The sequence below is a fragment of the Deferrivibrio sp. genome, assembly GCF_055117995.1.
In genome coordinates, this window is the sequence record NZ_JBSQOT010000005.1 from 1 (window position 1) to 84,399 (window position 84,399).

83 protein-coding genes and 4 tRNA genes are annotated in these 84,399 nt (G+C 34.7%); 28 read left to right on the forward strand and 59 right to left on the reverse strand.

Going from position 1 to position 84,399, the window contains the following annotated elements; all coding sequences use genetic code 11:
- The 13 genes from ACTCAF_RS02540 to ACTCAF_RS02600 form a co-directional block, all read right to left on the reverse strand.
- Window positions 1–300, reverse strand: a 300-nt coding sequence (locus ACTCAF_RS02540; RefSeq protein WP_463061738.1) for a GTP-binding protein, incomplete at its 3' end; no start/stop codon positions are given.
- A 24-nt stretch (window positions 301–324) separates the two neighbouring features.
- Window positions 325–398, reverse strand: a tRNA-Thr gene (locus tag ACTCAF_RS02545).
- A 70-nt stretch (window positions 399–468) separates the two neighbouring features.
- A tRNA-Gly gene (locus ACTCAF_RS02550) sits at window positions 469–542 on the reverse strand.
- Window positions 543–548: 6 nt separating this feature from the next.
- Window positions 549–631, reverse strand: a tRNA-Tyr gene (locus ACTCAF_RS02555).
- A gap of 11 nt (window positions 632–642) precedes the next feature.
- Window positions 643–715: transfer RNA gene (locus ACTCAF_RS02560), tRNA-Thr, on the reverse strand.
- A 168-nt stretch (window positions 716–883) separates the two neighbouring features.
- A complete protein-coding gene (locus ACTCAF_RS02565; protein ID WP_463061739.1) occupies window positions 884–1,045 on the reverse strand; it encodes a hypothetical protein in 162 nt (53 codons plus the stop codon).
- A 23-nt stretch (window positions 1,046–1,068) separates the two neighbouring features.
- Entirely contained in the window at window positions 1,069–1,206 is a 138-nt protein-coding gene (locus tag ACTCAF_RS02570) for a hypothetical protein (RefSeq protein ID WP_463061740.1), read from the reverse strand.
- A gap of 107 nt (window positions 1,207–1,313) precedes the next feature.
- A complete protein-coding gene (locus ACTCAF_RS02575) occupies window positions 1,314–3,812 on the reverse strand; it encodes an ABC transporter permease (RefSeq protein WP_463061741.1) in 2,499 nt (832 codons plus the stop codon).
- Complete coding sequence (locus tag ACTCAF_RS02580) at window positions 3,805–4,449, reverse strand: ABC transporter ATP-binding protein (protein ID WP_463061742.1); 645 nt, start codon at window positions 4,447–4,449, stop codon at window positions 3,805–3,807. The genes ACTCAF_RS02575 and ACTCAF_RS02580 overlap by 8 nt, the downstream gene beginning before the upstream one ends.
- Before the next feature lie 10 nt (window positions 4,450–4,459).
- A complete protein-coding gene (locus ACTCAF_RS02585; protein ID WP_463061743.1) occupies window positions 4,460–5,512 on the reverse strand; it encodes a lipocalin-like domain-containing protein in 1,053 nt (350 codons plus the stop codon).
- Entirely contained in the window at window positions 5,499–6,611 is a 1,113-nt protein-coding gene (locus ACTCAF_RS02590) for an SDR family oxidoreductase (protein WP_463061744.1), read from the reverse strand. Before ACTCAF_RS02590 ends, ACTCAF_RS02585 begins: the two co-directional genes overlap by 14 nt.
- The gene (locus ACTCAF_RS02595) at window positions 6,608–6,919 is read right to left on the reverse strand and encodes an NAD(P)H-binding protein (protein WP_463061745.1); all 312 of its coding nucleotides are present in this window, start codon (window positions 6,917–6,919) and stop codon (window positions 6,608–6,610) included. Before ACTCAF_RS02595 ends, ACTCAF_RS02590 begins: the two co-directional genes overlap by 4 nt.
- 47 nt (window positions 6,920–6,966) lie before the next feature.
- Window positions 6,967–9,579: a hybrid sensor histidine kinase/response regulator gene (locus tag ACTCAF_RS02600; RefSeq protein WP_463061746.1), complete on the reverse strand. Its 2,613-nt coding sequence runs from the start codon at window positions 9,577–9,579 to the stop codon at window positions 6,967–6,969.
- Between the two features lie 128 nt (window positions 9,580–9,707).
- Here ACTCAF_RS02600 and ACTCAF_RS02605 point away from each other — a divergent pair, with 128 nt between their 5' ends.
- From ACTCAF_RS02605 to ACTCAF_RS02675, 15 genes are all read left to right on the forward strand, one after another.
- Window positions 9,708–10,181 (forward strand): Na+/H+ antiporter subunit E, encoded by a 474-nt coding sequence (locus ACTCAF_RS02605; protein WP_463061747.1) that lies wholly within the window; start codon window positions 9,708–9,710, stop codon window positions 10,179–10,181.
- Window positions 10,178–10,435 carry a monovalent cation/H+ antiporter complex subunit F gene (locus ACTCAF_RS02610; protein WP_463061748.1) on the forward strand — a complete coding sequence of 86 codons (258 nt, stop codon included), beginning with the start codon at window positions 10,178–10,180 and terminating at the stop codon, window positions 10,433–10,435. The genes ACTCAF_RS02605 and ACTCAF_RS02610 overlap by 4 nt, the downstream gene beginning before the upstream one ends.
- Window positions 10,432–10,740, forward strand: a complete 309-nt coding sequence (gene mnhG / locus ACTCAF_RS02615) for a monovalent cation/H(+) antiporter subunit G (RefSeq protein ID WP_463061749.1) — start codon at window positions 10,432–10,434, stop codon at window positions 10,738–10,740. Before ACTCAF_RS02610 ends, mnhG begins: the two co-directional genes overlap by 4 nt.
- Window positions 10,724–11,254: a DUF4040 domain-containing protein gene (locus tag ACTCAF_RS02620; RefSeq protein WP_463061750.1), complete on the forward strand. Its 531-nt coding sequence runs from the start codon at window positions 10,724–10,726 to the stop codon at window positions 11,252–11,254. The genes mnhG and ACTCAF_RS02620 overlap by 17 nt, the downstream gene beginning before the upstream one ends.
- Window positions 11,251–11,673, forward strand: a complete 423-nt coding sequence (locus ACTCAF_RS02625; protein WP_463061751.1) for a Na(+)/H(+) antiporter subunit B — start codon at window positions 11,251–11,253, stop codon at window positions 11,671–11,673. Before ACTCAF_RS02620 ends, ACTCAF_RS02625 begins: the two co-directional genes overlap by 4 nt.
- Window positions 11,663–12,043 carry a cation:proton antiporter subunit C gene (locus ACTCAF_RS02630; protein ID WP_463061752.1) on the forward strand — a complete coding sequence of 127 codons (381 nt, stop codon included), beginning with the start codon at window positions 11,663–11,665 and terminating at the stop codon, window positions 12,041–12,043. Before ACTCAF_RS02625 ends, ACTCAF_RS02630 begins: the two co-directional genes overlap by 11 nt.
- Entirely contained in the window at window positions 12,040–13,524 is a 1,485-nt protein-coding gene (locus ACTCAF_RS02635) for a monovalent cation/H+ antiporter subunit D family protein (protein ID WP_463061753.1), read from the forward strand. The genes ACTCAF_RS02630 and ACTCAF_RS02635 overlap by 4 nt, the downstream gene beginning before the upstream one ends.
- A complete protein-coding gene (locus ACTCAF_RS02640) occupies window positions 13,521–15,005 on the forward strand; it encodes a monovalent cation/H+ antiporter subunit D family protein (protein ID WP_463061754.1) in 1,485 nt (494 codons plus the stop codon). The genes ACTCAF_RS02635 and ACTCAF_RS02640 overlap by 4 nt, the downstream gene beginning before the upstream one ends.
- A 1-nt stretch (window position 15,006) precedes the next feature.
- On the forward strand, window positions 15,007–15,258 hold the full coding sequence (locus tag ACTCAF_RS02645; protein WP_463061755.1) for a hypothetical protein: 252 nt from the start codon (window positions 15,007–15,009) through the stop codon (window positions 15,256–15,258).
- Window positions 15,248–17,029, forward strand: a complete 1,782-nt coding sequence (locus tag ACTCAF_RS02650) for a Na(+)/H(+) antiporter subunit D (RefSeq protein WP_463061756.1) — start codon at window positions 15,248–15,250, stop codon at window positions 17,027–17,029. The genes ACTCAF_RS02645 and ACTCAF_RS02650 overlap by 11 nt, the downstream gene beginning before the upstream one ends.
- Window positions 17,030–17,117: 88 nt before the next feature.
- On the forward strand, window positions 17,118–18,071 hold the full coding sequence (locus ACTCAF_RS02655) for an ABC transporter substrate-binding protein (protein ID WP_463061757.1): 954 nt from the start codon (window positions 17,118–17,120) through the stop codon (window positions 18,069–18,071).
- A complete protein-coding gene (locus tag ACTCAF_RS02660) occupies window positions 18,072–18,962 on the forward strand; it encodes an ABC transporter permease (RefSeq protein WP_463061758.1) in 891 nt (296 codons plus the stop codon). It abuts the gene before it with no gap.
- Entirely contained in the window at window positions 18,959–19,753 is a 795-nt protein-coding gene (locus ACTCAF_RS02665) for an ABC transporter ATP-binding protein (RefSeq protein ID WP_463061759.1), read from the forward strand. Before ACTCAF_RS02660 ends, ACTCAF_RS02665 begins: the two co-directional genes overlap by 4 nt.
- A gap of 148 nt (window positions 19,754–19,901) precedes the next feature.
- The gene (gene recJ / locus ACTCAF_RS02670; RefSeq protein ID WP_463061760.1) at window positions 19,902–21,668 is read left to right on the forward strand and encodes a single-stranded-DNA-specific exonuclease RecJ; all 1,767 of its coding nucleotides are present in this window, start codon (window positions 19,902–19,904) and stop codon (window positions 21,666–21,668) included.
- A complete protein-coding gene (locus ACTCAF_RS02675; RefSeq protein ID WP_463061761.1) occupies window positions 21,665–23,806 on the forward strand; it encodes a RelA/SpoT family protein in 2,142 nt (713 codons plus the stop codon). Before recJ ends, ACTCAF_RS02675 begins: the two co-directional genes overlap by 4 nt.
- A gap of 4 nt (window positions 23,807–23,810) precedes the next feature.
- Here ACTCAF_RS02675 and ACTCAF_RS02680 read toward each other — a convergent pair whose 3' ends face one another.
- The 12 genes from ACTCAF_RS02680 to ACTCAF_RS02735 form a co-directional block, all read right to left on the reverse strand.
- A complete protein-coding gene (locus ACTCAF_RS02680; protein ID WP_463061762.1) occupies window positions 23,811–25,694 on the reverse strand; it encodes a motility associated factor glycosyltransferase family protein in 1,884 nt (627 codons plus the stop codon).
- A 9-nt stretch (window positions 25,695–25,703) separates the two neighbouring features.
- Complete coding sequence (pseI, locus tag ACTCAF_RS02685; RefSeq protein WP_463061763.1) at window positions 25,704–26,720, reverse strand: pseudaminic acid synthase; 1,017 nt, start codon at window positions 26,718–26,720, stop codon at window positions 25,704–25,706.
- Window positions 26,717–27,316, reverse strand: coding sequence for a formyl transferase (locus ACTCAF_RS02690; protein WP_463061764.1), 600 nt, complete (start codon window positions 27,314–27,316; stop codon window positions 26,717–26,719). The genes pseI and ACTCAF_RS02690 overlap by 4 nt, the downstream gene beginning before the upstream one ends.
- Window positions 27,313–28,320, reverse strand: a complete 1,008-nt coding sequence (gene pseG / locus ACTCAF_RS02695; protein ID WP_463061765.1) for a UDP-2,4-diacetamido-2,4,6-trideoxy-beta-L-altropyranose hydrolase — start codon at window positions 28,318–28,320, stop codon at window positions 27,313–27,315. Before pseG ends, ACTCAF_RS02690 begins: the two co-directional genes overlap by 4 nt.
- A 13-nt stretch (window positions 28,321–28,333) precedes the next feature.
- Window positions 28,334–28,735, reverse strand: a complete 402-nt coding sequence (gene vapC, locus ACTCAF_RS02700; RefSeq protein WP_242819129.1) for a type II toxin-antitoxin system VapC family toxin — start codon at window positions 28,733–28,735, stop codon at window positions 28,334–28,336.
- Window positions 28,736–28,737: 2 nt separating this feature from the next.
- Window positions 28,738–28,938 carry a type II toxin-antitoxin system VapB family antitoxin gene (locus ACTCAF_RS02705; RefSeq protein WP_242819128.1) on the reverse strand — a complete coding sequence of 67 codons (201 nt, stop codon included), beginning with the start codon at window positions 28,936–28,938 and terminating at the stop codon, window positions 28,738–28,740.
- Window positions 28,939–29,042: 104 nt separating this feature from the next.
- Window positions 29,043–29,888, reverse strand: a complete 846-nt coding sequence (locus tag ACTCAF_RS02710; protein ID WP_463061766.1) for a cytidylyltransferase domain-containing protein — start codon at window positions 29,886–29,888, stop codon at window positions 29,043–29,045.
- A complete protein-coding gene (pseC, locus tag ACTCAF_RS02715; protein ID WP_463061767.1) occupies window positions 29,885–31,105 on the reverse strand; it encodes a UDP-4-amino-4,6-dideoxy-N-acetyl-beta-L-altrosamine transaminase in 1,221 nt (406 codons plus the stop codon). Before pseC ends, ACTCAF_RS02710 begins: the two co-directional genes overlap by 4 nt.
- Window positions 31,092–31,457 carry a four helix bundle protein gene (locus ACTCAF_RS02720; RefSeq protein ID WP_463061768.1) on the reverse strand — a complete coding sequence of 122 codons (366 nt, stop codon included), beginning with the start codon at window positions 31,455–31,457 and terminating at the stop codon, window positions 31,092–31,094. The genes pseC and ACTCAF_RS02720 overlap by 14 nt, the downstream gene beginning before the upstream one ends.
- Window positions 31,458–31,501: 44 nt before the next feature.
- Window positions 31,502–32,485: a UDP-N-acetylglucosamine 4,6-dehydratase (inverting) gene (gene pseB, locus ACTCAF_RS02725; RefSeq protein ID WP_463061769.1), complete on the reverse strand. Its 984-nt coding sequence runs from the start codon at window positions 32,483–32,485 to the stop codon at window positions 31,502–31,504.
- Between the two features lie 91 nt (window positions 32,486–32,576).
- Window positions 32,577–32,738, reverse strand: a complete 162-nt coding sequence (locus tag ACTCAF_RS02730) for a hypothetical protein (RefSeq protein ID WP_242819123.1) — start codon at window positions 32,736–32,738, stop codon at window positions 32,577–32,579.
- Window positions 32,739–32,784: 46 nt separating this feature from the next.
- Window positions 32,785–35,052: a flagellin N-terminal helical domain-containing protein gene (locus ACTCAF_RS02735; protein ID WP_463061770.1), complete on the reverse strand. Its 2,268-nt coding sequence runs from the start codon at window positions 35,050–35,052 to the stop codon at window positions 32,785–32,787.
- Window positions 35,053–35,221: 169 nt separating this feature from the next.
- On the opposite strand from ACTCAF_RS02735, the gene ACTCAF_RS02740 reads away from it, so the two are divergent.
- The 7 genes from ACTCAF_RS02740 (at window position 35,222) to arsB (ending at window position 42,213) form a co-directional block, all read left to right on the forward strand.
- Window positions 35,222–36,394, forward strand: coding sequence for a nicotinate phosphoribosyltransferase (locus ACTCAF_RS02740; protein ID WP_463061771.1), 1,173 nt, complete (start codon window positions 35,222–35,224; stop codon window positions 36,392–36,394).
- 54 nt (window positions 36,395–36,448) lie between these two features.
- Window positions 36,449–37,540 carry a hydrogenase small subunit gene (locus ACTCAF_RS02745; protein ID WP_463061772.1) on the forward strand — a complete coding sequence of 364 codons (1,092 nt, stop codon included), beginning with the start codon at window positions 36,449–36,451 and terminating at the stop codon, window positions 37,538–37,540.
- A gap of 12 nt (window positions 37,541–37,552) precedes the next feature.
- Complete coding sequence (locus tag ACTCAF_RS02750) at window positions 37,553–39,268, forward strand: nickel-dependent hydrogenase large subunit (RefSeq protein WP_463061773.1); 1,716 nt, start codon at window positions 37,553–37,555, stop codon at window positions 39,266–39,268.
- A gap of 10 nt (window positions 39,269–39,278) precedes the next feature.
- Window positions 39,279–39,953, forward strand: a complete 675-nt coding sequence (gene cybH / locus ACTCAF_RS02755) for a Ni/Fe-hydrogenase, b-type cytochrome subunit (protein WP_463061774.1) — start codon at window positions 39,279–39,281, stop codon at window positions 39,951–39,953.
- A 78-nt stretch (window positions 39,954–40,031) separates the two neighbouring features.
- Window positions 40,032–40,745, forward strand: coding sequence for a metalloregulator ArsR/SmtB family transcription factor (locus tag ACTCAF_RS02760; protein WP_463061775.1), 714 nt, complete (start codon window positions 40,032–40,034; stop codon window positions 40,743–40,745).
- Window positions 40,742–41,164 (forward strand): arsenate reductase ArsC, encoded by a 423-nt coding sequence (locus tag ACTCAF_RS02765; RefSeq protein ID WP_463061776.1) that lies wholly within the window; start codon window positions 40,742–40,744, stop codon window positions 41,162–41,164. Before ACTCAF_RS02760 ends, ACTCAF_RS02765 begins: the two co-directional genes overlap by 4 nt.
- 2 nt (window positions 41,165–41,166) lie before the next feature.
- Window positions 41,167–42,213, forward strand: coding sequence for an ACR3 family arsenite efflux transporter (gene arsB, locus ACTCAF_RS02770; RefSeq protein ID WP_463061777.1), 1,047 nt, complete (start codon window positions 41,167–41,169; stop codon window positions 42,211–42,213).
- A gap of 165 nt (window positions 42,214–42,378) precedes the next feature.
- On the opposite strand, the gene ACTCAF_RS02775 is transcribed toward arsB, so the two are convergent.
- From ACTCAF_RS02775 to ACTCAF_RS02815, 9 genes are all read right to left on the reverse strand, one after another.
- On the reverse strand, window positions 42,379–42,993 hold the full coding sequence (locus ACTCAF_RS02775) for a transposase family protein (protein WP_463061778.1): 615 nt from the start codon (window positions 42,991–42,993) through the stop codon (window positions 42,379–42,381).
- A gap of 509 nt (window positions 42,994–43,502) precedes the next feature.
- Window positions 43,503–43,832 (reverse strand): sulfurtransferase, encoded by a 330-nt coding sequence (locus ACTCAF_RS02780; RefSeq protein ID WP_463061779.1) that lies wholly within the window; start codon window positions 43,830–43,832, stop codon window positions 43,503–43,505.
- Window positions 43,833–44,075: 243 nt separating this feature from the next.
- Complete coding sequence (locus ACTCAF_RS02785; protein ID WP_463061780.1) at window positions 44,076–45,428, reverse strand: sigma-54-dependent transcriptional regulator; 1,353 nt, start codon at window positions 45,426–45,428, stop codon at window positions 44,076–44,078.
- Window position 45,429: 1 nt separating this feature from the next.
- Complete coding sequence (locus ACTCAF_RS02790; protein WP_463061781.1) at window positions 45,430–46,800, reverse strand: ATP-binding protein; 1,371 nt, start codon at window positions 46,798–46,800, stop codon at window positions 45,430–45,432.
- On the reverse strand, window positions 46,763–47,617 hold the full coding sequence (locus tag ACTCAF_RS02795; RefSeq protein WP_463061782.1) for a substrate-binding domain-containing protein: 855 nt from the start codon (window positions 47,615–47,617) through the stop codon (window positions 46,763–46,765). The genes ACTCAF_RS02790 and ACTCAF_RS02795 overlap by 38 nt, the downstream gene beginning before the upstream one ends.
- Window positions 47,604–47,801 (reverse strand): hypothetical protein, encoded by a 198-nt coding sequence (locus ACTCAF_RS02800; protein ID WP_242819115.1) that lies wholly within the window; start codon window positions 47,799–47,801, stop codon window positions 47,604–47,606. The genes ACTCAF_RS02795 and ACTCAF_RS02800 overlap by 14 nt, the downstream gene beginning before the upstream one ends.
- 53 nt (window positions 47,802–47,854) lie before the next feature.
- Complete coding sequence (locus ACTCAF_RS02805) at window positions 47,855–48,445, reverse strand: TorD/DmsD family molecular chaperone (protein WP_463061783.1); 591 nt, start codon at window positions 48,443–48,445, stop codon at window positions 47,855–47,857.
- Between the two features lie 67 nt (window positions 48,446–48,512).
- Window positions 48,513–49,265, reverse strand: a complete 753-nt coding sequence (locus tag ACTCAF_RS02810; protein ID WP_463061784.1) for a 4Fe-4S dicluster domain-containing protein — start codon at window positions 49,263–49,265, stop codon at window positions 48,513–48,515.
- 11 nt (window positions 49,266–49,276) lie between these two features.
- The gene (locus ACTCAF_RS02815) at window positions 49,277–51,817 is read right to left on the reverse strand and encodes a molybdopterin-dependent oxidoreductase (protein ID WP_463061785.1); all 2,541 of its coding nucleotides are present in this window, start codon (window positions 51,815–51,817) and stop codon (window positions 49,277–49,279) included.
- 271 nt (window positions 51,818–52,088) lie between these two features.
- Here ACTCAF_RS02815 and ACTCAF_RS02820 point away from each other — a divergent pair, with 271 nt between their 5' ends.
- Window positions 52,089–53,501, forward strand: a complete 1,413-nt coding sequence (locus ACTCAF_RS02820; RefSeq protein ID WP_463061786.1) for a nitronate monooxygenase — start codon at window positions 52,089–52,091, stop codon at window positions 53,499–53,501.
- A gap of 123 nt (window positions 53,502–53,624) precedes the next feature.
- On the opposite strand, the gene ACTCAF_RS02825 is transcribed toward ACTCAF_RS02820, so the two are convergent.
- The 13 genes from ACTCAF_RS02825 to acnA all read right to left on the reverse strand — a co-directional run bounded on the left by ACTCAF_RS02825 (window position 53,625) and on the right by acnA (window position 66,351).
- Window positions 53,625–53,870: a thioredoxin family protein gene (locus tag ACTCAF_RS02825; protein WP_463061787.1), complete on the reverse strand. Its 246-nt coding sequence runs from the start codon at window positions 53,868–53,870 to the stop codon at window positions 53,625–53,627.
- A gap of 74 nt (window positions 53,871–53,944) precedes the next feature.
- The gene (locus ACTCAF_RS02830; RefSeq protein ID WP_463061788.1) at window positions 53,945–54,925 is read right to left on the reverse strand and encodes a cation diffusion facilitator family transporter; all 981 of its coding nucleotides are present in this window, start codon (window positions 54,923–54,925) and stop codon (window positions 53,945–53,947) included.
- Window positions 54,926–54,929: 4 nt separating this feature from the next.
- Window positions 54,930–56,099, reverse strand: a complete 1,170-nt coding sequence (locus tag ACTCAF_RS02835; protein WP_463061789.1) for a permease — start codon at window positions 56,097–56,099, stop codon at window positions 54,930–54,932.
- Window positions 56,100–56,192: 93 nt separating this feature from the next.
- A complete protein-coding gene (locus ACTCAF_RS02840) occupies window positions 56,193–57,227 on the reverse strand; it encodes an AI-2E family transporter (RefSeq protein WP_463061790.1) in 1,035 nt (344 codons plus the stop codon).
- Window positions 57,228–57,294: 67 nt separating this feature from the next.
- Window positions 57,295–57,945, reverse strand: coding sequence for a peroxiredoxin-like family protein (locus tag ACTCAF_RS02845; protein ID WP_242819101.1), 651 nt, complete (start codon window positions 57,943–57,945; stop codon window positions 57,295–57,297).
- A gap of 114 nt (window positions 57,946–58,059) precedes the next feature.
- Complete coding sequence (locus ACTCAF_RS02850) at window positions 58,060–58,335, reverse strand: EscU/YscU/HrcU family type III secretion system export apparatus switch protein (RefSeq protein ID WP_242819100.1); 276 nt, start codon at window positions 58,333–58,335, stop codon at window positions 58,060–58,062.
- On the reverse strand, window positions 58,335–59,621 hold the full coding sequence (locus tag ACTCAF_RS02855; RefSeq protein ID WP_463061791.1) for an aspartate aminotransferase family protein: 1,287 nt from the start codon (window positions 59,619–59,621) through the stop codon (window positions 58,335–58,337). The genes ACTCAF_RS02850 and ACTCAF_RS02855 overlap by 1 nt, the downstream gene beginning before the upstream one ends.
- Window positions 59,614–60,411, reverse strand: coding sequence for a DUF72 domain-containing protein (locus ACTCAF_RS02860; protein ID WP_463061792.1), 798 nt, complete (start codon window positions 60,409–60,411; stop codon window positions 59,614–59,616). The genes ACTCAF_RS02855 and ACTCAF_RS02860 overlap by 8 nt, the downstream gene beginning before the upstream one ends.
- 80 nt (window positions 60,412–60,491) lie before the next feature.
- Window positions 60,492–61,385, reverse strand: a complete 894-nt coding sequence (locus tag ACTCAF_RS02865) for a DNA-methyltransferase (protein ID WP_463061793.1) — start codon at window positions 61,383–61,385, stop codon at window positions 60,492–60,494.
- Window positions 61,386–61,387: 2 nt separating this feature from the next.
- Window positions 61,388–61,918: a hypothetical protein gene (locus ACTCAF_RS02870; protein WP_463061794.1), complete on the reverse strand. Its 531-nt coding sequence runs from the start codon at window positions 61,916–61,918 to the stop codon at window positions 61,388–61,390.
- Window positions 61,918–62,814, reverse strand: a complete 897-nt coding sequence (locus tag ACTCAF_RS02875) for a type II restriction endonuclease (protein WP_463061795.1) — start codon at window positions 62,812–62,814, stop codon at window positions 61,918–61,920. The genes ACTCAF_RS02870 and ACTCAF_RS02875 overlap by 1 nt, the downstream gene beginning before the upstream one ends.
- Window positions 62,786–63,697: a DNA adenine methylase gene (locus ACTCAF_RS02880; RefSeq protein ID WP_463061796.1), complete on the reverse strand. Its 912-nt coding sequence runs from the start codon at window positions 63,695–63,697 to the stop codon at window positions 62,786–62,788. The genes ACTCAF_RS02875 and ACTCAF_RS02880 overlap by 29 nt, the downstream gene beginning before the upstream one ends.
- A gap of 17 nt (window positions 63,698–63,714) precedes the next feature.
- Entirely contained in the window at window positions 63,715–66,351 is a 2,637-nt protein-coding gene (gene acnA, locus ACTCAF_RS02885) for an aconitate hydratase AcnA (protein WP_463061797.1), read from the reverse strand.
- 87 nt (window positions 66,352–66,438) lie between these two features.
- Here acnA and ACTCAF_RS02890 point away from each other — a divergent pair, with 87 nt between their 5' ends.
- Both ACTCAF_RS02890 and ACTCAF_RS02895 read left to right on the forward strand, forming a co-directional pair.
- Entirely contained in the window at window positions 66,439–68,370 is a 1,932-nt protein-coding gene (locus tag ACTCAF_RS02890) for a M3 family metallopeptidase (RefSeq protein ID WP_463061798.1), read from the forward strand.
- Window positions 68,371–68,378: 8 nt separating this feature from the next.
- Entirely contained in the window at window positions 68,379–69,089 is a 711-nt protein-coding gene (locus tag ACTCAF_RS02895; RefSeq protein WP_463061799.1) for a TerC family protein, read from the forward strand.
- A 34-nt stretch (window positions 69,090–69,123) separates the two neighbouring features.
- On the opposite strand, the gene ACTCAF_RS02900 is transcribed toward ACTCAF_RS02895, so the two are convergent.
- Window positions 69,124–70,410 carry an ammonium transporter gene (locus ACTCAF_RS02900; protein WP_463061800.1) on the reverse strand — a complete coding sequence of 429 codons (1,287 nt, stop codon included), beginning with the start codon at window positions 70,408–70,410 and terminating at the stop codon, window positions 69,124–69,126.
- 227 nt (window positions 70,411–70,637) lie between these two features.
- Between ACTCAF_RS02900 and ACTCAF_RS02905 the strand changes: the two genes are divergently transcribed.
- A complete protein-coding gene (locus ACTCAF_RS02905; RefSeq protein WP_463061801.1) occupies window positions 70,638–72,632 on the forward strand; it encodes a carboxypeptidase-like regulatory domain-containing protein in 1,995 nt (664 codons plus the stop codon).
- 191 nt (window positions 72,633–72,823) lie between these two features.
- Here the strand turns inward: ACTCAF_RS02905 and ahcY are convergent, their stop codons facing one another.
- Genes ahcY through ACTCAF_RS02920 form a run of 3 tightly spaced genes read right to left on the reverse strand, consistent with a single transcriptional unit; the run spans window position 72,824 to window position 76,131 of the window.
- On the reverse strand, window positions 72,824–74,224 hold the full coding sequence (gene ahcY, locus ACTCAF_RS02910; protein WP_463061802.1) for an adenosylhomocysteinase: 1,401 nt from the start codon (window positions 74,222–74,224) through the stop codon (window positions 72,824–72,826).
- 15 nt (window positions 74,225–74,239) lie between these two features.
- Complete coding sequence (locus ACTCAF_RS02915; protein WP_463061803.1) at window positions 74,240–74,485, reverse strand: hypothetical protein; 246 nt, start codon at window positions 74,483–74,485, stop codon at window positions 74,240–74,242.
- Window positions 74,482–76,131, reverse strand: coding sequence for a molybdopterin dinucleotide binding domain-containing protein (locus ACTCAF_RS02920; protein WP_463061804.1), 1,650 nt, complete (start codon window positions 76,129–76,131; stop codon window positions 74,482–74,484). Before ACTCAF_RS02920 ends, ACTCAF_RS02915 begins: the two co-directional genes overlap by 4 nt.
- Before the next feature lie 34 nt (window positions 76,132–76,165).
- Between ACTCAF_RS02920 and ACTCAF_RS02925 the strand changes: the two genes are divergently transcribed.
- The gene (locus ACTCAF_RS02925; RefSeq protein ID WP_463061805.1) at window positions 76,166–77,080 is read left to right on the forward strand and encodes an AEC family transporter; all 915 of its coding nucleotides are present in this window, start codon (window positions 76,166–76,168) and stop codon (window positions 77,078–77,080) included.
- Window positions 77,081–77,090: 10 nt separating this feature from the next.
- Here ACTCAF_RS02925 and ACTCAF_RS02930 read toward each other — a convergent pair whose 3' ends face one another.
- From ACTCAF_RS02930 to groES, 3 genes are read right to left on the reverse strand one after another with little or no spacing between them, the layout of a single operon-like run.
- Window positions 77,091–77,612: a hypothetical protein gene (locus tag ACTCAF_RS02930; protein WP_463061806.1), complete on the reverse strand. Its 522-nt coding sequence runs from the start codon at window positions 77,610–77,612 to the stop codon at window positions 77,091–77,093.
- Between the two features lie 54 nt (window positions 77,613–77,666).
- The gene (gene groL, locus ACTCAF_RS02935) at window positions 77,667–79,298 is read right to left on the reverse strand and encodes a chaperonin GroEL (protein WP_463061807.1); all 1,632 of its coding nucleotides are present in this window, start codon (window positions 79,296–79,298) and stop codon (window positions 77,667–77,669) included.
- Between the two features lie 25 nt (window positions 79,299–79,323).
- The gene (gene groES / locus ACTCAF_RS02940) at window positions 79,324–79,614 is read right to left on the reverse strand and encodes a co-chaperone GroES (protein WP_463061808.1); all 291 of its coding nucleotides are present in this window, start codon (window positions 79,612–79,614) and stop codon (window positions 79,324–79,326) included.
- Between the two features lie 165 nt (window positions 79,615–79,779).
- On the opposite strand from groES, the gene ACTCAF_RS02945 reads away from it, so the two are divergent.
- On the forward strand, window positions 79,780–80,928 hold the full coding sequence (locus ACTCAF_RS02945; protein ID WP_463061809.1) for a YbfB/YjiJ family MFS transporter: 1,149 nt from the start codon (window positions 79,780–79,782) through the stop codon (window positions 80,926–80,928).
- Window positions 80,929–80,984: 56 nt separating this feature from the next.
- Here ACTCAF_RS02945 and ACTCAF_RS02950 read toward each other — a convergent pair whose 3' ends face one another.
- The 5 genes from ACTCAF_RS02950 to ACTCAF_RS02970 form a co-directional block, all read right to left on the reverse strand.
- Window positions 80,985–81,416, reverse strand: a complete 432-nt coding sequence (locus tag ACTCAF_RS02950) for a gamma-glutamylcyclotransferase family protein (RefSeq protein ID WP_463061810.1) — start codon at window positions 81,414–81,416, stop codon at window positions 80,985–80,987.
- Complete coding sequence (locus ACTCAF_RS02955) at window positions 81,409–82,689, reverse strand: hypothetical protein (protein WP_463061811.1); 1,281 nt, start codon at window positions 82,687–82,689, stop codon at window positions 81,409–81,411. Before ACTCAF_RS02955 ends, ACTCAF_RS02950 begins: the two co-directional genes overlap by 8 nt.
- A 56-nt stretch (window positions 82,690–82,745) precedes the next feature.
- Window positions 82,746–83,348 carry a LysE family translocator gene (locus tag ACTCAF_RS02960; protein ID WP_463061812.1) on the reverse strand — a complete coding sequence of 201 codons (603 nt, stop codon included), beginning with the start codon at window positions 83,346–83,348 and terminating at the stop codon, window positions 82,746–82,748.
- Between the two features lie 170 nt (window positions 83,349–83,518).
- Window positions 83,519–83,689: a hypothetical protein gene (locus tag ACTCAF_RS02965; protein ID WP_463061813.1), complete on the reverse strand. Its 171-nt coding sequence runs from the start codon at window positions 83,687–83,689 to the stop codon at window positions 83,519–83,521.
- 12 nt (window positions 83,690–83,701) lie between these two features.
- Window positions 83,702–83,866: a type IV pilin protein gene (locus ACTCAF_RS02970; protein WP_463061814.1), complete on the reverse strand. Its 165-nt coding sequence runs from the start codon at window positions 83,864–83,866 to the stop codon at window positions 83,702–83,704.
- Window positions 83,867–84,399: the final 533 nt, after the last annotated feature.

Genomic DNA, 84,399 nt, shown 5'->3' on the forward strand with positions numbered 1-84,399 from the left:
ATCCATCTGGGCAGCACCTGTAATCATGTTCTTTACATAGTCAGCGTGACCTGGACAGTCAACATGCGCATAGTGACGCTTCTCACTCTCATACTCAACGTGTGCTGTAGCAATAGTAATACCCCTCTCACGCTCCTCAGGAGCTTTGTCAATATTACCATAATCCACAAACTCCGCCAAACCCTTGTGCGCTAATACACTGGTAATAGCCGCCGTTAACGTAGTCTTACCATGATCAACGTGACCAATCGTACCAACATTAACGTGAGGTTTCTTTCTCTCGAACTTCTGCTTAGCCATAGTTCTCCCTCCGATTTAGTTTTAAGCCCATGACCGGAATCGAACCGGTGACCTCGTCCTTACCAAGGACGCGCTCTAACCGACTGAGCCACATGGGCACCGTTTTATACAAAAAAGCAGACGAAGACTACGCACTTCTCCGTCCTTTTAACTACCTATAAAAAAATAAGCGGGTAACGGGACTTGAACCCGTGACCCTCAGCTTGGAAGGCTGATGCTCTAGCCAACTGAGCTACACCCGCATAATATGGGGAGAGGAGGATTCGAACCTCCGAAGGCAGTCGCCGGCAGATTTACAGTCTGCTCCCTTTGGCCGCTCGGGCATCTCCCCAAAAAAATTAAAGCTGGCGAAGGGAATTGAACCCCCAACCTGCTGATTACAAGTCAGCTGCTCTACCGATTGAGCTACGCCAGCTTAAAAACCTTTTTTCAAGGCGGATGTGGATATTAATAAAATATTTTTTCCATGTCAAGTTTTTTTTTCTTTTTTCAACAAAACAGAAAATTTGTTGTTTTAATTCAACTAACCATCTGATAAAACTTCTGAAATTGCATTCAGCAACTGTCTTAAATTGAAAGGTTTTTATAACAATTTTACTTCATCTATTATAATTCCTCTGTCTGAAACAAGCTCTTCATTGTATCCAGACATAAAAATCACTTTTATATCAGACAGATAATCTTTAATCTTTTCTACCAAAACATTGCTGCTCATCTTAGGCATTATAACGTCAGTAATTACCATATCTATCTTTTGCCCGTTTTCACTTACAATTTTAAGGGCATCATGTGGATTTTTGCAGCAAATACATTATAACCAGCATGTGTTAGACTTGCTTCAAAAGTTTCTATCAAAAATTCTTCATCCTCAACAAGAAGGATATTAGCCTTCTTTAATGGCTTCATATCAATGCATAAAAACACCGTCTTTGAGTAATTCAGCAAACTCAAAGAGTTTTATCAACCTTTCCATTTAAAGTTATAACACAAAAAATTATGTTTTGCATTGAAATTTACTCAAAAGCGGTAAATTTTTTCGGGTCAACCTTTTTGAATGTCCTCACAGGTAAAAATCCTGCAATAGATACAAAAATAATCAATATCAACAGCAAAATAAAAAGCTTGAAGTATCTTACGTCAAATTCTATTGTCCAGCCAAAAGATTTTGTATTTACTACTCTGATAATTATTATGCTCAAAATCCCCCCCAGAATACTGCCATAAATTGTCCCCAAAATTCCAATAACTGTTGCGGAAAAGGTATAAATCTTCACCAGTAGTTTATTGCTTGAACCAAGATATTTTAAGATGCTTATCTCCTTTCTTCTTTCAAGACTTACAGCATATAACATATTTCCAACTCCAAGAAGTGAAACAATGAGTGCTATCAACTGTATTGCGTATGTTATGGCAAAGCTTTTATCAAAAATTTTGATAACTTTTTGCCTTATGGTTAAATTGTTGTAAATATCAAGAGACTTGTTTTTATTGATTAAATCCTCAAGCTCAGCGATAACATTATCAGGATTTGCCCCCTTTTTCAGATAAATGCTTATCTGAGTAAATTTAAGCTCTCCCCAATATTTCTTTTGAAAGCTGTTGTCAAAAATGATAAAACCGTTTGTAGTGGAATAGCTTGTAAATACTTCTCTTACTTTAAATTTTTCTGTACCTTTCGGCGTATCAATATCGATATAATCCCCTTTATCTATCCCATATTTGACTTTCAAATATTCTGAAATAGCAACACTCTTTGTAACGTTAAAATTTTCTATCCCATCGTGGTGTTTTTTAACAACCCTTTCTTCGCCAAAGCCAAAAAGGATATTTTTCCCTTTGAAAGTACCAGGCATCGCCCTGAATGTGCTTACTGCCTCAACTTCATCTAAAGTCTTAATTTTTTGCAAAACATCTTCTTCAAGGGGCTCAAAACAAAAGTTTGATGAGCAAGATGAAGATTTGATAAAAATATCTGCCCTTAAATTATCATCTATCCAATCTGAAAGAGATGTCTTGAAAGAATCTATAAGGGTTACCATACTGATAATAAGTGCTGTGGAAATACTTACACTGATAAGCGCAATGGCAAATCTGTAAGAACTGCTGTAAATGTCAGCAAAAGATATTATACCGACTGTCTTGAAAAACCTTTTTATGGTTTTTTCAAGTAAAACAAGCAATTTTTCCAGATAAAAAAATGCTGCTGCACAAAATCCAAGCAATATCAAAAAGACACCAAGGTATGAAAGGTATAGCTGGTCAAAATATTTAGATTTATAGTCGATAAAACTTACCATAATACCTGAAAATATAAGTATCACTCCCAGAATAAAGCCTGCAAAAAAATATTTCCTGAACTTCAACTCGAAAGTCCCTTTTCTTATAGTCTCAGTAGGCCTGACCTTTGTAGCCTCAATTGAAGGGAAGATTGAAGAAAAGAGTGAAATAATAACCCCCAAGACAACCGAATAAATAGTATATTTGTTGAAAACAAAAATATTTTTTATGTAAACTGGCTTAAATATTGTGGAAATAGTATCTTCCATTACTGCAAAAGAGTAAATGCTCACAAATTGCCCCAAAAATACACCTGAAATCGAGCCAATAACACCCAACAAAAGAGATTGTGTTACAAAAATCATAAGAATTTGAGGTTTTGATGCGCCAAGCGCCCTAAGTGTTCCTATCTGCTCCCTCTTTTTCACAACCGTAATAAAAATTGTATTAAACAGCATAAAAAATCCAACCAGAAACGCTATAAAGCTTATAAAATAAAGATTCATCTTAAACGATTTGAGTATTTCGGTCTGATTTTGTACCAAAGAAGATTTTTTGAAAATCTGCAAATCGTTATCTAAAATATTTTTAACATTTTCTAAATCAGCTTCGTTTATATCAACATCAATTTTTGATATCTTACCGGATATTTTAAATTTTTCCTGGAAGTTTCCTATATCCTGATAAACTCCAGAAGGGATGCTTTCATCTTGCAAAATCCCTGCTACAGTAAATTTTAATTTCTCTTTTGATGTAAGGTAAAAAATATCACCTTTTTTAACATTTAACCTATTTGCAATATCTTCAGTTAAAACTGCCGCATCAATATTTTCAAAAAAAGATTGCAAATCGATACTTGCACCTTGAAACTCAAAATTTCCATTTTTTAAAATTTTAAGCGTGTCTATACCAATTACAGGGACAATCAAATCATTCTCTGCTACTGTGTCTATACGGATAACAGGATAAGCTCTAATATTTTTTTCATACAACTTTTCTAAAATATTTTCATTTATATAAGAGTCAAACTTACTTTTTATTTCATATTTAGCGATGGGGTTTAATTTCTTGATATCACTCGTCATACTTTCGATTGCGCTTTGAGTGGAAGACAGTATGGAAAGAAATAGTCCTACTCCAAGGGCCACGCCAAATATGGAAATAATACTGAAAAGTTTTTCTTCCCTAAGGTTCCTAAAAACAATAATTAAGATTAATCTCAATTTATCAAACACTTATCACGCCATCTTTTATTTTTATAATCCTATCTGTGAATTTTGCAATTTCATGATTGTGGGTAACCATCACAATTGTTGTCCCAAATTTTATATTTAGCTCTCTAAGTATGTTAAGAATATTTTCGCCAGACGTTGAATCAAGACTTCCTGTGGGCTCATCAGCAAGAACAATCTTTGGCTCTTTGAGCAATGCTCTTGCAATTGCAACCCTCTGCATCTGACCACCTGAGAGCTGATGGGCAAAACTGTCTATTTTTTCACCAATTCCCAGCATATCCAACACTTCAGGGATTTTATCTTCATTTTTTACACCACCTATCAAAAGTGGGATTAAGATATTTTCCTTTACTGTAAGATTGTTAAAAAGATTAAAAAATTGAAAAATATATCCGATATATTTCCTTCTAAATTCCGTAAGCTTTTCCTCATCAAAATCTGTAATGTCAACGTTATTTATCATAACCTTTCCACTATCAGGCTTTTCCATTGCCCCTATAATATTCAAAAGGGTAGATTTACCTGAGCCGGATGGCCCCATTATTGAGACGAATTCACCTGCTGAAATTTGCAAGCTCACACCCTTTAATACTTTTGTTTCCCCATAATTTTTGTACACATTTTCAAGCAAAATCATATTTCTCACCTTAATAACCTGTCAATTCCATATATGCCAGACCTGACATATCGCCATAAACCTTACAGTCACCTTCATAATAATGATTAAATGTGGAATTTTGGGCTAAAAATTCCTGGTCTTTTACAAGAGTTTCTACAATCAATTTTTTATTTTCAATCACCATTTCCCATTTTATAGGGTATTTTGATTTGGTCTTTTTTGAAACATAATATTTTAATGGTGTAAGCTTAATATCATCAAAATTTAATTCTCTTTTTTCTCCATTTTTTTCTACTATTGCCACGTACGAACTTTTATCGATTGCTTCATTTTTATTTCTGATTCTGTATATTAAAATTTCCCTTTTATCATCAAGCATAATAGAAAACCAATCCCACCCTTTTAATTTTGTCGTTTCATAATCTGAATTTATTTCACGGTCAAACCAGCTTTTGCCAGTCACAGAGTATTTTTTATCATCAATTAAAATTGTTCCCTTTGTATCAAGTCTGGTTATTGAAAAATACAGTGATGCACACTCGGGGCAGCCAAAAATCTTGTTGGAATAACCATCTTTCCCATTAAGTAGAGGTTTTTTATCCGGCTTTAAAACAAAATCAATTTTAAAATTTTTAGCATTCGCCTTTAGATAAATTTTGTTTAAGTCTCCACTTAATTCATCATCAAACACTTTGACATTCAGCATTTTATCTGATGCAAATGCCTCACCATAAGCACCCCTTGAAGTATCATCTTCAAAATAGTATTTTTTGCCATCTATATCCGTAATGGCAAAATGTGAAATATATATTCTATTTAGACCAAACTTACTCTTATATCTTTTTTTTGAAACATTTATCACAAAAAAGGTCAACTCATACCCAAAACTTTCTCCGCTGTCTGATTTAAGATGACCCGTAAAATACCACCATTGGCTTGAAAAATTATCTTTGAAATACATATCTTCAGGAAGGGTTACTTTGTCATTTTCAGTTAATTTGACAAAATCTCCTGAAATTGCAAATTTTGAGAAAATTAGCACAATAATAGGAAAAATAGCAAAAATTTTATAATATCTCATCTGCCTGCCGTAAAATATCCTTTTGCATTAGTTTAAAAATAATTTTATGAAATGGAAGCATTGCATACCAATAAATCCTGCCGCCTAAACCTTTAGGGTAAAAGTAAGCTGTAACTGAAAAGGTGTTGTCAAGAATAGAAAATTCAAGCCAGGCTTTACCCGGTAATTTCATCTGAGCCTGAAACAGGAGTCTTTTGTTTTCAACCAAATCAATTACTTTCCAGAAATCCACACTGTCACCCAATCTCAAATCACCACTTCTTTTACCTCTATTAAGGCCGTAACCCACCAACAGTTTATCAATTAAACCTTTGATGCTCCATAAAATATTCAAGACAAACCACCCATTTTCACCGCCAACATTTTTGCAAACCTTAAAGATATTTTCTGCTTTTGCCTCGTCAATTTCAGCAATATATCTGTCAACATAGACAGCCTTTGAAATCTCAGGGATAAACGGCACATCACATATTTTACCCTTGCTGCTGTCGCACCATCTGCTTATGACCTGATGATTTTCGATTTCTTCAATAGATTTTTTGACAGCTTCTTCAAATCCTGTAATTTTAATTTCCGGAAATAGCCTTTTGGCCACATCATTTTCGATTACACTTTCGTGTTTTAGTCCCATTACAAGCTCCCTTGCAATGTCAAAGTTGACAGGGGAAAAGAGTATTAACCAGTATGAAGAGAGTCTGGGGGTTAATAAAGGTACTGACAAAATATATCTTTTTAGTCCCATAGCTTTTGCAGTCTTTAAAAGCATATCTTTAAAGGTCATAGGCTTTATACCTATATCAACCTTCCCAGAGTAACTTTTGTCAAACAGGATTGCTGTTTTTAGATAATTTATCACATCAACAATATAAATAGGTGAAGTAAGCGTATTTACCCATTTTGGGGCAACCATTACAGGTAATTTTTCAACGAGACTTCTGATTATTTCAAAGCTCGCACTACCAGAGCCAATAATTACACCTGCTCTAAACCAGATACAATCCACCTTATCGCTACTGCTTAAAATTTCCCCGGTCAGGTATCTGCTTTTAAGATGAACACTCAAGTTATCTTTATTGCCAAGTCCACCGAGATAAATCACTTTTTTGACCTGACATTTTTCACAAACTTAAATAATTTTTTTGCACTGTTTTTTTCAGCATTTAAATAGTCTTCATCTTGGCCCATCATATGGATAAGATATACCGCCACATCCACACCTTTTAGTGCTTTTTCAAGGATTTCCTGGTTAAAAGTATCCCCTGCAAAGATATTGCAGCGTTCTTTAACTTTTTGTTCCAATTTGTTTGGATTTCTCACAAGTAGATTAATTTCAACTTCTTCATCAAAAATTGCCTCAAGAAGTCTCCTGCCTACAAAACCTGTTACACCTGTTAACAATATTTTCATAATCCATTATAACATAAATTAGACCTTGGATTACAAATCAACATAATTTAGTGAAAAATATTGTATATCTTCTCTGCCAACTCTTCTATCCGGAAAGGCTTCTGCACAAAATCAATTTTAAAATCCTCAACAGACGCTTTCATATCATCCAGCATAATTTCATTGTATCCCGACATAAAAATCACTTTTATATCAGGCTTTATCTCTTTTGCCAAAATAGAAAGCTCTTTTCCATTTAAATCCGGCATAACAATATCGGTTATTAAAAGATTAATATCTGAATTTTCTTTTAAAATGTCCAGCGCATTCAGAGGGTTATTTGCAGCATAAACTTTATAATTTAAAAGCTCAAGCAATGTTTTCTCAGCCGTTAAAAGACTTTCCTCATCCTCGACAAGTAAAATACACTGCCCCTCACCCTTTTTAAAAGAAACTCCATAACTTGGATATTTATCTCCAGAGATTTCTTCATATGGCGGAAAAAATATTTTAAATGTGGTGCCTACCCCTTCTGCACTTTCTACATAGATATTGCCATTGTTTTGTTTTACTATCCCGTAAACTGTTGCAAGACCAAGTCCCGTACCTTTGCCTACATCTTTGGTGGTAAAAAACGGCTCAAATATTTTTCCCAGGTGCTCTTTTTTTATACCACAACCGCTATCAGAAAACTCCAACAAGACATATCCGCCTTTTTTAAGCCCAGGATATTTACTATAATCTTCATTTTCAACGTAAACATTTCTTAATTTGATTTCAATTTGTCCCCTTCCGTTCATGGCATCTTTTGAATTGACAAGAAGATTGGTCACAATCTGGTTAAGTTGCGACATATCTATTTTGATATTTTTAACATCTTCAGCATAATCAAGTTTAAGCTCAACCCCTTCTCCAAGCAAAACCTTCATCATTTTAAGCTGATGATTAAAAAATTCCTTCAAATCAACAGCAACAATATTTACCGGCTGTTTTCTGGCAAAGCTGAGCAACTGTTTAGTTATTTCAGAGGTATGAAGTGCAGCATTTTTCATCTTTGAGATATAATCAAAAAGCCTTGAATTTTTATCAAGTTGCATCAGTGAAAACTCAATATAATTTAAAATAATTGTCATCATATTGTTGTATTCATGGGCAACACCACCTGCAAGTCTTCCGATAGATTCAAGCTTTTGAGCATGATTAAGCCTATCTTCAATAATCTTTTTTTCCGTAATATCCACAGCCGTGCCAAGGGCAGCAGGTTTACCATTCCAGGTGATTTTACCGGAGGTAAAATCTAACCACCTCTCTTTACCATCCTTTGTTAAGATTTTAAATTCATATCTGTTTTCAACCGGCTCCCCCCTTTGCCTGGCAAGCCCTCTTTGCTTTATTCGCTCCTGATAATCAGGATGAACAATACTCCAGAAATTTTTGCCTATTATCTCATCCTGACTATAACCTGTGATATTCTCAAATCCCTTATTTACATAGACAAATTCGCTACCTTCGTAGACAAAAATAGCTGCAGCTGCATTATTCGTCAAAGCCCTAAATCTTTCTTCACTCTCTATCAAAGCCTGCCTGTCTTTCAAATTTTCGGTAATATCTTTTATAATGCCAAAAACAATATTTTTCTCTTTATCAAAATAGGCAATTGAATGAATATCCTTAATCAAACCGCTGTCATTTGATCTAATTTTAAATGTTATATCATAAGGGATATTGTGGTATATAAGATTTTTAAGTGCATCATCAAGATCCTTTCGGTATTGAGATAAAGGTACTGATTTTACAATCTCATATTCAAACTTCTCACCGTATAACCCGTAAATTTTTTTTGCACCGGCGGAACCAATAATTGTATTCGTATTTAAATCAAGTTGCCAGTGGCCTGATTTTGTATAAAGCTCTGCTTTGTTCAACCTGTCTATTGCTTCATTCAGCTTTTGTTCAGCTTCAACTCTATATGTTATATCATAAGCTGTCCCAAGCACTGCCGGTTTACCATCAAAAACAATCTGCTTCCCACTAAAACTTGCCCAAAATACTCGTCCCTCTTTTGTAATGGCTTTTACATCATAACTTGACGGTACATTTTTACCTTTTTGCCTATCGATACCTCTTTGTTTTACAATCTCCCTGAAATCAGGGTGGATAACCTCCCAAAATTTAAGTTCATTATAAAATTCATATTCTGAGTATCCAAACACTTTAAGCATACTTCTGTTTACATACAAAAATCTCTCACCTGAGAATATAAATATTCCTGCAGATGTAAAGTCGGCAAGTGTCCTGAAAATACTCTCACCGTAGATGCTCTCAACTCTTCTGTCAGAAATATCTACAACTATTCCTTTTACCCCTTTAAATTCACCATTTTCAAATATCGATACTTTCTTATCAAGGACATACTTTATAACGCCGCTTTTTGTTAAGATTCTGTACTCCTGAGAAATTGTTGTATGATTCTCATTAAGTTTTCTTGCCTCTGCAAGAACTAAATTTCTGTCGTCTGGATGAATTAATTCTGTCCAGCCAATATTCTTACTATTAAACTCTTCAGGAGAGTAACCGCATATATTTTCACTTCCTGAAACAACTTCCACACTCCAATCAGGAAGCCCTTTGTATATCATCACATCTGCATCAAGAAAAAACTCAGAAAAGTTGCTATTCATAATTATTTTTAATTTATATCAAAACCTTTTTCAATTATTTTTTGAATAATTATCTAAACTTCTTGACAACATATCAGGGATATATTAAAAAGACAGTGTTTTGATATAACAAACCGGGAGATATATAATTGTTAAGCTTTATATTTAGTTTTCTGGTTCTATTTGGCTTCTGGATGATTTTCTCAGGGCACTTTCATTTATTAACAAACGTACTTGGAATAATATCATCATTAATTGTGGCTTTTTTTACAAATCGGCTTTTTTTCCCGGATAAAAAAGTAAACTTCAAACTTATAGCAAAAATCTTCCTTTATGTACCATTTTTAATGAAGGAAATTATACTTTCAAATATAGAAATTCTTAAAATTTTACTAAAAAAAGATGTAAAACAAGAAATTGATCCAATTATGCTGGAGTTTGAACCTGAAGTTAAATCAGATATTGGAATAACATTACTTGGGAACTCAATTACTCTAACACCTGGCACTGTGACTATTTTTGCACAAAAAGACAAATTTCTGGTTCATGCCATCAGTCCTGATTTCAAAGATGGAATATTCGCACTGCAAAACAAAGTAAAAAAAATTGAAGAGGCTTTATGATTTTTGAGATCGGTATTATCATTATCTTGGTTGCCTCTTTTTTCTCTTTATACAGAATAATTAAAGGTCCTACTTTTTTTGATAGGGTTTTGGCCGTTAACATGATAGGCACAAAAGTTGTTGTTTTACTTGTGCTTATAGATTTTCTATACAATAGGCCTGAGTTTGTTGATATTTCAATAGCTTATGCATTAACTAACTTTATAGGCACCATAGCTATACTCAGACTCAAAGAAAAGGGGAAACTGGATTGACATATATTACAGGTTTTTTGATAACTTTAGGTTCTTTGCTTATATTGGTTTCTTCAATAGGACTTATCAGGATGCCTGGATTTTATACAAGAATCCATGCTGCAGGAAAAACTGATACCCTTGGGCAAATTCTAATTGTTTTAGGTCTTATATTGTATGAAGGGTTTTCGCTTATTTCTTTAAAGCTTATTTTTTTAGTTGCGTTTATCTTCATAGCAAATCCAACTGCAACTCACGCCCTTGCAAGAGCTGCTTACATCAAAGGGGTTCAGTGGTGGAGAAAGAAAAGTGACGATAGTTATTGATATACTCTTTTTGACATTTTTAATCTTTGCTGCTCTACTATCTATTTACTTTAAAAATCTTCTTAATTCCACAATAGTATTGGGAGCATATTCCCTTTATGTTGCTGTTTTATGGACTACGTTGAATGCTATAGATGTGGCATTTACTGAAGCAGCTGTGGGAGCGGGTATAAGTACTGTTTTGTTTCTTGCTGTTTTTACCAAAATACAACCAGAAGATAGGTCTGTTATTAAAAGAAACAGGCAAATTTTAGCACTTGGAACTTTATTCTTTGTAGGATACTTACTTATTTTAGGTATTACGGATATGCCTAAATTCGGTGATCCAAACTGGGTTACCAACACTTATTTGATCCCTGACTACATTGAAAGAACAATGCATGAAACCGGTGCTGTAAACATTGTTACTGCAATACTTGGAAGTTACAGGGGATTTGATACAAATGGTGAAACTGCCGTAATCTTTATAGCGGGAATTTGTACATACCTTATTCTAAACAGAGGTGAAAATTGAATAAGGATATAATATTAAAAACTACAACGAGAATAATAGTACCTTTCATATTGGTATTTTCCCTTTATGTTTTAGCCCATGGTGAAATTAGTCCAGGAGGTGGTTTCCAGGGTGGAGTGATTTTTGCGGCTGGTTTTATACTCTATTCAATGGTTTTTGGTGTAGAAGAATTGTACAAAATCATAAGCAAAAAAGTAATAATTTTTCTAACTGCTCTTGGAGTATCCATTTACACAGGTGTTGGATTTATTACAATGCTAAATGGCGGAAAATTTCTTGAGTATGCAAAAATTCCTGGTTTTGATATGAAATCTGGAAATGCTATGGGGCTTTTATTCATTGAAACAGGTGTTTTTATAACTGTTTTTAGCGTAATGTTGCTACTTTACATAGAGGTTGCTAAAAAATATGATAATTGACTTTTTAATTTACAAATATAACTATCTTGCAACTATAATACTTATTCTAATAGGTCTTTATAGTGTCATTGTAAATGGGAATTTACTAAAAAAAGTAATCGGGCTTAATATTCTGTCAACTTCAGTAATTTTGTTTTACATCAGCATATCAAAGGTTTCAGGTGGCTCAGCTCCCATTTATGCTGAAAACGTTGTAAGATATGATAATCCTCTCCCTCATGTTTTGATGCTCACAGCAATTGTGGTAGGTGTGTCAATTACTGCAGTTGCATTATCGATTATAATTAAGATAGAAGAAACGTATGGTACCATTGAAGAAGATGAGATTGTAGAAATTGACCAAAATGACGATATGGTGGATAACAAATGAACCTTAAAATGAACCTGCCCGCTCTTGTGGTCGTTTTTCCTTTCTTTTCTGCCATGATGATGGTAGCAATAGGTATTTTTAATAGAAAAGTTGTTCCTTATATATTCCAGATTACTGCTACAATAACGGCATATTTTGCATTTTCACTCCTTATAGAAGTATATACAAATGGACCGATAAGATATTATTTTGGCAATTGGATTCCACCAGTAGGAATTGAGTATTATGTAGATTATTTAAATATTCTTTTCGTTACTATTATTGCTTCAATATTTTTTGTAATGAGCTTTTATTTCCCTTTGAGCGTAAGGAAGGAAATACCTGAATCAAAAAGTTATATTTTTTACTCTGTTACTACCTTGTTCGCTTCAGGTTTGCTTGGAATTACCATTACTGGTGATATGTTTAATATTTATGTCTTCACTGAGATATCATCTATAACAGCTTATGCACTAATAGCAATTGGCGGAAATAGAAGATCTTACAGGTCGAGCTTTAATTATCTTATACTTGGAACAATTGGTGCATCTTTTATTGTTCTTGGGATCGGATATTTATATATGGCAACAGGCACTTTGAATCTTCTCGATATGCAGGAAAGACTCCAGCACGTTTACAATTCTAAAATAACAATTTCTGCTGCTGCAATAATAATTGTAGGTCTTAGTCTGAAAATGGCTCTTTTTCCACTGCATTCTTGGCTTCCTGGTGCATACGCCCATTCACCGTCAACTATAAGTGCTTTTATGTCAGCAACAAGTACAAAGGTAATGGCTTACTTACTGATAAGATTTGTTTATACCATATTTACTCCAAATTTTGCTACCAAAATAATACCTATTACAGATATAGTTATGTATATTTCTCTAATTGCAATAATTGCAGGGTCTTTTTTGGCACTCGGGCAAAAAGATTTAAAGTATATGTTTGCATATTCATCAGTCGGACAAATTGGTTATATTGTTTTTGGTGCAATGCTTATAAATGCAAATGGTTTGATTGGTTCTATCTATCATTTTTTATCGCATGCCATTGTTAAAGGTGGTTTATTCTTGGTTGCTGGTATAATATTTTACAACTTTACTAATACAAAAATTGAAATCACCAATGGGCTATTTAAAAAAATGCCATTTACTTCTATTGGATTTCTAATATTTGCTCTATCAATGATTGGAATACCTGCTACATCTGGATTCATCAGCAAATGGTATCTAGTAATGGGTGCAATCGAAACTGGCAATTGGATTGGAGTTACCGTTATATTGTTAAGCTCACTTCTTACTGCTATTTATTTCTGGAGAGTTGTTGACAGAATTTTTTTCAAAGCACCTGATGATGATGTCAAATTCAATGAGCCTATTTCTATGATATTACCAACTTATATTTTGGCTGGATGTAGCATTTACTTCGGGCTCTTCCCTCACCAGTTGGTAAATTATGCACAAAAAGCTGTTTTGTTATTAATGGAGACTATTAAATGACAGAAACTGTATACTCCCTTCTACCTATTTATGCAGTGTTAATTCCACTAATTTTACCAATACCTATTTATTTATTCAGAAACTACCCTAATGGAAGAGAGTTTTTTAGCATTGCTGGATCACTAGCCACTTTTATCACTGTTTTCTTAATATACACAAAAGTTAAGACAGGAATATCTTTAGAATATACACTTTTTGAGTTTTTACCGGGGTTAAGTCTGAAATTCAAAGTTGATGCATTTGGAACATACTTTGCACTGATGGCATCATTTTTATGGTTTTTGACAACATTTTATTCTATTGGATATATGAGGGGGAACAAAGAAAAAAATCAAACGCGCTTTTTCTTATTCTTTTCTTTGTCAATGTTTGCAGCCATTAGCGCTGCATTTTCCGGCAACTTGCTTACAATTTATGTATTTTATGAAATAATTACATTTTCAACTTACCCCCTTGTTGCACACAAACAGACCAAAGAAGCAATCCAGGGTGCAAGAAGATATCTTTCTTATTTGCTCTTAACCTCAGTTTTGCTTTTTCTTCCGGCACTTGTATATACATATTATGCCGCAGGAACACTTGACTTTACACTTGGCGGGATATTTGCATCAAAGGAGAATGTAAATAAATCTGTTTTAGGTTTAATGTTGCTATTTTTTGTGTTTGGCTCTGCAAAAGCTGCTGTTATGCCATTTCACCTCTGGCTTCCATCAGCAATGGTTGCACCTACACCTGTTAGCGCCCTTTTGCATGCAGTTGCAGTTGTTAAAACTGGTGTATTTGTAATCATAAGAGTATTTGTGTATATATACGGTTTAGATTTTCTCAAGACAATATCCACTTCTAACCTTGTAACAATATTTGCCGCATTTACGATAATTGTAGCCTCAATGGTTGCTCTCAGACAAGACAATATTAAAGCAAGATTAGCCTATTCTACTATAAGTCAGTTGTCTTATATAGTTCTTTCAGTTTCACTTTTAAGTATTACCGGAGCAATTGGTGCAATTTTTCATATTGTTGCACATGGTTTTGCCAAAATTACACTCTTTTTCTGGGCTGGTGCTGTGTACGTAGCTAATCATAAAACCAAAGTTAGTGAATTAAATGGAATCGCAAAACATATGCCTTACAGCATGGCTGCGTTTACTGTTGGAGCTTTATCAATGATTGGTTTTCCTCCCATGGCCGGACTAATCAGTAAATGGTTTATCGCAACAGGCGCAGTTGAAGGGAGCAAACCCTGGGTAATTGCTGTACTTGTGATAAGTGCACTTTTAAACGCAGGGTACTTTGTGCCAATATTTATAAATGCTTATCTTAAAAAGCCTGAGCCGGAACACAACCATTCTCATCTTCATGAAGCACCAAAACTTATGTTGGTTCCGATGCTTATAACTGCAACACTAACTATTTTTATATTTTTCTACCCAGAGTTTTTTTTAAAGCTTGCAAAACTTGCTTTGGGAATTGGAGGATGAGTTGAATAAGAAGGAGTTTGACTTTTTTGACAAGAAAGAAAATATAAAAAAGCTTAAAATATGGTTTTATATACTGTTAATTATATTAGTCTTGTTAGATTTGGTTATTCACAAACACCCCCATTATGCATGGGAAAATTTATTTGGCTCTTATGCCATTTATGGTTTTTTATCATGTGTTGTAATAGTTATTATATCAAAACTACTTGGAAAACTGCTTCTACAAAAACCAGAGGATTATTATGATAGGTAATTTTCCAGTTTTTTTTATTTTCTTTATAGGTGCACTAATATTACTATTAACAAAGGGTAAATTACATAAATTTATTTTTATAACAATACCCGCTCTTGCTTTTTTTGCCTTAATCAACACCCCTGTAAACACTGAAATAGTTGGTTCTTTTTTAGGTATCGATTTAAAATTTATTTTTATTGACAAGTTAAGTAAAGTCTGGGGATATATATTTGCAATTATGGCTTTTTCTTCAGCAATTTTTGCTTATCATAATGATGATTATAAAGAAAATATATATGCCACACTTTATATAGGGAGCTCTTACGGTGTTGTTTTTGCTGGTAACCTCCTAACTCTTTTTATTTTCTGGGAACTTATGGCCATATTTTCCACAATGATAATTTTTGCCAGAAAAACAGACGCTTCTACAAAATCAGGATTCAGATATTTGCTGGTGCATGCTTTAGGTGGTCAATTACTTTTTGCTGGGATGATTTTGTATTATTTTAAAACAGGAAATTTGGACTTTGGATATATCGGGTTACAAGACGTGGCTACTTTACTGATAATGCTTGGATTTGCTATAAATGCAGCAATACCTCCATTTTCAGCCTGGTTATCTGACTCATACCCGGAATCTACTGTAACAGGTACTGTTTTTCTAAGTGCATATACCAGTAAAACTGCCGTTTACGTTCTTGCAAGAAGTTTCCCCGGTGAAGAAATCCTTCTTTACGCAGGCGCCATTATGACTGTTTACGGAATCATTTATGCTATTTTAGAAAATGATATGCGTCGAGTCCTGTCATACAGTATTATAAACCAGGTTGGATTTATGATTGCAGGTGTTGGCCTTGGAACTCAAATGGCTATTAACGGTGCTGCTGCTCATGCTTTTGCACATATACTTTATAAAGCACTTTTAATGATGGGAGCCGGTGCTGTCTTATATAGGACAGGGATTAGTAAAACTTCAAGACTTGGTGGGCTCTATAAAACCATGCCTTACACGCTTTTATTTAGCTGTATTGGAGCAGCTGCAATATCCGCATTTCCGCTTACAAGTGGCTTTACCTCAAAGTCTCTTATTATAGCTGCATCCGCTGCTGAGCATAAAACTTTTGTTTACCATATACTTCTTTTAGCTTCTGCAGGTGTTTTTCTACATGCAGGTATAAAATTTCCATATTTTGTATTTTTCCAGAAAGATTCAGGATTAAGACCAAAAGAGGCTCCTAAAAACATGCTTATTGCAATGGGGTTTGTGAGCTTTTTATGTATCCTTCTTGGTGTATATCCGCAGGTATTATATAATATTTTACCTTATGAAGTGGACTTTAAACCCTATACCGCTTCTCACGTATTACTCCAGTTGCAAATACTAATGTTTTCTGCTGCTGCATTCTTCTTTATGTTGCCAATGCTTAAGAGGACAGAAACGATAACGCTTGATACTGACTGGTTTTACAGAAAAGGTGGAGCCTTATTTATAAGTTTTGTAGACAATGTAATCATTAAGATCGGCTCCAAAATAAAAGATTTACTTTTTACCAAAATACCTGATAAATTTTCATACATCTTTTCAAATCCCGACGGGTATATTAAGATCATTTATAATATTGTATATTACAAAGTTTTTGAAGATAATCCTGAAAAATTAAAAGAAAACAAACTTCTTCTCAAAGACATAGGCAGAGTAAAGACAGATACTCATATTGGAATATCAATGATATGGGTAACATTATTTATGGCATTTTACTTATTAATTTATTACTTTTATGCAGGATAGTATCTAAATTAAATATAATTTAACCTTTTTCTTGAATTTTCCAGAAAAATTTATTAAGAAGTCATAGTTTAAAATCAGGAGGATTGTCATGAAAAAATTTTTAAGTCTTGTTTTACTTATCCTGTTATTTTCAATAACCGGATACACAAAAACATTAAACATAGGTATTACCCAGATTGTGGAGCATCCTGCCCTTGATGCCTGCAGGCAGGGCTTTATTGACAAACTTAAAGAGTATGGATTTGAAGATGGCAAAAATGTAAAATACGACATTCAGATTGCACAGGGGAATGTTGCCACAGCCAATCAGATTGCCAAAAATTTTGTTGGGGACAACAAAGATATTATAGTAGCTATTGCAACTCCGAGTGCTCTTGCAGTTGCAAACGCCACAAAGAAAATCCCTGTTATAATATCTGCAATAACCGACCCCGTCGGGGCAAAGCTTGTTAAATCCCTTGAAAAACCAGGGACAAACGTAACAGGGACAACAGATATGAGTCCGGTAAAAGAGCAGCTTTCACTTTTCAAAGAATTAGGACTTGATGTGAAAAATGTAGGAATTATCTACAACGCAGGTGAAGCAAACAGCAGAAGTTTAGTAAATCTTGCAAAAAAAGTAGCAAAAGAATTAAATATGAATATTGTGGAAGCAACTGTTACAAACAGTAGCGGCGTACTTTTAGCAGCAAAATCCCTTGTAGGAAAAGTTGACGGCATATATATACCAACTGACAACACGATAGTTTCTGCTCTTGAGTCAGTCTTACAGGTAGCTTTTGACAATAAGCTTCCGGTGATTACCGGTGATACAGACTCTGTTGAAAGAGGATCTCTTGCTTCTCTTGGAATCAACTACTACAAACTTGGGAAACAAACAGGTGAAATAGCATACAAGGTGATAAACGGAGCAAATCCTGCAGAAACACCTGTTGAAACATTAAAAGACCTTGAACTTTTTGTTAATCTTAAATCTGCTGAAAAAATGAATATTAAAGTGCCAGAAGATTTCATAAAAAAGGCTGCCAAGGTAATCAAATAAATGAGTTTGTATGCTTTTTTAGGTGCGCTTGAACAGGGATTTGTTTTTGCAATCATGGCTCTGGGGGTGTATATCACCTTCAGAGTCCTGGATTTTCCTGATTTATCCGTAGATGGAACTTTCCCCCTTGGTGCAGCCGTTTCTGCAATACTCATCGTCAAAGGGGTAAATCCATTTATCACTGTTGCAATAGCAACTCTCGCAGGAATGATTGCAGGTGGAATAACAGCACTTTTGAACACAAAACTTAAAATTCTTAACCTGTTGGCAGGAATTTTAATGATGATTGCCCTTTACTCTATAAATATCAGAGTTATGGGGCAGCCTACCACAGCTCTGCTTGGATACGATACTATTTTCACACCATTTGAGGCGTTTGGAATAGAAAAATATATTCTCACCCCTATTCTTTTTGCGATTATCCTTATTATCATTGCTGTCATACTGGTTTGGTTTTTACATACAGATATTGGCCTTGCAATGCGAGCAACAGGAAACAACATGAAGATGGTAAAAGCACAGGGGGTTAGTACCAACAGGATGATTCTATTTGGTGTAGCATTTTCAAACGGGCTTGTGGCCCTCTCAGGTGCCCTTGTAGCCCAAAGTCAGGGCTCAGCTGATGTTAATATGGGGATAGGCACAATTGTGGCTGGCCTTGCATCCGTAATTTTAGGCGAGGCAATCATACAAGACAGAACAGTTTTTAGAGCTGTTTTAGGAGTAATAATAGGCTCTGTGCTTTACAGAATTGCTATTGCAGTGGCTCTCTCTTTTAAAATCGGAGCATTGCAAATGACCCCATCAGATTTAAATTTGATGACATCAGTTCTTGTAACAATAGCCCTTATATTTCCAGGAATAAGAAAAAAAATAGGCCTTAAAATATGATTAATTTAGAAAACATTGTAAAAATCTTCCATAAAAATACCATTAATGAAAATAAAGCCATAAAAGGTATAAACCTGAATATTGAAAAAGGGGATTTTATAACAGTAATAGGAAGTAATGGCGCAGGCAAGTCAACATTGCTCAATATAATTGCTGGTAATCTCATACCTGATGAAGGAAAAATATATATCGACAACAAAGATGTAACAAAAACACCTGACTATGAAAGAGCGGCTTTTATCGGTCAGGTATTCCAGGACCCACTATCTGGGACAGCAGGGAATTTGAGCATAGAAGAAAATCTTGCAATTGCCCAAAAAAGGGGTGAAAAAAGATGGTTTGCAAAGGGTGTTAAAAGCAGCGACAGAAAAAAATTTATCGAATCTCTAAAAGTATTGGGATTGGGACTTGAAAGCAGACTTAAGGACAAAGTCGGGCTTTTGTCAGGAGGGCAGAGGCAGGCACTGACCCTTTTGATGGCAACTCTTGTAAGGCCTCAGATATTGCTTCTCGATGAGCATACCGCAGCTCTTGACCCTAAAACTGCAGCCAAAATTATTGAACTTACAGAATATTTTGTCTCTCACTATAAGCTCACTGCACTTATGGTAACACATAACATGAAACAGGCTCTCAGCCTTGGAAACAGAACTATAATGATGCATGAAGGTCAAATAATACTTGATATCAAATCTCCGGAGCGTGATAAACTTACTGTCAAGGATCTTCTTGAAATGTTTTCAAAGGTGCGTGGCGAAGATATTGTTGATGACAAAATGCTTCTGAATTAAGCGTATTTTTAAATCAAGTTTTTTGAAAAATCAGCTAATATTCTTCACAGTAAATACTTAGTATAATCCGCATACAAAAATATATTTCTTGCTTTTACCCGAAATGAGTATTAAAATAAATTAAAATGAATAAAATAATGGTAGGTAAATGGGGATTGAAAAGGATGTTGGCTTAGTCAGAAGTATCAAATATCGCTGGATTTATGAACAAGTTGATAAAAGTAAAGTTTTTGAGCTGATAACAAAACTTTCAATACCAGCTCCAATAGCAGAAACACTTGTAAAAAGAGGTATTGTTACTTCTGGGGAAGCTGAAACTTATTTTGATGTGCCTTTAAAAGATCTTGTAAACCCTTTCTTTCTAAAAGATATGGACAAGGCTGTCCAGCGGATTGCAAAGGCGATATTTAACCGTGAAAAAATATGTATCTACGGTGATTATGATGTCGACGGGATTACATCGACCTCACTTTTATATCTTTTTTTAAAAGAGCTAAATGCAAATGTAACCTATTATGTCCCCAACCGTCTTGAGGAAGGTTACGGGCTGAACAAGGAAGCAATAGACGAAATATGCCAGAAAAAAATAAACCTTATGATTACAGTTGATTGCGGGATAACCGCCGTGGATGAGGTAGCGTATGCCGTGGATAAAGGGATTGATATAATTATTACCGACCATCATCAGCAGGGTGAAAGACTACCTCTCAAGGCATGTGCTATAGTAAACCCAATGAGAATGGATGATACATACCCATTCAAATATTTATCAGGCGTGGGTGTTGCATTCAAACTTGTAATGGCTCTCAGATACTTTTTACAAAATTCTCCGGAATATAAATTTAGCCTTCCCAATATAAAAAAATACCTTGATATAGTTACTCTTGGAACAATTGCCGATGTAGTCCCGCTTGTAGGGGAAAACAGAATCTTTGTAAAACATGGGCTAAAAATGCTAAGCGAAAAGAGCTCAAGAGTTGGGCTTGAAGAGTTAAAAAAGATAACCGGGCTTGTAAATGTTAGCCTGAATGCGTCGCACATAGGCTTTGTACTTGCACCGAGAATAAATGCTGTTGGAAGAATGGGGTGCAGTGATAGAGGTGTCAGACTACTTATCACTGAAGATAAAAATGAGGCAAGGTGGCTTGCTGAAGAACTCGATATGGAAAACAGATACAGACAGGGGATTGAAAAAACAATCCTTGCAGAATCTTATGCAAAGATAGAAAGGCACAGGCTTCATGAAAAATATAGAGGAATAGTTCTTTACTCCGAAGATTGGCACCCCGGAGTCATTGGAATTGTTGCCTCAAGAGTTGTCGAGAAATATTTCAGACCAACCATTGTGATAACAATGGAAAATGGACTTGGTAAGGGCTCTGCCAGGAGTATCCCGGCTTTTCACCTCTATGATGGTCTTAAGGATATCTCAGACCTTCTCGTTAGTTTTGGCGGTCATAAATATGCTGCAGGGCTTAAAGTTGAGGCTGAAAATATTAAAATGCTTCAAAAAGAATTTCACAAAATAATTTCCAGTCAGCTTAATGATGAAGATTTTATACCGGAAATAAATATTGATGCTATCGTTGAAGATTCCCAGATTAACGATGAACTTGTACAATGGCTTAACAAAATGAGGCCATTCGGAAGTGGTAACAGTGAACCTGTGTTTCTTATGAAAGGCTTAAGAAAATTTCAGCAGTTTTTTTATATTGGCAAGGATAAAAAACATATCAAAGGTTTTCTTGAGAAAAATGGACGTGTATTTCAGGTAATAGGTTACAATATGCCGGAATATGAAAAAATACTGAAAAATAATGAAATATTCGATATAGCTTTTGTCCCGGAATACAATACCTGGCTTGGTGAAAAAACCATTCAACTAAAATTAAAAGATATTAGAGAAGCACAATGACCACCAAAATTAAAAATATCCGTATAATGGATATTCAGGAAAAAGTTTTGCAGCATAGCGAAGATTCAAAAGGTGACCTTGAAAAGCTGCACAAAGCATACGTGTATGCCGCTCAAAAGCATCGGGGCCAGCTAAGACAAAGCGGTGAGCCCTATCTTTCACACCCCCTTTGCGTAAGCTATATTCTTGCAGATATGAATATGGATATAGATACAGTCATTGCAGGACTCCTGCACGATACACTTGAAGACACAGACGCTACTTATGAAGAATTGGAAGAATTGTTTGGCCGGGATGTTGCATTTCTTGTGGATGGTGTTTCAAAAATAGGCAAAATCCGTTTTAAATCTTCAGAGCAAAAAATGGCGGAAAATTTCAGAAAGATGCTCATATCAATGTCAAAGGATGTAAGAGTCATCGTAATAAAGCTTGCCGACCGTCTCCACAATATGCGCACAATAGATTTTCTAAGAGAAGAAAAACAAAAACGTATAGCTCAGGAAACAATGGAAATTTACGCCCCTCTTGCCCACAGGCTTGGTATAGCCTGGATAAAGTGGGAGCTTGAGGATATGGCGTTTCGTATTCTTGACCGTGAGAAATATTATGAAATTTACAACAAGGTAAAACTCAAAAGAAGTGAAAGAGAAGAATATCTAAACAATATTTTGCAAACGGTAAAAGAACAGCTTGAGAAAAATAATATACAGGCAGAAGTCTCTGGCAGGCCAAAGCATTTTTATTCAATTTACAAAAAAATGATTGATAAAAAAACAAGTTTTGATGAAATATATGATTTACTTGCCCTCAGAGTGATAGTTCAGTCAGTGCCGGAATGCTATTCTGTACTTGGTATGATTCACAGCTTATGGAAACCAATCCCGGGAAGATTTAAAGATTACATTGCAATGCCAAAGGCTAACCTTTACCAGTCGCTCCATACAACAGTGATAGGCCCAAAAGGGATGACAGTGGAGTTTCAAATCAGGACTGAAGAGATGCACAGAATTGCAGAAGAGGGGATTGCTGCTCACTGGAGATACAAAGAAGGTAAAAAATTTGATCCAAAGGAAGATAAAGCATTTGTATGGCTTAGACAATTGCTTGAACAAAAAGAGCTGAAAAACCCCGAAGAGCTTGTAGAAGCACTCAAAGAAGATGTGCTGCCTGCACAGCTTTACGTATTTACTCCAGCAGGCGACGTTGTAGAATTGCCAAGAGGCTCCACTCCAATAGACTTCGCCTATGCCATTCACTCTGAGATTGGGAATAAATGTGTAGGAGCAAAAATTGATGGACGGATAGTACCCCTTAAATATAAACTTAAAGGGGGGGAAAGAATTGAAGTGCTTACCTCCGCAAATCAGGAGCCAAGGAGAGATTGGCTAAATTTTGTAAAAACAAACAGAGCTAAGTCAAGAATACGGGCATACTTGAGGAAAAAAGAAGATGAAAGGGCCATTAACACTGCCAACAACTTACTGGAAAAAGAGTTTGCGGAAAGAAATCTTAATTTCAAGGAAATAATAAGCAAAAAAGAAAATCTGAGCAAAATCCTTGAAAGATTTAACTTAAAATCCCTTGACGATTTTCTGAAAGCTGTGGGTTTTGGAAGACTTTCACCGAAACAGGCAGCAAACATATTTGCAAGAGTAGATGAAAAAGATGATATTATTTCAAAGCCGACAAAGATAAAAGCAGAGCCTTTTAAAATTGATGGTATAGATGATATAATGGTAAGGGTTGCAAAATGTTGCAACCCATTGCCAGGGGATGTGGTAAAAGGCTATATAAGTGTGGGCAGGGGAATAATTGTACACAGAGAGGATTGCAAAAACCTGAAAAATATGGCCTTTAGTGAAGACAGACTGATAGACGTAATCTGGGACGAAACAAAAAAATTTAAATCAAAAGTAAGAGTAAATAGCATAACGGAGGACAGGCCAGGCATGCTCAACGATATTACCACTATTATCAAAGATATGGGGATAAATATCATAGAGCTTTCTGCAAAGCCGCTATCGGAAGGTAGAGCAAGACAGGACTTCACAATTGAAATAGCTTCCAAAGACCAGCTGGAAAAACTTGTCAGTAAATTAAAAAGCTCCCCTGGAATGATAACACTGAATGTAAACTAATTTTTCAATTATTTTCCTCAAGCTTAGCTTTCATATCAAGAAGTGACTTTTTCATAGCCTCTATCAGCTTTACCATTACTGCATACATATCGTGAAGAAGTCTGACTATGGTAAAATTTATTTCTCTGGCAGGCTTGTCAGCTGAATTTCTTACTCCGTTTATTTCTATAATTGTTGTAAGATAGTATGATTGAACAAAGTGCATAAATATCTCAAAAAATTTTTTCTCCCCAAAAACCGAAAGCGGCTGTTGAAGCTCATCAAACAGTCTTGCTGCTTTTTTTTCATCAAGCACTTTTTCCTTTTCATACTTTAGAATAATTTTGTTAATAAACTCTGCACATTTATTAAACCCTTTCATAAATTTATCTATTACAGCATCGGAATATTCTATCGCCTCATTCACCTTTTTAATTGATTGTTTTCTATACATTTCCTTCTCATCATCAGATGGATATTTTAGATATTTTTTTATATTATCAATCACATCAATATCTTCACTGATATACTTTTCTATGGCTTTTTTAAAGGTCATTATCTTGGTTCCTACAATCTTTGCTCCACCTTCGGTAGCATTTATTACTTCTCCATCAAAACCAGCTATATCTTTTTCATAATATTTCATAAATTTATACCAAACATCGGTAGTCTTGATTTTTGGGACATAATTACCTTCGACTTCCAAGATTTGACGTCTAGTATGATATTGTTCCTCTTTTTCACCAAATGTAGCACCGGAGGCGTGGGTCACTTCATTCTCTCCAAAAGCCAAATCTTGACCAATAAGGATAATAGGATTACACCCCAAAAATTCCAAAATCTTAAACGCCATATTCGCAGCAGAAGGACCAATATCTAAAGTCCCTTTTTCAATCTCAAGCCACTGAAAAGTAGCAAAATTTCGATAGACAATTATCCTTTCTCCGGGAAAATTAGCATATGTTTCAGGGCGGATTACAGGACATGCTGACAAATAAACATCCTTTACATCTTCTTGGGTAAGCCCTTCAAAGAGCTTTGAAGTAGCAATTACCCTTTCAAGGGAAGTAACTAAGTGCGGCTTGAGACCATTCTTTTTCATTACCCTCAAAGATGCGTCTGCAGCACAAATAACGGCCTTGTTTTCAAGCCCCTTTAGCAAGTGAATGTTCTTATTTAGAGATGGACCTGTTGCCACGACAATGCCTGGTTTCCCATCAAAAATGCCTTCTAAATCTTTAATCCCGGGCCAGCCAATTATCTCATTGATATTTAAAAATGTATTTACAATACCAATTAGCGAGTCCCAAGGGTCATTGCCAAAGTGCAATAAAACTTCTTTTACTGCATCTTTTAAATGAGACATAACTTTCTTATAATAATCTCCGCTTAGTCTTAAAGATAAGCTATTATCTATAATATTAATTGCTTTAACAAAAAGCTTTAAATTACCCATAAATAATATGGCATGCAAATTCACAAACACATCGTTAATTGGAATATCAATTAAAAGCTTTACACGTGAATCAGATATTACCGGTGTCAAGTCTATTGTGTAAAGTGCAACATAAAAAGGCTCAAATTCAGGCTCAAATACAATTAAAACAGACTCTTGCACCGCAAATTTTTGTAAAAAAGTCAATATTTCATACCCAAGCCCAAATCCAAAAAATATATTCAAAACCGGGAGTCTAATTTTGTTTCTCAAATCAGCTTGGACATAAGCCAGCGGGTCATTGTTGTCATAAGCAAGTAGCTTTTCAGGCAAATAAATTAAATTTGGAATTTTGTCGGGATGATTAGAAGATATGGTGTTATACTTACCATTACTTTTATATGATTCAACTTTTTTTGCCAAATCGGGTCTAAATTTTTTAAGTGCCTGAAGATTTTTTTCATAAATATTCACATCAACTCCTTATTCTGTAATAAATTCTAACTTTAGTGGCGTGCCCTTTGCAAGGTCATATTTTGCCTTTTTACCCAATACACTTTTTAAATATTTAGGATGTAAGCCGTAGCCAGGTCTTATAGAGCGAATGTTATCATTAGTCAAAAAATCACCTGCTTTAATGTCTTTAACTACAAATAGACTCCTTGCAAAAATCCTACTCTTCTCCACTTTTTCCGATATTTCATACGTAACTTTGCCAAGAGCTTTTTCTACTTCTCTGATAGACTTTACCATTTCTGCAAATTTCTTTGGCTCTAAAGAAAAAGCAGAATCTGGTCCACCAAGTTTTTTATCGAGTATGAAATGTTTTTCAATTACTTGTGCACCAAGTGAAACAGCTGCAATTGGTGCAGATATACCAAGTGTGTGGTCAGATAAACCTACCTTTACTCCAAACCTACTTTTCATATCAGGTATAGTCAATAAATTAGCCTCTTCAAGTGGCGCAGGATATGCTGATGTACATTTCAACAAGGTAATATCTTCACAACCATTCTTTCTACAAGTTTCCACGGCAAGATCGATATCTTCGATTGTAGCTATCCCAGTGGATATGATAATTGGCTTACCCTTAGAGGCAATATATTCAATTAAAGGTAAATCAGTAATTTCGAAGGAAGCAACTTTATAGATTGGAACATTTAATTCTTCTAAAAAATCTACAGATGTTTTATCAAAAGGTGTGGAAAAGAAGGTAAGACCAAGCTTCTCGGCTAACTCTTTCAATTCAAAATGCCATTCCCATGGAGTGTAAGCTTGTTTGTAAAGCTCATACAGTGTCAGACCATCCCAAAGCGTACCTTGTTTAATCTGAAAATATTCATTATCGCAATCTATCGTCATAGTATCAGGAGTGTAAGTCTGTAGCTTAACTGCATCAGCCCCTGACTCCTTCATTGCATAAATCGTTTCTTTTGCAATGCTCAAGTCATGATTATGATTGGCTGAAAGTTCGGCTATGATGAAGACATTGTTATTCATATTAACCCTTTCTCATTAATGATATGTTTTAAATCTGAAATTTTGGTATGCCAGAATTCATCTCCAAAGTATTTTAGCAAATCATCAAGCTCATTTTTCTTGTGCATAGTTGCTTTTCTATTATCCTGTTTTTTAGGAATAAATACACCTCTTTTTATTTTATCCCAATTTTCTTTAAATAAATTTTGAATTTCAGTATTCAATTTTTCATAAGATGTAAAAAAAGTTTCTTTATTCTCATCAAACTGTACCTCTTTTTGAAAAATGATGTCCCCTGTATCTAATCCCTCATCAATCAAATGAATTGTAACACCTTTAGGAGTATTCTCTATAAAGCTCCACACATTTGGGTGTGCACCACGATTATAAGGCAGTAGTGAAATATGAAGATTAATAATTTTATTTCTAAATAAATTCACAACTTCTTTAGAAATAATATACCTATAATTATAACTGATTATTAAATCAGGGTTAAAATTATCAAATAGTTTTGAACTTAATTTTTCATTATAAATTAATGTATCAGCATTATTTAGTTTTAGCCATTCACAGAGACTATTTGAGACTGCATTATTAGATAGAAATAAAATCTTCATTTGATAGAATAACTAACCTCACTAATTAGTTTATTTACGATATTTAATACGCCTACACAATGAATAAATTTTTTGGTACACTCTGAAGAAAAATATCTTAATGAATAATTATGATACTTGTTCAGCATGTTAATTAAGTTAGTGACAAAAGTATCATCTCCCCACCAACCTGCATTTTCTAAAAATCCCAAATCCTGCCATTTGGTAACATTTCCAATCTGATTTTCTGCTACTATAATGGCAATTGTCGGCACACCTACTCTTGCAAGCTCGTATAAAGTTTGCCCACCGGCTGAAATAGCAATATCACTTTCAAGCATTACTTCTTTCATCTTTTGAGCATCAGGAAAATATATTAAAGCTGTATTTTCATCTGAAGCTTTTTCTATCTCTTTTATATTCTTAAAACCTTTACCAATTATAACATTCTTTTTAATATTCGGATAGTTTTCAGCCAATAATTTTAAAACTTTTGGCGTCATATTACGAAAATCATCACCGCCAAATGTAATCATTATACTTTCTACATTCTCTTTTATCTTTTTTTCCGGCACTTCCCAAAACTCTTTTCTAAGTGGCAAATATTCTAAACCTAGCAAATAATTAATATCATCTCTTTTAGGATAAACTAAATATTTAGCATGAATATTACCATTTACTACAACTCCGCTTGGATATTCTATTCTATTATTATCATCATAATAAACTGGTAATTTTACTAATTTGCTAATTTTCTCATAAAGAGTTAAATCTGCCAAATAACTATCAATTATAGCAATATCTGCATCTTTAATCATATCAAAAAGTCTTTTTTGATTATCAATCCAATTAAAAATTTCGTATTCAGTTTCTTTCAGATACTCTTCAACAGATTCATCACCATTAATAATAAATTTTGGCTTTATATTTTTAATTTCAAATGCCTGATAAATTGCAATCATCCTCATAAGATGACCAAATCCTATATTTTTACCTGCTTCAGTCAGAATATAAACATTTAACAAGCTATTCTCCAAATCATTGATATATTTTCAAACCTGTTATAACTTTTGTTACATTATCAAAATCTCTATCATTATGTAAAAGGTATAAATCGTTTTCCAAAGCAGTTTCGACAATTAACATATCAATAGTACTTCTAACTGTTATCCCCTTTTTTCTACATTCAAAATAATATTTTGCTGCATTTTCGTATGATTTTAGACCTAATTTTAAATAATAAAATTTCAAAGATGACAAATAATCATTTAAAATATTAAATTCTTTTGATGTTGCAGCACCTTGCAATATTTCCTGATAAATCAAATTGTTTATACCAAATTCTATCCCTCTATCAATTATAAAATCAAGTTTATCAGTTTTATCGTTACAATTACCTTTTAAATAATCAATTAAAACCGAAGTATCTACTAAAATCAATTTTACATCCCTATTCTCATTGATTTATAATCATAATCTTCATTAAACTTTATTTTACCTTTTAGCTCTTTAATATTTTTTCTTTTTAGATTTTCTACAAATTCTTTTAAAGCAGTATTCACTAACTCTTTTTTAGTTTTAATATTAGTGAGTTTCATAGCTTCTTCCAATAACTTATCATCTATCACAATATTTGTCCTCATAATACACCTCCATATACACATTATAACGCCTTCAAAAATCTTTGCAATTATTTATTTAAAGTATTACAAATAGTTATAAAACTAATTCAGTTTTTTTATATTTATCATTCTTTTGCTACAATATTTTCCAAAAAATTTGCACTGTTATATAAATCTTGCAATTTTAAAACCTTTACAGCTTCAGATACTTCATCGCTCAAATTTGTAAAAATCTTCTTTTGCACAACTTTTTTATTTATCAGCTTCAGCCAAGGTTTTTGTCCAAAAAGTTTCACAATATCTAAGGCTTCAAAATACTCATTTTCATAATATAAATAATCAAATACTGCACATAAAAGTGCATAATCCTCTTCCACGTCAAGTGTAATTCTAATATCTGGTGCAGTTAAATATTGTGGAGCTTCAATAGATGATATGTTAAACTTATCTTTATTCGTGGTATGTATATAAGGGCATACATGCTCTCTTTCAAATATTTCTTTAGCTTCAAAATATGCCTTTTCAAGTGCATCAAAAGAGATTACTTCAACATCTAAACCATGAGGGAAAGCCCTTTTAATCGTGTTAGATGTATAATCTGCATTTTCATTTAAGTGTTTTTCAACTGCTAAATCAATAATATTCCAATCTATACAAGGGCAATCGGAAGTTACTCTGACTATTGCATCAAGATTATTTTCCTTAGCAGACAGATAATATCTGCTCAACACATCATCTTTACTCCCCTTAAACCATCTTACATTTTCTTTGTCAGCTATTTTTACAATTTCCTCATCTTCACTATCTGTAGTTGTTGCAATTATCACTTCATCTAATGATTGTGCTTTTAATACTCTTCTAATAACTTGCTGTAAAACAGTAATATCACTATCAAAAGGTAGCGATTTTAAAATCTTTTTTGGCAGCCTAGTAGATGATGTCCTTGCCTGAATTATTGCTCCTACTTTCATAAAGATTCAAACACCTCTTGCACTTTATTCACTACAAAATCAAGTTCCTCATTAGTCATCCCGGGGTAAATCGGCAAACTTATCTCACTTCTATAAAATTCTTCGGCCTTTGGACATAATCCATTTTCGTAACCAAGATCTTGATAAAACGGGTGAAAATATACAGGGATATAATGCACCTGGACACCAACACCACATTCTCTTAATTTATTAAATAGTTCACGTTTTTTTTGTTTCAAGCTGTCTTTAAGCTTTATAGGATATAAGTGATAACTGTTATACGCATACTCCTTTTCAACAGGCAATTCAAAATATGGATTGTTAACAAAAATTTCATTATACTTTTGCACAATACCTCTTCTCTTTTCAACAAAACTATCAAGTTTTTTCAGCTGACTTACCCCCAAAGCCGCCTGAATATCGGTCATTCGATAATTATACCCCAAAAGTTGCATTTCATAATACCACTCACCCACAAACGTTGAACTTTGAACGTTGAACTTTGAACTATCTTTTGTAATTCCATGATTTCTAAACATCAGCAGCTTTTCATAATATTCTTGCTTATTTGTCAAAACTGCTCCACCTTCGCCCGTTGTAATATGTTTTACCGGGTGAAAGCTAAACACAGTCATATCTGAGAATTGACAAGACCCCACATTGAACGTTGAACGTTGAACTTTATACCTTGCCCCTAATGCATGACAAGCATCTTCTATAACTTTTAAATTATACTTGTCAGCAAGCTCTTTTATTTTTTTCATATCACAAGGCTGTCCAGCGTAATGAATAGGAACAATTAGTTTTGTCTTATCCGTAATTTTGCTTTCTATTTTTTCACAATCAATATTCCCAGTATTTTCCTCAATATCTACAAATACAGGCCTTGCACCTAAATATAAACCGGCATTACTTGTCGCAGCAAAAGTCATCGGTGAAGTTATAAACTCATCATCTTTTGTTAGTCCTGCAGCAAAATAAGCTCCATGTAAAGCAGACGTTCCACTGTTAAACGTTACAGCATACTTTACACCACAATATTCTGCCAATTTTTCTTCAAATTCCTTTATCTTTGGACCCTGAGTGATAAAATCTGACTTTAACACTTCAACAACAGCCTGTATATCATCGTTGTCTATAGATTGTTTTCCGTAGGGGACTGCTCTGGGATTTGACGCTTTGATGTTTTGATGTTTTGATGTTTTATTTATTTTCATCGTGATACCTTATAAAATTTGTAATCATTCCTGCTAATCTTTGGCAAATACTTTCAATTTTATCAAATTCACCCAATTTCAGATAATTAAGTTCCTTAGCTATTTCTATTTGTGTTTGCAATTCGCTTAATGAACCTTTAGAAATATATAAAAACCTTATAAAATCTTTTTTAGTATTTCTTTCATAACCTTCTGCTATATTAGAAGGAATAGAAACAGCAGTCCTTCTTACTTGATCTCTTAAATTAAAATCTTTTTTAAACAACTCATTTTCAGTTATTCTGTATATATAAACAGCCAAATCTTTCGATATCTTCCAAATTTCTAAATCTCTAAAAGTAGTTAAACTCATAATCTTACACCCTCACAACTCCATCACCTCATAACTCCATAACTTCACAACTCTAAGCCACTTATTATCTCTAATAACTCATCTTTCGTTAACCACCAACTATTATTGTCACTCCTATAAGAAAATCCTTCAGGCAATTCTTTCCCACCGTTGCCAAAATCTTTTGGTGCTTGCCAATTCAAAAATTCAGGGATAATCCTATAATGGTCATCATACTCTCTGGTGTGTCTTGCATCGTCTTCAGGAATCATTACTTCATGCATTTTCTCTCCGGGTCTTATCCCTACTTCCTCTATATCTGCCTGAGGCGCAATGGCTCGAGCAAAATCTTCCATCCTCATACTCGGAATTTTCGGAACAAATATTTCACCACCCGTCATATATTTAAATGCCTTTAACACAAGCTCGACTGCTTGTGGCAAGGTAATCCAAAATCTTGTCATATCTTTATGAGTTATAGTTAATTTGCCTTCCTCTTTTTGCTTTAAAAAAAGTGGCAGCACCGAGCCACGACTTCCCAAAACATTTCCGTATCTCACCACCGCAAACCTTGTAACTCTGCCTCCGGCATATGAATTTCCAGCCACGAAAAGTTTATCAGAGCAAAGTTTTGTTGCACCATAAAGATTTAATGGATTTGCAGCTTTGTCTGTAGAAAGAGCAATCACTTTTTTTACACCGTTATCAATGCAGGCCTCAATTACATTTTGAGCACCCAATATATTTGTCTTTATTGTTTCAAATGGGTTGTATTCCCCAGCAGGCACCTGTTTTAAGGCAGCGGCATGTATTACATAGTCTATTCCATAAAATGCTCTGTAGAGTCTGTCCTTATCCCTCACATCACCAAGAAAAAACCTCAGTCTTTTATCATGCCCAAACTCACTTTTCATTTGATATTGTTTAAACTCATCTCTACTTAAAATTACTACCCTCTTAGGGTTAAAATTCTCAAGAACATACTTTACAAAACACTTCCCAAATGAGCCTGTGCCACCAGTTATCAAAACATTTGCACCATTAAACATGTTTCCTCCAGAAGAAACTTTTTCCCATTTGCCATTATATTGTAAATGAATATCAATTTTTGTGCCATAAAAAAAGGGGCGTGAAGCCCCTTTAAATTTTTATGCTCTCTGTTTTCTTGACAATTGTCACCTTCCCGGCTTCAAATTTTACTTCCAGCGACCCATAATATTGATTCTGAAACATATCTCTCAAAATTTCATACAATTTTGTTAGTTGCGATTTATCATTGTTTTTCATATTTACAGCAGCCATAATTTACCTCCATGTAAAGTTATTTCACAATCCTTGTGATTTTAAATTAACCCTGTAAAAGCTGTAATGCCATCTGTGGTACCTGATTTGCCTGTGCAAGCATTGCAGTACCTGCCTGACTTAAAATCTGGCTTCTTGTAAACTGTGACATTTCTTCAGCCATATCAAGGTCTCTAATTCTTGATTCGCTTGCAGTCATATTTTCATGGGCAACACTCAAGTTTGCAATTGTATGCTCAAGTCTGTTAATCTGAGCACCAATAGTAGCTCTAATTGTAACTACCTGAGTAAGGGCCCTGTCGATGTCAGGAATAGCCTTCTGAGCCAACTTTTGAGAAACAATCAAAGTATTCTCAAGCCCAAGACCTTTAACATCAAGCTGAGGAATAGATACTGCAAGTGTCTGCCCCTGATTTGGCCCTATCTGTAAATCGGTTGAATTATCAACTACATGGAGGAAATATTCATTTGAAGATGTATTTTCTTTAAATTTTATGGTTTCACTTGTTGAATCCCAGTAAGACTCAACTGTAGCCCTGGAATCAATGACAAGTTCCACACCTTGAATGACGCCATTTACCCTGTCATTGCCAGTTTCATCCACACCTATCAAATCTCCGGTATGAGCATCTTTAATCGTCACAAGTGTTGTATTACCAACTGATTCCTGAATTTCTGCCAGAGAAAGTGCATCAATAAGTCTCTGATCACCACTGAAAGCTATTTCACCAAGCTCACCGGTCAATGCAGTCTGGATTACAAAAGTACCTTTTACAGTCCTGTTGCCATTATCACTTGGCACAGAAACATAGTCTACAAGGTGCGAATTTACCTGCTCATCTGTTGAGCCAAGACCAAGCTCATTTACCAGTGCATCAGTCAATTTTGTCTCAAAATCGCTGATAGTATCATCCCCCTCAAGGTAGATTGTGGCACTTTTTCCATTACCCCAGATTGTAAGCTCCTGTTTATTTTCAAACAGGTTATTGCCATCAGCATCGATAAACCTTTCAATATCCTTTAATTTTGTAGTCGTTGTGGCAGCCTCACCACCACCGGCGATATGAAGTGTGCCAAAACCTGAGTTAATCGTACCATCAGTTTTTCCAAATACAATATCCAGACTTCCAATATTTAAATTACCAGTCTGTTCATCCAAGTCAGCAAGATATATAGTCTTGGTTATCTCTTCAGAAGTAGAAGCAAGTGAATTTGCAGCTGTAAAGTTAATTGTTATTTCCTGCTTTTGCCCTGAAGGCCCATCAGTTATTCCAACAGCACCTTGACCTTGGTTATTTGGTGTTATTCCCCTTGAAACAGAAAATAAAAATCTATCCCCAGTTTGAAATCTTCCTGTTGCAGATACAGTAAATCCAGCAGTTGTAGTTATACCACCGTCTGATATATCCGTATCAGTGCTTGAGCCTAGCAATTCACCTGTAATTGCACTGTAAAAATAAGTAATTGCCGCCGAACCGCTATCACCTGTGATCTCTACCAGAGCATATCCGTCAAAAGTAAGACCTGAAATTGTCGCATTTCCGATAGTCCCAGCAGAACCTGGCTGCAAGAAGGAGCCTATAGTAGCAACAGCAGAACTTGTTGTTACACCTGATCCATGTAGTATCAGTGTATAGTCATTATCTCCTGTTTCCCATAATGATGTAGGATTACTAACTTTGGATATATTTGTGTCATCAGTGGCATTTGCAGTACTGTCAGCATACTCCGCACCAATCTTACCTTCCTGAAGCGTCATAATGTCACTTTTAAATATCTGGCTCTGGCCTATTTTGTTTGCCTCAAAAGTTATCTCATAGTTTGCTTCAGCCACATTGCCTCTGATAAGCGCACTTATTTTGTTGCTGCTTGCCGACCAGAGTGCCGTGCCATCTCCATTTAACAACTTTTTGGTGTTAAACTCTGTTGCGGTAGAAATCCTGTTAATTTCCGCCTTGAGCTGCTCTACCTCTTTTTGAAGCTCCACCCTGTCATTTGAAGTATAAGTACCGTTTGCAGCTTGCACTGCCAATTCACGCATCCTTTGAAGCATTGAAGATACTTCACCAAGAGCACCTTCAGCCGTCTGGAGCATAGAAATACCGTCCTGAGCATTCATCATTGCCCTTTTCAGGCCGCTGATTTGTCCACGCAATTTTTCAGAAATTGCCATACCTGAAGCATCATCTGCTGCGTGATTAATTCTGAGCCCACTTGATAATCTTTCGAGGGATTTACCGAGTGCGGACTGTGTCCCGCCAAGATGCCTTTGAGAATTCAAAGACATGATGTTGTTGTAAATTGATAAACTCATTTTATCCTCCTTGATTTTTTCAATAGAGGTTTACCCTATTAAATTTTCCTGACGCTTCCCTGCGTCTGGGGAAATTATCGGCAACAAGTAAACTTTTCTTTAGAAAAAATTTGCATATTTATTTTTTTTCACTAAAAAAGTGGTATAATTAATATGATTGGAGAAAAAAATGGCCAAATTTGACATTGCATTACCCGAAGATATACTTGCCGGAAAAACTACAGACATATATTTTCTTCGAACTGAAGAAGTCTTAAGAAAAGCACATATCAACAAAAAAGTTACAATGGAAATTGCCCAAAAAGGGATGCCGGAAGAATACCCTTTTGGAATATTCACCGGGCTTTCCAACGTGTTGGAGCTGCTTGAAGGTAAACCGGTAGATATATACGCAATCGAAGAAGGGAGTGTATTTTTTGAAAATACCCCTGTCTTATCTATTGTAGGAAACTATCTTGATTTTGGAGTTTACGAAACGGCAATTTTGGGATTTATCTGCCACGCCTCAGGAATCACAACAAAGGCATCCAAATGTAAATTGGCAGCAAAAGGTAAGACAGTCCTCAGCTTTGGTGCAAGAAGGGCTCATCCTGCCATAAGTGGTATGATTGATAAATACGCTTACATCGGGGGATGTGATGGTTTTTCTGTCCTTTTTGCAGAAGAACTAATCGGCAAAAAGGCAAGCGGTACAATACCCCATGCGTTGATTTTACAAGTAGGGGATACAACAGAGACTATGAAACTGTTCAACATGTACATAGATAAATCAGTGCCAAGAATTGCCCTTATTGACACTTTTAACGATGAAAAATTTGAGACATTAAATGTTGCAAATGCTTTAAAGCAAGATATAAGTGGGGTAAGACTTGATACTCCCGGTTCAAGAAGAGGTGACTTGAAAAAAATTGCCCAAGAAATCAGATGGGAACTTGATATCAGAGGATTCAAACATGTAAAACTTTTTGCAAGCGGTGGTCTTGATGAAAAAAAGCTAACAGAGCTTTCAGACATAATTGACGGATTTGGAGTGGGCACGAGTATTTCAAATGCAAAGATAATGGATTTTTCAATGGATATTGTAGAAATAGATGGTAAGCCCTTTAGTAAAAAAGGAAAAATGTCAGGATTTAAATATGCTTACTCATGTTCCAAATGTTTGCGGCAGTCATTTAGTATTCATGAAAATGACAGCAAAATCTGTCCAGACTGTAATTTGAAAATGACTCTGATTACAAAAAAATTTATGGAAAATGGGAAGATAATTACAAATCTACCATCTGTTGAAGAAATAAAAAATAAAATCATTAATAAGTTTGACTTATTGAAGAAATTTTGTTGAATTATTGATGTTTTTTATATTATAATATGTTGTTCTAATTTATGGGAGGTTTATATGAGCAAATTTCAGAATATTCTTGACAGTTATGGCGTAAGCAGAAGAGATTTTCTAAAGTACTGCACAGCGCTTGGGGCTACATTGTCCCTATCCCCTGCTTTGGCTCCAAAAGTTGCTGAGGCAATCGAAAAAGATGACAGACCACCAGTAATCTGGCTTGAGTTTCAGGATTGTGCGGGAGACTCTGAATCTTTACTAAGATCAAACAGACCAACAGTTGCAGAATTAGTCCTTGACTATTTATCAATAGATTACCATGAGACAATTATGGCAGCAGCCGGACACCAGGCTGAGGAAGCACAGAGAGCAACAGTTGAAAAATACAAGGGCAAATATATATGCGTCGTTGAAGGCTCTATCCCGGTAAATGATGATGGGGTCTATTGTACAATCGGAGGCAAGTCTGCTGTTCAGATACTAAATGAAGTGGGAGGCAATGCTGCATTTGTAATTGCTGTGGGTACGTGTGCGACATATGGGGGACTTCCTGCTGCTTATCCAAATCCTACAGGGGCAAAACGGGTAAAAGAACTCCTTCCGAACAAAACGGTTATAAACCTTCCAGGTTGCCCAATGAATGTGGACAATCTGACAGGGACAATAGTGCACTACCTTCTTTTCGGCGCTCCACCGGTAATGGATAAATTTTTAAGGCCTAAATTTGCTTACGGCAAAAGAATACATGATAATTGTGAAAGAAGAGGCCATTTTGACGCCGGTCAGTTTGTTAACGCATGGGGTGATGAGGCGCACAGACAAGGTTGGTGTTTATACAAAATGGGATGTAAAGGACCTGAAACATTCCATAACTGCCCGACTGTCAGATGGAATGAAGGGACAAGCTGGCCTGTTCAATCAGGGCATGGATGTGTGGGCTGTAGTGAACCGGGCTTTTGGGATACTATGACACCAATATACAACAGGTTGCCTAATATCCCCGGATTTGGTGTTGAAGCCACAGCCACAAAGATTGGCGCTGCTGTAGTGGGAATATCGGCTGTGGTATTTGGTACGCACGGTATAGTAAGCCTTATCAGAAATAAGGGTATGGTCAAAAAAGTAGAGCACGAATTTGAAGATGAAGAGTAGGGAGGATAAAATATGGCTAACAAAAAAATCGTAGTCGACCCGATTACAAGGATAGAAGGTCATTTAAGGATAGAAGCAAAAGTAGAAGACGGTAAGATTGTGGATGCTTGGTCCAGCTCCACAATGTTTAGAGGAGTAGAAAAAATCCTTCAAGGGAGGGACCCAAGGGACGCCTGGTATTTTACACAAAGATTTTGTGGTGTATGTACTACCGTTCACTCTCTTGCATCCATCAGGGCAGTTGAAAATGCCCTTGGCATAAGAATCCCTTTCAACGCAGAAATGATTAGAAACATCATAATCGGTATTCAAAATGTACAAGACCACGTAATACATTTTTACCACCTGCATGCTCTTGACTGGGTAGATATAGTTTCAGCACTCAGTGCCGACCCTAAAAAAACAGCTCAACTTCAGCAGTCAATTTCAGACTGGAAATATTCCAGTGAAGACTATTTTAGAGGTGTGCAAAACAAAGTAGCAGCTTTTGCAAAAACCGGAAGACTCGGACCTTTTGGAAATGCTTATTGGGGGCACAGTGCATACAAACTTCCACCAGAAGCAAATCTTATGGCAGTAGCTCACTATCTTGAAGCATTGAATCTTCAAAAAGAAATTATCAAAATCCATGCTATTTTAGGTTCAAAAAATCCACACCCTCAAACCTTCCTGGTGGGCGGTATGTCTATACCTGTTGACCCTAATAGTCAAAATGCACTTAACGCTGATAAAATTGCAGAAATTAACAAATATATCGCAATGGCAAAAGAATTTGTAGAGCAGGTTTATATACCTGACCTTTTGGCTGTTGCTCCATTTTATCTCGAATGGGCAAAATACGGTGGTGGACATTTAAACTACCTTTCTTACGGCGAATATCCTGAAGACCAAACTGGCTACCCTAACGGGTTGTGGATGCCTGCAGGGGTAATTTTAAATGGTGATTTATCAAAGGTATATGAAGTAAACCAGGAGAAAATTACTGAGTATGTAACACATTCATGGTATGATTACACAGGAGGGGACAGTAAGGCCAAGCACCCTTATGATGGTGAGCAAATCTGGAAGTACACAGGTCCAAAACCACCTTATGAATATCTTGACACCGATAATAAATATTCTTGGGTAAAAGCGCCAAGGTATGATGACAAACCAATGGAAGTTGGCCCTCTTGCAAGGATGCTTATAGGCTATGCTAAAGGGCATAAAGAGATTAAAGAAACAGTTGATTTGGTTTTAAACAAACTTGGGGTAGGGCCTGAAGTGCTTTTCTCAACACTTGGAAGAACCGCTGCAAGAGGTATTGAAACACTTATTACCGTAAACAGATTGCCAAAGTGGGTAAATATGCTCGTTGGCAATATAAAATCGGGTGATCTTGCTATTCACAACAATGAAAAATGGAATCCAGATTCATGGCCAAAGTCAGCAAAAGGATATGGATGGCATGAAGCTCCAAGAGGAGCATTAGGACACTGGATAGTTATTGAAGATAAAAAGATTAAAAACTATCAAGCAGTTGTTCCTTCCACTTGGAATGCTAGCCCGAGAGACACAAACGGCATAAGAGGGCAATATGAAGAATCTCTTATCGGAACACCAATTGCTGATCCTGAAAAGCCGCTTGAAATATTAAGGACAATCCATTCCTTTGACCCATGTCTTGCCTGTGCCGTTCATGTTTATGATGAAAAAGGTGAGCTTAAGTCAAAAGTAAAAGTTTTATAAGGGGGCAGTTATGGCTGATAATAAATGTGCTGCCAGAAGGTATGTTTATGTCTGGGAAGGTCCTGTAAGAATTTCACACTGGTTAAACTTCTTTTGTATAATTTTTCTATCTATAACCGGTGTATATATACATTACCCTTTTGTTACCGCATGTAGCCTTTCCAACGCACCTTATATAATGGGTATAGTAAGGTATTCTCACTATCTGGTGGGGGTAATTTTTGCTTTTAGCGTGCTGCTTAGACTTTTCTGGCTTTTTATGGGAAATTACTATTCAAGCTGGAAATCTTTTTCAAATCCTTTTAAAAAAGAAGATAGAAAAATATTCTGGGGCTACTTTAAATACTACATTTTTCTTGAAAGAAACCCACCTCACGTCTTGGGGCATAACCCGGTTGCACTTGTAGCATATATCGTGCTTTTTAATCTTTTTATACTGCAAATTATAACCGGATTTGCTCTATGGAGTCAGGCAGACCCGAACAGCACAATGTATGCCATTACAGGCTGGATTTTCAATTTTGTCAGCAACCAGTGGGTAAGATTTTATCATTACATCTTTATGTTTTTGGTAGCTGGATTTGTAATTAATCACATTTACAGTGCTGTAATTTTCGACTTTAAATCTCAGTCAGGTGAAATAAGTTCGATTTTTTCTGGATGGAAACCTGAAAGAAGACGCTAATAACCAGGCCCCGATTTGGGGCCTTTTTTTTACAATTTCATATTGACATATCACGATATATGATTATAATCTACTTCCATGATAGATTTTTTAAAGACTATTTCAGACGAGCAGCGTTTAAGAATAATAAATCTTGTCGACCTTAAAAAACTTTGTGTGTGCGACCTTGAATCCACTTTAAAAATCAAACAGTCAACCCTGTCCTCTCACCTTTCAAAATTACGCAAAGTAAATGTCATAGATTTTGAGAAAGATGGAAAGTGGATATATTATTTTTTGAACGATAATCTCGACATTGACTTTAAAAAGATTATATCTATTATTCTCAATAACTTCAGAAAAACAGATATTGCCAAAAATGACATTAATAATTTGGAAAAATTGAATTCAGGATGCAAACAAAAGAAAAATATTATTGTAATCTGTACAAGCAATTCCTGCAGGAGCCAGATAACTGAAGCAATTATAAGAAATTACTCCGATTCTAAGGTTTTTAGTGCAGGCTTAAATCCTAAACCAACTGTAAATGAAAATATAAAAAAATTTCTTGCCAAAAAGTTTCCCGATTTGAAGTTTTTTCCGAAACATATTGATAATTTCAAAGATGATTATTTTGATTATGCAATTTTTGTGTGCAAAGATGCCTATAATTCATCAAAATACAGTGTAAACGCCAAAAATATTTTATTCTGGGACATAGAAGATATCGATAACGACAATGTAACTGAATCAGAAATCAATAATGTTTATAATAAACTCTTAAATAAAGTTAAAAAGGAGCTTTTAAAATGAAAAAGAAACTACTTTTTTTATGCACGGGGAACTCTTGCCGAAGCCAGATGGCAGAAGGATATGGCAGACTATTTCTTGGGGACAAATATGATGTTTACTCCGCCGGGATTGAGAAACACGGGCTTAATCCATATATGGTTAAGGTTATGCAGGAGGATAATGTAGATATCCGCACACACTATTCAAAGACATTATCGGATTTAGGTGAAATAGATTTTGACGTGGTGATTACTGTCTGCGGTCATGCCAATGAAACATGCCCGACATATTTAAAAAAGGCAGAAATTATTCACAAAGGTTTTGATGACCCTGCAAAATTTGAAGGTAGTGAAGAAGAAAAAATAGATGGTTTCAGACGTGTAAGGGATGAAATAAAAAATTATATAAAAAATGAGCTTAGAAATTTATTGGAGAAATAATTATGCAAAAGAAAATGAGTTTCTTTGACAGATATCTCACTCTCTGGGTAGCGATATGCATGATCGCAGGGATTATCGCAGGTAAAATAATACCTGAATTTATAACTGGTTTGAGGGACATTGAATTTGCAAAAGGCTCTCAGATAAATCTTCCTATTGCAGTTTTAATATGGCTTATGATTTACCCAATGATGCTGAAAGTTGACTTTTCTTCAGTGCTAAACGTAGGTAAAAATCCAAAGGGGTTGGTTATTACCGGTTTTGTAAACTGGCTTGTAAAACCTTTCAGTATGGCACTTCTTGGATACATATTTTTTAAAATACTTTTTGTCCCTTTTATCGGGCCAGAGCTTGCTGACCAATATACGGCAGGAGGGATTATTCTTGCTGCAGCTCCATGTACGGCTATGGTTTTTGTCTGGAGTTATCTTGTGGATGGTGATCCCGGATATACTTTGGTGCAAGTAGCTTTAAATGACCTTATTATGCTCGTGGCTTTTGCTCCTATAGTTAAATTTTTAGTAAGCGGCGCTGCAAATCTTATAGTACCTTTTTCCGTACTATTTTACTCGGTAATAGTTTTCATAGTAATCCCTCTTGCTGCAGGTATCATTACAAGGTCATTACTGTTAAGGCTTAAAGGTGAAGAATGGTTTAAAGGATTTTTACAAAAGCTTCATCCTGTTACAATAAGTGCTCTTCTACTTACATTGGTTTTAATATTTGCTTTTCAATCTGACAATATTACAGGCAGATGGTTTCACGTTATCTTAATTGCAATACCGATACTAATTCAGGTTTATTTTAATTCATCAGTGGTTTATTTTTTAATGAAATTATTCAAAGTAAAGCACAATATTGCTGCCCCAGGAGCACTAATTGGAGCAAGTAATTTCTTTGAGCTTGCAGTAGCCACAGCTATTACACTTTTCGGGCCAGAATCAGGTGCCGCTCTTGCAACAGTTGTGGGTGTTTTGGTGGAAGTACCTGTGATGCTTTCAGTAGTTAAAATTACAAATTCAACAAGACATTGGTTTAATTTCAGTTAAATAGTTATCCCTGAAAAATTCGTTTTTGAGCAAATATTGCGATTTTTTTGTACATTTTAGTTTAACTGTTTGTAAAATGCTACGTATGGAACCACTAAATTTTAAGTGCCGCATCCCAAAAGTTCGGTTCTTTGGATACTGTTCGTCATCATTTGTCACAAATTTTTAAGAAAAAAATAAAAGGTGTGCCAAAAGCGCCCTTAAACTATAGCCACAACCAGATAATACAGCGTTTATTTCATTGCCTTCGTGACCTTTAAGATAATTGCAACCCATACGACTGTTTCTTTTGATATGAGAAATCAAAGCTTCAACTGATGCCCGTTTCTTTAATAACCGTCTAAAATAATGACTAAATTTCTTTAAACTCCTCGGAACAACATTAATCTTGATGTCACCTTTATAATTATGACCTCTATAGCCTAAATCTACAAATGCCTCTTCTATTTTATTATCTCCTATAACCTTAGACGCTTCATCCAAACTTATTTGCAAGGTCTTGCTGTCATGAACATTCTTTTTAAAATTTGTTATTCCAATTGCAAAACTCTTAGTCAGACTACCAACTATACCCACTTTATTGCCAAATTCATACCGCTTATGGGTCTTACCCTTACCAATACACTCCACTTCAGGATGATAAAGGCTGTAAAGTTTATTCTTACTGTGTTTGTCACGGGATTGAAGATTACTAAAATAAGATGACAATCTTTTAAATTCAGTACTATCCTTTAAATTATCAGGTAGTTTACGTTCCAAATCTCTATAAAGCCTACCCATATTTGTCTTAATCCTGGACGTTAACCGCTTTGCTTGTGCATATTTACGACTGTGAACAAGACCATTATGGGTTCTTATTGCTCGTTTTGTTACTCGTAAATAACTTTGTTTTAAGCAAACTGAATGGGTCTTTGCATATTTTACCAAATATTTTATCATAGCAAAATAAAGCCTTATGTCCGTAGGGTACGATATATTCTTTTCCTGAACATAGGTTTACCGGGTCGACCTTTCTCACTGTACAGTTTGCCAAACTCTTCTTCTAATTTCTCCCAGTTGATTATTTGGCTCAATTTACATAGCGGATGAAATAGGTCTATTATGTTAACTAATATTGGCTTCAAATGCTCTTCTAAAGGTATATGAGTAGACTTTGGACGCATCAAAAACTCCCAGATAATTGTTGTGTTCTAAGGGATTACTGTAAAAAATATAGCAGAATACTGTACTAATTTCAATATATTATTAATAAGTTACGTTATTTTTCATGGGTAACTATTTATTTGTTGTTATTTTTTTAACTGTTGAACAGGTAAAGCAACAAGGCTTGCCCACTCAAGCCATGAACCATCGTAGATTTTTACATTGTCAATTCCTGCAACATATTTGATTGCAAAATACATATGGGCTGCTCTATCTCCACTGTGACAATATGTAACAATAGGCTTATCTCCATCTACTTTTTTTGCTTTTAGAGCTGCTTTTATATCGTTTGCACTTTTGAAAGTATGAAGAAATTGTAACCGCTTTAATGTATGTTTAATTCCACAATTCTTATTTAAATAACCGGATATGGCAGTAAGATTTAAGCTGCGTGTAGCAAAACAACCGGAAATCATCTCAAGAATATATTTTTGTTACGGCTTTATAAGATAATCGTGAAGGTTTCTTGCAATATTTAACATTTTTTCCTTCACATTTTTAGCAATTTCACCTATCATACACTGCCTCCATATTGTTGTTATTGTTGCTTTTTTTTGTCAAAATCATAATACAACATCTTGGAGGCATTAGCAATTATAAATACCTCTCAAATATAATCTCTTATATAAAAATGGGGTGACGGCAGAGTTTATGAACCTTTATCCCTTAATTTTTATGCCGTATTTTTTTATTTTGGCATTAAGTGTTACTCTTGATATTCCAAGAGCATCAGCCGTTTTTGACAAATGAAAATTATTTGATTTCAGAGCATTTAAAATCATCTCTTTTTCAAGGCTTTCCACCGCTTCATTAATATTATTGAAATCTGTTTCTCTGCCGTAACCAGGATCATTTTCTGTCAAGTTTAATTTGATATGCTCAGGCTCTATTGATTTGCCATCAGCAAGCATAACAGCCGTGTTGATAACATTCTTAAATTCTCTGACATTTCCCGGCCATGTATATGATGATAAAATATCTATGACCTTCTTGTTGAGACAGGTTATACTCTTTTTATACTCCTTTGCAAAAATATTGATAAAATATTTTGCAAGCTGCTCTATATCTTCCACCCTATCCCTTAATGCAGGCAGTTTTATAGTGACTCCACTTACCCTGAAATACAAATCTTGCCTGAATAAATTTTCATCCATAAGTTCGCTTATCTTTTTATTAGTTGCTGCCACAAGCCTTACATCAAGCTTTATCTTTTTTGTCCCCCCCAGATGCTCTATTTCACTGGTTTCAAGGACTCTTAGAAGCTTGGACTGTAGGCCTTTTGAAATTTCACCTATCTCATCAAGAAATATTGTCCCGCCTTGAGCAAGCTCAAACTTTCCCGGTTTTGATGCAGTTGCACCGCTGAATGCACCTTTTTCATAACCAAAAAGTTCACTCTCAAGCAAATCTCTTGGGATCGCAGCACAATTAATCGGCACAAATGCTCCCCTTCTTCCGCTATACTTATGAATCATATTTGCTATTAATTCCTTGCCAGTACCGCTTTCCCCGACAATCAAAACAGGTGTCTTGGTAGGGGATACATTTGCTACAATTTTCAATACTTCCCTTATATCTTTGGAAATTCCTATAAATCCTTTTGAAGTAACATCTTCAACTTTTACATACTCATTTCCGCATATCTCAAATCTTTTATTTTTCTTATACTTTTCAATATATTCTATCAAATCCTCAATATTTACAGGCTTTGTTAAAAAATCTTTTGCTCCAAGCCTGATGGATTCCAAAACGGTATCACTTGTCCCAAATGCAGTTATCATAATTACTGGAATATCAGGAAAATCTTTCTTGATTCTTTCCAATAAATGTAGACCATTTGAGTCACCAAGCCGTATGTCTAAGAATATAAGGGATATATCTGGTGTATTGTGCAATATTTCATATGCCAATCTTGGGGTATCTGCTGTCTCAACTAAATACCTGTCTGCCAAAGACCTTTTTATACTATACCCTAAAGCCTCATCATCATCTATCAATAAAATTTTATCCATACTACTCCTTTGTAAGCCTGATTATAAAGGTAGTCCCATATTCATCAGAAGAAACATTTATCTGCCCATTTAGGGCATTTATTATGGACTCAATATAAAAGAGTCCAAGCCCTGTCCCTGTCTTCTTTGTAGTATAAAACGGTAAAAATATTTTATCAATATTCTCTTCATCTATCCCAAATCCATTATCACGAAAACCGACTAAAACATAGCTGCCTTGGTCTTCAAAAACAATCTCTACCCTTGTAGCTGCAGCTTCAAAACTGTTATTTATAAGATTGATAAGTATTTCTATTACCTTTTCCCCATCAGTAAATATAGTGTCACTTTTTATGTTGTTAATAAATATTAACTCAAGTTTATCAGAGAAGTTAATATAAATATAGTCTTCCAAGACCTTTTGTATTTCGCTTACTTTTACATCACTCTTTTTAATACTTATTGGCTTTGCAATTTCTAAAAAATCATTAACAATTTTGACAATCTTATTAGTTTCACGAATAAGATATTCGGTATCTTTTGAATATCTTTCATCCAGCTCTTTTGCAAGAGTTTGGGCGAGTAATAGCACTGTCATAGCCGGATTTTTCAACTCATGGGCAAGCCCTGATGACATCATACCGATTGAAGCCATCTTAGCATTTGCCATAATCTTCTTTTCCTGCTCCATATTTTTATCAATTGCATCAGCAAGTCTTTTTGAAATATCGGTCAAATTTTTTGCAATATCTCTAACCTCTCTCGATGAATACCAGGGCAATTTAATATCTTCAGTCAGATTAGATAAATCCATCTTTTGGACATACTCATTTAACGCTTGCATAGGTGTTATAAGTAAATTTGTAAAAAATACTACAACAATAAGAAGAAAAATAAACGTAAATATTTCTGTAACACCAATCTTTAAACTATCTTTTATTGCCACTTCAACAATATAGTCAGGATTTATCTCATAAATAATATATCCCACGACACCTTGATTGTCGCCAATTGTTATAGGAAATTTTATAAAATTAGCTTTATCAGCTTTTTCAGGATATTGTTTAACAGCAAGAGCATCTGTAATATAATTCATATCTTTATCAAATAGATAAACATTTTTTAAGTAATCAGATGATTTTTGAATAGACTCCACAATTGTAAACATTGTGTAGATATCTTTATAAATAATTGCTTCACCAAGCTTTATATTTAATATGGATACGTTTTGCTTTATGGAATTATTTACCGTTTCGGTTAAAAACCTTTTGCTGTAACTATAAGATAGCGTTATTGTAACTAATAAAGTAAAAAAAGACGCAAAGATGGTAAGAAGAATTACCCTCGTTCTAAAGCTATTTGGTATTAATAATTTTATAATTTTCGACTTCACGGCTAATCTTTATCACATCTGAATAATCGTAACCAAGGCCATCTTCAAATCTGTCAATATTTAACTGCCTTAAAATCTTTCTTCCCTTTTCATCTTTGTCCATATTAATCAAAATACTTTTTATCCTATTTAATAATCTTACATTTATTTTTTTTGAAGCAATAATAGGAGGGATAGGAAAATCAGGGGATTTAAATATCACTTTTGTATTATTAATAACTTCAGGAGAGACTATTTTTTCATGTTCATAAATAAGACTATCCACCGGTGCAATATCCACCACACCTTTACTTACCAAATATATTGATTTATCGTGATTACCTGTAAAATAAATATTTGAAAAATACTTTTCTATATCAATATCGTTATTTTTAAAAAAGTATAAAGGATACAAAGTGCCACTAAATGAAAGCTTATCTGTAAAGGCAATCGTCTTACCTTTTAATGATTTTAAGTCTTTATATTCAAAATCTTTTTTAACAATAAAATAGGACTGATATTTTGACTTACCGTTTACCACAGGAATTGCCAAAAGCACGTATGAATCATCCTTCAAAAATGCGATTGCCCCAGAGCACACACTTGCGATGTCAACCTCCGCATTCTCAATCAACTCATTCATTTCTGAATAATTTTTTTTGCTTACAAACTCAACATTTTGCCCAAGTTTTTTTGAAATATACTCGTTAAGTCTCTCATACAAATAAACGGTATTTCCTGCAGAAATAACTGAGGAAACACCAAACTTTATGGTTTCAGCAAATGAAAATGTAACTATAAACAAACTAAATATTAGTATGTAGCTAAATTTCTTCATACCTGCTCAAAGTAAATTCTCTTTTTTCCTGCAAGGAGACATCAATAAGTGCCCTCTTCAAAATTTCTTTACCGAAGTCATCTTCTGCTTCCATACTAAACATACGGGATTTAATGTCAAAGTCTATATTTTTGACACCCTGCAACCCGGCAAGATGCTGCACTATGGCATCGGGACACCCCATTCATAAAAATCCACCCTTTATCCCCATACCATCTACTTCAAACAGCATTTTTTTCATTTTATTCTCTCAACAAAAAGCTTTAACATTTCTCCAACTGTTTTATAGAACTCAGTTTCAGCTTTTTCGATTATATCTTGAGCTAATTTATCTGCAAATGGCGTAAAGTAATTGTTTACAAATGTATCAAGCAGCTCTTTATTCTCCTGAACATCTGCCTCAGTTTGAATTTTTACAAGCATAAAATGGATGAACTCAAGCTCAATAGCAATATGGTCAGGAACTGTTTTCTGATCTTCAGATACCTCTACTCCAGCTTTTAGATATATTTTTTCAACCTCCCTGGTTGTAACCCCATTTATCAATCGTTCACTTTCCAAATATACAGAACCATAGGGATATGCCAACTTTTTGAATGGTCCAAAAAACAAAGCTGCATGATCGACTCTCAAATTTTCAAATGTTTCGTCATAAAACGAATTGCGTAACCTCTTAAAAAACTCGTTAAATTCAGGGCAATATGTTTTTACAATATTTTCATATTCATTAAAAAATTCTTCGTTGCCATCAGCAAAGACTTCTGAAGGCTCATAAAACAAAACAGACAATAAATGTGACGCTTCCGTCAGGCAATCAATATCTTTCATTATCTCTCCTTAATATCAAAATTTCTCCGGCAGCAAGCCGCCGGAGAAATAATATATAACTTTTTTATTAAATTTTAAAGTTGTTTATGTAATAAACATTAGGTTCAGTACCTGCTTCCTCTTTAAGCCTGTAAGCCTTATGTTTCTTAAGAAGCTTTGATACTTCACTATTGCTGTCCTGCAAATCTCCAAATACTCTTGCTCCAGATGGACATGATACCACACAATAAGGTAGCTCACCATTTTGAGTTCTATGATCGCAGAATATACATTTTTCAACAACACCAGGTTTTCTTACAGCTTCGTAGTCGGGGTGTTTGTAATCAGTTTTGTATGGTGGAGTTGCAGTTCTTTTGGCAATTTCTGCGCCACTGGCTGCACCAGCAACTACCTTCGTAGTATCAGCATAATTTGCAAAAACTTTTTCCCCTTCTACATTAAAACTAATTACACTATATTGAGCATCTTTTTCTTCATCAAGATCCCACACACTGTATGGACAAGCATCCTGGCAAGAGCGACAACCTATACAACGTTCATCATTATGCATTGTTACATTATTTTTTGTTTTGAACATTGCTTTTGGAGTCACAGGACAAGCCTCAACACAAGCTGCTTTTGAACAGTGATTACACAATACAGGATATGGGGTATATTTTACATTTGGAAAGTTCCCCTCCATTTTGATATAAAAGTCAGCCCAGTTATAGCTTTGACCATTTTTTCTTTCCTGTGTGTTATTTTCTGTCTTACAGGCAATTCCACATGCCCCACATCCAACACATTTTTTTAAGTCTATCACCATTGCATATTTAGGCATATTTTACCCCCTTATAGTTTCTCAATTTTTACGCCAACAAAACCACCATTTCTAGCGGTAGAGCCGGAGATACGATCATACTCAGCCGGCATGAGCTCATTGTTATTAAACCCTTTTGTAGGAGCAACACCGAATTTACCTGTGGCAACCTTTCCATATGCCCAGTGACCCTGCCCATACATTTTTGTAACTGTTCCTGGTCTGATTCCTGGGTAAAGGTTTGCCTTTGTCACAAAACTCCCTGTTACAGAAGTTACCCTTATAGTATCTCCATCTTTAATACCTAATTTCTTTGCATCTTCAGGATTGATTCTCAAAGCATCATCCCATGGGACATCAGCCATATCACACTTCCTGAACTCCTGATACCATGGGGTATTTTGAGAACGCCCTTCTCTATTAAGCCTTGATTTGTGATCAAAGAACATAAATGGGTACTCTTCTTTACTTCCGTACCTTAAAGGCCTTTCATAGTGAGGTACAAATGCAAGTTCCCCTCGAGCTTCATATTTGGTAACTTCCATTACTTTGTCTACATCTACATTATGTTTTTTTGCATGCTCTGTTAAAGCTTTCTCAAGAGTCTTGCTATAAAATTCAAATTTGTGCGTTTCAGTTTTGAATTTACCCCAATGACTCTTATATTTATAAGGCCCTGTATTCCATACGCCTTTTTCAGTAAACTCTTTCCAGCCGTTTATCTTGTCCCCATAAAGTTCCTTTTTTCCGTCCCACAATGGAGCTGTGTAATATTTTACTGCGTAAAGAGCAAATTCTTTCTCATTTGTTGGAGATTTTCCAGTCTCTGGATCTTTAAACTCATTGTTGTAGTAGTTTAAAAGATTTGGAAATCCTCTCTCAGCAAGCTTCTTAGCTATCAAGTATGGGATCTCAGTCTCATCTATCTTTACATCAAAAATTGGCTCTACTACTGGCTGAACAAGACAAACTTGGGCATTTGCATTACCAATTGTCTTTAAATATCCCCATTTTTCAAATGTTGTAATTGCACAAGGCAGCACTATATCAGCAAACATTGTCATTTCTGAAGCATGCGTAGTCAGATGTACAAAAAACAGTTCAGGATTGGAAAATGCCTTTTCCCATCTTTGCCCTTCTGTACCTGAAAAAGCAAAATTGTTCATATAGCCTATACACATTTTTATATCATATGGATCTTTTTTCAACATTGCAGTAGCAACATTGTTTGTAACAACCGCGCTACCTGGCTTCCCTTTATTTAATGCAGGAAACTCAAGATAACCTCTCTGGTCAATCTTTTTAAATTTTTTCTTTGCTATCTCATCCTGGTAAGGTTTAAGATCAGGCATATGATTGGCCACTTGTTTCATTTTTTGCAGCACACCACCTTCCACATCTACCGAACCAAGAAGGCCATTTAATGCATGAACTGCCATAGCAGAATATGTACCTCTAATCTGCATAGCAGCACCAGGTCCCATCCACACACATACCTTTGGGGCTTTTGCTGCCATTTCTCTTGCAGTCTTATAAATTTGTGCTGCAGGGATACCACATTCTTTTTCAGCCCACTCAGGTGTTTTATCTTTAAGCTCAATATTCCACCATTTTACAAGACCGTAAGTATGCTTTTCTTCAAAGGTAGATTCATCAACTGCCTGATTTTTTACAAATCTGTTTTTACCATCTTTGAAATCTCCAACAAACTCTTTGCTCCATAATCCTTCAGTCAACAACACATGAGCCAGTGCTGCGGCAAGAGCTCCGTCAGTTCCTGGAAGAATTGGCAGCCAGTTATGCGCCTTTGCTGCAGCAGGTCCCATTTTAGGATCAACAACTGTCACAATTCCTCTGTCAAGAACTTCATGAAAACGCTTAATCATTAATGCAACTTGTCTGTTTGAAACAAGAGGATCAAGCCCCCATAAAAGTAAATAGTCAGTATTTGCAGTGTCATAATCTCTGTAATCCCAATACCCTTGAGTAAAAAATGCACCTGATTTTTCTGCTTCTGCACAAAGAGCACTATGAGAAATATTATTAGGAGAGCCATAGATTTTGGTCATAGCATCATAAATTACATCTCTCATGTAGGTATATCTTCCTCTATTGAGCATGTATTTATGAGCTTCACCATTTTTTCTAAGCTCCATCATTTTATCCGCAATAGTATTTAAAGCTTCATCCCAGCTAATCGGAACAAACTTAGGGTCAATCCCTCTACCTTTCTGGGGATTAGTTCTTTTCATTGGTGTTACAACCCTGTCAGGGTCATATAGCTGCTGTAAACCAATATGTGCTCTTGGGCAGCATGTTCCCAGATTGCTTTTACTGTGAGGATTACCTCTGACCTTTACAGCCCTTCCATCCTGAACAAAGACTTGGATTGGATCCCAAGTAGTACAGCCCTGGCATGTTGTGGATACCCATTTACCCGGCTTTTCTCCAACATCACCCATCTTTTTAGCTTCAGCTGGTTTAAGTGCATTAGTTTTTGCACCACAGCCGACAGCTAAAACGGCACCCGCAGCTGCCGTTGCCTTAATAAAATCTCTTCTTTTGATATGCATACATATTCCTCCTTACAAAGAGTAGTCAGCACGTATTGAGCAATTAGTATGCCATTTTTTCTGTATTTTTTATTTCTTGTAAGTGCTGATATTAGCTTTAATAACATAAACAACTATCTCTTATCTTTGTAAACAAACTTTACAAAGCACATAAAATATCTTTACATTTTATGAGGATTTGCTGAATCTGATTAATAATTCACCTTTTCTTCTTGTGAGAATTTCATTGAAGCTATAATATTTAAATAATCATAAATTAGGGGTGGAAAAAATGAATCATCCAAAGATTATACAAGGTGGAATGGGGATTGGTGTTTCAAACTGGAAACTGGCAAGAGCAGTTTCCATTTCAGGCGGTTTAGGTGTTGTTTCATCTACAGCTCTTGATACATTGATGGTCAGAAGACTTTTTCATAAAGATGAAGATACAAAAAGAGCCCTTCTCAAATTTCCTTTAAAGAATATTTCAGAGAAAATATTGGACAATTATTATGGAGAAAAAAACAACAATAAAGGTTATCCGCAACTTCCTTTCTTTTCGGTTGATATTAGAGATGAACTTATTGCTCTAACAATTGCCGCAAACTTTGTAGAAGTGTACCTTGCCAAAGAAGGGCATAGCAATCCTGTCGGAATTAATCTGCTGGAAAAAGTTCAGATGCCTACCCTTTACTCCCTTTATGGTGCAATGCTGGCTGGAGTTGATTATGTAATAATGGGAGCCGGTATCCCAAGAGAAATTCCCGGGATTTTAGATAAGCTTTCAGCTGGTCATGATGCAGAGCTAAACCTTTATGTTTCCGGAGCTCAAAGCGGAGAATCATATAAAATGCATTTCAGCCCTAAAAAGTTTATGGGCAAGCAATTAAACCTAAAACGCCCTTACTTCTTTCCTATTGTATCTTCAAATACACTTGCCACAACACTCATGAAAAAATCGAATGGCAAAATTGACGGACTTATAATTGAAAATTATTCCGCCGGAGGGCATAATGCTCCCCCAAGAGTAAAAGGGGTGTTTCACGATAACGGCTCCCCGGTTTATGGCGACAAAGACATTGTAAATCTTGATAAAATCAAGGAATTAGACATACCTTTTTTCCTCGCGGGCAGTTTTGTTACTCCTGAAATTATTAGTAAAACGATAGATGAAGCTGGCGCATCTGGAATACAGGTAGGAACTATATTTGCACTTACCAGTGAATCAGGCTTTGAAGAAAGTATCAAACTGGAAATAGTAAATAAAATAAAAAACAATACGATTAATATTTTCACAGACCCTATGGCCTCACCAACTGGTTTCCCTTTTAAAGTTGCCAGCATCAAAGGGACGTTATCCGAACAGGATATCTACGACAATAGGCCGAGAGTCTGCAACTTAAGATATCTGGCAGAGCTTTACAAGGATGAAAATGGAAATATAGGTTACAGATGCCCTGCTGAACCAATAAATGAATATTTAAAGAAAGGTGGAAAAATTGAAGAAACTGTTGGAAGAAAATGTCTTTGCAACGCTCTCCTTGCAAATATCGGATATGGAAATACCTATAAAAATGGCTACAAGGAGCCATATCTTATCACATTAGGGGATAGCGTAAGTTTGATCTCTCACTTCTTACCAGATGAAGGATTGCCCTCAGCCAAAAATGTTACAATACAATTAAAAAGCTATATTGAAAATTAACCTTACAATAAGTCATTTAGGGGTCTACATTTTATTTAGACCCCTTTAATTGTTTAATACTCAAAACAGTCTGGACAAATCTTTTTACCGTCAGTAACTCTGACACTACCCAAAAAAAGGGGGTTAACCCATATACTGATTTAAAATCTCTTTTACCTGCTCAATGTTTGGCAAAGGTTTCCCTTCGTGCACAACAACATCATCTACCACAAGGCCTGGAGTAAACATAACATATTTAGTTATCTCAGACATCTCTTTAACATACTCAACAGAAGCATCTTCCAGACCTAATTGTTCAACGGCTGCTAATGTTGTGTTGTATAAAATTTCACAATTTCTGCAGCCTGTTCCTAAAACTTTTATTCTCATTCTACACCTCTCATTTTTATTTTTGTGGAATCATAAAAATATATCTAAAAAAATAAGTTAAATTTAAAAAAACATTAACCACAAAGTATACCCTTTTCTACACACTCATCAACTTCCAACTGCAAAGTAACATGATTTATACCATATTCTAACAATTTTTCCTCAACCTTTTTTCGTATTTTTCCCGCATCGCTAAGCATCATGTCCTCAAGCTCGGCATGCGCTTCAAAAAATATATCTTTTTCTCCCACAGACCAGATATGAATGTGATGCACATTTTTAAGTCCATCTATCTGCTCGACAATATTCTTAATCTCTTCAATTGATATATCCACGGGTGTACCTTCCAATAAAATATGTACAGATTTTTTCAATATTTTAAAACTTTCAATTAGTACATACACACCGATTATTATTGTCAGTACCGGGTCAATCCAGTAAATTTTAAAGAAAATTATACCAAGTGCGCCCAGTATAACCGCCACAGAAGATATAGCATCCGAAAGCATATGCAAATAAGCAGATTTAATATTCATATTTTCATGACTTCCAGCCTCAAGAAAATATATACTGAGTAAATTACCTACAAGACCGATTATGGCAATAGTAAGCATTGTAGAGCCCAAAATAGGTTCCGGATAATAAAATTTCTTAAAAGCTTCGAAAAAAAGGAATACAGATATACCCACAAGTACGGCTGAATTTAAAAGGGCAGCCAAAATTTCAGCCCTTTTAAGTCCAAATGTATGTTTTAAAGAATTTTCTTTCTGGCCCAATTTTAGAGCAATATAACTAATAATTACCGCAATTGCATCACTAAAATTATGTAATGCATCGGATATTAATGATAAACTTCCGGAAATTATCCCACCAATAATCTCTGCAAAAGTAATACCAAAATTTAGCAAAATAACCCAGAAAAGTTTTTTGCCGGAAACCTCACTAACATCAATATGGTTATGGTGATGATGGCCGTTACATTCGTGACCATGCTCATGGTTATGAATATGATGGTCGTAGCTATGCCCATTTATCTTTTTGATTTTATTACCCATAATATTATCCTATGAATTTACCAAAAACTATACCTGCTATTGTTGACATAATAATCACCAATATAACATAAACAATAGTTTTCTTAGTGCCTATAACGCTCCTTATAACCAACATATTTGGCAGGCTCAATGCTGGACCTGAAAGAAGAAGCGCAAGAGCCGGACCTTTACCCATTCCTGCCCCAATTAGCCCTTGCAAAATAGGAATTTCTGTCAGCGTGGAAAAGTACATAAAAGCACCTACTATGGAAGCAAAAAAGTTTGCAAAAAAGGAATTGCCCCCAACCAATGATTCGATATATTTTCCAGGGATAATACCTTCATGACCTGGTCTTCCAAGGAAAAATCCTGCCACAAGCACACCAACAAAAAGCAATGGAATAATCTGTTTTGCATATACCCATGTCTCTTCAAACCAGGCTAACCTTTTATCTTTATCCATAGAGACAAATGAAAAGATAGCAACAAGAATAAGAGAAAAGGCAGTAAGATACCATTTGCTATGGTAAATCGCTGCAAATAGTGTCTCTTCACTGGTAGGTTTTGCCCAGGTAGCAAAAAGAAGAACACCAATCATTGAAACAAAAAACAAAACTGTCTTAACAGGTGAACCTTTCTGCTTTGCAAAATTTGTTTTTGGGGCATTTGCCACCTGTCTTTCTGCTTCATCCTTTTTAAATATAAAAGCCATCAACAGTCCGATAACTACTGAAAAAAGTATTGCACCTATTGCCCTTGCCAGCCCCATCTGATATCCTAAAACTCGTGCCGTTAAAACAATAGCCAAAATATTTATCGCTGGCCCTGAATATACAAACGCCATTGCTGGCCCAAGACCTGCACCCCTTGAATAGATACCTGCAAAAAGTGGCAATATTGTGCAGGAACAAACAGCAAGAATAGTACCTGAAACAGAAGCTACACTGTATGAAATAATCTTCTTGGCACCTGCACCAAAATATTTAATCACCGACGCTTGAGAAACAGTAACACTCATAGCTCCGGCAATAAACAGCGCCGGAATAAGGCATGTAAGAGTATGCTCCCTGATGTATTCCTGAAGCATAAAAAATCCTTCCAATATTGCACCTGACACTTTTGGAGTATCAAAATCCACCAAAAACACGTAAACAAAGATACCAAGCAGAGTAAGAAATTTATTCCTTTCCTTCATACTAAACCACTTTCATTTTTCTGACAAAAATACTCAAGATTTGGAAAATGTCAAGTATATTTTTATATTTATAGAAATATAGATAGGCAAGTATTAATTTAGCAATTTTCTTTTCAAATAAACTTTAATGAAAGCAGCAACCGGCAATGAAAATATCATTCCACCTAGTCCTAACAAATACCCACCTACCATTAATGAAAAAATAACAGCAGTAGGGTGCAGCCCCAAAGATTTACCAACAAGTCTCGGTGTAACTATATTGCTTTCAATAAACTGAACCACGGTAAATCCTATCAATATATACAAAGGATGCAAAAAATCACCAAATTGCAAATATGACATTGTAATTGAGGAAACAAAACCAACCAGAAACCCCAAATATGGGATAAAACTAAGAACACCGGAAACAATCCCTATCAAGAGCCCTCCATCAACCCCTACAATCATCAATACAATTGAATAGCTTACTCCAAGAAAAACAGATACAAGCAATTGTCCTCTGAAATATCTGCTTATTATATCATTAAACTCATAAAATGAGTTTTCTACGTTAAGGTTTCGAAAATTTTTATTAAATATATCAAAGAACTTATCCTTTATAACGTCAAAATCTTTTAGAAAATAAAAAACCAGTATTGGTATAATCATAAAATTAAAAAAAGACTGAACAAACGTATAAACCGAGGACGTAAAATTCTTTGTAAAGGAGAATAAAAACTTTGACAGTACATCAAACTTTCCTAAAACAAAATCTTTAAGCATATTTATATCAAATTCAGGGCTTATATTTTTAGCGTAGGTTTCAATCTTTGTTGCAAAAATCTGAAAATATTTCGGAAAATTATTAATTATTGTCAGAAGCTCAGAATACAAAATAGGCAATACAAATATAACAACCATAGCAAGAATTAATGAAAATATTAAAAACACAGCTACAATTGCAAAAGTACGCCCCATCCTCTTTTTTTCCAAATAATCAATTAACGGGTCAAATAAATAAGCAAGCAGTATTGATATGGCAAAAGTGGTTACTATATCTTTTAATTTATTGACAACAACAAATAACAAGAAAAGGAACACCAGCAAAAAAATCTGTTTTAGACTGACTTCAATTTTAACTGTCCGCATAGCAAAATAATTTTAGCATATTTAAAGTAAATAAACATCAAAAAAATATCTTTCAAAGTCAAAATAATTACACTGTCTCCCTTTTTATAGCTTCAATTATTTCATCAGGCTCAGCCCTAACTGTATAGTCAGCCTTACCAAAACTGTAACTAATTCTCATATCGCTGTTTATTACAAAAGTTGCAGGCACTGGTATTTCAGCATTTTCATTTCCATTATATGCACTTAAATTATGCCCAAGTTTTAAGTATAGAGCAACCAATTCATCAGGAAGTTTGAACACAAGATTATACTTCTTTGCAACTTTATTCCCTACATCAGATAATACCTGAAACTTTAATCCATGTCTGTCAATGGTTTTGTCAGCAAAATCTGGTAACTCGGGGGATACGGCCACAAGGTCAGCATTTACAGAATTAAATTCATCAAGTCTGCTATTAAGATAATTAAGCTGCAGATTGCAATATGGACACCAGCCACCTCTATAGAAAGTCAAAATAACAAATCTGTTTTTTACAGCTTCTGACAATTTGAATTCTTTCCCCAAATGATTCTTCAGCGTGAAATCTATGGCTTTACTCCCAACTTTTGGCAATTTTTCCTCTATTTTGGATGCCACCAAATCATCAGTCGCTTTTTTCATTATTAATTTGATTTCATCTGGAATCTCTTTAAGCCTTTCTTGTTTAAAATTTGCCAACATGCTATTCAAATCCATATTTAACCTCAATCATTTGTATTTGTTATGTTGATAAAATATATGAGCAAATTTTAAAAAGTAAACATATAAATTTAGTAGGATAAAGATTAAAAAAAACACGTTAAACAAGAATCAAACTTTTCTTCTAAATTTTTCGTTGATTTTATAAACTTCGGACAATATCAAAGCTACTGCCTTGTAAAGCTCTTCCGGTATCTCAGTATAAATTTCTATTTTGGACAGTGCTTCTACAAGATTTGGGTCTTCTTTTATCTCAATTCCGTGCTCACGGGCACGCTTTAGTATCTCTTCAGCCACATACCCCTGACCTTTGGCAGTAACCACCGGAGCTTTATTTTTTTCAGGGTCATATTTTAGTGCCGTAGCTTTTTTTCTTGTAAATTTCATTAGGCAAACTTTTTATATTCTTTTAGAGATTTCAAATATATATCGGCAATTTTCTTTTCGAGTTTTCTTTCAATATGAGAAAACGACAAGGCGCCACCACCATGCATTGTGTATATGCCATTATTGATTAAAATTACCTTAAAAAGATTATCAAGTCGAGAAGACTCATTACTCAAAATATTACCAACAGAAAAATCGTTGAGGCTAAATCCTTTTTCAAAAAATGAGATAGAAAAAAGTGACCTGTAGCCCTTGACAAGGGCATTTATTTTAAGGTTTTTGACAATTTCCGATACCGCACCTATAAGATTTTCACCCGACTTATTCAGTTCATCATAATTAAGATATTTTAGCTGCTTTAGTGTTGTTACCCCTGCAACCATAGCAGGCACAGTTGCAGAAAATGTACCGCCACCGGTAATAACCTTTTTGGTTAATATCAACTCCATTATCTCTTTTTTACCACCGTAACACCCAATCGGAAAACCGCCACCAATGATTTTACCCATTGTAATCATATCGGGCGACACACCAAACACCTCAGAAATACTACCGTACCTGAATCTAAACCCTGTAATAGTCTCATCAAAAATCAAAACACTGCCATTTTCGTCGCAAAATTTTCTTAAGAATTTAAGATATTTTTCATCCGCAGCAACACCACCGCCAGCACCCAACACAGGCTCAATTATAATACATGCAACTTTCTGTTTTATTGCATTCAAAATTTTACTTGACTCATCAATGTTATTAAAGGGGATTGCAACAGTTTCATCACATCTGTTTTCAAATGGAGGCTTTACCTGATATGCAAGGTCAGAATTACCACCGTGCCAGCCACCTTTAATTTTAACAACGATATTCTTCTCAGTGTATGCCCTTGCAAGTCTTGTGGCGTACATTGTGGCCTCTGTCCCTGAAGTACAAAACCTTAGTTTTTCAACTTCAGGGATTGCTGATTTAACTGATTCTGCCAACTTTAACTGATATTCATTTATAATACCTGTATGCCATCCATTTTTTTCTGCCTGAACCACTTGCTTTAAAAGATTTTTATCACAATGACCAAGAATATTTGCATAATGTCCCATCCATAAATCTATCAACCTGTTACCTTCAATAGAATATATATAAGGGCCTTTAGATTTCTTTATCACAAAAGGGAAAGGTTCAAAAAACCTTATATCGTGACAAACACCGCCGGGAAAAATATTCAAAAACTTTTCATTGAAAAGCTGCCCCGATTCAAAAAATTTTGCAGAATATTTTTTGTAAATTTTATTCATCTTTTTTCCCTGCCATATCGGCAAAATACAGAGCATTTACTGCTGCCCTGCCATTTTCAAGATTGCAAAATGAAACAAACACATTGTTTGACACTATACTAAGTTTTTTTATATCTTCGTAAAGTTGCTTTAACTCATCTTCCTTATATGAATAATTTAACACTTTATCTTCCGGGGTCAACCAAAGGTTGCTCCTACCGTAAAGTCTGACATATGTATTGCTGTTGGTAGTAATGGGGTAGTACGGCGCAAGCCCCTTAACTGGTGGCATATCAACTACCACAATACCAAGAAAACTGCTCCTCATATCTTCAAGATACCTTTCCTTGTACCATGTCCTATTAGGAAGCTCAAAAAATATCGGCAACTCAGCAAAATCTTCTTTCAGTTTCAGCATAAGCTCAAAATTTGCTTTTGAAGCCGAAAACTTGGTACTAAAATCGCATAAATAACTAACAGCTATTTTTTGCTCAAGAAGTGGAGCTATACCATTTTTAAATTCTGTCAAATCTTCTTTCGTATATTTACCTTTCATAAAAATTTTATTAATTCTTATTGAAACCTTTGTTTTCCCCTTAATCCTCTCGGCTATACTTTCAGTAGTTTTTAAAATAGGCATTTTATAAAAGGTATATGTTATCTCAAGAAAATTAAAATGTCGTGCATACTCATTGAGCATATCGTAATTTGTTACTCTCTCATTGTAAAAAGTCCCCTTCCAGTCGTCATATTTGTAGCCACTTGTGCCCACAAAAAGCGGCGTGTCCTGAATATAAAGCATTTTTCCCATAAATTCTCTTTCCTTTGTTTATTTTTTGAAAATCTTTATTACTTTTAAAAGAAATAATCAACAGAAGTTTGAACTATGACTTACTGATTTTTAAAAATATAATCAATGTCAGTCTCATATGATAATTCCGGCTCATTTATTAATCCAATTTTTTGCTCTTTATCCGTATTTAAGTCTGTTAATCTATTTCTATAACTATGCCATACAGGTGGATTTTCAATCTCTATTTTCCTGTATTTGCTTAATTCCAAATATTTTTTATCGGTATCAATACCTATAAATTTTCTTCCCAGCAGATTTGCTGCAATTCCAGTGGTACTACTTCCGGTAAAAGGATCTAAAATCCAGGCTCCTTGTTTCGTGGAGGCAAGGATGATTCTTGTTAATACCGAAAGTGGTTTTTGCGTCGGGTGTTTTCCGCAACTTTTTTCCCATTTCGCAATAGCAGGTAAAACCCAAACATCCTTCATTTGCTTCCCCCCGTTAATCTCTTTCATCAACTCATAATTAAAATAGTGAGATACTTTTGCATTCTTCCTCGCCCAGATAATCTGCTCGGTCGAATGGGTAAAATATTTACAGGAAAAATTTGGCGGTGGGTTGGTTTTCTGCCAGGTGATTATGTTTAGAATTTTAAAATCCAGCTCAATTAAAATTTGGCCAATACTAAAAATATTATGCATTGTACCGCTTATCCAGATAGTAGCATTTTCTTTCATTTTATCTCTAACAAGTTTTAACCATCTGCGGTTAAAATCGTTTATATATTCAAAACCCTTTGATTTATCCCATCCACCCTTATTTACGCTTGTTATTTTTCCGTTTTTTATGGTTAATCCATCGTTGGATAAAAAATATGGGGGATCTGCAAAAACCATATCAAACTTAAAATCGAACTGTGGAAGAAGCTCAAATGTATCACCATGAAGCAAAATAAAAGTTTTATCTTTTGATTTGAAGTAGGGTTTAATCATAGTTAAATACTTAGAATAGCATCATAAAACATAGCTCTACCTTGACCAGACCAATATGTAACATCTTGTTCAATAAAAAACCACCGTGTAAGCTTTAATATTAATTCATAATTGTGCCCATTTCCAACTGGCAATTGTCCTAATTGCCCAAGGGCATTTAGATATGTTCCACAATTATACATAATGTTTACCCCATTTAAGAATGCTTGCCACTGTGCTTGACTTAGCAATTGTTTCTTGTTTCTTAAATCGTTTAAAACAAAATTATGGTCAGGTGGTCTGTCGTTTCCATTATTCCATAAATATTTATTTTCAGCATAAATAACAAAATCACAACCCTTATTTAATCTTCCAGGACGTTCTAAATATATTCGCGAACCGTCAGAGAGAGTTTCAACAAAATATCGATATTTCTGACCCTGATTTTCTTGCGCCCACTGTTGCAATAAAAAAGTTCTTACAGCATCTCTTGTAGTAAAGTTTTCTATATTGTTTAAATTTATATTTATGGAATAGTCGTTTCTTATTGCCATTATTCCAATATCCTTTTTAAAACTCCATTTCTTAACATTTCCAAATTCAGCAAATAGTCCGCTTTGTCAAAATACTCCCTTAAAGGCTTTAAGGTAGATTTCCAACCAGCCCCATCGGTTATCCAGATAAATTCAATCCCTTGATTATTCCAATACTCATTCATTTTGATGTATTCAGTAGCAGTTGATTTAAGTTTTGAACCTCCACCACCATAAAAATTAACTTCAATAAAATAAAGTTTTCCGTTTTTATTTATTGCAAAATCAATTATGCGAGAAGACTTATCAACTTTAACATCTATATTCCATTTATCTTTTATTTTTTTAGCCGTGGCTTGTGGCATATATTCAATTCCCAACTCACTGCAAGTTTCCCTTACAAACTCTTCAACCAAATTTTCCATTAAAGCTCCACCACGGTTTTTTCTTCCGTTACTATCAATCCCCACTTCAACACCAGTTGCATAGTCCACTAAATTTTTAATTTTTTTATCTTGTAACAGATCTCCCAAACCACTTTTTAAGATAAAATCCGCAAATGCTTCTATTTCTTCTTTTTTGTAAGTTTTCTTTGAAAAATTGAATTCTCGATAAATAAAATTTCTTGTGTCTATCAAGACTTCTAATGAGTTGTCTCTTATAGCAAGAAGTAAAGGAATGGCTTTAATAGTTTCGGGGTATTTTAACATTAAGCTAATAGTTTCTTTGTGTAAATCCTTTTTTCCAATAAGATAATTAAGTAAATTCAATTCCTTTTCAATTGGTTTAATATTTTGCAAAACCTTCTTCCAGTTTACAAAATAACTCCATTGTGTAATTTTATCTTTAAAGGTTGATATTATCTGGTTAAAAAGTTCATCCTCAGTTTTATTTAGCAATTGACATAGTTTTTTCATAAGCATTATTTGTAATCAATAACTCCGTTAATTCTCCTCGTTTATTTGGATTAGCATTTATATTTCTCCTTGCAAACACTCTTTTGATATTAAATTCACTATACAAATCATCAAAAAAATTATCGTTCGGATTTTGTCCTTTCACGTCGGAATTACTTAAAATCCAACAATAACCTAACGAATCTAATTTTTTACAAAAATTAGAGAGTCTTATCTGATCCGCATCGTCAAACTCTTCTTTTGAATAAGAATTAAAACTGGAGGTTTTACTTAAAGGTTTGTATGGAGGGTCAAAATAAAACAAGGCTTCCCCTTCAGCATATTTCAATGTTTCTTCAAAATCTCCATTTAATATAATTACTTTTTGCAATGCTTTATTTGCTGCTCTTAAATTTTCCTCATCACAAATCATGGGCTTTTTGTAACTACCTATAGGAACGTTAAATTCATTTTTACGGTTTACACGATATAAACCATTAAAACATGTGCGGTTCAGAAAAATAAACAAAGCTGCCTGCATAGTTGGTTTTGAACTTCGCATATTAAATTCGTCCCTTTTTGAATAATAAAAATGTTTTTTTGCATCTAACTTGTCTTCAAGTAAGTGATATTCTTTTTCCAATTCTTTCAAGACTAAAATCAGTTCATTTATATTATTTTTTATTACATTGTAAGTATTTATCAAATCAGAATTAATATCATTTATAACTATTTTTTCCAATTCGGGATAATTTTCAATCATATAAAATAAAACTGCACCTCCACCAACAAAAGGCTCAATAAAAGTAAATTTTTTGTATTTAAAGCAGGCGGGTATTGTTTTGCCAATTTCATCTAAAAGCTGAGATTTCCCGCCCGCCCATTTAACAAATGGTTTTGCCATTGCAACCTCTCGATTTTTTACCCCACAAATTTCTTTAGCACATAAGGTAATATTCCACCAGATTTATAGTACTCTACCTCTATTTCAGTATCAAGTCTTGAAAGGGCTTCAAATTCTATCTTTGCACCATCCTCTTTTTCGGCTATAACTTTTAAAATTTGCCCGGGCTTTAAATCACCAAGCCCTAAAATCGAAAATTTTTCATTTCCGCTTATTCCAAGACTTTCATAAGACTGACCTTCCCTAAACTGCAGCGGCAAGACACCCATTCCTACAAGATTGCTCTTATGAATCCTCTCAAAACTCTCTGCTATTACAGCCTTTACACCAAGAAGCACTGTCCCTTTTGCCGCCCAATCCCTTGATGAGCCACTCCCATATTCTTTTTTGCCAAGGACAATGAGGTTTCTTCCTTCCTTTAAATATTGCATAGCAATATCAAAAACATATCCTTCTTCTTTTTCAGGAAATTTAACGGTAAATCCACCCTCTTTTGGCGCAACCAATCTATTTTTTATTCTGACATTTGCAAATGTACCCCTCATCATAACCTCATGATTCCCCCTTCTTGAACCGTAAGAATTGAAATCCTCAACCTTTACTCCATGCTCAAGAAGATATCTCCCTGCAGGGTAATCTTTTGGAATAGAGCCTGCCGGGGAAATATGGTCAGTAGTTACACTGTCCCCCAAAACAAGAAGCGCATAAGCATCATTTATATCTTCTTTTTCTGTGGAAATCTTATCAAACCCGTCAACAAAAGGTGGTTTTTTAATATAAGTAGATTTTTCATCCCATTTATAAACCTTACTCTCTTCCACATTAAGCTCTTGCCAAAATCTGTCGCCATCAAAAATAACACTATACTCTTTTTTGTAAAATTCCGGGTCTATACTGTTTTGAACATATTCTGCTATCTCTTCCTGGCTTGGCCAGATATCTTTTAAAAATACAGGCTCACCATTTGGATTATAACCGATAGGCTCTTTTTCCATATCAATATTTACTCTTCCAGCAAGGGCAAAAGCAACCACAAGCATTGGTGAAGCCAAAAAGTTAGAGCGGACTCTGTTGTGAACTCTCGCCTCAAAGTTTCTATTACCTGACAGCACTGAAGCTACATTTAACTTATTATCAACTATTGCTTTTTCAACTATAGGGTTCAAAGGACCGCTGTTGCCGATACATGTGGTACATCCGTAAGCAGTTACATGAAACCCGAGTGCCTCTAAATAAGGGAGCAGATTTGCTTTTTTGAGATAATCGGTTACTACCTTTGAGCCGGGCGCAAGAGAAGTTTTTACAAAAGGCTTAATTTTCAGACCTTTTTCAACCGCTTTTTTTGCCACAAGGCCTGCACCAAGCATTACTGAAGGGTTTGAGGTGTTTGTACAAGATGTAATCGCTGCTATAACTACGCTACCATCTTTTAGAGTCACATTTTCATCATTTATTACAATTTCAGCACCATTATATTTCTTTTCAACTATATCATCAAACTTTGTCTTAATATCTTTAAGGAAAATTTTATCCTGAGGCCTTGAAGGTCCGGCAAGACAAGGCTCCACTTTTGTTAAGTCAAATTCTAACACGTCAGTATATTTAGGAGTTTCATCCCCTTTAAAAAACATTCCGCTAAGTTTATAATATTTTTCTGCAAGAGCTGCATATTCCTTCCTGTTAGTCCTTCCAAGAAAATCTACAACTTTATCATCTACGGGGAAAAAGTTAACTGTAGAGCCACATTCAGGGGTCATATTTGAGATTGTCGCCCTGTCAGTGATAGGTAGATTTAAAACACCTTGACCAAAAAACTCCACAAATTTGCCCACAACTTTATACTTTCTAAGCATTTCCGTAATAGTTAAAATTAAATCCGTAGCTGTTACACCTTCTTTTAATTCACCAACTAATTTAACTCCGATTACTTCAGGAAGAGGCATAAAATAAGGCTGCCCCAGTGCAACAGCTTCAGCTTCAATACCACCAACCCCCCAACCAAGTACACCTATACCATTTATCATAGGTGTGTGAGAATCTGTCCCTACAACAGTATCGGGGAAAACTAAGTCTGAGCCACCTACCTCATCCGTCATTGCGACCCTGCCAAGATACTCAAGATTTACCTGATGGCAAATTCCTGAGTTTGGCGGAACTACTTTGAAATTTTCAAAACTTTTCTGCGCCCATTTTAATAATTTGTATCTTTCACTATTTCGGCTGTATTCAAGGGCAACATTTTTATTAAGCGCATCAGAAGCACCATAATAATCTATCTGAACAGAGTGATCACATATAAGCTCCACTGGCACCTGAGGATTAATCATGGAGGCATCCAGCCCTTTTTCATTAACTGCATCTCTAAGCATTGCAAGGTCAACCACACAGGGTACGCCGGTAAAATCCTGCATTAACACTCTTGCCGGATAAAAAGGTATTTCAAATGGCTTGTCATATTTCCCTTTATACTCTAATATTTCATTAATATGTTCATCTTTGACTATTTTACCGTCATACTTTCTTAAAATATTTTCAAGAAGTACCCTTATTGAAAAGGGTAGATTTTTAACCTCCGGCGATAACTCTGAAATGTCAAAATATTGATATTTTTTATTTTCATGTTCAAAATATTTGATAAATTTTTCTTTTTCCATGTTTCACCTCATTATTTAATTGGTTTACACTATTTTAAAATTATTATAACATAACTACAAAAAATAACAAATATATTTGGAGGCAACATGTTTTGTGATATCAGCAAATTTGAGACAAAAGGCTCAGCAAAACGTTTAAAAGCATTAATCAGCGAAACTGAAGAAAAAATTAACAACATTAAAAATGGTGACATTGACGATAATTTTTTATCAAAATATCAGGAAACCACTTACCCAGTAGGGTTGGAATTCACCCCTCTTTCCCACTTAAACTCAGTAAAAAACAGCAAACTTACCCAAAAAGAATATTCAAAAGCCATTAACTACCTTACAGAATTTCATACAAAGCTTTCCCAAGATGAAAATATTTATCAAAAGCTTAAAACCTATCAAAGTCAATTTGAAGTTGATGGTGAAAGAAAAGAGGTATTAATCGATTTAATTAGAGATTATGAACTTTCAGGTGTAGGTCTTGAAAAGGACAAGAAAAAGAGAATTAAAGAGATAAATTTGAAGCTGAGTGAGCTTACTAACAATTTCTTTCAAAATGTATTAAACGATACTAATGCCTTTAAAATGCAGGTAGATGAAGCAGATATTATAGATATGCCCGAATCTGATAAAACAACATACAAAAAAGGAGAGACATTTGAGTTTACGCTTCATGCTCCAAGTTATATCTCATTTATGACTTATTGTAAAAACATACAAAAAAGGGAAACAATGTACAAACATTACTACACAAGGGCCAAACAAAATAGCGAAATTATCTCCGAAATACTTATGTTAAGGGATGAAATGGCAAAAATTTTGGGATTTAAAAATTATGCTGAACTTTCCCTTGAAACAAAGGATGCAAAAAGCCCAGAAGATGTGTTAAATTTTCTTTATGAACTGATTGAACCCTGCAGAAAAAAAGCTTTAAGTGAAGTTAAAGAATTGAATGAAATAGCAACAAAATACAATATAAAAAAGATAATGCCTTACGATACCGCATTTTTGTCTGAAAAGTTAAAGATGAAAAAATTCGGATACAAAGATGAAGATTTTAGGGTGTATTTTGAAAAAGAAAGTGTAGTAAAAGGAATGTTTTCTTTCCTGGAAAAATTTTTAGGTATTACTTTTGAAAAAATTGATATCCCTCTATGGCACAAAAAAGCAGATGCCTTCAACCTGAAAAAGAATGGAAAGATAATCGGCAGACTTTACATGGACTTAGAAGCAAGAAAAGGGAAAAGGGACGGAGCGTGGATGCACGATTATGAAACACGATACAAGGATTTGAAAGGGAATATAAATCTGCCTTCAGCGTTTGTAGTTGCAAATTTTCCAAAATCCACTTCAAAATCTCCTTCATTATTAAGACCTTCTGATGTAGAAACACTCTTTCACGAAATGGGGCATGCACTTCATCATCTTTTAAGTAACGTAGACAATATTTTTGTAAGCGGAATAAATGGCGTGAAGTGGGATGTAGTAGAATTTCCTTCACAGTTTTTAGAAAATTTTTATTTCGAAAGTGAAGTTTTAGATATGATTGCAAGTCATTATAAATCAGGCGAAAAAATGCCTGACGATATGAAAAAAACATTAAAAAAGATAAAAAACTTTAACTCAGGCATAATGTTTTTAAGACAGCTTGAGTTTGCCATATTTGATATGGAGATTCATCATAAAAATGTCACTGACTTTGATACTGCTCACAATATCCTTAAACAGATAAGAGAAAAAACTTCTCTGTTTGAAGTGCCTGAATATGTACTATTTGAAAATCAATTTTCCCATATATTTTCAGGTGGCTATGCTGCCGGATATTACAGCTACAAATGGGCTGAAAGACTCAGTGCTGATGCATTTTACCTTTTTGTTGAAAACAAAATCTTTGATAAAAAACTTGCCGAAAATTTTGTAAATAGCGTGTTATCAAAGGGGGGCAGCATAAACATTACTGAGGCTTATGAAAAATTTAAAGGCAAAAAAGTTGACAACAAAAATCTTTTAACACTTTACGAAATATGAGGTAATTTATGGAGTTTTCATCGGCTTTTTTCGTTAGCTTGTTGACTCTAAGTATACTCGAAATTGTCTTGGGTGTTGATAATATTGTGGTAATATCAATCTTGTCCGGAAAATTACCGGAACATCAGCAAAGATTAGGACGCAAGCTGGGTATATCTTTAGCTCTGATAACACGATTACTTTTGCTTTTAAGTATTACATGGCTAATGAAGCTTACAAAACCTTTATTTATAATATTTAATACTGGTATCTCGTTTAAAGATTTAATCCTTCTGGGAGGCGGACTTTTTTTAATTTATAAAGGGACACATGAAATTCATAATCTTGTAGATGAGGATAATCATAAGAAAGAGGAAGACTTAAAACATGTTACATTAACTGCTGTAGTAGTCCAAATTGGACTTTTTGATATAGTCTTTTCTCTTGATTCGGTAATCACTGCTGTCGGTATAGGACACAATTTAGTAGCAATGATTGGAGCTATAATTATTGCAATGTTTGTAATGCTATTTGCCGCTGAAAAAATCAGCCATTTCATCGAAAAACATCTTTCAATAAAAATGCTTGCATTAAGCTTTTTGTTATTAATTGGTGTCACCCTTGTTGCCGAAGGCGTGCATTTTCATATCCCAAAAGGCTATTTATATTTTGCGATGGCTTTTTCAGGCTTTGTGGAAACAATGACAATTATAGCAAAGAAGAAAGTAAAAACAGCATAATAAAAAAGGCGGAAGCAGTTTCCGCCTGATAATTCTATATATTAAATCCTCGTTCACCATGTTCAACTTCATCAAGCCCTCTTATTTCATCTTCATCCTCAACTCTAACAGGAACAAATATTTTAGTAATATAGAAAATTATTACTGTTAAAATTCCTGAATAAACAACTGTTATGATTATCGAGACAACTTGTGCCCAAACCTGGGATGGGTTTCCATACAAAAGCCCTACACCAGCTTCATTTATTTCTGGATTTGCAAATACACCGGTCAGCACTGCACCCAAAATACCGCATAAGCCGTGTACACCAAAAGCATCAAGAGAATCGTCATATTTTAGTTTACTTTTTATTACGAACACTCCAATAAAACCTAATATCCCCGAAAGTATTCCAAAAATTATTGAAGCTGGAGCAGAAACAAATCCCGCAGCAGGGGTAATTGCCACAAGTCCAGCTACGGCACCTGATGCAGCACCAAGCATTGTAGGCTTTTTGGCAACGATTTGCTCAATTAGTAACCATGAAAGAGCACCTGCTGCTGCAGATGTATTTGTAACAAGAAAAGCATTGGCTGCTATCCCATCGGCAGCCAGTTGGCTGCCTGCATTAAATCCAAACCAACCAAACCAAAGCATACCGGCACCTAAAACTGTAAGTACAATTGAAGAAGGTATTATTGCCGTGCGCCCATAATCTCTTCTTTTACCAGCCAATAAAGCTAAAACAAGTCCTGATACACCTGCGTTTATGTGAACAACGGTACCACCTGCAAAATCAAGTGCACCTATCTTTGTTCCTATAAATCCGCCGCCCCATACCCAGTGAGCTACCGGTGCATACACAAGTATCAGCCACAGTGTACTAAAAATTACCCAGAAACCAAATTTAACTCTTTCTACTATTGAGCCACTAATAAGTGCAACAGTAATCCCAGCAAATGTCATCTGGAAAACTGCAAATATAATTTTTGGAATGCCTCCTTCTACGTCAGTAACCTTTATATTTTTAAAAAAGACATAATCAAAGCCACCTATAATACCACCAATATCACTGCCAAAGGAGAGTGAGAAAAGGATTATTACCCAGAGCAGAGAAGCTATTGCATATGATACAAAACTCATACCTATTGTGTTTAAAATGTTTTTGGTTCGGGTCATACCACCATAAAAAAGGGCAAGCCCTGCTGGGGTCATAAACATTACAAGCGCAGTTGCCACAATCATCCATGCTGTGTCACCACCGTCTATCTGGTTTGGCTCAGCAGCAAATAAGCTCAAAGGTATCGCTGATAACAAAATAGTCAAAATAAACTTCTTCATATTGCCTCCACACTTTTTCCTTTATTCTTAACAATAAGCATACCAACTATCTATTTATATGATAAAAAAGTATTTTACAAAAATTGAATAAAGCTAATGGTTAAATCTTGGGCACTATATGCAAAATTATTGTTCATTAATAATGTTTGCAGCCATAATTTAGGCAAATTAATATATTACCAAATATCCTGTTGAAAATTTATTTATTTTATGAAAGAAATACTTTTATGTTAAGGTTATTTTTCATAATTTTAATCCCACTAACTGTTTTTGGATCAAACCCACTTGATGACTTATATAATTTTTTCCCAAAATCAAGTCAGTTGCAGGGTGGTAACAAAAAATGGCTTTACACAAGCATAACCGAAAGCAGAAATGATGACTATGTTAGGCTCAGCAGTACATACAATTATTACAACGAAAAAGAGGAAAAGATACTCGGGATAAACAGAAACACTAATTTTACAGTGGATATTTCCATTTATTACGCAAAAAATACTGATACATCAGATAGGCTATACAAAATGCTTGTAAAAAACTCCAATTTGCCTGTCAGAAAAAAAGTAGATTTTGGCGAAGAATCAACTGTTTTGTTTAAGCCATTGTCATTAAAAGATTTTAAGGCTGAATACAATATCATAATAGTAAATAAAAATTTCCTTATAGATATCAAGACTGACGATGGATTTGCGTTAATGGAGTTTGCCGATTATTTTGACAAAGCAATTAAAAATTATATGCTGGCAAATATTGACAGATTCTTTCTTGACAGATTCAGACTCAAACTATCTTACAAAAATTTTGAATCGGTTGAAGAAATCATATCTACCGAATTAAACATATCAGGAGTTATTATAAAAGGAAAAGTTGCTGATTCCGGTAACAAACCTATCAAAGGTGCAAAATTGAAGCTTATAGGGTATGGATATGAAACGATTAGTGACGAAAACGGACGATACCAATTTGAGATAAAATACAAAAACAAAAAAGGTAAAAACCTTGAATTTATAAAAAATTTTATTTTAGAAGAACCTTCCCCAAAACCTAAAGCAAAAACTCCTTTTGCAGCTGAAGTTGAAATCACATACCTAAATAAAAAAGAGAAAGGATTAATTATAATCGACAAAGAAAAAAATACCGGAGAAATTTACATAGACAATATAAAAAACAATCTTAAAAACATAAAAGTCAATGATAATTTTTATAGTTTTATCAGGGATTGTACCCCCTCAGGGTCTACCTTTAAGTGTGTTCAGAAATTTCAGTTTATTGTAAAAAACAATGATATTATTGGGAATGTTGTGGGGTTTGGCGGCAAAGCAACCGTCAAGGGAGTATTACTGACAGAAACAAAAGAAGAAAATTTGTTAATTGATGAAAAGTTTCTACTTGAAAAAATTACCACCGACAAAAAGCTCAATATTGCAAACTACAACAACGAAGATTTAACTATCAATAATTCTAAAGAAATCTCAGAGTATATACACTTTAAAATATTGGAATTTGAAAATTCCCCTTATGATATTTCATATGCACTTAGCCTTGTGAGGCTTCCCCGAGAAAAAACAGAAAAAAAGATTCCATTATATCTGTTTACCGGTGAAATAAATGAAGGACATTTGATTTTAAACAAAAAATATGAAATAATTGTTGAAGAAGGTGATTTTCCAAAACGCTATAAGTTTGAAATAGATTCTCCTGACAAAGAATACTTCATCGGTTTTCTTCCGGAATATGGTTTTAATGAAAGTATTTCCTTCTCAAATGAAAAAGCCATAGATGAGTTGGCTCCTACATTTGAAGTAACATATTTTTCAAAGAAGGAAGAAGGTAAGGCAACCTTGGAAATATTCAAAACGGATAAAGACTTTGCATCCACTTCAAAAGAGATAAAAGGGGATGGCAAAACAGATGTCATCGTAAAAATTTCAAATATTGAAGGGAATATTACTAATATTGATATTGCTCTTTCTGGCAAATATAAATATTCATGGTCAACAAACCCTTTGAAGATTTTACCTGTACCGGTCTTGAGAATAAAAGATAAAACAATTAATTTTCCAAATGGTTCGGTAAATTTCTCTTTAGAAAAAAATGATGAACTTAACATTTACCTGGGGCATCCCTCCTGGGTAAGTTTTGAAAACAGTTATCTCAGTTTGAAGATAACAACAGATAAAAGAGAGATTGAATTATCAAAAAAAATAACTAAATTAGAATAAAATCAAAAGGAGGCAATTTTGAGCCAATACAGTGAGTATATCGGCCTTATTTTATTTATAGGCTTGATAATTGTTTTAAGCCTTTTCAAAGGTGGCGGCTGAGCTGCCGATTCATGCAGTATCGAGGATCGATACAAAAAGGAAGCAAAAAAGAAAGATAAAAAAAAGGGGAAGTAATTCCCCTTTTTTATTTAATATCTGTAGTGGTCAGGTTTATATGGCCCTTCAACAGGTACACCTATGTACTCTGCCTGCTCAGGAGTAAGCCTTGTAAGCTTGACTCCGATTTTTTCCAAATGAAGTCTTGCAACCTCTTCATCAAGTTTCTTCGGTAGTACATAAACACCTGGTATGTATTTATCTCTGTTTTTCCACAAATCTATCTGTGCAAGCACCTGATTGGCAAAGCTGTTGGACATTACAAATGATGGGTGACCTGTGGCACAACCAAGATTTACAAGTCTGCCTTCTGCAAGCAGGAATATTTCATGTCCGTCAGGAAAAATATATTTATCCACCTGTGGTTTTATGTTTACCTTTTTTATCCCTGGGTAATTATTTAATTTGTCTACCTGAATTTCGTTATCAAAGTGTCCAATATTACACACTATTGCCTGGTCTTTCATCTTTTCCATGTGCTCTATTCTGATAACATCCCTGTTACCGGTAGTAGTCACATATATATCTCCAATACCAAGAGTATCTTCAACAGTCTTTACCTCATAACCTTCCATAGCAGCCTGAAGAGCACAAATTGGGTCAATCTCTGTTACTATTACTCTTGCTCCTTGGCCTCTTAAAGATTGAGCAGAGCCTTTACCTACATCGCCATATCCACAGACAACAGCAACCTTGCCGGCAACCATTACATCTGTTGCTCTTTTGATACCATCAATCAAAGATTCTCTACAACCGTAAAGATTGTCAAATTTTGATTTAGTAACAGAATCATTTACATTTATTGCTGGAATTAAGAGCTCACCTTTTTGCATCATTTGATAAAGTCTGTGGACACCAGTCGTAGTTTCCTCAGAAACACCTTTAAGCTCTTTTATCATTTCTGTGAACTTACCAGGACTCTCTTTTAAAATTATTTTTAACCTTTTGATCAGTTCCTTTTCATCTTCACCGTGCGTCTCTTTATCAAGGACAGAAGGATCTTTCTCTGCCTTTACACCAAGATGAACCATTAATGTAGCATCTCCGCCATCATCCACAATAAGCTGAGGACCTTTACCACCAGGAAATGTCAAAGCCTGCTCAAGGCACCACCAATACTCTTCCAAAGTTTCACCTTTCCAGGCAAATACAGGTACACCGCTTTTGGCAATCGCTGCTGCAGCATGGTCTTGAGTAGAAAAAATATTGCAGCTGCTCCATCTTACATCTGCTCCAAGCTCAACTAACGTTTCAATAAGTACAGCAGTCTGAATAGTCATATGCAGTGAGCCGGTTATCCGTACACCCTTTAAAGGCTTTTCGGCACTGTATTTCTCTCTGATTGCCATAAGGCCTGGCATTTCATGCTCGGCGATCTCTATCTCTTTTCTTCCCCAATCGGCAAGATTTATATCCTTTATTTTGTAGTCCATAAGGCACTCCTTAAATTAGAATCTTTTGATAGGTTCAAATGATTTGGTAATCGGCAGTACGATATTGCTCCTCGATAATTCATATCTGCTAATTTCCCTCTTCTCCACCACATTACCTGTACTATCATAAATCGTAAGCCTATAAGTCTCAACTGACCTGTCATTGTAAAAGTCAAAAACCATTACTGCCAATACTATAAAAAACGCTACATACCAATATTTTAGATATTCTCCACCAAAATATTTGTTAAATCTTTTCATTCTGCTCTCCTGATATTTACAAATGTATCATAATATGCCACAGCAAGCCCTGCATCTGTTTGACTCATCTTTGTCAAAATATTCGGCGTATTACCAAAGTATTTTTTGCTTTTATAGACCATTACATAACCTTTTGCAACTTTATCTGTAATTTTTGCATGTATTTTTAAGTTTCCATACTCATTAAAAAGTTCAACCATATCACCGTCATTTATATCAAATTTATATGCATCATCGGGTGAAATATGTAAAAATTCTTCCGCAATTTCGTCCTCTGCAAGCTGAGAGTTCAAGTACAAACTGTGGGAGTTTGAAATAAGCCTTAATCCATTGCCCATAATTGGCAAACTTATCCCTATCTCATCTTTTGTAAAATTCCTCCTTAAAGCTTTTTTTTCGTAGTTTATCTCATCAATACTTTTGACCTTTATCTGAAAATCAAATTTTTCAGAAAGCATCTTAACCACATCTGTATCAGAAATTGTATCAAGAAATCTTTCCCTTTTATTCATCACACCATCAAAAAAATAGCTACCCAGGATATCGTCCTGAGCAAACATTCCTCCAACCTTTATAAAAATATTTGATTTATCAACTGTATCTGTAAGATTCGTATCAATAGTTACAAGATTTACATTATCAAAAATTTTTTTTAGAAAATTTGTTTCAGGGTATGTCACTAAAGGATTGGCAGCTACAATTACCACAAGGTCAAAATATCCGGTTTTCAACCTGTCGTATGCTTCTTTAATAGTTATTTTATTCTTTTTATTTACAGAAATACCCGATAGGTAAGCACTCGAAGATTTTCCATAATAAAGAGTGTCAAGATTGTCAGTATAATAGGCAAGTCGGTTTATCCATTGAACTATATTTTTACCGTTAGAATATCTTTGCAGTCCAAAACCTGTTATAAGACCCGTTTTTTTTGGTTTTATTTTACTTTTCAAAAATTCAATATCTTCTCTTGAAATACCTGTCAATTTAATAGTTTCATCCAGATTTAAAAAATTTTTTATATATCCCAGACTACCTAAAATGTGATTGCAAAGTATTCCGTCTGTGGCAGGATTTATTCTGATGTATTTTTTGGCAATCTTGGCCGTTTCACTTTTTATAGGATCAATATAGATTATTTCTTTTTTCAAATGTTTTAAATATGAATACAAATGTTGATTGACCACTCTGGCATTTCTTCCAAAAATGATAATCGTATCTACATGCTCGAGATTTCTCACATCCGGGTTTGTGCAAACTCCAAAATCTTCTTCATGGGCAATAACACCAGTTTCATCACATGGGTTATCCGACACAAAATGGCATTTGTCAAAATTGCTAAAAAACATATCCCAATATCTCATTTTGTATCCAAGGCTACCTGAGCCTCGCAAAAATAAAATATTTCTCGAAGATTTTAACAGCTCTGACATTTTATCAATTGCAGTTTGATAATCACATTTTATTTTTCTGCCTTTATCCACATAGAAGCATTCTTCAGGCTTAATTTCACGTCTGTAAAACTTTATTAATTTACTGCAAAAAAAGGGGGATTTATCAAATACATTTGGCAGTGCTTTAAACTTGCCACTCTCAGTTATCTCAAAATGGCAACCGTCAGGACAATCTTTCGAACAAAAAAATTTCATTTACAACACCTTAAGTTTTGTAATATAAATAAACATGTTTGAAGTATTACTTATAGTTTTACCAATATTTATTGTTTTAGCAACAGGAAATATCCTTTACAGACTTAAATTTTTTGACCAACACTTCATGAATGTATCAAATAAGCTTATCTTTTATTTTTTACTCCCTGTGCTTTTATTTTACAAAATAGCAAACTCAAACATAAAAAGTTTTTCCCTTTCCTATCTTTTGATTATAATGGCAAGTACAATATTTATAATGTTTTTTATCAGCTTTATCACCGGCAACTTATTCGGTTTTAAGAAATCTTCCATTGGAACATTTGCAATGAACAGTTTTAGAGCAAACTATGCATACATGGGTCTTCCTGTATGTTATTATGCATTTGGAGATAAAGGGCTGACAATTGCAAGTATACTGATGGCTTTCATTGTACCTGTTGTAAATTTAATGTCGGTAATAAGCCTTATAATGACTTCAGACAAAAAAATGAGTTTAAAAAATTTTATAAAAAATACTTTATTCAATCCACTTGCAATTGCATGTATCTCAGGAATATTTTTTTCACTTTTATCGATAAAAATCCCTAACTTTCTAAATAAATCGCTGGAATTAATGAGTAATGTAACGCTCCCTCTTGCTCTTTTCAGTATTGGAGCAACACTTGACTTTAAAAAGGTTAAAGGAAGTTTCAAGATTATATTTTTAAACGTTATCTACAAACTATTTCTTTTACCATTAATAGCATTAGTATTATTAAAAATTACTTCACCAAGCACAACTTTCTCTTCCAACATACTTGTTATAATGCTCTCTTCACCTGCAGCTACGGTTAACTATATTTTGGCTTCTGAAATGGGTGGGGATAAAGATTTGGCAAGTAGCGTAATAATATTAAGTAGTGCACTTTCTATATTTTCTTTTGTTTTTTGGATATCGATTTTATAATAAAGGATAATTATAATTCATAAGAGGTTAACTCTCTGTCAATTTTCGATATACAGGACTCACATATGCCATGGGTAAAAGAAGGAATCCCTTCATCGTCAAAAATATTAAGTCCGTTTATTGCATGTTCAATTTCTATATATTTGCCATTATATAAAACTTTGTTACACCATGCACACATCTTGTAAGTTTTTGAAGAACGACCAAAGTTTTTTAAGCTTGTTTTTCTTTTTGTTTGTTTGGTTAAAATATGCTCCAATTTAATCATTTGATTTTTCATCGGAATAATATTTAACTTAAAATATCGAACATAATCGTCATTGTCGCACCGATACGTAGTTGAAAACGTTTTTTCATTTATCCTAACTTTGTCAAATATATTTTTAAGCATATTTACAAGAACTTCGTCATATGAAAAGTCGAAATAATTTACACCTACTATATTATCTTTGACATTTTCTGTTGCCAATATATTATTGAGTCTGTCCAATATATAAGTTTCCATCATATCATATTTTAACTTAGATACCATTATTGTCAACAACAGACAAAAAAAGCCGACCCAAAGGTCGGCCTTATATATTTTTTAATACATTCCATCCATTCCTGGCATACCACCAGGAGCAGCTGGAGCTTCTTTCTTTTCTGGAATTTCTGTAATTGTAGCTTCTGTTGTAATCATAAGGCCTGATACAGAAGCAGCATTTTGCAATGCACTTCTTGTAACCTTAGTAGGATCGATTACACCAGCCTCAATCATATTGGTATATTCTTCAGTAGCAGCGTTAAAACCAAAAGCCACATTTTCATTCTGTACAATCTTATCCACTACGATAGAGCCTTCAAAACCAGCATTTTCTGCAATCTGCCTGATTGGATATTCAAGCGCCTTCTTGATAATTTCAACACCAATCTGCTCATCACCAACAAGTTTAAGGTTATCAAGCGCAGCCCTTGCTCTGATAAGTGCTACTCCACCACCAGGAACAATACCTTCTTCAACTGCAGCCTTTGTAGCATTAAGGGCATCTTCTACCCTTGCTTTTTTCTCTTTCATTTCAGTTTCTGTAGTAGCACCCACTTTTATTACAGCAACACCACCAACAAGTTTTGCAAGTCTTTCCTGAAGCTTTTCTCTGTCGTAGTCTGAAGTAGTCTCTTCAATTTGCTTTTTAATCTGATTAACTCTTGCCATAATATCATCAGAGCTGCCTTCCCCTTCAACAATAGTTGTATTTTCCTTATCAACAACTATTTTCTTCGCCCTACCAAGGTCAGAAAGTTTTACATTCTCAAGTTTAAGACCAAGATCTTCGCTTATAACCTGGCCACCGGTAAGCACTGCAATATCTTTCAGCATCTCTTTTCTTCTGTCACCAAATCCTGGGGCTTTAACAGCAGCGCAGTTTAATGTTCCTCTCAATTTGTTTACAACAAGTGTAGCAAGAGCCTCACCTTCTATATCTTCAGCTATGATTAAAAACTGTGAATTTTGCTTTGCAAGCTGCTCAAGAATTGGAAGAAGATCTTTCATGCTTGTAATTTTCTTTTCGCAAATAAGAATGTATGCATTCTCAAGAACAGCTTCCATAGTATCAGGATTTGTAACAAAATAAGGTGACAGATACCCTCTGTCAAACTGCATACCTTCAACTACATCAAGAACAGTTTCAGTTGATTTATTTTCTTCAATTGTAATAACACCGTCTTTACCAACTTTGTCCATTGCATCTGCAATGATATCACCAATTTCTTTGTCGTTATTGGCAGAAATGGTACCTACCTGAGCAATTTCTGTTTTGTTCTGGATAGGTTTGGAAATTTCTTTCAACTTGGCAACCACAGCTTCTACAGCCTTGTCAATACCTCTTTTAAGCTCCATTGGATTTGCGCCGGCTACAACATTTTTCATTCCCTCTCTATAAATAGCTTGCGCAAGAACAGTTGCGGTAGTAGTACCGTCACCTGCCACATCACTTGTCTTTGAAGCAACTTCTTTAACCATCTGAGCTCCAAGATTCTCAATTGGATCTTTAAGCTCAATCTCTTTGGCAACAGTAACACCATCTTTAGTTACAAGCGGTGAACCAAACTTTTTCTCAATAACTACATTTCTTCCTTTTGGTCCTAAAGTGACTTTTACAGCATTAGCAAGCTTATCAACACCTCTTAAAATAGCCTGCCTTGCTTCATCACCGAAAGTTATAGCCTTCGCCATAATTTATCCTCCTTATTACTTTTATTTACCCAATAATACCCAAAATGTCGTCTTCTCTCATTATGAGATATTCAACGCCATCGATCTTAACATCAGTTCCTGCATATTTGCTAAATAGAACCCTATCACCAACTTTAACAGTCAGCTCAACCTTAGTACCATTATCAAGAACTTTTCCTGGCCCAACTGCAATAACTTCACCTTCCTGAGGCTTTTCCTTTGCAGTATCAGGAATAATAATTCCTGAAGCTGTTTTCTCTTCAGCTTCAATACGCTTAACAAGTACTCTGTCCTGAAGTGGCTTAATGTTTGCCATTTTGACCTCCTTAATATTATTTATATTAATGTTATTAGCAGTCATCTTTATCGAGTGCTAACAGAAACTATATATATAAAATGCAGCAAAAAAATCAAGAGATTTTTTTATTTCATTTTCTCAATTTTACTTTTGCAATTTTATATTTTTTAGATACAATTTATCATGTCCAACAACTTAAAAGAACCTTACAAAATTGTATTTGGCGGTTTTTTTGCACTGTTTCTTGCAATGGCTGTAGGAAGATTCGCTTTTACCCCCATCCTGCCAATCATGCAAAAGCATTACGGGTTTTCAAATACAATAGCAGGAAATATTGCCTCTATAAACTACTTTGGATACCTCCTTGGTGCAATCCTCTCAAAATATATAAAAAACACCAAAAGCCAGTTTATAATTTACAAGGCAAGTCTCATAATATGCCTGTTTTCTACGGGAATTATGGCATTTTCTCACACGATGTTTGCATGGTATTTTTGGCGTTTTATTGTAGGAATTACGAGCGGTTTTTTAAATGTTTTGGGGGTTGCATTTGTACTTCAAAGTCTTGCAAACAGAGGGTATCAACATATCTCAGGATGGATGTTTTGTGGCGTCGGCACAGGAATAGCCCTTACAGGGATTGCGGTCCCTTTTCTAAATATTTTTCTTGAGCCGGATTTTATATGGCTGGGACTTGCAGCTTTAAGTATCGTACCATTTTATTTTGGTTTCAGAAATGTGGAAATGGTAGAATTAAAACACAACAACAGCACTACAACATCTTCAACCCCAAAAAACACTATACTAACAAAGCTTTATATCTCTTATTTCCTTGAGGGTTTTGGCTACATAATAACAGCAACATTCATTGTAAGTATTTTGTCAAAAACACTTAATTCCGTATATGCTGCAAATATTTCATGGGTTTTGATAGGGATTTCGGCAGCTATAACAACGCTTCTATGGCCAAGGATTTCACACAAATACGGCACAAAAAACAGTCTGATTGTTGCATTTATTATACAAAGTGTTGCAATCATTTTGCCTGTTTTATATCAAAACATAACTATTTACATAATCAGCGCCATAGGCTTTGGCGGGACTTTTTTAGGGATAGTGGCAATGACACTTAATTATGGAAGAGAAATATCAAAGCAGGCATCAAATAAAGTAATTGGGGAATTAACAATCTTGTTTGGAATAGGGCAAATTATAAGCCCTGTAATAGCAGGATTTCTGGCTGATAAATACGGAAATTTCAACATATCGCTCGTATTGGCTTTTGTTTCAACTTTGACAGCGTCAATTATTTTGTGGTTTATGAATGAATAATTGCCTCAAAAAGCAAGATGCAATTTATCAAAATTAGAAGTGCTGTCAAAACCCATCTACGGATACTTATTTTTTGGCACTGAAATATACCTTCTCCAGTCTCCGTGTTTTACTTTTTTTGAAGTAAGTCTGATAAAAGGCTTTGCAAAAGGGTGCGCAACAAATACTCTTGCATATTTAACAGAGCCATCCTCAAGCGTCACAGGAAGAATTTCCTCTGTATAATAAGTAAAAAAAGAATAAATACCTTCATAATTTCTCAGTTTTATCATTGTATTTTTATCTACTTCAAATAGTTCACCTTTAACCCTATTTTCACCCGGAAAACTCGATTTAATCACTACTGGATAGCCGGAATTGGTGTGATACATCTTACCATTTATTGCTCCGCAACCTAAAAAAGTGGAATTTTTCAGGTATTTTTCATAACCTTCAAAGCCCTTCATCAATGTCCCGTAAGTAAAAACAGTAAATGTACTGTTATCCATTTATACTCCCTATCAATGCACAATTGTAGCTATAGATTTCCTTTATTCTCTCTATTATATTATTTTTATAGTTTATTGGAAGACTTTTTTCAATATTTAACCCTTTTTCAAGCAAATTAAACATTTTATCTCGGTCGACTATTTTATAGTCTGGCTTTTCACCCCATTTTTGTATTTTCAAAGAAAAAGGCAAAATATCTTCAAACCTGAACATATTTTTAAAGGCGATAAAAACATTTATCGACGGCTCATAAACCCCTCTTGCAACGAAATCTCTACACAGCCTCATATTGGAAAACTCTACAGTATCCACCCATTTGCCATTATTCTTCCTCTTTCTGCTCATAAAAATATCTTTCATATTTTTTTCCATAATTCTTGACTCAACCACTTTAGACTCATGGATCAAATACTGCCCTGTACAAAGCAAGATGAAAATAGACTCCTCAAAACCTATCAGAGGCTTACGATAATCAATTATTGGCGACTCCAAAGTTACATGAAGACTATGAGGCTTTATGGGTGTAAACCTCACTGCTTCTTTAATAAGCTCCGCGGCAAATTGAGCACTTGAAGTCAGTGGAATAGACGACTCAAGCGTAGAATCTGGCCTTGTAAAGGTATATTCAAGGAATCCACCTTTTTTTATAAACTGTTTGAATGGCATTTCCGCATCAATATATGCGCCAAAGCGCCACAAAAATTTTTTCAAATGATAGTGATGACATTTGGAAAAATTTAAAAGCGGATCACCTTTATCAGATACAAAAAATTTACCGGCATCACGACCAATATTTGAAAATTCAAGCTCTACCCCTATAGGTGTGTTGCCGAAAACAAAATCAACATAATTTATCGTCCCTGGTAATTCCCAAAAAAACTTTTTAACCTTCTCATTGATCTTGTATATCATATCCGAAATAAATATTTCTCTATTTATTTCGATCTTAAAAAATTTTCTATTATCGTTGTAACTTTTTAATGCATAAAAGGTTGCATGAGCAAATATTGTATATTTTCTGTCTAAAAAGTAACATTTTTGTTTCAGAAAACGTTCAAAATATCTCGACAAAAGATTTACCGTAAAAACAGATGCAAGAATATGCATATATCTCAAATACCATGATTCATTCCTGAAGTATCTTTTATTAAAAAAGTATTTTATTTCATCATCACATACCTCTTTAATTTCAGAAAAATATTTTTTACTTTCTATTAATTTATAATACTTAAAACCCGAAAGAACATAATATAAAGGCGTTCTAATATTCATGAGAAATAATAAACTGTCATATCAGTTTTGTCAATCTTATAAAGCTATTGTATAATTTAATTTTCTTTTGCAATTATTGATGCTGCCGCCAGTATCATAACTGCCCCTGCTATTTTATCAAAAAAGCCAATACTGGCAATATCATAAAAACTTTTTCTGGCAAAATATGCCATATAAGCATAAGAAAACAAAACTATAAACAGTGCAAAAATTACAATCAGAACAACTACAAAAATATGAACACCCGTCAACAACTTAAAGTCCAAAAATGTGGGCATAAAACTTAAATAAAACAGTATCACCTTTGGATTGCCAAGAGTAATGGAAAGTCCACTCAAAAAATCAGCTCCCGATACAGGGGTAACACTTTTGCGCTCTTTTATTAAAATATTTTTCAACCCCAAAAAACACAAGTAAAGTGCTCCTGCATATTTGACAAATACAAAGAAAAATCCAAGATATTCAGCAATATGTTTAAGACCAAATATTGCAAAAAGCAAAAAAATCACATCTCCGGTAATAATCCCAAAAATTGTACAAATAGCACCCTTTAAACCACTTGAAACCGATTTTGAGATAACTGCATAGACACCGGGTCCCGGCACAATGGCCAGCATAAAAATAGCAACAATAAATGCTATAATTGAAGTTACCGACACAATTAACCCTAAAGATCAGACCAGCCAGACATATTGTCAACTCCGGCATCTGTTTGCTGGATATTCAAGGAGTCTGAAGTCAAACCTGTTGAAAATTTTTTCTTTAGTATATTGGACATATTTGATGTAGTGGCATAACCAATATCCCCCCCTTTTGTTTATGCCTCCTATCACATATTTTTTGCAATTTTCAGGATAGACGATGAACAATCCTGAGAGTTATAGTAAACAAAAGTCACTCCACTTGAAGTCGATATCTCAAGTGGATTGCTACTTCCTACCTTCTGGGCAAACAAAACAAATGGCAAAAATATCGCAAATAAAACAAGCAATATTCTCATATTTAACCATTACTAAAAAAGGTAATAATTTTTCTCTGAATAAAAAGCATTTAGCTCTGTCTTTGCATTTTTTATATCGGTAAGCGTGGTAGCATTGGCAGCCCTAATCCTTATCTTTGCATACTGAGGTATTGCAATAACAGCCAAAATACCCAATATCGCAATAACAATCAACATTTCAATCAGAGAAAACCCTTTTCGCGTAATAACGCCTCCTGCACATCAAATCATACCGCCAAAATAAAATTAAACAAGCAAAATCATTTTACCCAGGATTAACAAAATAAAATGATTTAAATCAGTAATTTTAAAGGAGTACAAGAACCCAGAAACCCAAAAATCAAGGATTTGGCATAAAAACATTTAAAACAAATACCTTTACTATTTCTTTATCAAAATATTAAAACCCTGAACAATAAACAATATACGCAAGCTCATTATAATTTATTTGAGATTTTTATTTTACAGGATGTTATAACTCAGGAGAAAAGATAAAAAAAACTCCCCGCGTGCAACCCTCTTCATAACCGTTCTCCATTCGTTCATCTGAGATATTTCCCCTTCAGGTGAAGTTCACAGAAGAGTCCTGCCAGGAGGGAGGAATCCGCATGTCTCGTTTGACGAGCGGAGGGTTATGCCCTCTGCCTTCTGACCGTCAAATTCAGTAATGCTGCAGGTTACATACCGATCCAGCGCTTCATCTGCCGCGC

Coding starts and splice junctions, on each gene's coding strand:
- ACTCAF_RS02565 (WP_463061739.1), bottom strand. CDS start 1,045: ATGGTAATTACTGACGTTATAATGCCTAAGATGAGCAGCAATGTTTTG.
- ACTCAF_RS02570 (WP_463061740.1), bottom strand. CDS start 1,206: ATGAAGCCATTAAAGAAGGCTAATATCCTTCTTGTTGAGGATGAAGAA.
- ACTCAF_RS02580 (WP_463061742.1), bottom strand. CDS start 4,449: ATGATTTTGCTTGAAAATGTGTACAAAAATTATGGGGAAACAAAAGTA.
- ACTCAF_RS02585 (WP_463061743.1), bottom strand. CDS start 5,512: ATGAGATATTATAAAATTTTTGCTATTTTTCCTATTATTGTGCTAATT.
- ACTCAF_RS02595 (WP_463061745.1), bottom strand. CDS start 6,919: ATGAAAATATTGTTAACAGGTGTAACAGGTTTTGTAGGCAGGAGACTT.
- ACTCAF_RS02600 (WP_463061746.1), bottom strand. CDS start 9,579: ATGAATAGCAACTTTTCTGAGTTTTTTCTTGATGCAGATGTGATGATA.
- ACTCAF_RS02610 (WP_463061748.1), top strand. CDS start 10,178: ATGATTTTTGAGATCGGTATTATCATTATCTTGGTTGCCTCTTTTTTC.
- ACTCAF_RS02630 (WP_463061752.1), top strand. CDS start 11,663: ATGATAATTGACTTTTTAATTTACAAATATAACTATCTTGCAACTATA.
- ACTCAF_RS02635 (WP_463061753.1), top strand. CDS start 12,040: ATGAACCTTAAAATGAACCTGCCCGCTCTTGTGGTCGTTTTTCCTTTC.
- ACTCAF_RS02640 (WP_463061754.1), top strand. CDS start 13,521: ATGACAGAAACTGTATACTCCCTTCTACCTATTTATGCAGTGTTAATT.
- ACTCAF_RS02650 (WP_463061756.1), top strand. CDS start 15,248: ATGATAGGTAATTTTCCAGTTTTTTTTATTTTCTTTATAGGTGCACTA.
- ACTCAF_RS02655 (WP_463061757.1), top strand. CDS start 17,118: ATGAAAAAATTTTTAAGTCTTGTTTTACTTATCCTGTTATTTTCAATA.
- ACTCAF_RS02660 (WP_463061758.1), top strand. CDS start 18,072: ATGAGTTTGTATGCTTTTTTAGGTGCGCTTGAACAGGGATTTGTTTTT.
- ACTCAF_RS02665 (WP_463061759.1), top strand. CDS start 18,959: ATGATTAATTTAGAAAACATTGTAAAAATCTTCCATAAAAATACCATT.
- recJ (WP_463061760.1), top strand. CDS start 19,902: ATGGGGATTGAAAAGGATGTTGGCTTAGTCAGAAGTATCAAATATCGC.
- ACTCAF_RS02675 (WP_463061761.1), top strand. CDS start 21,665: ATGACCACCAAAATTAAAAATATCCGTATAATGGATATTCAGGAAAAA.
- pseI (WP_463061763.1), bottom strand. CDS start 26,720: ATGAATAACAATGTCTTCATCATAGCCGAACTTTCAGCCAATCATAAT.
- ACTCAF_RS02690 (WP_463061764.1), bottom strand. CDS start 27,316: ATGAAGATTTTATTTCTATCTAATAATGCAGTCTCAAATAGTCTCTGT.
- ACTCAF_RS02705 (WP_242819128.1), bottom strand. CDS start 28,938: ATGAGGACAAATATTGTGATAGATGATAAGTTATTGGAAGAAGCTATG.
- ACTCAF_RS02710 (WP_463061766.1), bottom strand. CDS start 29,888: ATGAAAGTAGGAGCAATAATTCAGGCAAGGACATCATCTACTAGGCTG.
- pseC (WP_463061767.1), bottom strand. CDS start 31,105: ATGAAAATAAATAAAACATCAAAACATCAAAACATCAAAGCGTCAAAT.
- ACTCAF_RS02720 (WP_463061768.1), bottom strand. CDS start 31,457: ATGAGTTTAACTACTTTTAGAGATTTAGAAATTTGGAAGATATCGAAA.
- pseB (WP_463061769.1), bottom strand. CDS start 32,485: ATGTTTAATGGTGCAAATGTTTTGATAACTGGTGGCACAGGCTCATTT.
- ACTCAF_RS02730 (WP_242819123.1), bottom strand. CDS start 32,738: ATGGCTGCTGTAAATATGAAAAACAATGATAAATCGCAACTAACAAAA.
- ACTCAF_RS02735 (WP_463061770.1), bottom strand. CDS start 35,052: ATGAGTTTATCAATTTACAACAACATCATGTCTTTGAATTCTCAAAGG.
- ACTCAF_RS02740 (WP_463061771.1), top strand. CDS start 35,222: ATGGCCAAATTTGACATTGCATTACCCGAAGATATACTTGCCGGAAAA.
- ACTCAF_RS02745 (WP_463061772.1), top strand. CDS start 36,449: ATGAGCAAATTTCAGAATATTCTTGACAGTTATGGCGTAAGCAGAAGA.
- ACTCAF_RS02750 (WP_463061773.1), top strand. CDS start 37,553: ATGGCTAACAAAAAAATCGTAGTCGACCCGATTACAAGGATAGAAGGT.
- cybH (WP_463061774.1), top strand. CDS start 39,279: ATGGCTGATAATAAATGTGCTGCCAGAAGGTATGTTTATGTCTGGGAA.
- ACTCAF_RS02760 (WP_463061775.1), top strand. CDS start 40,032: ATGATAGATTTTTTAAAGACTATTTCAGACGAGCAGCGTTTAAGAATA.
- ACTCAF_RS02765 (WP_463061776.1), top strand. CDS start 40,742: ATGAAAAAGAAACTACTTTTTTTATGCACGGGGAACTCTTGCCGAAGC.
- arsB (WP_463061777.1), top strand. CDS start 41,167: ATGCAAAAGAAAATGAGTTTCTTTGACAGATATCTCACTCTCTGGGTA.
- ACTCAF_RS02775 (WP_463061778.1), bottom strand. CDS start 42,993: ATGGGTAGGCTTTATAGAGATTTGGAACGTAAACTACCTGATAATTTA.
- ACTCAF_RS02780 (WP_463061779.1), bottom strand. CDS start 43,832: ATGATTTCCGGTTGTTTTGCTACACGCAGCTTAAATCTTACTGCCATA.
- ACTCAF_RS02785 (WP_463061780.1), bottom strand. CDS start 45,428: ATGGATAAAATTTTATTGATAGATGATGATGAGGCTTTAGGGTATAGT.
- ACTCAF_RS02795 (WP_463061782.1), bottom strand. CDS start 47,617: ATGAAGAAATTTAGCTACATACTAATATTTAGTTTGTTTATAGTTACA.
- ACTCAF_RS02800 (WP_242819115.1), bottom strand. CDS start 47,801: ATGGGGTGTCCCGATGCCATAGTGCAGCATCTTGCCGGGTTGCAGGGT.
- ACTCAF_RS02805 (WP_463061783.1), bottom strand. CDS start 48,445: ATGAAAGATATTGATTGCCTGACGGAAGCGTCACATTTATTGTCTGTT.
- ACTCAF_RS02810 (WP_463061784.1), bottom strand. CDS start 49,265: ATGCCTAAATATGCAATGGTGATAGACTTAAAAAAATGTGTTGGATGT.
- ACTCAF_RS02815 (WP_463061785.1), bottom strand. CDS start 51,817: ATGCATATCAAAAGAAGAGATTTTATTAAGGCAACGGCAGCTGCGGGT.
- ACTCAF_RS02820 (WP_463061786.1), top strand. CDS start 52,089: ATGAATCATCCAAAGATTATACAAGGTGGAATGGGGATTGGTGTTTCA.
- ACTCAF_RS02825 (WP_463061787.1), bottom strand. CDS start 53,870: ATGAGAATAAAAGTTTTAGGAACAGGCTGCAGAAATTGTGAAATTTTA.
- ACTCAF_RS02830 (WP_463061788.1), bottom strand. CDS start 54,925: ATGGGTAATAAAATCAAAAAGATAAATGGGCATAGCTACGACCATCAT.
- ACTCAF_RS02835 (WP_463061789.1), bottom strand. CDS start 56,099: ATGAAGGAAAGGAATAAATTTCTTACTCTGCTTGGTATCTTTGTTTAC.
- ACTCAF_RS02840 (WP_463061790.1), bottom strand. CDS start 57,227: ATGCGGACAGTTAAAATTGAAGTCAGTCTAAAACAGATTTTTTTGCTG.
- ACTCAF_RS02845 (WP_242819101.1), bottom strand. CDS start 57,945: ATGGATTTGAATAGCATGTTGGCAAATTTTAAACAAGAAAGGCTTAAA.
- ACTCAF_RS02850 (WP_242819100.1), bottom strand. CDS start 58,335: ATGAAATTTACAAGAAAAAAAGCTACGGCACTAAAATATGACCCTGAA.
- ACTCAF_RS02855 (WP_463061791.1), bottom strand. CDS start 59,621: ATGAATAAAATTTACAAAAAATATTCTGCAAAATTTTTTGAATCGGGG.
- ACTCAF_RS02860 (WP_463061792.1), bottom strand. CDS start 60,411: ATGGGAAAAATGCTTTATATTCAGGACACGCCGCTTTTTGTGGGCACA.
- ACTCAF_RS02865 (WP_463061793.1), bottom strand. CDS start 61,385: ATGATTAAACCCTACTTCAAATCAAAAGATAAAACTTTTATTTTGCTT.
- ACTCAF_RS02870 (WP_463061794.1), bottom strand. CDS start 61,918: ATGGCAATAAGAAACGACTATTCCATAAATATAAATTTAAACAATATA.
- ACTCAF_RS02875 (WP_463061795.1), bottom strand. CDS start 62,814: ATGAAAAAACTATGTCAATTGCTAAATAAAACTGAGGATGAACTTTTT.
- ACTCAF_RS02880 (WP_463061796.1), bottom strand. CDS start 63,697: ATGGCAAAACCATTTGTTAAATGGGCGGGCGGGAAATCTCAGCTTTTA.
- acnA (WP_463061797.1), bottom strand. CDS start 66,351: ATGGAAAAAGAAAAATTTATCAAATATTTTGAACATGAAAATAAAAAA.
- ACTCAF_RS02890 (WP_463061798.1), top strand. CDS start 66,439: ATGTTTTGTGATATCAGCAAATTTGAGACAAAAGGCTCAGCAAAACGT.
- ACTCAF_RS02895 (WP_463061799.1), top strand. CDS start 68,379: ATGGAGTTTTCATCGGCTTTTTTCGTTAGCTTGTTGACTCTAAGTATA.
- ACTCAF_RS02900 (WP_463061800.1), bottom strand. CDS start 70,410: ATGAAGAAGTTTATTTTGACTATTTTGTTATCAGCGATACCTTTGAGC.
- ACTCAF_RS02905 (WP_463061801.1), top strand. CDS start 70,638: ATGTTAAGGTTATTTTTCATAATTTTAATCCCACTAACTGTTTTTGGA.
- ahcY (WP_463061802.1), bottom strand. CDS start 74,224: ATGGACTACAAAATAAAGGATATAAATCTTGCCGATTGGGGAAGAAAA.
- ACTCAF_RS02915 (WP_463061803.1), bottom strand. CDS start 74,485: ATGAAAAGATTTAACAAATATTTTGGTGGAGAATATCTAAAATATTGG.
- ACTCAF_RS02920 (WP_463061804.1), bottom strand. CDS start 76,131: ATGAAATTTTTTTGTTCGAAAGATTGTCCTGACGGTTGCCATTTTGAG.
- ACTCAF_RS02925 (WP_463061805.1), top strand. CDS start 76,166: ATGTTTGAAGTATTACTTATAGTTTTACCAATATTTATTGTTTTAGCA.
- ACTCAF_RS02930 (WP_463061806.1), bottom strand. CDS start 77,612: ATGGTATCTAAGTTAAAATATGATATGATGGAAACTTATATATTGGAC.
- groL (WP_463061807.1), bottom strand. CDS start 79,298: ATGGCGAAGGCTATAACTTTCGGTGATGAAGCAAGGCAGGCTATTTTA.
- groES (WP_463061808.1), bottom strand. CDS start 79,614: ATGGCAAACATTAAGCCACTTCAGGACAGAGTACTTGTTAAGCGTATT.
- ACTCAF_RS02945 (WP_463061809.1), top strand. CDS start 79,780: ATGTCCAACAACTTAAAAGAACCTTACAAAATTGTATTTGGCGGTTTT.
- ACTCAF_RS02950 (WP_463061810.1), bottom strand. CDS start 81,416: ATGGATAACAGTACATTTACTGTTTTTACTTACGGGACATTGATGAAG.
- ACTCAF_RS02955 (WP_463061811.1), bottom strand. CDS start 82,689: ATGAATATTAGAACGCCTTTATATTATGTTCTTTCGGGTTTTAAGTAT.
- ACTCAF_RS02965 (WP_463061813.1), bottom strand. CDS start 83,689: ATGAGAATATTGCTTGTTTTATTTGCGATATTTTTGCCATTTGTTTTG.
- ACTCAF_RS02970 (WP_463061814.1), bottom strand. CDS start 83,866: ATGTTGATTGTTATTGCGATATTGGGTATTTTGGCTGTTATTGCAATA.